Annotated in this window: 67 protein-coding genes, 1 tRNA gene and 1 pseudogene (1 of these 69 cut by a window edge); 37 read left to right on the plus strand and 32 right to left on the minus strand. The window is 72.2% G+C overall.

The window, feature by feature from the left end; all coding sequences use genetic code 11:
• From ACZ5C2_RS09685 to ACZ5C2_RS09700, 4 genes are all read left to right on the plus strand, one after another.
• Window positions 1-1,121 carry the 3' portion of a sugar ABC transporter substrate-binding protein gene (locus ACZ5C2_RS09685; protein WP_468788403.1) on the plus strand. Its footprint begins 19 nt before the window's first position, so only the last 1,121 of its 1,140 coding nucleotides appear in the window; its start codon lies beyond the left edge, outside the window; the stop codon is at window positions 1,119-1,121.
• Between the two features lie 115 nt (window positions 1,122-1,236).
• Window positions 1,237-1,455, plus strand: a complete 219-nt coding sequence (locus tag ACZ5C2_RS09690) for a DUF4287 domain-containing protein (RefSeq protein WP_468788405.1) — start codon at window positions 1,237-1,239, stop codon at window positions 1,453-1,455.
• An 81-nt stretch (window positions 1,456-1,536) separates the two neighbouring features.
• Window positions 1,537-2,481, plus strand: a complete 945-nt coding sequence (locus ACZ5C2_RS09695) for an RNA polymerase sigma-70 factor (RefSeq protein WP_468788407.1) — start codon at window positions 1,537-1,539, stop codon at window positions 2,479-2,481.
• A 92-nt stretch (window positions 2,482-2,573) separates the two neighbouring features.
• Window positions 2,574-3,806 (plus strand): NAD(P)/FAD-dependent oxidoreductase, encoded by a 1,233-nt coding sequence (locus ACZ5C2_RS09700; protein ID WP_468788409.1) that lies wholly within the window; start codon window positions 2,574-2,576, stop codon window positions 3,804-3,806.
• Window positions 3,807-3,853: 47 nt separating this feature from the next.
• On the opposite strand, the gene ACZ5C2_RS09705 is transcribed toward ACZ5C2_RS09700, so the two are convergent.
• Window positions 3,854-4,306: a DUF5707 domain-containing protein gene (locus ACZ5C2_RS09705; protein ID WP_468788411.1), complete on the minus strand. Its 453-nt coding sequence runs from the start codon at window positions 4,304-4,306 to the stop codon at window positions 3,854-3,856.
• A gap of 309 nt (window positions 4,307-4,615) precedes the next feature.
• On the opposite strand from ACZ5C2_RS09705, the gene ACZ5C2_RS09710 reads away from it, so the two are divergent.
• From ACZ5C2_RS09710 to ACZ5C2_RS09720, 3 genes are all read left to right on the plus strand, one after another.
• A complete protein-coding gene (locus tag ACZ5C2_RS09710; protein WP_468788413.1) occupies window positions 4,616-6,910 on the plus strand; it encodes a sensor histidine kinase in 2,295 nt (764 codons plus the stop codon).
• Complete coding sequence (locus ACZ5C2_RS09715) at window positions 6,907-7,590, plus strand: response regulator (RefSeq protein WP_468788415.1); 684 nt, start codon at window positions 6,907-6,909, stop codon at window positions 7,588-7,590. Before ACZ5C2_RS09710 ends, ACZ5C2_RS09715 begins: the two co-directional genes overlap by 4 nt.
• Window positions 7,591-7,719: 129 nt before the next feature.
• Window positions 7,720-8,064, plus strand: a complete 345-nt coding sequence (locus ACZ5C2_RS09720; RefSeq protein WP_468788417.1) for an SCO4225 family membrane protein — start codon at window positions 7,720-7,722, stop codon at window positions 8,062-8,064.
• 48 nt (window positions 8,065-8,112) lie between these two features.
• Here the strand turns inward: ACZ5C2_RS09720 and ACZ5C2_RS09725 are convergent, their stop codons facing one another.
• Both ACZ5C2_RS09725 and ACZ5C2_RS09730 read right to left on the minus strand, forming a co-directional pair.
• Window positions 8,113-10,167: a SpoIIE family protein phosphatase gene (locus tag ACZ5C2_RS09725; RefSeq protein WP_468788419.1), complete on the minus strand. Its 2,055-nt coding sequence runs from the start codon at window positions 10,165-10,167 to the stop codon at window positions 8,113-8,115.
• A gap of 103 nt (window positions 10,168-10,270) precedes the next feature.
• Window positions 10,271-12,436, minus strand: a complete 2,166-nt coding sequence (locus ACZ5C2_RS09730) for a SpoIIE family protein phosphatase (protein ID WP_468788421.1) — start codon at window positions 12,434-12,436, stop codon at window positions 10,271-10,273.
• 463 nt (window positions 12,437-12,899) lie between these two features.
• On the opposite strand from ACZ5C2_RS09730, the gene ACZ5C2_RS09735 reads away from it, so the two are divergent.
• From ACZ5C2_RS09735 to ACZ5C2_RS09755, 5 genes are all read left to right on the plus strand, one after another.
• Window positions 12,900-13,481 carry a DM13 domain-containing protein gene (locus tag ACZ5C2_RS09735; protein ID WP_468788423.1) on the plus strand — a complete coding sequence of 194 codons (582 nt, stop codon included), beginning with the start codon at window positions 12,900-12,902 and terminating at the stop codon, window positions 13,479-13,481.
• A gap of 131 nt (window positions 13,482-13,612) precedes the next feature.
• Complete coding sequence (locus ACZ5C2_RS09740) at window positions 13,613-14,539, plus strand: hypothetical protein (protein WP_468788425.1); 927 nt, start codon at window positions 13,613-13,615, stop codon at window positions 14,537-14,539.
• 205 nt (window positions 14,540-14,744) lie between these two features.
• The gene (locus ACZ5C2_RS09745; protein WP_468788427.1) at window positions 14,745-15,968 is read left to right on the plus strand and encodes a hypothetical protein; all 1,224 of its coding nucleotides are present in this window, start codon (window positions 14,745-14,747) and stop codon (window positions 15,966-15,968) included.
• 46 nt (window positions 15,969-16,014) lie between these two features.
• Window positions 16,015-16,428 carry an effector-associated constant component EACC1 gene (locus ACZ5C2_RS09750; RefSeq protein ID WP_468788429.1) on the plus strand — a complete coding sequence of 138 codons (414 nt, stop codon included), beginning with the start codon at window positions 16,015-16,017 and terminating at the stop codon, window positions 16,426-16,428.
• Window positions 16,425-17,555 (plus strand): caspase, EACC1-associated type, encoded by a 1,131-nt coding sequence (locus ACZ5C2_RS09755; RefSeq protein WP_468788431.1) that lies wholly within the window; start codon window positions 16,425-16,427, stop codon window positions 17,553-17,555. The genes ACZ5C2_RS09750 and ACZ5C2_RS09755 overlap by 4 nt, the downstream gene beginning before the upstream one ends.
• A 94-nt stretch (window positions 17,556-17,649) precedes the next feature.
• Here the strand turns inward: ACZ5C2_RS09755 and ACZ5C2_RS09760 are convergent, their stop codons facing one another.
• Window positions 17,650-17,805, minus strand: coding sequence for a hypothetical protein (locus ACZ5C2_RS09760; RefSeq protein WP_468788434.1), 156 nt, complete (start codon window positions 17,803-17,805; stop codon window positions 17,650-17,652).
• Between the two features lie 152 nt (window positions 17,806-17,957).
• On the opposite strand from ACZ5C2_RS09760, the gene ACZ5C2_RS09765 reads away from it, so the two are divergent.
• The 4 genes from ACZ5C2_RS09765 (at window position 17,958) to ACZ5C2_RS09780 (ending at window position 21,613) form a co-directional block, all read left to right on the plus strand.
• Window positions 17,958-19,148, plus strand: coding sequence for an NAD(P)/FAD-dependent oxidoreductase (locus ACZ5C2_RS09765; RefSeq protein ID WP_468788436.1), 1,191 nt, complete (start codon window positions 17,958-17,960; stop codon window positions 19,146-19,148).
• A gap of 10 nt (window positions 19,149-19,158) precedes the next feature.
• Window positions 19,159-20,097, plus strand: a complete 939-nt coding sequence (locus tag ACZ5C2_RS09770; RefSeq protein WP_468788438.1) for a sigma-70 family RNA polymerase sigma factor — start codon at window positions 19,159-19,161, stop codon at window positions 20,095-20,097.
• 254 nt (window positions 20,098-20,351) lie between these two features.
• Window positions 20,352-20,522: a hydrophobic protein gene (locus tag ACZ5C2_RS09775; RefSeq protein ID WP_468788440.1), complete on the plus strand. Its 171-nt coding sequence runs from the start codon at window positions 20,352-20,354 to the stop codon at window positions 20,520-20,522.
• 317 nt (window positions 20,523-20,839) lie between these two features.
• Window positions 20,840-21,613, plus strand: a complete 774-nt coding sequence (locus ACZ5C2_RS09780; protein ID WP_468788566.1) for a polysaccharide deacetylase family protein — start codon at window positions 20,840-20,842, stop codon at window positions 21,611-21,613.
• Window positions 21,614-21,653: 40 nt separating this feature from the next.
• On the opposite strand, the gene ACZ5C2_RS09785 is transcribed toward ACZ5C2_RS09780, so the two are convergent.
• Complete coding sequence (locus ACZ5C2_RS09785; protein ID WP_468788568.1) at window positions 21,654-23,171, minus strand: phosphatase PAP2 family protein; 1,518 nt, start codon at window positions 23,169-23,171, stop codon at window positions 21,654-21,656.
• 391 nt (window positions 23,172-23,562) lie between these two features.
• Here ACZ5C2_RS09785 and ACZ5C2_RS09790 point away from each other — a divergent pair, with 391 nt between their 5' ends.
• The 3 genes from ACZ5C2_RS09790 to ACZ5C2_RS09800 all read left to right on the plus strand — a co-directional run bounded on the left by ACZ5C2_RS09790 (window position 23,563) and on the right by ACZ5C2_RS09800 (window position 27,163).
• Window positions 23,563-24,138, plus strand: coding sequence for a TerD family protein (locus tag ACZ5C2_RS09790; protein ID WP_468788442.1), 576 nt, complete (start codon window positions 23,563-23,565; stop codon window positions 24,136-24,138).
• Between the two features lie 237 nt (window positions 24,139-24,375).
• Window positions 24,376-24,960, plus strand: a complete 585-nt coding sequence (locus ACZ5C2_RS09795; protein ID WP_468788444.1) for a TerD family protein — start codon at window positions 24,376-24,378, stop codon at window positions 24,958-24,960.
• Window positions 24,961-25,141: 181 nt separating this feature from the next.
• Entirely contained in the window at window positions 25,142-27,163 is a 2,022-nt protein-coding gene (locus tag ACZ5C2_RS09800; RefSeq protein WP_468788446.1) for a hypothetical protein, read from the plus strand.
• A 35-nt stretch (window positions 27,164-27,198) separates the two neighbouring features.
• Here the strand turns inward: ACZ5C2_RS09800 and ACZ5C2_RS09805 are convergent, their stop codons facing one another.
• The 3 genes from ACZ5C2_RS09805 to ACZ5C2_RS09815 all read right to left on the minus strand — a co-directional run bounded on the left by ACZ5C2_RS09805 (window position 27,199) and on the right by ACZ5C2_RS09815 (window position 30,866).
• Entirely contained in the window at window positions 27,199-28,032 is an 834-nt protein-coding gene (locus tag ACZ5C2_RS09805; protein WP_468788448.1) for a PIG-L family deacetylase, read from the minus strand.
• Between the two features lie 213 nt (window positions 28,033-28,245).
• Window positions 28,246-29,712, minus strand: a complete 1,467-nt coding sequence (locus ACZ5C2_RS09810; protein WP_468788450.1) for an eCIS core domain-containing protein — start codon at window positions 29,710-29,712, stop codon at window positions 28,246-28,248.
• Window positions 29,713-30,305: 593 nt separating this feature from the next.
• Window positions 30,306-30,866 carry a GNAT family N-acetyltransferase gene (locus ACZ5C2_RS09815; protein WP_468788452.1) on the minus strand — a complete coding sequence of 187 codons (561 nt, stop codon included), beginning with the start codon at window positions 30,864-30,866 and terminating at the stop codon, window positions 30,306-30,308.
• Window positions 30,867-31,104: 238 nt separating this feature from the next.
• Between ACZ5C2_RS09815 and ACZ5C2_RS09820 the strand changes: the two genes are divergently transcribed.
• A complete protein-coding gene (locus tag ACZ5C2_RS09820; protein ID WP_468788454.1) occupies window positions 31,105-31,857 on the plus strand; it encodes a Crp/Fnr family transcriptional regulator in 753 nt (250 codons plus the stop codon).
• Here ACZ5C2_RS09820 and ACZ5C2_RS09825 read toward each other — a convergent pair.
• The gene (locus tag ACZ5C2_RS09825; RefSeq protein ID WP_468788456.1) at window positions 31,846-32,370 is read right to left on the minus strand and encodes a Pycsar system effector family protein; all 525 of its coding nucleotides are present in this window, start codon (window positions 32,368-32,370) and stop codon (window positions 31,846-31,848) included. The genes ACZ5C2_RS09820 and ACZ5C2_RS09825 overlap by 12 nt on opposite strands.
• A gap of 340 nt (window positions 32,371-32,710) precedes the next feature.
• On the opposite strand from ACZ5C2_RS09825, the gene ACZ5C2_RS09830 reads away from it, so the two are divergent.
• From ACZ5C2_RS09830 to ACZ5C2_RS09840, 3 genes are read left to right on the plus strand one after another with little or no spacing between them, the layout of a single operon-like run.
• Entirely contained in the window at window positions 32,711-33,544 is an 834-nt protein-coding gene (locus ACZ5C2_RS09830) for a hypothetical protein (RefSeq protein WP_468788458.1), read from the plus strand.
• Entirely contained in the window at window positions 33,541-38,046 is a 4,506-nt protein-coding gene (locus tag ACZ5C2_RS09835; protein ID WP_468788460.1) for a hypothetical protein, read from the plus strand. Before ACZ5C2_RS09830 ends, ACZ5C2_RS09835 begins: the two co-directional genes overlap by 4 nt.
• The gene (locus ACZ5C2_RS09840) at window positions 38,043-39,023 is read left to right on the plus strand and encodes a tetratricopeptide repeat protein (RefSeq protein WP_468788462.1); all 981 of its coding nucleotides are present in this window, start codon (window positions 38,043-38,045) and stop codon (window positions 39,021-39,023) included. The genes ACZ5C2_RS09835 and ACZ5C2_RS09840 overlap by 4 nt, the downstream gene beginning before the upstream one ends.
• A 246-nt stretch (window positions 39,024-39,269) precedes the next feature.
• On the opposite strand, the gene ACZ5C2_RS09845 is transcribed toward ACZ5C2_RS09840, so the two are convergent.
• From ACZ5C2_RS09845 to ACZ5C2_RS09855, 3 genes are all read right to left on the minus strand, one after another.
• Window positions 39,270-39,692, minus strand: coding sequence for a PIN domain-containing protein (locus tag ACZ5C2_RS09845; RefSeq protein WP_468788464.1), 423 nt, complete (start codon window positions 39,690-39,692; stop codon window positions 39,270-39,272).
• Complete coding sequence (locus tag ACZ5C2_RS09850; protein WP_468788570.1) at window positions 39,689-39,883, minus strand: type II toxin-antitoxin system VapB family antitoxin; 195 nt, start codon at window positions 39,881-39,883, stop codon at window positions 39,689-39,691. Before ACZ5C2_RS09850 ends, ACZ5C2_RS09845 begins: the two co-directional genes overlap by 4 nt.
• Before the next feature lie 260 nt (window positions 39,884-40,143).
• Window positions 40,144-40,217 (minus strand) — tRNA-Gly (locus ACZ5C2_RS09855).
• 508 nt (window positions 40,218-40,725) lie between these two features.
• Between ACZ5C2_RS09855 and dcd the strand changes: the two genes are divergently transcribed.
• Window positions 40,726-41,301, plus strand: coding sequence for a dCTP deaminase (gene dcd, locus ACZ5C2_RS09860; RefSeq protein ID WP_468788466.1), 576 nt, complete (start codon window positions 40,726-40,728; stop codon window positions 41,299-41,301).
• Between the two features lie 46 nt (window positions 41,302-41,347).
• A pseudogene (locus ACZ5C2_RS09865) lies at window positions 41,348-41,500 on the plus strand (phosphoribosyltransferase); the annotation flags it as partial.
• Window positions 41,501-41,570: 70 nt separating this feature from the next.
• Here ACZ5C2_RS09865 and ACZ5C2_RS09870 read toward each other — a convergent pair.
• From ACZ5C2_RS09870 to ACZ5C2_RS09915, 10 genes are all read right to left on the minus strand, one after another.
• On the minus strand, window positions 41,571-42,581 hold the full coding sequence (locus tag ACZ5C2_RS09870; protein ID WP_468788468.1) for a Yip1 family protein: 1,011 nt from the start codon (window positions 42,579-42,581) through the stop codon (window positions 41,571-41,573).
• Between the two features lie 253 nt (window positions 42,582-42,834).
• Window positions 42,835-44,310: a VCBS repeat-containing protein gene (locus ACZ5C2_RS09875; protein ID WP_468788470.1), complete on the minus strand. Its 1,476-nt coding sequence runs from the start codon at window positions 44,308-44,310 to the stop codon at window positions 42,835-42,837.
• 331 nt (window positions 44,311-44,641) lie between these two features.
• Window positions 44,642-46,222: a zinc ribbon domain-containing protein gene (locus ACZ5C2_RS09880; protein ID WP_468788472.1), complete on the minus strand. Its 1,581-nt coding sequence runs from the start codon at window positions 46,220-46,222 to the stop codon at window positions 44,642-44,644.
• Entirely contained in the window at window positions 46,219-46,815 is a 597-nt protein-coding gene (locus tag ACZ5C2_RS09885; protein WP_468788474.1) for a phage tail protein, read from the minus strand. The genes ACZ5C2_RS09880 and ACZ5C2_RS09885 overlap by 4 nt, the downstream gene beginning before the upstream one ends.
• On the minus strand, window positions 46,812-48,770 hold the full coding sequence (locus ACZ5C2_RS09890; protein WP_468788476.1) for a putative baseplate assembly protein: 1,959 nt from the start codon (window positions 48,768-48,770) through the stop codon (window positions 46,812-46,814). The genes ACZ5C2_RS09885 and ACZ5C2_RS09890 overlap by 4 nt, the downstream gene beginning before the upstream one ends.
• Window positions 48,770-49,228: a GPW/gp25 family protein gene (locus ACZ5C2_RS09895; protein ID WP_468788478.1), complete on the minus strand. Its 459-nt coding sequence runs from the start codon at window positions 49,226-49,228 to the stop codon at window positions 48,770-48,772. The genes ACZ5C2_RS09890 and ACZ5C2_RS09895 overlap by 1 nt, the downstream gene beginning before the upstream one ends.
• Entirely contained in the window at window positions 49,228-51,132 is a 1,905-nt protein-coding gene (locus ACZ5C2_RS09900) for a VgrG-related protein (protein ID WP_468788480.1), read from the minus strand. Before ACZ5C2_RS09900 ends, ACZ5C2_RS09895 begins: the two co-directional genes overlap by 1 nt.
• Window positions 51,132-51,869 (minus strand): CIS tube protein, encoded by a 738-nt coding sequence (locus tag ACZ5C2_RS09905; RefSeq protein WP_468788482.1) that lies wholly within the window; start codon window positions 51,867-51,869, stop codon window positions 51,132-51,134. Before ACZ5C2_RS09905 ends, ACZ5C2_RS09900 begins: the two co-directional genes overlap by 1 nt.
• Before the next feature lie 127 nt (window positions 51,870-51,996).
• Window positions 51,997-52,422: a phage tail protein gene (locus ACZ5C2_RS09910; RefSeq protein ID WP_468788484.1), complete on the minus strand. Its 426-nt coding sequence runs from the start codon at window positions 52,420-52,422 to the stop codon at window positions 51,997-51,999.
• A gap of 54 nt (window positions 52,423-52,476) precedes the next feature.
• Window positions 52,477-53,109, minus strand: a complete 633-nt coding sequence (locus ACZ5C2_RS09915; RefSeq protein WP_468788486.1) for an extensin — start codon at window positions 53,107-53,109, stop codon at window positions 52,477-52,479.
• A gap of 517 nt (window positions 53,110-53,626) precedes the next feature.
• Between ACZ5C2_RS09915 and ACZ5C2_RS09920 the strand changes: the two genes are divergently transcribed.
• A complete protein-coding gene (locus ACZ5C2_RS09920; protein ID WP_468788488.1) occupies window positions 53,627-53,863 on the plus strand; it encodes a hypothetical protein in 237 nt (78 codons plus the stop codon).
• A gap of 2,144 nt (window positions 53,864-56,007) precedes the next feature.
• Here the strand turns inward: ACZ5C2_RS09920 and ACZ5C2_RS09925 are convergent.
• From ACZ5C2_RS09925 to ACZ5C2_RS09940, 4 genes are all read right to left on the minus strand, one after another.
• The gene (locus ACZ5C2_RS09925) at window positions 56,008-56,166 is read right to left on the minus strand and encodes a DUF6760 family protein (protein ID WP_215209509.1); all 159 of its coding nucleotides are present in this window, start codon (window positions 56,164-56,166) and stop codon (window positions 56,008-56,010) included.
• Window positions 56,163-56,702: a hypothetical protein gene (locus ACZ5C2_RS09930; RefSeq protein WP_468788490.1), complete on the minus strand. Its 540-nt coding sequence runs from the start codon at window positions 56,700-56,702 to the stop codon at window positions 56,163-56,165. Before ACZ5C2_RS09930 ends, ACZ5C2_RS09925 begins: the two co-directional genes overlap by 4 nt.
• A complete protein-coding gene (locus ACZ5C2_RS09935; RefSeq protein WP_360400493.1) occupies window positions 56,702-57,145 on the minus strand; it encodes a phage tail protein in 444 nt (147 codons plus the stop codon). Before ACZ5C2_RS09935 ends, ACZ5C2_RS09930 begins: the two co-directional genes overlap by 1 nt.
• A 74-nt stretch (window positions 57,146-57,219) precedes the next feature.
• Entirely contained in the window at window positions 57,220-58,812 is a 1,593-nt protein-coding gene (locus ACZ5C2_RS09940; RefSeq protein WP_468788492.1) for a phage tail sheath family protein, read from the minus strand.
• Between the two features lie 509 nt (window positions 58,813-59,321).
• Here ACZ5C2_RS09940 and ACZ5C2_RS09945 point away from each other — a divergent pair.
• Entirely contained in the window at window positions 59,322-60,701 is a 1,380-nt protein-coding gene (locus ACZ5C2_RS09945) for a ricin-type beta-trefoil lectin domain protein (RefSeq protein ID WP_468788494.1), read from the plus strand.
• A gap of 133 nt (window positions 60,702-60,834) precedes the next feature.
• Here the strand turns inward: ACZ5C2_RS09945 and ACZ5C2_RS09950 are convergent, their stop codons facing one another.
• The 3 genes from ACZ5C2_RS09950 to ACZ5C2_RS09960 all read right to left on the minus strand — a co-directional run bounded on the left by ACZ5C2_RS09950 (window position 60,835) and on the right by ACZ5C2_RS09960 (window position 64,374).
• On the minus strand, window positions 60,835-62,898 hold the full coding sequence (locus ACZ5C2_RS09950) for an ATP-binding protein (protein ID WP_468788496.1): 2,064 nt from the start codon (window positions 62,896-62,898) through the stop codon (window positions 60,835-60,837).
• Window positions 62,895-63,539 carry a Pvc16 family protein gene (locus ACZ5C2_RS09955; RefSeq protein ID WP_468788498.1) on the minus strand — a complete coding sequence of 215 codons (645 nt, stop codon included), beginning with the start codon at window positions 63,537-63,539 and terminating at the stop codon, window positions 62,895-62,897. The genes ACZ5C2_RS09950 and ACZ5C2_RS09955 overlap by 4 nt, the downstream gene beginning before the upstream one ends.
• Window positions 63,540-63,702: 163 nt before the next feature.
• Window positions 63,703-64,374, minus strand: a complete 672-nt coding sequence (locus ACZ5C2_RS09960; RefSeq protein ID WP_468788500.1) for a helix-turn-helix transcriptional regulator — start codon at window positions 64,372-64,374, stop codon at window positions 63,703-63,705.
• A gap of 440 nt (window positions 64,375-64,814) precedes the next feature.
• Between ACZ5C2_RS09960 and ACZ5C2_RS09965 the strand changes: the two genes are divergently transcribed.
• Window positions 64,815-67,874, plus strand: a complete 3,060-nt coding sequence (locus ACZ5C2_RS09965) for an AAA family ATPase (RefSeq protein WP_468788572.1) — start codon at window positions 64,815-64,817, stop codon at window positions 67,872-67,874.
• Here ACZ5C2_RS09965 and ACZ5C2_RS09970 read toward each other — a convergent pair.
• A complete protein-coding gene (locus ACZ5C2_RS09970; protein WP_468788502.1) occupies window positions 67,804-70,110 on the minus strand; it encodes a (Fe-S)-binding protein in 2,307 nt (768 codons plus the stop codon). The two genes, ACZ5C2_RS09965 and ACZ5C2_RS09970, sit on opposite strands and share 71 nt — an antisense overlap.
• Window positions 70,111-70,371: 261 nt before the next feature.
• Between ACZ5C2_RS09970 and ACZ5C2_RS09975 the strand changes: the two genes are divergently transcribed.
• From ACZ5C2_RS09975 to ACZ5C2_RS10005, 7 genes are all read left to right on the plus strand, one after another.
• Window positions 70,372-71,409: an MraY family glycosyltransferase gene (locus tag ACZ5C2_RS09975; protein WP_468788504.1), complete on the plus strand. Its 1,038-nt coding sequence runs from the start codon at window positions 70,372-70,374 to the stop codon at window positions 71,407-71,409.
• Window positions 71,410-71,502: 93 nt separating this feature from the next.
• Window positions 71,503-73,365, plus strand: coding sequence for a molecular chaperone DnaK (gene dnaK / locus ACZ5C2_RS09980; protein ID WP_468788506.1), 1,863 nt, complete (start codon window positions 71,503-71,505; stop codon window positions 73,363-73,365).
• A complete protein-coding gene (grpE, locus tag ACZ5C2_RS09985) occupies window positions 73,362-74,030 on the plus strand; it encodes a nucleotide exchange factor GrpE (RefSeq protein ID WP_468788508.1) in 669 nt (222 codons plus the stop codon). The genes dnaK and grpE overlap by 4 nt, the downstream gene beginning before the upstream one ends.
• 36 nt (window positions 74,031-74,066) lie before the next feature.
• Window positions 74,067-75,254 (plus strand): molecular chaperone DnaJ, encoded by a 1,188-nt coding sequence (gene dnaJ, locus ACZ5C2_RS09990; protein ID WP_468788510.1) that lies wholly within the window; start codon window positions 74,067-74,069, stop codon window positions 75,252-75,254.
• A gap of 6 nt (window positions 75,255-75,260) precedes the next feature.
• Window positions 75,261-75,710: a heat shock protein transcriptional repressor HspR gene (locus tag ACZ5C2_RS09995; protein ID WP_468788512.1), complete on the plus strand. Its 450-nt coding sequence runs from the start codon at window positions 75,261-75,263 to the stop codon at window positions 75,708-75,710.
• A gap of 274 nt (window positions 75,711-75,984) precedes the next feature.
• A complete protein-coding gene (locus ACZ5C2_RS10000; protein ID WP_468788514.1) occupies window positions 75,985-77,091 on the plus strand; it encodes a sugar ABC transporter substrate-binding protein in 1,107 nt (368 codons plus the stop codon).
• A gap of 388 nt (window positions 77,092-77,479) precedes the next feature.
• On the plus strand, window positions 77,480-78,511 hold the full coding sequence (locus tag ACZ5C2_RS10005) for a helix-turn-helix transcriptional regulator (RefSeq protein ID WP_468788516.1): 1,032 nt from the start codon (window positions 77,480-77,482) through the stop codon (window positions 78,509-78,511).
• Here ACZ5C2_RS10005 and ACZ5C2_RS10010 read toward each other — a convergent pair.
• Both ACZ5C2_RS10010 and ACZ5C2_RS10015 read right to left on the minus strand, forming a co-directional pair.
• Window positions 78,474-79,454 carry a helix-turn-helix transcriptional regulator gene (locus tag ACZ5C2_RS10010; RefSeq protein ID WP_468788518.1) on the minus strand — a complete coding sequence of 327 codons (981 nt, stop codon included), beginning with the start codon at window positions 79,452-79,454 and terminating at the stop codon, window positions 78,474-78,476. The genes ACZ5C2_RS10005 and ACZ5C2_RS10010 overlap by 38 nt on opposite strands.
• Window positions 79,451-80,470 (minus strand): helix-turn-helix transcriptional regulator, encoded by a 1,020-nt coding sequence (locus tag ACZ5C2_RS10015; protein WP_468788520.1) that lies wholly within the window; start codon window positions 80,468-80,470, stop codon window positions 79,451-79,453. Before ACZ5C2_RS10015 ends, ACZ5C2_RS10010 begins: the two co-directional genes overlap by 4 nt.
• A 104-nt stretch (window positions 80,471-80,574) precedes the next feature.
• Here ACZ5C2_RS10015 and ACZ5C2_RS10020 point away from each other — a divergent pair, with 104 nt between their 5' ends.
• Window positions 80,575-80,775 (plus strand): hypothetical protein, encoded by a 201-nt coding sequence (locus ACZ5C2_RS10020; protein WP_468788522.1) that lies wholly within the window; start codon window positions 80,575-80,577, stop codon window positions 80,773-80,775.
• A 1-nt stretch (window position 80,776) separates the two neighbouring features.
• Window positions 80,777-81,112, plus strand: coding sequence for a hypothetical protein (locus tag ACZ5C2_RS10025; RefSeq protein ID WP_468788524.1), 336 nt, complete (start codon window positions 80,777-80,779; stop codon window positions 81,110-81,112).
• Window positions 81,113-81,253: the final 141 nt, after the last annotated feature.

An 81,253-nucleotide genomic window follows, 5' to 3' on the forward strand; every position in this document is an offset into this window, starting at 1 on the left:
ATGCCCCCCTGTCCGTGAGTCGCAGCGTCGCGCTTCTGACCGCCACGCTGTCGGCCCTCTCGCTGACCGGGTGCGGCCTCGTCGGCGCGACCAGCGACGACGGTGCGGAGCCGCGCTCCAGGACCAACGACATAACGGTGGGTCTGCTGCTGCCCGACACGGACACGGCGCGCTTCGAGAAGTTCGACTACCCGCTCATCAAGGAGCGGATCTCCTCCCTCACCGACAAGAAGGGCAAGGTCGCCTACGCGAACGCCGGGGGCAGCATGGCCAAGCAGAACGAGCAGTTCGCACAGATGATCGCCGACGGCGTCGACGTGATCCTGGTGGACGCGGTGGACGCCAAGGCGATCGCACCGGCCGTGCGCAAGGCCAAGGAGGCGGACATCCCCGTCATCGCCTACGACCGTCTCGCCGAGGGCCCGATCGACGCGTATGTCTCGCACGACAACGAACTCGTCGGCCAGGTGCAGGGCCGCGCCCTCGTGACCGAGCTCGGTGACGACGCCGACACCAGCAAGGTCGTCATGATGAACGGCGAGCCCGCGGACCCGAACACGGCACTGTTCAAGAAGGGCGCGCTCAGCGAACTGGACGGCAAGGTCAACATCGTCAAGACCTACGACACCACGAAGTGGCTGCCCGAGGTCGCCGCGGAGAACATGCGCAAGGCGCTCAAGGAGGTCGGCGTGGGCAATATCGCCGCCGTCTACTCGGCGAACGACGGCATGGCCGGTGCCGTCATCAAGACGCTCGAGGACGCCGGCGTGACCGACATGCCGCCGGTGACCGGGCAGGACGCGGACCTCGCGGCCGTGCAGCGGATCGTGACGGGCACACAGCACATGACGGTGTACAAGTCCTTCCTGCTGGAGGCCACCGGGGCCGCCGACATGGCGGTGGCCAAGGTGCAGGAGCGCTCGATCCAGTTCGACGCGCTGGCCCGGGACCGCATCGACAGCCCCACGCAGAAGGACGTCCCGGCGATGCTGGTCCCGGTGGTGGCCCTCACGAAGGAGAACATCGAGGACACGGTGATCGAAGACGGCGTCTACACCGTCAAGGACATCTGCACCGATGCCTACGCGACGGCCTGCGCGGAGATCGGTCTCGGCTCGTGAACCACGCCGACGTGACGCGGCTCACCTCCCGTGCGCCGATCACTTCCGCTCCGTGCACCGGTCGTCAGTGACGAGACGAACCGCGAACCGCGCATCGAAAGAAGGAGCGGCCGCCATGACCGCACAGGCGAAGGGCCCCGCGAGCTATTTCCCGTCGATCGAGAAGAAGTACGGCCGTCCGGTCGCGGAGTGGAAGGACCTCATCCGCACGTCACCGCTGACCCGGCACATGGAGCTCGTCGCCTGGCTCAAGACCGAGCACGGTCTGGGCCACGGCCACGCCAACGCCCTCGTCGCCCACACCCTCGCCGAGGACAGCGGCCCGAGGCCGTAGGGCGGCGGGGGCCGTCGCGCCCGGGGCGCACCCGGCCCTCCCCAACGGCCGTCCCGTGCCGTCGGAGTTAGGATCCGGGGCATGGTCCTGAGCGTGCGCGACGTGGAGCGGTTCATGGCCTCCAAGCCGCGGCTGGAGGCCATCGCCTACCGGCTGCTCGGCTCCGCGAGCGAGGCCGAGGACGCGGTGCAGGAGACGTTCCTGCGGTGGCAGGGCGCCGATGTCGAGCGCATCCGGGTCCCCGAGGCGTGGCTGACGAAGGTGCTCACCAACCTGTGTCTCAACCAGCTCGCCTCGGCCCGCGCGCGGCGCGAGACCTACGTGGGCCAGTGGCTCCCCGAGCCGCTGCTCGCCGGGGACCCGATGCTCGGCCCCGCCGACACCGCCGAACAGCGGGAGTCGGTGTCGTACGCGGTACTCGTCCTGCTGGAGCGGCTCGCTCCGAACGAGCGGGCGGTGTACGTCCTGCGGGAGGCGTTCGACTACCCGCACCGGGAGATCGCCGAGATCCTCGACCTCACCGAGGCCGCCAGCCAGCAGATCCTCCACCGCGCCAAGCGGCACCTCGCGCAGGGCAGGGCCCGTACGGACATCGACGAGGCCGCCGCCCGGCGGATCGTCGACGAGTTCCTCGCGGCCGCCACCAGCGGACGGACCGAGCCGCTGGTCCGGCTGCTCACCCAGGACGCCGTCGCGGTCGGCGACGGCGGCGGGAAGATTCCGGCCCGCGCCAAGGCGTTCGAGGGCGCGCTCGCGGTCGCCACGTTCGTGCGGGGTCTGTTCACACCGGGCAAGGCCAAGCGCGCCCTGATCGGCGGCTCGCCCGGGGTCTACGTCACGACGGCCAACGGTGAGCCCGCGGTGGTGGCCGTCGTCGAGGGCCGGGTCGTGGGAGTCATGTGCCTGGAGATGACGGCCGACGGCATCGCCGCCGTCCGCAGCCAGGTCAACCCGGACAAGCTCGCGCGCGTGACCGAGCGCTGGGCGGCCGGCGATCACGGCGAACCCCTGCTCCACGCGTTCTGAGTGTGATGTGACGCACGTCACATCACGACCCTGTCAGGGAACGGCGGGCCGCCCGGTTCAAGGGGTGAACCCGCAGACGACAGGAGCAGGCCATGCAGCACCGCATCATCGTCCTCGGAGCCGGCTACACCGGAGCCTCGGCCGCCGGACGCCTCGCCAGGCGGCTGCGCCGTGAGGACGTCGCCATCACCCTGGTCAACGCCGAGCCCGACTTCGTCGAGCGCGTGCGCAACCACGAGCTCGCGGCCGGACGGCAGCTCAAGCACCGTCCCCTCGCCGAGATGCTCGCCGGGACCGGCGTGGAACTGAGGCTCGCGCAGGTCACCGGCGTGGACGTCGACCGCAGGGAGGTGGCCGTCCGGGACGCGAACGGCGACGGCGAGCTGGAGTACGACACCCTGGTGTACGCCCTCGGCAGCCGCTGGAACGACCAGGGCGTCCCCGGTACCGCCGAGCACGCCCACGAGATCGCCGGCCGCCCCGGCGCGCTCCGGGTGCGCGAGCGGCTCGCCCGTCTGGACGCCGGACAGCCCGTCGTCGTGGTCGGCGGCGGTCTCACCGGCCTGGAGGCCGCGACCGAGATCGCCGAGGCCCGCCCGGACCTCGACGTCGCCCTCGCCGCCCGCGGCGGCCTCGGTGACTGGCTCTCGCCCAAGGGCCGCCGGCACCTGCGCAAGGTCGTCGACCGGCTCGGCATCACCGTGCACGAGCACGCCGACGTCACCGCCGTCGGCGCCGACCGTGTCACCACCGCCGACGGCGCGTCCCTCCCGGCCGCGCTCACCGTGTGGACCACCGGCTTCGCCGTCCACCCGATCGCTCGGGCCACCGCCCTGGAGGCCACCGCCACCGGGCAGATCGTGGTCGACGTGACCATGCGCTCGGTCTCGCACCCCGAGGTGTACGCCATCGGCGACGCGGCCATGGTGACGGGCCCCGGCGACAAACCGCTGCGGATGTCGTGCGCCTCGGGCGTCCCCACCGCGTGGCAGGCCGCCGACGCCATCGCGGCCCGGCTGACCGGCGGGAAGCTCCCCAAGGTGCCGCTCCGCTACTTCAACCAGTGCATCTCCCTGGGCCGCAAGGAGGGACTCATCCAGTACGTCACCGCCGACGACCGCGCCGTCGACACGGCCCTGACCGGACGGCTCGCCGCCCTCTACAAGGAACTGGTCTGCAAGGGCGCCGCCTGGGGAGTGGCCCACCCGACGCTCGGCATACCGACCCGGCGCCGCGCCGTACGGATCCCGGCTCCCGGACCTGCCGAGGTCCGCTCGGCGGGCACGGCCGACACGGCGGGCACGGCGGCCGAGGCGGCGGCCTGAGCCCCGCACCCCGTCCCGACGGTCAGGACCGCCGGGAACCGTGCGGATCAGCCGGTGAGGTCGAACGTGGCGGCGCGCCGCACGAACACCGTGCCGCCGTCCTTCGCCGTCGCCAGCACGGAGACGTGCCAGGTCCCCTTGTCCAGATCGGCCACCTCCTCCCGCGTGGCCTTCACCGTGTAGGTGCAGCGGGAGGTGGTGGCCGTGGCGGGGCGGCAGGTGGCATCGTCCACGTACCGCATCTCCGCCTCGGTCGGCTCGTCGAGCTTCGAACCGACCGGCCAGGCGATGACCTTGAGGCCCCGGACGCCCGAGTCGTCGCTCACGTCCGTGGTGAGGCCGAGCGACCCCGCGGTGGTGCCGGACGGTGCCACGTAGCGGACCGAGGTGTTCTCCAGGGTCGGCTCCGTGGCGGGCGAGGCCACCGCGAGGCCGCCGACGGCGACCCCGCCCACGACGGCGGCGGCGATGAGCGACGACACGAGAAGGTGCTTGGGCATGGGAAGTCCCCCTGGGACGTGTGTGGTGGAGAGCCGGTGCGGTGCCCGCACCCGCCGAAGAGAACGGGAGGGTGGCTCCGGCCGGCGTTGTCCCGCCGTCGGTCCCCCGCTGTCCCGATGTGATCGAGCCTAGGGCGGGGCCGGCGCGCGGTCCTCGGTCCACGGGACGACTGCCGCGTCGAACCGGAGAGGCAGAACGCCGCCGGGTCGTCCACCCCCCCCCGCGCCGTCTGCACCCCAGGTAAGAGGGCGGAATCCCCCTTCAGCCGGAGTCGGACCGTTCACCCGCGGCCATAGCCTTGGCTCGTCATGAAGCGAATAGACGACCGGCTGCTCCCGGTCCTTCTGCTGTGCGTCCAGGCCGTGGTGTGGCCGGGTGCGGCGCTGGCGCGCGGGGACGTCCCGGCCGCGTCCGCCCTGCTTGTGGCGGCCCTGGTCGGCGGCTCGGTCACGGCCGTGCTCTTCCTGCGCCGTACCCGCCCGGTCACCGCCTTCGTCCTGGTCACCGCCGCGTGCGCGCTGGGCGCCGGGCCGCTGCCCGCGGGGGCGACGGCGGTGCTCGGCACCGCGGGTGTCGCGCTCGCCCTGTTCACCGTGGCGACCGAACGCGACACGTTCACCACCGTGTTGTGCGTGGCGACGCTCGCGCTCTGGCAACTGCTGTACGGGATCACCCTGCACCGGATCAGCGACCGTGACGGACTCGACCTGGTCCTCACCGCCCTGCTGTACGCCACCACGTGCGGCGCCGGGCTGTTCCTCCGGCGGGCCCGTCGCGTACGGCGGTCGTCGGAGCGGCTGCTGAGGCGGGCCGAGTCCGAGCGTCACCGGCTCCCCGCGGCCGAACGGCGCCGTATGGAAAGGGAACTGCACGACGTCAGCGCCCACCATCTGACGGCCGTGGTGGTCACGGCGGGTGCCGCCCTGGGCCTGCGCGACCGCCGCCCGGAACTCACCGACGAGGCACTGCGGTTCGCCGTCGACACCGGCCACGAGGTCACCCGGGCGCTCGGCGCGGTACGGGCCCCGGCGCCGTCGGGCGAGGATCTGCCGTCCCCGGAGGAACGGCTGCTCGACCTGGTCGCCGGATTCCGGCGCCTCGACCAGCGGGTGGACTGCGAGATCGACCCGCTGCCGGACGGCGCCGTCGCGGACGCGGCGTACGGCATCGTGCGCGAGGCGCTGACCAACGTGGCACGGTACGCCCCCGGCGCGCCCACGCGGGTGCTGTGCCGGTACGGCGACGACCGTACGGACGTCGTGGTCACCAGTGGGGCGCCGCTCCCCGGTACGCCGGCGCACGGCGCGGGTCTCGGTGGAGGACGCGGCCAGGGCTTTCTGCGGTCCCGGGCCAGGGAGGCGGGTGGCACCCTGGCCACCGGCCCGACGGCGGACGGCGGCTGGGAGGTGCGCGCGGTCCTGCCCGGCCGGAGTGCCGCCCCGGTGGAGCGGTCCGCGCAGCGCGGCTACCGCGCGGCGCAGGTGGTGGCGGCCCTCTTCCTCGTACTGCAGCCGATGCTGCCGTCCATGGTCATCGTGGCGGAGGCGAGGCCGGGCGGTTCACACGTGTCGGCGGGTGTGCTCTTCGCGCTGCTGGCCGCCGCACAGGCGGTCACGCTGCTGTGGCTGCGCCGGGCACCGCGCACCGCCCAGGGGGTCCTGTTCGCCCTGGCCCTGGTCTGGCCGTTCGCGATGGCCGCGGGCGAGTACACGGGACCGGTCGTCCTCCCGCCCGCGCTGAGCATGCTCGCCACCTGCGCGGCCCTCGCCGCGGACGCCACCCGAAGGACGGCCGGGGACCGCCCGCGCGTACTCCTCGCGGCCGTCGCCGCCGCGGTGCACGCGGTGGCCATGACCGTCGCCGTACTGGACCGGGGCACCACGGTCCCCGACTGGGCGGTCGCCGTGGGGGCGACGGCCGGGGCCGCCCTGGCGGCCGGCGCGGCCCACTGGTGCGGGGCCCTGCGCGGCCGCCGTGAGCGGGCCGCCCGGGGCAGCCGGGACGAGGCCCTCGCCACCTGGACCGAGGAGGCGGTCCGGGACGCCTGGGCGGAGCGCCGCCGGATCGCCGGAGGGCTGGAGACCACCGTGCTGGCGCGCACCGCCGACATGGTCGCGGAGGCGGAGGCGGGACGGCTCGACGCGGCGGCCGGACGCGCCCGCGAGGCCCTGGCCGCGATGCGCGCCCTGCTCGACACGGTCCGGGAGAGCGAGGCAGGGCGCGAACTGCACCCGCAGCCCACCCTCCAGGCGCTGGACCTGCTCGCCCGCCAATGCCGGGCCACCGGCCGCGAGGTCGAGATACGGCTCACCGACCGGGTGCCGCGGCGCCTGCCCGCCGCCGTCGACCTGACCGCCTACCACTCCGCCGAGACACTGCTCGCCACCGGGGCCGACCACCCCGCGGTGCTCGAGATCGACACCACGGAAGGTACGTTGACGATCACGGCCACCGGGATCGCACCCGCCGCCCACCCGGCTGTACGGGAGCGGCTGACGGCCCGGCTCGCGGCGCTGGAGGGCACCCTGACCACTGGGCCCGCGGACACGGTCCGTCTTCGGCTGCCGCTGGCCGTGGGCGCCGGTGAGGAGAGGGAACGATGAGTCTCAGGGTGCTGGTCGCCGACGACCAGGGCATCGTGCGCGCGGGATTCGCCGCCGTGATCGACGCCGAGGAGGACATGACGGTCGTCGGTGAGGCCGCGGACGGCGCCGAAGCCGTGCGGATGGCCGAGGAGCTGGCGCCCGACGTGGTCGTCATGGACGTACGGATGCCGGAGCTGGACGGTATCGCCGCCACGCGGATCATCACCGGTCGTCCGGACGCCCCGCGCGTGCTGGTGCTGACCACCTTCGATCTCGACGCCTATGTCTTCGACGCGCTGCGGGCCGGTGCGTCCGGCTTCCTGCTCAAGGACGTGTACGCCGCCGAACTGCTGCAGGGCATCCGGGTGGTGGCCGAGGGCGAGAGCGTCCTCGCCCCGTCCGCGACCCGCCGGCTGATCGGCCACTACGCCTCCGGAACGGCCGGGGGAACCCCGGGGCGGCGAACCCCCGGCGAACTGGGCAGCCTCACCGACCGCGAGCGGGGAGTCCTCACCCTGGTCGCCTCCGGGCTCACCAACGCGGAGATCGCCGGACAGCTCGGCATCACCGTCGGCACCGTGAAATCCCATGTCAACGCGGTGCTGCGCAAGTTGGGGCTGCGCGACCGGGTCCAGGCCACGATCTTCGCCTACGACCTCGGCCTCGCCCGCCCCAACCCACCCGGCCCCCACCTCTGACCACCGCACACCGTGCTGCCGCGCGCCGCGTCCGGCGCCCGTCCCGGGCCGCCGGGAACCGTCCGGCGCCTGTCCCCGGCCGGTCCGATCCCAGCCGCTTCCCTCTCCGTCCGACCCAGACCCGTGACCATGACCAGCACACTCGAGGAGCCCACCGCCGTGACCGGACCCGGTCGAAACCTCATCCGCCGCCTGCGCCACGTCCTCGGCGACATCGCCGCACTCATCTACCTCGGGATCGTCGCCGCCCTGGTCATATGGACGTTCGTGGTGAGCACCGGCGAGAACGAGGACGCGTCCTTCGCGGGTGTCATCCCGGTGCTCGCCACCGCACCGGCCAGCCTCGTCCTGATCGTCCTGCCCGAGATGCCCGGCATGTTCGAGCTTGCCGTCGTCATCGGCGCACTGGTCAACGCGGTGGTTATCGGCTGGTGCTCCCGGCGGCTGCGCCAAGGCGGCGCCGAGTCCCGGTAGGGCCGTCCGTTCACAGTTCCGCGGCTCCCGACAGGTCCAAGGCCTCCATCATGGCCAGGGGGCCGGCGGGGACGCGCCGAGGTCCTGCTCGGACCAGATGGTCTTGTCGTCGCGGCTGTGCCGTACGCCCCAGTGGGAGCTGAGCCGCATCACGATGTAGAGGCCGCGGCCGCCCTCGTCGCTCGCGCGGGCGTGGCGCAGATGAGGACTGACGCTGTTGGCGTCCGTGACCTCGGACAACAGCCGCTCCTGGTCGTGGATGAGCCGCAGCCGTACCGGCCCCTTGCCGTAGCGGATGGCGTTGGTGACGAGTTCGCTGACGATGAGTTCCGTCGTGTAGGCGGCTTCGTCGAGGTGCCAGGCGGCGAGCTGCTGGTCGACGAGCCGGCGCGCCGTGCCCACGACGGAGGCGTCGGGGGGCAGGGTCCAGTCCGCGACCTCCTCCCGCGGCAGGGCGTGGGTGCGCGCGAGCAGCAGGACGGCGTCGTCCTCGCGGGAGGGAGCCAGGCGGTACACGCAGGTGTCGCACAGGTCCTGCAAGGGCCGGCCGGGGGTGGCGAGAACGTGCTCGAGGTCGCGGCGGGCGTCCGCCGTGTCCCCGCCGCCGGAGGCGAGGAGACCGCCGGTGCACAGGGCGACCAGGCTGCCCGGTGCGAGCCGGAGCACCACCGGCGTGAACACCTGCCCGCCGCCCGCCCCCAGGGCTGGTCCCTGCGGGACGTCCACCTCGAGCGGCGCCCCGTCGGGGTCGACGACGGCGGGGGCGGGGTGCCCCGCACGGATCATGACGCAACTCCGGGAGACGGGGTCGTAGACGGCGATCGCGCAGGTCGCCACGTGCGGTTGCGCGGCCGGGGCGCCGGCGGCCGGGAGCTGCGCGGCGACCTCGTCCAGGTGGGTCAGCAGCTCGTCCGGTTCCAGGTCCTGCAGGGCCAGGGTGCGCAGGGCGACACGGAGCTGGCCCATCGTGGCCGCGGCCTCGATGCCGTGCCCGGCGACGTCCCCGACGACGAGGGCGACGCGCGCGCCGGAGAGCGGGACGACGTCGAACCAGGCGCCGCCCGCCCCCTCGGGCAGATACACATGGGCCGTCTCCACCGCCGAGAGGCGCGGGATCTCGCCGGGCTGCAGCCTGCGCTGCAGGGCGGAGGCCACGGTGTGCTCGCGGCGATAGCTGCGCGCGTTGTCCAGGTGCGCGGACGCGGTGGCGGCAGCCTGCCGGGCGACGTCCAGATCCGCTTCATCGAAGAGGTCGGTCCGGTTGCGGTAAAGGGTCAGCAGACCCAGAACGGTGTCCCGTGCCATGAGCGGGGCGACGATCATGGAGCGGACGTCCGCCGCGATCAGCGGGGTGAACCCGTCCTGGCCGGCCGAGATCCAGGGGTCGTCCGCCGAGACCCGGACGAGGCGGGCGTGGGTGTCGTTGAGGGCCTGGGTGTACGGGGTCGGAAAGGGAAAGGGGTGGCTGTCGCCCGGTTTCCTGCTCGTCCCCACGGTCGGGGGTGCGAAGGCGATCCGGCGCAGCGGGACGTCCGCCGGTACGGGACCGGCCCGGCGCATGCCTCCGGTGAACCCGTCCTCCAGCAGGTCGACGCTCGCCGCGTCGGCGAAGGCGGGCACCAGCGCGTGCACCAGTTCGCCGGCCGTGGAGCCTTCCTCCAGGGTGGAGCCGACGGTCGCGTGCACCGTACTGAGCACGGCGAGGCGGTCCGCCGCGGCCTGTCTCTCGGTCACGTCCTCGACGACGCCCACCAGGCCGGGGATGCCGCCCTCCCGGCTGGGCAGCGGAAAGAGGGACACCTCGACGGTGAGGGTGATGTGCGGTTCCGACGGCGACCGTCCGCGGACCAGCCGGCTGTGCAGCGGCTCGCCGGTCGCGATGACCTCGTCGATCAGCGCCCTGAGCTCACCGGATACGAATCCGGGGGCGAACTCGTCGACGTGGTGTCCGATGATGTCCCCGGGTTTCAGGTCCCGCACCCCCCGTGCGGCAGGGTTGTAACGGGTGACCTTCCGTTCGGCGTCGAAGACGAACAGACCCTGGGGTGAGTCGGCGAACAGCGCGTTCAGCACCGCGGTGTCGTCGACGGGACAGCCTGTCACCGCGAGCTCCCTTCGCGCGCCCCCTCCTTACCTTCTCGCACCGGCGGCACACGGCAACTCGGCCGTGACGGACGCCACCGGGGCCGGTGCCCGGCGGACCGTCCTACCTCGCCCGGATGACGAGCAGGGCGACGTCGTCGCTGCGGTGCGTGCTCTGCTCGGCGTCGTGGACGAGAAGGTCGGCGAGGGCTTCCGCGTCCAGGTCGCCGGCGCGGGCCAGCCGGCCGGCGAGGGCGTCGGTCGTCACGTCGAGGTCGACGCCGGGTACCTCGACGAGACCGTCGGTGTACAGGACGAGCACCGAACCCGGCGGCAGGGAGATCCCGGTGGCCGGGTAGACGGCCGTGGGGTCGATGCCGAGCAGCAGGCCGGGCGGCAGGCGGAGCACTTCGGTGTGTCCGTCGGGGTGCCGCAGGACGGGTGGCGGATGGCCGGCGCTGGCCAGCTGCGCGCGGTGGTGCGCCAGGTCGAGATGGACGTAGAGGCAGCTGGTGAACAGGCCGGGGTCGAGGTCGGTGAGCAGCCGGTTGGTGCGGGCGAGCACCTCGCCCGGGGGAGCGCCGGCGGTGGCGTGGACCGCGGTCCGGACCTGGCCCATCAGCGTGGCCGCCCGCACGTTGTGGCCCTGGACGTCGCCGATGGTGGCGGCGGCGTTGGTCTCGTCGAGGCGGATGAGGTCGTAGAGGTCGCCGCCGATCCCCATGCCGTAGCCGGCGGGAAGGTACCGGGCGGCGACGTCGAGCCCGGGCAGGCGGGGCAGGGCGCGGGGCAGCAGGCCGGCCTGCAGGCTGTGGGCGAGCCGGTGGTTGGCGTCGTAGAGGCGGGCTCTGTCCAGGGCCTGGGCGATCAGGCCGGCCAGGGAGGTCAGGACGGTGCGTTCCGAGGGCTCGAAGGTGTGGGCCCGGTCGTAGGCGAGGACGAGCGAGCCGACGGGTCGTCCGGAGACGACCAGCGGCAGGAAGCCCCAGGCGGCCATGTCTTCCTGGCGGTCCACGGAGGGGTGGGCGTGCCGCAGGTCGGAGGAGGAGGCGAAGAAGGAGGGTGTGCCGGTGGTCAGGCAGTGCACCGCGGGCGCGTCCGAGGTCAGGGGCAGGCCGTCGAAGTGGTCCATGAGCTCGGCGGGGTGGCCGCCGTGGCCGATGACCCGCAGCCGCCCCTCCTCCGCGGTCATCAGGGCCAGGGCCTGGGCCCCGGTGGCGGGCAACACCTGGTCGGCGACCCGGTCGACCACGTCCTGTACGCCGACCGCCTCCGCGAGGGTCGCCGCCAGATGCATCAGGTGGTACAGCGCGGCGGTCCGGCCCGTGGCGGAGACCGGCGCGGGCGGTGGCTCCTGGGTGGTGACCGGGGTGTCCGCCGCCGCGACGGGGGCGATGCGCACGCTGATGCCCGAGGCGTCCGGGTAGAGGCGGAAGGACAGCCATCGGTCGGGCGGACGCAGGGCGGTGAACGACGTGGGCCGGCGGCTGAGCACCGCGGCCCGGTAGTTGTCCTGGGCGACCGGGGCGTTGAGCCACGGCAGTGCCTCCCACGGCCGGACTCCCAGCAACTCGGACCTGTCGGCACCGAGGAGGCGGGCGGCGGTGGTGGTGAGGAAGGTCGTCCGCCCGTCGGGATCGAGCGCGCAGCACCCGCCGGGAAGACGCTCGGCGAAGTCCGTCCCCGCCGGCTTCCCGGACGGTGCGGCGGTCCGGGCTCCGGGAGGGGGTTCGGTGACGGGGACGCGGGCCTCGGGCGGGGGCACCAGGCGCGGGGTGGCGCCGGGCCGCACGGGCCGCCCGCTGTCGGCGGCCATCCGCAGCAGGAGGCCGAGGCGGTGACGGATGCCGCCGATCGCGTCGCGTTCACCGGGGCTCAGCTCCGCGGGATGCCCGCCGGGCCAGTGCAGGACGAGTCCGCCCCACTCCGTGCCGCCGGTCGTGATCGCGGCGGCGGCCAGGGTGAAGGAGTACGGCAGTACCAGGGCCAGCTGCGGGTAACGGCGCGCCATCTCCTCCCGGTCACCGAGCCACACCAGGCGACGGTCACGCAGGGCGTCGGCGACCGGGGTCGGCGCGTCCAGCCCGACCCGGGCCCAGGACAGGGCGATCTCCCACGGGGCCCCGCTCAGCACGGCCAGCTTCAGCGCCTGCTCATCCGGTGCCAGCAGGTACACGGCACCCACATGGGCGCCGGTGTCCCGCATGCCCTGCACCAGGGCGAACGCCAGCAGATCCAGCAACTCCCCGGAGGAGTCCGTACCGGCCACGGAGCGGGCGGCGTCCCGCACACCCTCACCCCCTGACGACGGCGACGTCCGGGGAGATCCGCACCCGTGGAACTCCCCGCGGTGAGGCAGCACCCCGGCCACGCCCCGGGCGTCCGAGGGACGGACGATTCGCCCGTACAACCGGACAATACTCCCGAAAGGTGTCCTGGGCGCGCCGGTGCCGTGGCGTGACGCCGACCCGGCGGTCCGTACGGGCGGACCGTCCTCGCCGCGGAACGCGTGCCGCCGCGGCCGGCTCCTCCCCCGCGGCCCCGCGGCCCCATGGCCGGCTCCTCTCCCGCGGCCCCACGGCTCCACGGCCACCTCCCGGCGTGCCGGCACCCCTGCCGCATGGTCCGCTGCCGCCCGGGGTCCCGGGTGGCAGCGGACGTAAGGATTTCGTCATCCGGCGGACGGCCCGGGACGGCCGCCGGTGCGCGTTGAATGGGCGGCCTGAGGCGGGATCACTTCGAAGGTGGGCGGTATGAGGCGGGGACGAAGCATGCGGGTCAGGCCGTGGGTGGGTGGCGTACTGGCGGTGGTGGTCGCCGGGGCGGGATTCGGGCTGTACTGGTTCCAGCCGTGGAAGCTGTGGCAGGACGAGACGGTCCAGGAGGCCTTGCCCGTGACGGCGGACGCCTCGAAGGCGCCGGCCGGCGCGCCGTCGCCCGTGGCGTCCACCGCGCCCTCCTCCGTGCCCTCCCCGGCCGGGCCGGTGACGCTGGCGAGCGGTGAACTGATCAGCCACGAGCACGCGACGTCCGGCACGGTGAAGCTCGTACGGCTGGCCGACGGCGCCCACATCGTGCGGGTGGAGAACCTCGACACCAGCAACGGCCCCGACCTGCACGTCTGGCTGACCGACGCGCCGGTCAAGGAGGGCCGGGCCGGCTGGGGCGTGTTCGACGACGGGAAGTACGTCGGTCTCGGCAAGCTCAAGGGCAACAAGGGGAGCCAGAACTACAGCGTGCCCGCCGACATCGATCCGGCCCGGTACGGCAGCGTCAGTATCTGGTGCGACCGCTTCGACGTCTCCTTCGGCGCCGCGGAACTCGCCCTCACCTGACTTCACTCCAGCCCCGGGCGGACGCGCTGTAGCCCGGCCGTCACATTTTCGATACCTACGGGTGTGTGTGATCGTCCGGCGACCGTGGGTAATCCTCGCTACCTTGGATCCGCGACCGTCCAGGGGGACATGTGAACGACAACGGATACACCAGCCTGCCGGGATGGCGGGGCGGCGACGCCAACGCCGCGTATCTCGACAAGAACCTGAAGCACATGCCGGTGGAGACGGAGCTCGACGACTCGGTCGGCTGGCGGCAGCTGCTCCAGCTGTTCGTCTACGCCTTCCTCGCCTCGCTCCTGGCGTTCCTGCCGTTCTTCTTCTTCGGGCTGCTGCTCCTCGTCGGAGGCAGTGGCGAGGGCTTCGCCGCCATGACCGCGCTGGCCTACATCGCCTCGGGGCTCGCCTTCTGGGTGACCCTGCTCTGGATGCGCCTGGTCGAGCCGATCGCCGAGTGGCGGGTCCTGCTGGCGGACCGGAGCGGATCCCTCGACTCGGCGTACATCTCCATCGCGGGCACGCTCGCGCGCCGCTACATCCCCGTCGACCGCGCCGAGCGGGTCATCGCCACCGGGCTGGGCCGGGACCAGGTCCGTAGCCGCCTGGTGCTCTCCGAGGGCAAGTGCCAGGTCTACGTGTCCGTCTTCTCGTACGGCACGAGCCTCTATCTGGGATGGCAGATGTGGCGCTCGCGCCGCGGGTACGCCCTGATCGGCGGGTTCGTGTCGGACATCATGGCGTCGGTCATGGGCCGTCTGAGCCCTGAGCGGATCATGCTGCGGACCGAGGGTGTGCGGGCGATGCGCGAGGCGGTGCACGCGGCGTGCCGGGAGGGACTGGCCACGGCGGTGGACCAGATCGTGGTGCCCGTCGGCTATGCCTTCCCTCAGGGGTTGCCGCCGGTGCAGGCGGACCCGGCCAAGTCGGCACCGGCCCCGGTCCCGCCGCAGGCCCCCGCTCCCGTCCCGTCGCAGACTCCGGCCCCCGGCTCCACGGGTTCCTGGGGGCCGTCCGCGGCCGGCCCCCGGACGGACGGTGCGCCGCCGCCCCGGCCCTGAGAGGCCCTCGGCCCGCCGGGCCCGCACCGCCACGCGCGGCGCGGGCCGACGGGCGGTCGTCGAAGGGATCGGATGTCGAAGGAACGGAAGGACCAGCGGGACAGCGGGACCGGTGGAGCCGGCGGGACCGGTGGAGCCGGCGGCGGGGAGCCCGAGGGCACCAGGGAGCCCTCGTACGTGACCAGGGGAAAAGGGGGAGGATCGGATGGCGGGAGCCGTTCCCGACGGTGCGCACGGTGTTCTGATCCACGCCGCCCCCAGCGGTGAGGCCTGGGCCCATGTCGCCTTCTCGCTGAGCCCCGCCCCGCTGCCCGGAGGCCTCTACCCCGAATTCTCCGAAGAGCGGCGCGGAGCCGACCGGGTCGCCGCCGAACGGGCCTGGCTCGCGGCTCTCTGGACGGACCGCACCACCGCACGCTGGGATCTGCGCTTCATCAGCGACCCGGTGAGCGGGCGGATCAGTACCGTCCTCATCGCCCAGTTGTACGGCGCGGACCGGGCAGCCGCGCTCCGGGCCGTGGGGGACACGCTCCCCGTCCTGGCGCGGTTCCCGGCGCACGTGACGGCGACCCGGATCGAGGACACCGAGGAGATCGCGCGTCTGCTCGCCCCGTTCGCACCGGAGTGGGGCGCGATCGCCGAGATCCGCAAACGCATCACCTGCCGAACGCTGACCCGCCTCTGGGGACCGGAACGCGTCGCGACCGCCGTCTCCCGGTTCGATTCCCCCGCCCCCTCCTGGAAACGGATATGGACCCAGCTCGCCGCGGAGCCGCGGCGGACGGTGATCAGCGTGTGCCTCGAACCGTGCTCCGCCCCGGCCGGGCTCGCCGAGGGACTCACCATGAGAGCGCAGGCGTTCGGGACGCTCGCGGCGCCGGGACCGCCCGACCCCTTGTACGGGGTTCCCGTGCCGGGCGACCCCTTCGCCCAGGAGGCACACCGGCTGTACGACGCGGCCTCGCGGTGTTACACCGGGCGGCTGCACCGGGCACGTGTCTCGGTCGCCGTCGAGGGGGAGGCCCCGGTGTCCGACGTCCTGACCGGACTCGTCGGCCACACCCTGGCGCCGGTGAGCTCCGGTGCGGTCGTCGTCCGCCCGCGGAGCCAGGAGGAGCACCGGGTGGCCTGCGGCAACCTGCTGGGGGTCAACCGGGACTGGCTGCACGAGAGTTACTGGCAGGAGGTGCCCGCGTTCCTGCGGACACCGTCCTCGGGACAGTTGTGGCTGAGTGATCCGGGGACGGTGACGGCCCTCGCCGACCTCATGGACGCCGACGAGGCGGCCACCCTCCTCCGCCTGCCCCACGGGGAACCCGGCGAGCCCGAACTCTTCGCCCTGGAGCGCCGGGCTCCGAACCCTTCCCGCCAGGGAGCACCCGCCGGCAGCACCGACGCCGGCTGGACCGACTTCGGTTCCGGCGGCTGACCGCCGGTTCCCGAGACGACCCGATGACGAACAGGAGCCACCGGACATGCCCCAAGCCCCCGCCTCCCAGGTGCCGGAGAACGCTCTGACCTTCACCTTCCCGGGATCACTGGCGCACGTCGACGCCCTGAACCGGGACCTGGCCGAATGGATCAACGACACGGAGCAGCTGGGCGCCACCGCGAGCCTGCGCACCCAGCCGCCCGCCCCCGGCGAACAAGGGGACGTCGCCGTCGCCGTGGACATCGTCAACGCCTCGGCGGCGGTGATCGCCGCGGCCACCAACGCGTTCTTCCTCTGGCTGCAGCAACGGCGGCCGGCTCGCGGCCGGATCGAGTTCGAGGTGGTGCGGCCCGACGGGACCCGGGTCAGTGCCGCTGTCGACGACGAGGCCCAACTAACAGCGGTCATGGACCAGTTGGCCCGGTTCGCAGTCGCCCCGCCCGGAGTGGAGGAATGACCTGGGCCGAGTGGACTCCCGCCTCCTCCGCCGCGTACGCGCTGTTCGTCGGCACTGGCCGGCATGTCCGTCCCAGCTCGCTGACCCCCATGCCCCAGGCCACGACCACGGCCCGGGCCCTCGCGGCCGCCCTCAGCGGAGACCGGGGGGTGTTCGACGCGCGGCGGACCACGGTCGTCCTGGACCCCGCCGACACCCGTCAGGTGCTGGACCCACTGCGTCGTACGGTCCGGGAACCGGACGTCGACCTGCTGCTCTTCTCCTACTGCGGTCACGGCCTGCTCGGCCGGGACGACCGTCTCTGCCTGGCGCTCACCCCGTCCGCCCAGCACGGCGGCGGGGGCGATCCGAGCCCGTCCCTGCCCTTCGCCGAAGTCGCCAGTCTGATGCGGGAGTCGTCGGCGAGGCACAAGGCGGCGATCCTCGACTGCTGCTTCTCCGGGCGGGCCCTCGGTCCGGACGGCCGCGGCATCCACCTGCTCACCGCCTGCGGCCGCACCCAGAAGGCGCTGTTCCCGCCCGAGGGAACGCTGACCGGGTTCGGCGGGGAACTGCTCGGGATCCTCGACGAGGGCATACCGGACGGGCCCCGCCACCTCGGCCTCTCCGCCCTCTACGACCGGCTGGCGGTGATCCTGCCGACCACCCCCGCACCGCGGACGGGCCTCTTCCTCACCGGATACCCCACGCCCCACCAGCAGACCGTCGACGGTTCGGGCCACATCGCGCCGGCCCTCAACCCGGCCCACGGCACCCACCGGACACCTGCGGGACTGCGTGCCCGAGGCGCCTTCGCCCAGCGGCTCAAGAAGCTCACCGAACCCTCCCCCGACCTTCCGGTGCCCGACCCGGCGAGGCTGCCGCAACTGGTTCACGTGCTGGCCGAACTGGCCCGGGACGCCGGCGAACTCCTCGGCCCGCTCGACGACTTCAGCATCGACGCCCGCCGCAACCACGCCGTGATGACCGGTGCCGCCGGATACCCCGAGCAGGCCGCGGCCCTGCTGTCCGCCCTGGTCGACGCCCTCCGCGCGACATCGCCCGGCCACCGCGCCCTCCCCGGGTCGGAGCGCGCTCTGGCCCACTGGAGCCGGGAGCTCTCCCGCAGCGGCCGCGCACGGGCCTGAACCCGCTCGCCGGACACCCGGCCCGGGGGCGACGCCGGCCGGGGGTGATGCCGACCGGGGGTGATGCCGACCGGGGGTGATGCCGGCCGCGCCGTCAGGACTCCCGGTGGCGTGGTGGGCCCAGAGTGCGCCGGTTGCGGCCCGCGGCGCGGGCGGATCCGTGCGTGTCGAAGAGTGCGTCGAAGAGTGCGTCGAGGAGCGTGTCGAGGAACGCGTCGAGGTTCTTCCCGGCCGCGCTCGGGGAGGTCACGCCGGTCCACGTTCGGAAGGGTGGACCCGGGCCCCGACCGGGACCACCCGTACCTGCCCGCAAGGACAGTGACCTGCATCACATCCGGATCCTGTCAGCAATCGGGACGCCATCCCGTTCAAGGGGCACGCGAACGAGACAGGAGCATCGTCATGAAGCACCGCATCGTCGTACTCGGTGCCGGGTACGCCGGGGCCTTCGCCGCAGGAAACCTGGCCCGCCGGCTCTCCCCCGCGGACACCGAGATCACCGTCGTCAACGCCGAGCCCGACTTCGTCGAGCGGATGCGCCTCCACCAGCTCGCCATCGGCCAGGACCTCGCGCCCCGCAAGCTCACCGACATCTTCGCGGGCACCGGGGTGCGGCTGCGCGTGGCACGCGTCACCGGCGTCGACCCCGAGCGCAGGACCGTCGCGGTGACCGGCGGGGACGGCGACGGCGAGCTCGCGTACGACACGCTTCTCTACACGCTCGGCAGCTCCGCCGCCCACCATGGCGTCCCCGGCGTGGCCGAGTACGCCTTCGACGTGACCGGCCGGTCCTCGGCACTGCGTCTGCGCGAGCGCCTGGCCGGCCTGGGCGAGGGCGGCACCGTGCTGGTCGTCGGGGAGGGGCTGACCGGCATCGAGACCGCCACCGAGTTCGCCGAGTCCCGGCCCGACCTCTCGGTCGCGCTCGCCGCCCGTGGCGAGCTGGGTGCCTGGCTCTCCCCGAAGGCCCGCCGCCATCTGCGCCAGGCCTTCGACCGGCTCGGCATCACCGTGCACGAGCACACCGGGATCGAAGCCGTCGAGCCGGCACGGGCGATCGCCGCCGACGGCACGTCCCTCCCGGCCGACGTGACCGTGTGGTCTGCCGGGTTCGCCGTACACCCCATCGCCGCCGCCGGCGGCCTGGAGGTCGCCGGGACCGGTCAGATCGTCGTCGACCGCACCATGCGCTCGGTCTCGCACCCGGAGGTCTACGCCGCCGGTGACTGCGCCTACGCGATCGGCGAGAACGGCCGGCCGCTGCCGATGTCCTGCGCCTCGGCCGGGTACACCAACATGCAGGCGACCGCCGCGATCATCGCGCGCCTGACGGGCGGTAAGGTCCCCACCACCGGGCTGAAGTACCACGGCAACCACATCAGCCTCGGGCGGCGGGACGCGATCTTCCAGATGGTGGACGGTGACGTCCGGTCGAAGTCCTGGTACCTGGGCGGCCGGACCGCCACGCGGCTCAAGTCGGGCGTGCTCAAGGGGGCCGGGTTCTTCATCGCCCACCCCACCTTCGGCATGCCGAAGCGCAGGCGCCGCCTGGCCACCGCGCCCGACCGGGCCGGTGTGAGGGCCGTCGCATAAATTGAATCGCATGGACAGCGCGGCGCTCGCACGGTTCGAGGCCGGCCGGGGACGGCTGGCCTCGCTGGCGTACCGTCTGCTCGGCTCGGCCACCGACGCCGAGGACGCCGTGCAGGACGCGTTCCTGCGCTGGCAGGCGGCAGACCGCGAGCGGATCGAGGTGCCGGAGGCGTGGCTGACCAAGGTCGTCACCAATCTCTGCCTCGACCGGCTCCGTTCGGCGCGGGCACGCCACGAACGGGCGGTCGGCGCCTGGCTGCCCGAGCCACTCCTCGAGGGCGACCCGATGCTGGGCCCCGCCGACACCTTCGAGCAGCGCGAATCGGTGTCCTTGGCGGTACTGACCCTCATGGAGCGCCTCTCGCCGGTCGAGCGGGCCGCCTACGTCCTGCGTGAGGCCTTCTCGTACCCACACGCCGAGATCGCCCAGATCCTCGACATCACCGAGTCGGCCAGTCAGCAGCATGTCCACCGGGCCCGGCGCCGGGTCACCGCCGAGCGCCGCGGCGGTGACGTGGTGGACCCCGCGTCCGCGCGCCGGGTCGTCGAGGAGTTCCTCGCCGCCGCCACGTCGGGGCGTACCGAACGGCTGGTGGAACTGCTCACCGACGACGTGACGGCCGTCTCGGACGGCGCCGGACTGGCCAGGCGGCTGCTGCGGTACACGACGCGCGAGCGCGTCGCCTCCTACGTGCGGGCCGGCTTCAAGCCCACGCCGGCCAAGCTGCGGCTGGCCGGCGGCTCCCCCGCGTTCCACATCGCGCTGGTCAACGGCTCCCCGGCCGTTCTCGCCGTGGTCGGGGACCGGGTCGTGGGCGCCGTGGCGTTCGACGTCAGCGACGGCAAGGTCGCCTCCCTGCACGGCATGGCCGCCGCGGACCGGCTCGGGCGCCTCAACGAGACCTGGCGGCAGCAGGAGCCGGGCGCGCCGGTCATCGACGCGTGGTGACCGGAGCCACCGGAGCCACGGAGCCACCGGAGCCCCCGGAGCCCCCGGAGCCACCGGAGTCCAGTGACCCGGCCGGAGCGAGGACGGCCGTCCTTCGGCACCACGCCCCCGCGCGGCCATCCGGCGTCCAGGTGCCGGATCTCCGGCGACACGTCAGAAGCCCGGTGCCCCCACCTTTCCTTCACAAACAAGGCGGCAGGGACGAATGACGGTGCCGACGCAGGGCAAACGGAGACGCAGGAGGTCGACAAACTATGGTTCCCCTGTTGCTCGTACTGCTTCTCGCACTGATCCTCTTCGGCGCGGGTTTCGCCGTGAAGATCCTTTGGTGGGTCGCCATCGCCGTTCTGGTGCTCTGGCTGCTCGGATTCGTCATGCGTTCTCCATCGGCCGGCGGCGGACGTGGCCGCTGGTATCGATGGTGATGCCTACCGACGTCGCATGACGCCTCCCAGGGCCCGGCCACCACGGTGGCCGGGCCCTCGGCACGTCATGGCGCCCCGAACGCCGTGCCGTGGCCCGCTGTGCCTCGTCGGCGTCGGAGTCCAGCGGCGGGGTCGGGTGTTCCTCGGACCCCCGGCACGGCTCGCGCCGGTCCGGCCGCGCGCTCTTGTCCGCGAACTCCCCCAGAAGTGTCCGTGATCGGTAACGGACGCATCCGTGGCCGTCCGTTCCTCGTCCTGCCAGGTGGTTCCCAAGGGGGCCGGTGGAGACGGGCAACGGTGCGGAAGCGGGGGCGGACATGGCGCGGCACGGCGGTGGACGGGGCTGGTACGGCAAGGTGGTCGGGGCGGCACTCGGGGTGACGGTGCTGGCGGTCGGCGCCTCGGTGTGGACCGCACAGGCAGACGTCGTGGGCGGCCCGTCGCCCCAGGCGTCCGCACCCGCGAAGCCGGGCGGTGACGTCGAGCCGGTCTCGGCGACCATCGTGCACGCCTCCGACGCGGGACCGCGCGGCGTCAACATCACCATCGACGACGGTCCCGACCCCGAGTGGACGCCCCAAGTACTCGATCTGCTGCGCGAGTACGAGGTGAAGGCCACGTTCTGCGTGACGGGCACGCAGGCGCAGGCCCACCCGGACCTCGTGAAGGCGGTGGTCGCGGCCGGGCACCGGCTGTGCGACCACTCCGTGTCGCACGACACCGCCATGGACAAGAAGTCCGAGGCCTACCAGTCGCAGGAGATCCTCGACGCGGAACGCATGATCATCAAGGCGTCCGGGGGAGTACGGCCGATGTACTACCGGGCACCCGGTGGAGCCTTCACGCCCTACAGCCGCAAGCTGGCCGCCTCCCACGGCATGCGCCCGCTGGGCTGGAACGTGGACACCAAGGACTTCCAGCGGCCGGGCGCGGACGCCATCGTCGAGACCGTCGAGCGGGAGCTCCCCAACGGGCCGACGCTCCTCTTCCACGACGCGGGCGGCGACCGCTCCCAGACCGTCGAAGCCCTGCACCGTGTACTTCCCTGGCTCAAGGAGCAGGGGTACTCCTTCGGTTTCCCCGTGCGGTAGGGGCCGGGGCCGGTCCTGGTCCCCGGCCCGACATCAGGGATCAGGATTCCGCGTCGGTCTCCCCCGGGGTCCCCGCGCCGGCAGCGGCGGCGGGGTGCCCGGCAAGCCGCGGCGCAGGGTCGGCACCGGCACCCGTCCCGCCCTCGGCCTGGTCCTCCCCGTCCCGCTGTGCGGGGACCCGGTGCGCCTCGACGGTCTCGGCTCCCCCGGCCGCATGGGCGAGGGCCCGCCGGTCCACAGCCACCGGTTCGGGCTTCGGTTCGGGGCGGTGTGCCGGCGCGCCGCCGTGTGCCCACGGCCCGGTGGTCCGTACGTAGCCGTAGATCACCGAGGCCGTCGCCAGCAGCAGCAGGGGGCCGGCCAGCCACGGATACTCGGCCATCTGCACGGGCAGCCAGCGGTAGGAGAGCAGCAGCGCGGTGAAGACCGAGGTGCCGTAGGCGGCCAGCCGGATCCCTGAGCGCTCCCAGCCGCGGTCGTGCGCGCGCAGCGCCGCCTCGATCGTGAGGGTGAACACCACGCCGGCGAGGAGGTCCACGCCGTAGTGGTAGCCGAATCCCAGCGTCGCGCAGAGCGTGGCGATCAGCCAGAGCGTGCCTGCGTGGCGCAGCGGGCGCGGGCCCTTGCGGGAGTGGATGAAGATCGCGGTCGCCCACGCTGTGTGCAGGCTGGGCATGCAGTTCCGCGGGGTGATCCCGTCGAACGGCATGGGCTGAGGGGCATCGACCGGCGGCAGCGTCCGCGGCCACAGGTCGGCCACGGCCCAGGGCGCGCTGGGCGGCATGTCCGGGGCCCACAGGCTGACTGCCGACCAGTGCTCGGTGCCCGTGCCGTAGGCGAAGAGCGGGCCGACCACCGGGAAGATCATGTAGAACGCCGGCCCGACGAGGCCGATCACCAGGAACGTGCGCACCAGGTGGTGACGTGGGAAGCGGCGCTCGGCGGCCACGTTGCGCAGTTGGTACAGCGCGGCGATGACCGCGGCGACCGCGAGATTGCCGTAGACGAAGTCGAGGAGGTTGAAGCCGACGGGGCCGGTGGCCGTCACGATGCGGCCCACCAGCCACGAGGGGTCGCCCAGTGCGTGATCGGCGGCGGCCACGTACTGGTCGAGCACCATCGGGCGGGTCTTCGAGGTGATGAGCAGCCAGGTGTCGCCCGTCTTGCGGCCGGCCATCAGGAGCAGGGCCAGACCGACGCCTTTCAGCAGCAGGACCCGCTCCGGGCCGGTACGGCGGGTGACGGCGACGAACGCGACGCCCAGAGTCACCCACAGGGCGCCGTTGCCGAAGGGATGGCCGCCGTCCGTCCCGGCGTCGAGCGCCCACCGGACCACCAGGAAGACGAGGTCGATACCGATCGCCGCACCCACCGCGATGAACCGTTCCCGCCAGGTGAGCACCACCGCCATCAACGCCAAGGCGGCGTACAGCAGGCCACCCGACTTGGGGGCGTGGATCACCTCCCGCGCCTGAAGGGTGATCGGCCCCGGCGTGCCGTAGCGGCGCGCGGCGATCTCCAGCGCGACGAGGAATCCGAGGGTCACGACGGCGGCCAGGGCCCACAGGACGGCCCGTGGCTGACGCCGAGCGGTGGACGCGGCGGTTGCCTCGCGTATGCGCGAAGAGTTCTGCGGGGGTATGTGTCTCAACTTCTGTCAGCTTTGCTAGAGGGTGCTCATGGCAGGGCGGAATATCGTCCCACTTTCTCATCGAAAATGTGTCCGCCTCGCGAGGAGTGGCCAGGAGGACGCGAGCCGGGAGGACGCGGCCCCTTCCTTGCCCCGCCCCGCCTCTACATGAATGTAGAAGATAGGCTGTCCGGAGCCGGCCCTCACGAACGGAGCAGAGCGGCGGAAGGAAGCCGCCGGGCCATCGACCACGTCTTCGACATTCCTGGTCCCGTCCGCGGCACGGACCGTGACCACACCTGCCGAGAAGGAGTACGCAATGGGAGTCTCCCTGGCCAAGGGCGGCAACGTCTCGCTCAGCAAGGAGGCGCCGGGCCTGACCGCCGTGCTGGTCGGTCTGGGCTGGGACGTGCGCACCACGACCGGCACCGACTACGACCTCGACGCCTCGGCGCTGCTCCTGGACGCGTCGGGCAAGGTGCTCTCGGACGGACACTTCGTCTTCTACAACAACCTCACCAGCCCGGACGGCTCGGTCGAGCACACCGGCGACAACCTCACCGGTGAGGGCGAGGGCGACGACGAGGCGGTCAAGGTGAACCTCGCCGTGGTGCCCGGCGGGGTGGACCGGATCGTCTTCCCGGTCTCCATCCACGACGCGGAGAACCGCGGCCAGAGCTTCGGCCAGGTCCGCAACGCCTTCATCCGGGTCGTCAACCAGGCCGACAGTCGGGAGATCGCCCGCTACGACCTCTCCGAGGATGCCTCGACCGAGACCGCCATGGTCTTCGGCGAGCTCTACCGGCACGGCACCGAGTGGAAGTTCCGGGCCGTCGGACAGGGGTACGCCTCGGGACTGGCCGGCATCGCCGCCGACTTCGGGGTCAACGTCTGACCCGCCGCCCCGGTCCCGCCCGCCCCGGTCCCGCCCGCCGGGAGCGGGACCCGTGCCCGCGACCGGGCCATGGCGCGGATGGACGCGCGAAGGAGATCACCTCGCGGGGGCGGGGCCCCGGTCGCGGGCGCCCGCCCGCACCCGGTCGCCGCAGCTGTGACAGACCCGCCATATCGGATCTTCATGGCACCAGGCAGACTCTGCGCTGTAATTCAGTAGACGGAGGACGATTCGCACATGATCACGCTCACCAAGGAAGACGGCCCCGCGGACCTGGACGGGGTCACCCACCTGTCCATAGGTGTCTCCTGGGATCCCACCGCCGGCAGCAGTGGCGGGGTACTCGGCAAGCTGCGCCGCAAGACCGGCACCGACCTCGACCTGATCGCCGTCGCCATGCAGGGCTCGGACCCGGTGCGCCTCGCAGGTCTCGACTCGCTCGACCCCATGGGCAACGGCTCGCTGGTGCACAGCGGCGACAACCAGACCGGGCACGGGGACGGGGACGACGAGACGGTGACCGTCGAGTTCTCCCGGCTTCCCGGCGCCATCACGTCGATCGTGTTCGTCGCCGCCGCCTACAAGAAGGGCAGCAACTTCCAGAAGGCCCGCAACATCAGCTTCAAGGTCTACGACGCGACCGGGGGAAGCACCCAGCAGGTCGCCGACATCTGGCCCAGCCTGCTCAGCCAGGACAACGGCTGCGCCGTGGCCAAGGCCGTACGGGTGGGCAGCACCTGGAAGCTGGAAGTGATCAACGAGACGGGCAAGATCAAGCAGGGCGACGAGCACGCCCTGATGCGCTTCGCCGTCACCAAGTAGCGCGGCGGCACCGGGGCGGACGAGGCTCGTCCCCGGGGGCGTCGGCGCTGTGTGCCGCCGGCGCGCGACCGGTCGCCACTCGTGCCGTCCTCGTGCCTTTGTCCTGTCCACCGACGCCGTTGTCGTACCCGTACGTCATGCTCGCTTCGTGAAGCGTTCGAGTGCGGTACGGGGAGGCGGGATGACGGCAGGTGAGCTGCTGACGGCGCGGGCGGAGACGGCGGCCCTCGACGATCACGGCCTGGCGGTCGCACTGGACGGGCTCGTGGACGGCTCGGGGCACTGGAGCGGCAAGGGGGCGCTGGCCGGTATCGAGCGGACGGGACGCTATCTGGCCGGGACGGGCAAGCCGACCGCGCCGGACGAGGAGCCGGGAACGGCTGGGGAAGGGTCCTGGTCACGCTTCATCGGGCGGATCGGTGCCGTGGCGTTGCGTGCCGCCGTGGAGCCCACTCGTGATGAGCGGCGCCAACGGTTGCTCGCGCTGCTGGAGATCTGGGCGGACAGTCCCTTCGCCGATCCGCACGCCCGGATACGTACGGGGCTTGTGCGCATGGCCGAGGGCGACCCCCCGGCGGTCCGGGACGAGCGGGGCGCGGCAGTCGCGGTCGGCTGGTCCGCCGGCGGGCTGCGAAAGTTCGTCGACCTGCGGACGGGGGAGCCGGAACCGCCGGGACTGGGCGTGATCGAGGAGGCGACCGACGTCCCGCGCGGGGGATGGGGCGGTGCCGAGCAGGTGCGCCGGCTGGTGGACCTCGTCCGGGAGCGCGGGCCGGTGCCGTGGGACCTCGACGCGGTGGCGGTGCTGAGGAACGGCACGGGCATGAACCGGGCGACGGCGTCCTTCGCTCTGGCCGGGATGCTTGCCGTGCGGTATCTGCCGCACCTCGACGACAGGGAACGGCAGGTCCACCGGCTCAAGATGGCCGAGATCGAGGACGGCTTCCACGATACCGGCCGGGTGGGCTCGCTGGACCGCCTCGAACTGCTGGCCGACGTGCTGCCCGAGGACCCCGCCGACTTGTGGGAGCCGCGGGGCATGCGCACGGTGGCGGAGCGGATCGCGCAGGCGTGGCGGGCGCGGTACGGCCGGCGGACCGTGGTCCCGGAGCGCACCGTCGACACCGTCATCGAGCTGCGTCCGTTCAGGCTGTCGGCGGGCCGCTTCTGTGCCGCGTTCACCGACCACGCTTCGATACGCGGTCTCGGCTCCGACCTCGACACCTGGATCCAGAACCACGACATCCACCCCTTCCTGACCGCCGGGGGCTGGGACCTCGTCGAGTTCGAGGACATCGTGCGTGCCGTCGTGCCGAACCTCTTCCGGGTCTACGCGGAGCTTCCCGCGGGTGACCCGGTCCGCGCCGGAGCGCCCGGCCTCGTACGGGCCCTGCGGGAGCGGCTGGACCACCCGGGCCTGATGTTGGACGCCGGCAGTCTCAGCCGCGCGGTGGGGCACAGGGTCGCCGACGTGCACGACAGGTTCGGCTCGCGTTCCTACGCCGCCCCGGAACCGCTGGCCGTCGCGAGCGTCGACGACGGACTGACCGTGGTCGTGGACGGCGTCGTCGACCGCAGGGGCGAGCGGTCCCAGCCCAAGCTGTACTTCCGCCCCGCGTTCTACGGCGACGACGAGCGCTCCCGGACGCTGCTGCTCGCCCTGGAGGCCTCTCGTCACCCCGGGATCGCGACGGTCGAGTGGCTGCGTGGACCGGCCTGCGCGCGCATCGTCGAGCGGATGGAGAGCTCTTCGCCGCCTCCGGGGTCGTACGAGACGAATCCGGCGCACTCCGCACCCGATGTGCTGGGGCGGGCCGCCGACCGGCTCGGCACCGACGAGGACGCGGCAGCGCTCTATCTGCAACTCCTGACCCTGTACGCACCGAGCGACCGCAACATCCGTGAGTGGAACGGCTGGAAGCCCGCCCGGCACCAGAAGGCCGCCGCCGCGCTGGTCGAGCGCGGCCTGGCCGTCGAGGACAAGCGCGCGAGGGCGGGCCGCCGGCTCTTCCTGCCGGGCGAGTGGATCCACGCGGGGAAGCCCTACCAGCCCATGGAGGCGTGGAAGGCGGAACTGCTCGGCGTGGGACGCGCCTACAACGGCCGGCTGGAGAACCCGCTTCCGCTTCCCACCCGTACCCTGCCCGAGTTGTTCGCCCACGCATGGGAGTTGACCGAAGCCGGACGGGGGCCCTCGGCGTAGGACTCCGGCCGGCGGCCGCCGTCCGGACGGGTGGATCAGCGCAGTCCGGCGAAGAGATCGTTCTCGGGCACGGCGGCGCCGGTGGCGTCCTTGACACGGACGAAGGTCTCCGTGCCCATCAACTCACCGAACCTCTCCTTGCCCATCTTGAGGAAGAAGATGTTCTCGCCCTGACTGGCGTGCGCGGCCAGAGCATCGAACTTCTGACCGCTGAACGCGGTGGTGTCCACCCACGTGGTGATCTCATCGTCCGGAAGGCCGATCTCGGCCATCGCGGCGGCCTCGGCAGGATCCGGCTCCGGCATGTCCGGATGGAACTCACGCATGATCTCGCCGAACCGCCGCATCCCGGAGCGGGGCATCGTGGTCCAGTACACCTTCGGTGTCAGCGTGGTCATCTCCAGTGCCGCCATCGTGATGCGGTGGGCCTGGATGTGGTCGGGGTGACCGTAGAAGCCGTTCTCGTCGTAGGTGACGACCACATCGGGACGGTAGTGCCGCATGAGTGCCGCGAGCCGGGCGGCACCTTCCTCGACGGGGGTCCGCCAGAAGGATCCGGGGGCGTCGTTGCTCGGCCAGCCCATCATCCCGGAGTCGGCGTAGTCCAGCGTCTCCAGCTCGCCGACCTTCAGGACGTCACAGCTCGCCTCGAGTTCTTGGCGGCGCATCAAGGCGACGGCCGCCGGATCATGCCCGGGATCGCCCGGCTTGACACCCCCCGGCCCGTCACCGCAAGCGCCGTCGGTACACGTCACGAGAACCGTACGGATGCCTTCCGCCGCGTACCGCGCCAGGACCCCTCCGGTTCCGGTGGCCTCGTCGTCGGGGTGGGCGTGTACCGCCATGAGCGTCAAGGGCCGGTCGGTCATGAAGCAGTCCTCCTGCGGAGATACGTCGTGATCCAGGGAACGGCGGGCGTACCGCGATCCTGGAGGCCGGATCCTGGTGGGGCGGACGACCTTGTGGTCTCCGTGTCCCCCGCCCGCGTGGTGCCGGCGCCTCGGTCGATGCAACAACGCCGCCCGGACCGACTGTTCCCGGCACCTGGGAAGTCCCCTCCCGCGGCCTTTCGCAGCTCGTGTTCAGACGGTGGCCGCTGCGGGGGTCAGGGTGGCCGTCTTGTCCTTCACGAGGGTGACGTTCTCCACGAACAGCTGGAACAGCAGCTGACTGGGGCCGACCTCCCTGCCGCGCTTGCCGTTGGCGCCCTGTGCGATGCCCAGGCTGTAGGGCTCGTTGTCCTCCGCCTTGACTCCGATGTATCCGGGCAGGGTGCCTTCGTTCGCGTTCGCCTTCCTGTGGTCGCCGCCCTCCGCTTTGCGGATGAGTTCGGTTTTGTAGCCCGGCCCGAGTGCCATGTATTCCGGATCGAACAGAAGCTTGTGCGCACCGGGCTTCAGCGTGAACTCCAGCTGGACCTGGTAGCTGTCACCCATCATGTTGTAGTACACGTCTGCCTGGCCGCTGTCGCCGAGGTGGGCGCCGACGGTCATGCCCTTGAGGCCCTTGGTTCTGAATTCCTTGGCCGAGCGTTCGTCGCCCGCGAGGTATTCCTCGACGGCGGTACGGGCGGCGGCGTCTCCCCAGTACTCGAGGATGCTGCGGGCCTCCGCCAGGCTCATGGATCGGTACAGCTTCAGCCGACTGCCCGTGTCGCGTGTTCCCTCGAGCTGGCTCAGCAGGGCCGGACCGACGAACTTGATGATGTCGTCGATCGTGCGCGGCTTGTCGGCCTTGTGGCCCTTCGCCGCCTTCTTGGCCGACTTTATGAGGTCCGTTTTGGTCTTGACGTTCGCCTCACCCGTCTCGCCTGTGACGCCGGCCCTGCGTTCCCAGTGTTCGGTCGTCATGACGTTCTGCGGGTTCTCCTGGTCCTCCCGGTCGTAGGCGCGCTGCACGGTGTGGACAGGGGCTGACGCATGAGAGGGCGCCGCGTCGCGTTGCAGGGGCGCGGCAGTGTGAGGGGCGGCCGCCATGACCCGTGCGGCGTTCGCCTCGGCTTCACGCTCGAAGCGGTCGGACGGGTCGGAGACCTTCAGGCCGTTGCCGTGGTCCGTACCGGCGACGGGACCTTTGCGCTGCTGGATGATGTGGGTGAGCTCGTGGGCCAGCGTGTGACTGTCCACCGTGTCGGCTCCGAGGACGATGTGGCTGCCGCTGGTGTAGGCGTGGGCGCCGACTTCGGCGGTGGAGGCTTTGGCAGCACTGTCGTTGTGGATGCGCACGCCGGAGAAGTCGGCTCCCATGCGCGTTTCCATGTCGGTACGGGTGGCGTCGTCCAGCGGGCGTCCGGGGGAACGCAGCACGTCGTGGACGGTGGAACGCTGCACCGGCTCCTGGTGCTGGTGGCCGCATCCGGCGTCGTGCCGGTGCTCTTCCTGTGTCCAGGGGTGGCCGGCCTGACGGAGCATCTGGACGATCGCCGTGTTGCCCGCACTGCCCTGCAGGCCGAGCAAGCCGGGCTGACGCGCGGGTGGCGCGGACGCGCGCCTGCCCGCCGGGGTGTGGCCGGCGGCCCCGGTGTGGGTGGCCTTCTCGTGATCGTGCACGGACCCTCTCTTCTGACTTCCGGCATGGGAATCGCTGACCTCTTCTGGGTATGAGAGAACAGCCGCCGGCGCAAGAAGCGATCGGGCAGTCCGTGCCGTCCGAACGGGTACCTCCCGGGGGGCGGAACGCCCCGCCCGCGTCCAGGGTGCTGATCACCTGGAACCTCGACGACGTGCCTGCTGGGGAGTTGGCTGGGCGTGGTCTGTGGATCGTGGATCCGAGGATCGTGGATCCGGACCGTTGTCTCTGCGAGCTCCGCGAGGAATGGCCCCGTGAGGTGCGTGGGACCGTCATCCGGGTGGCGGCGGAGAAGCGCACCCACCCGTCACTTCACGACGCACTCTCCCGCTGGGCCAAGGCCGGTGTCCCGCACGTCGCCGACCGTCCCGAGGGAGTCGACTCCCCCGCCATGACGTGGGCGTTCCACACCCGTCGGCGCGGCGGCGCCACGAACTCCTCGGGCTTCGGCGGTGGTCAGCGCGAGGGCGGGCTCGGCGAGCCGGACCGGGCCGAGGCGGCGACGCTTCGGGGCCTCCGTGGAAGCACTGGGCGGCCGGCTGCGCGCAGTCGCGGAGGCGGGCGGGTCTCGGTCCTATCGGCCGTCCGTCGGGTGCCACTCGCGGCGGAGGAGGCCGAACACCCAGGAGTCGGAGACGTCGCCGTTGACGACGCAGTCCTCGCGGAGGGTGCCCTCGCGGACGAAGCCGAGCTTCTCCAGGACCCGGGCGGACGCCACGTTGCGGGTGTCGGTCTCGGCCTGGACGCGGTTCAGGTCCAGGGTGTCGAACGCCCACCGCAGGACGGCGTGCGCGGTCTCCGTGGCGTAGCCGTGGCCCCACGCGGCGGCGTCGAAGACGTAGCACAGCGACGCGCTGCGGAAGTCCGGGTTCCAGCCGATCAGGCCGCACCAGCCGAGGAACGCGCCGTCGGAGACACGGTCGACGGCCACCCGCGCTCCCGTGCCTTCCTCCTCGATCCTCCGGCAGGTCGCGAGGAAGCGCAGGGCGCGGGCCGGGTCGGTCCACGGCGGGGAGTCCCAGTAGCGCAGCACGTGGGCGCTGCTGTGCAGCGCGTAGAGCGGCGCCGCGTCGGCGTCGGTGAACGGCCGCAGTCGCAGGCGGGCGGTGTGCAGCTCGGGGGCGGGCCATGTCATGCGGAGCATCCTGCCGCGTCAGTTCGCCCCCGACCATCCGTTTATCCGGACGGTCGGGGGTGCATATGTCCCCGGTGACGCCGGACGCGCCGCACGGGCGGTGAGTCCGCAGTACCGTGCCGGCATGGCGAGCAAACGGCGGCCGGAGCACCCTCGGGACGCCGACCGGCCTCGTCCCGTACCGGACCATGACGTTCAGCCGACCACGCCCGAACGCACACGGAGACAGGGGGTACCCGTGGTTGTGCCCATCGGGTCCGACGCGTGGCCCGCGCGCAGTCTGCTGGGCGTGCTGTCGCCCCCGGCGCGGCGGGACCTGCTCGGACTGGGTGCCGAGGTCCGGTTCGACGTGGGTGCGGTGCTGCTGAGGGAGGGTGACGACGACCAGCACGTATTTCTGCTGGTGTCCGGTTTCGCCAAGGTCACGGCGACCGTGGAGAACGGTGAGACCTCACTCCTCGCGGTCAGGGCCGCCGGCGACACGGTAGGCGAGATGGCGGCCATGAGCGGGGCCCCGCGCTCGGCGACGGTCACCGCTTGCGGACCGCTGACCGCCCGTAGGTGGCAGAGCGGTGAACTGCGGAGGCTGCTGGAGCGCCGCCCCGCGGTCTCCATGGCCTTGACCGGCATGGTGGCCGACCGGCTGCGCTGGGCGAACCGGCGGCGGCTGGACTTCCGCGGGTATCCGGCGAAGGTGCGGCTGGCCCGGTTGCTGGTGGAACTCGCCGAGTCCTACGGTTCGTCGCGGGCCGACGGCGTGGTCATCGGCTGCCGGCTGACGCAGCCGGAGCTGGCCACGATGGTCGGCGCCGCCGAGACGACGATCCACAAGGTACTGCGTGACCTGCGCGACAAGGGCCTGTTGGAGACCGGCTACCGGTCCACCACCATCCGGGACCTGCCTGAGCTCGAACGGCTCGCGGACCTTCGGCCCGCTCGTGTACCCGGCGCGCGCCCGGCCGCAGCCGGCCCGACGACGTCAGACCAGTAGCGGCAGCAGGGTCACGCTCAGCCCGGCGCTCACCCCCATGACGGCCGTGCACAACACCGCCCTCGCCAGCCAGCGGTACTTGTGTACCGCGACGAGAGCGAGGAACCGTATGGTGCGCGACAACTCCCGGCGGTCCGCGGCCTCATCCTCCGGTTGCACACCGTCGACGGTGGGCAGGATGTCGGGCCCCGACGCCAGGTGGACGAAGCTGTACCGGTTGACGGCCGGGTCTCTCAGTACGCGTGGTCGCAGCGAGGCCGCCACGCTCACGACGCCGCCGATCAGGCCGCACACGAACAGTGCCAGCAGTGCCCCCGCGAACACCCCGGCCGCGCCGCCCCGGTCCCAGGCGAGCACCGCCCGCGAACTCCATGCTCCGGCCGTACCGCCCAGCGCCACCTGCGCCGCGGCCAGGACTCCGGCCTTCGTGTCCGCGTGCTGATGGGTGGTGTGCAGTGCGGTGAACATGTACTGCGCGGGGTGGCTTCCGGCGGTTCGCCCGGTCGGTGCCATGAGGACTCCTCCGATCGATGGTGGTGGGTGCGGCGCACTGGGCGTGCTCAGCCCAGTAAGGGCGACCGTTCTCGACCGGACCAGCCCCTTCTACGGGTTCCCGGCACACCGCACCGCCTCGGGCCGCCCGAGCGGTCACGCGTCCCCCCATTCCGTGACACCACGTCGAACCACGTAGAAGTACGGGGTCTCACCGGCCTCCCGGGTGTACGACTGCATGACCGGCGCCCGCAAGGGGGAAGCGGGCGCCGGCCCATTGGGGAAGCAACACCGTTGTTTCGTCGACGGGTTGCGTGAATCGACGGAATTTCTCCCCGAAGTGCGTGTACCGAGAGGTGTCATGGCGACAAACGGCAAGGACGGTCCGGGCGGTGAGGGCGTCTTCGCGCGCAGACTGCTGCTGTCCGTCGACGCGAAGGGGTACGGAGGCGCCGACACGGTCAGGCAGCGCCAGTTCCAGGCAGCGATCGTGCGGTTGCTGGAACTGGCGGCGGCCGCCGCCGGGCTGGACCGCGAGGAATGGCTGACGCAGGAGGGCGGGGACTCGCTGTTCGCCGTCCTGCCCGAGGGGGCCTCCGAGCCCGCCCTGGTCGACGCCTTCATGCGCAGTCTGGAGGCCGGTCTGCGGGCCTTCAACTTCGGACGGGAGCCGGAGGCGTGGCTGCGGCTCAGGGCAGCCGTCCACTTCGGCGAGACCTCGCCGGCCGCCAACGGCTTCGCCGGCAGCGCCCCGGTCGAGATCGGCCGCATCCGTGACTGCGCGGCCCTGCGCGCCGCCCTGGATCAGTTGTCGCAGGCCCCGCTGGCGGTCGGACTGTCGGCGACCGTCTTCCGTGACGTCGTGCGGGGGAAGGCGTACACCACCCTCCGGGAGAACGAGTTCCGGGAGGTGCCGGTCAAGGAGAAGGAGTACCGGGGGGCGGCCTGGATCTGGGTTCCGGGCGCCGATGTACGGCAGGTGGACCTGCGCCCTGCCGCACCGGAAGGGGAGCCGCGGGACGCCCATCCGGTGCGGGCCACGGTGAAGGTGGACAACGTGCAGGGCCGCGCGGTCGTGGTGCGTGCACAGGGTGCTGTGGGAAACCCCATCGAGGCCATCGCCGACATCGGTCGCGTGGCGCACGACGGAGAAGTGATCGGTGTGGACCTCCGTGCCGCCGGAGGCAATCCGTGACCGCCTCCACCCCCCGCCCGCGCCGCGCCTTCGAGGACGTGATCCGATCCCGTACGGAGGCGGACTTCGTCGAGCGTGCGTGGCTGTACGACGAGATCGAGCAGGCGCTGAAACCGGACGAGGGCCAGTACGTCCTGGTGACGGGCGAGCCGGGAGCGGGCAAGACCAGCCTGCTCGCCGGCATCGCGCGGGACCACCCCGACCGGCTGCGCTACTTCTTCAGACGGGACAGCCGGACCGCGGTCACCGGCGGGGACACCGAGTCGTTCCTGCTGAGCATCGGACATCAACTCGCCCGGACGCGTCCGGGGCTGTTCGAACTGGAACGCCTCTCGATCGTCGTCCAGCAGCACATCGACAGTGTGCAGGCGGAGGGCCGGGTGATCGGCATCAGGATCGACGACCTGAAGGTCTCCCCCTTCCACCGCACCGCCACCCTGGAGGTCCAACAGCGCGTCCGCGACGTCGAGGGCACGGTCAGCGGCGTCGAGATCGGCACGGCCCATCTGGAGCCCCGGCTCCTCGACCCGGACAACCTGGCCCACCTGGCGCTGATCGGACCCGCGCAGGTTCTGGCGGAACAGGACCCCGAGGCCAGGATCGTCATTCTGCTCGACGCGCTGGACGAGGTGGCCGACGACCACACGATCGAGCCGAGGAAAGGCCTCCTGCACTGGCTGACCCGTTCCCCCGAGCTGCCCGCCAACGTCAAGGTGGTCATCACGTCACGGCCGCACGCCGGGCTCCGGCTGTTCCGGTCGGCCCGGGAGGAACGCCTCACCGACGTGGTCATCGACGCCGCCTCGTCCCAGGTCGTGGGCGACCTCCATACGTACGCGCACCTCGTCCTGGAACGACGGGCGGTTCTGGAGGCCGAGCGCGCCAGGGGCAACCTCCCGGGCAGCACGAAGCGGCACGCCGTCCGCCGGGCCGCCGGAAACTTCCTCTACCTGGCGACGTACGCCCGAGCGCTGATCGACGCCACCGAGGAACGCAACGACGAACTGATCGGCAGGCTGCTCGACTTCCAGGGCGTGCCGGGCCGACTGCCCGCTCTCTACGGCTTTTTCGTGGAACTGGTCCGCAAGGAACTCACACCGAGGCAGCGGGACGGCGCCGGTGAGCCGGCCGGCGGCTGGGAAGGGGTGGGCCTGCCCATCATCGGCGTACTGACCGTGGCCCGGGAGGCGCTGACGGGGGAACAGCTCGCCGCCATGTCCGCCACGCGCCTGAGGGACAGATCCGCACAGAAGGTCCTGAGGAGCCTGCGTTGGCTGCTGGACCCCGGGAACGACCGGTTCGCGTTCTTCCACGCCTCCATCAGCGAGTTCCTGGCGGGGCCGGAGGCCCACAAGGAGCATCCCGAGTGCTGGGTCGACGAGACGCGCTGGCACGAGCGGATCGCCCGCCACTACCGGGGGACCGCACCCAACTGGGCGGATGTGGAGTGGTCCCGAGTGGACCTCTACGGTCTCTCCCACCTCGCCGTCCACGTCCTGAACTCGGGCCCGAGCGTCTCCTCCGAGGCCGCCGACCTGGTCTGCGCCGGTCTGCGGCGCGCCATCAGAACCAAGTTCCGGGCCGAACGCCGGTTCCTCGAGCTCATCGACAGCATCGCTCACCACATCGCCGACACGGCCCCCGTCGCCACCGGGCTGCCCACGATGACGTATCTGGGCGTCGTACGCCATCAGGCGGCGCAGTCGAGCGGCGCGCTGCCGCCGAGGGTGATCGGGTTGATGGCGCGGGTGGGGCGGGTGCGGGAGGCGCTGGAGCACGCGAACGGGGTCGGGCCGTCGCTGCGGAGGGTCATGTCCTTCGTGGAGATCTCGCGATACGCGAGTCCTGGGCCCGATACGCCCTCGGCCGACGAACTGCTGGACATGGTGGTCGAGTCCGCGATGTCGGTTCGGGGCAGTGCCGATCGCCTCGGCGACACTGTGGCGCGCAGAGCGATCAAGGTGGCCGCACGCCTGCTGGCACCTCATGACGTCGAACGCGCCCTGCGGCTGTGGCAGCACGGGCAGGAGACGATGCCGTCCGCGAACGGTTCGGTGGACGAGCCGGACGAGGTGTACCGTGCCGCCGCGGTCGCCGCCGCAGAGGAGGACGTGGACAGAGCTCGCGCACTCATCGACATGATCAGCGGTGAACGCTGGGCGGACTACCTGGATCTGGCCGAGCGCGCCGACCCCGAGAGGGCCGTCGAGCTGTTGTGGGAGGCCGAGGCGGCACTGGAGTGCGTGGGCCCGGACGTTCGTCTCCTGGGCCTGGCGAGGCTTGCGGCCGCATGGGCGACGTACGATCCCGTCACGAGCCGGGCCGTCCTCGCCGAGGTGCGGGCACAGGTCTTCGTGGCCGGAAGAAGCGCCGGACTCGCCGCCCGACTGGTCGGGGCCGCAGAGCTGTTGGCCGACGTGGACCGGCCCACGGCTCGTTTTCTGCTGGCTCGCCTGGACACGGACGTACGCGGCGTATCGCTCGACGGCGCAGCGCTCTGGACTCGTTGGGGGGCGCCCGAGCGCGCGCGGGCCCTCCTCGACCGGTACCGGGCAGAGACCCATAGCCACTGGGCGGGGCTCGATGCCATGAAAGCGCTCGGCCGGTCGAACCGGGCAGAGGAACTGCGGATCGTCGAAAGCGTCCATGCGGCGATACCCGGACCATCCGTCGACCCGCGGGCGAACACGGGCCGCAGCGGTGGGCGCGACGACGATCTCGTCGGCGTAGTACAGCGTATGGCCGAGTACGACCTGGTCAGGGCCGCTCAGATGGCCAGGGGAGTCCAGCGGACCGACTGGAGCGACCACTGGAGCGACGCATGGTCTCGGGGCGGTGACCCCGGGACGGGGACTGAGGACGCGACCCGGGAGGTGTACGGGCGCGACCGGTATTCGCTTCTTGCCGGTATCGCCCACCTCCATGTCGCCCGCGGCCAGGCCGCTCCGGCTGCCACGATCCTGGAGGATCTGTTGCGGAGCGTGGCGGACCCCGCCCCGCTCAGAGGGGGCGGTGGTAAGGGCGAGTCCTTCGCGAGCGCGGTTCCCGAGTCGAGTGAGCCTCCCGCCAGGAACCACGTGGAAGAGGTGAATCTGCTGGGAATCACGGCCTTGTTCAATGCCGACCAGCACTGGGCCGCATATGCCCGAAGCCACTTCTTCCGCGCGCCGGCCGACGTGGTGCGAGCCGTCGATCTGGGCGGACACGGCAGCACGGCCGGAGCCGTACGCCGGTTCGCGGCGCTGCTGGCCCACCGAGACCTCCCCCGGGCGGCGGCCCTCATGCGCACGCTCGCTGATCCCGCCGAGCGCGCCATCGGTTTCGCCGAGCTGCACCGGGCCGCCCACGGCCCCGACCGCAGCGATTCACACCACGGCCCCGATGCGGACATCTTCTCGAAGGAGATCGATCGCGCGCTCAGCGAACTACCGCGCTACCGGTGGACCGTCGGCGTCGCCGAAGTGCGGGCAACGGTGGGGGACGAATACGCGCTGGCGTATGTCCGTCCCGATCACCGTGTCCGCTTCGAGTTGGCGGTACGCGCCCTGGGCTGCCGAGAACAGGACATGCTGGGCCTCGAAGGGCTGGCTTACCTCCGCCACGCCCATGTGCGATCCATGACCATGTGGGCGTCCGCGGTGTACGCCAACGACATGATCGCGGGCAAGCGGCCTCACCCGGCCTTCGCGGAACTCCATCTGCAGAACCTCAGCACCACACAGGACCTGAACCTGAAAGAGACAGACGCCCCGACGAAGAGCGGGCTGGCCACGACCGCCTACCAGGAGCACCGAATCGCCCGAGAGGTGCCCGGCTACCACGCCACGGCGTCCCGCGTCCGCTTCGACGACCCGGTCTACGACGCGGCCATGGACCTTGTGACCCCGGCGCCCGGAGCGCCTCTCAGCCCGTCGTTCACCAGGCGCATACGGAAGTTGCTCGTCGACGGTCCGGTTCCGGCAGCCGCCGATCTGCTCGTCTTCGCTGCGGAGTCCAGACCGGAACACGAGCGTGAACTCCGTGCACTGGCCGAAGAGCTCGTCGAGACGGCCGACGACGGCTCCACGCTCGGGGTGGACGCACTGTCCACCCTGGCCACCTCGCCGCTCCTCGGCGATCTGGTCGATCCCGTCGACATCCTTCGCGAGGCCGGCCGCTGCGTATCCCGGTGGCCGGGCGAGGAATGGATCCCCGGCTACATGATGTTCCGCCTGTTCCCCGTCCTCCTGCGGCGCGCGCCGAGTGACGCACTGCACAAGTACTACGAAGCCACCTCGAAGAGCTGGTCCTCGGCCATGGCGTTGCTGGAACACGCGCCGGACACCGTGATCGCAGCACTCGGTGCCGACGCGGCGGCCACCCTCGGTTCGGCCATCGCCGATGGTCTCGCCTGCACCTCTCCCACGGGTACGGCGCCCGACGTCGTGGACGGCGTCCGGCTGACGCAACTCGTCGCCACCGCCGCCCGTGAAGGCCGTCCGGACGGGAGGTCGGAGTCATGACGCATCCGGTCGATCCCGCGGTCGAGAAGGCGCACACGGAGGTCGTGAACGTGTTCCGCAGAAGTACCACCGGGACGGCCGCGGTGTGCCGAGCGGCCCGGGACCGGCTCGCGGCCCTGCCGATCCTCGACCCGGACGATCCGACCACCTGGACCTCGTACGAGCTGATCACGGCGGACGTACAGACACTCATCGGCTACCTGCGCGAGGCCGAGGTCCCGATCAGCGAGCCGGAGCGGTTCCGTTCTCTGGTGATCCGTGTCCTCCGGTACCTCTACGTGGCCGACAGTGCCGAGCCCGGCGCTCTCCTGGCGGAGCTCGTCCACAGTGACTGGGAGGCGCGGATCGGGGAGTCGCACGACCACACACTCGAGGCTGCCACACGACTCGCCGCCTGCCTGCACGCACGCGGCGACGCGCAACAGGCCCGGCCGGTGTTCGAGAGGGTTCTTCTGCTGCGGACGAGGAAGCACGGCGACGACCATCCCGACACCCTCCTCGCGGCCTGCAACATGGGCGCGTGCCTCAACCGGCTCCAGGACTTCCGTGCCGCGTTCCAGCTGAACAACGGCACCGTGCGGCGATGTGAGCGACGGCTCGGCAAGGACGACAGGACGACGATCCTGGCCACGGACGGTCTCGCGGGCAGCCTCTTCGGGCTCGGGGAACTGCGGAGGGCGCTGGCGCTGTACCGGGACGTCCACCGGCGGTACGGCCGGGTGTCGGGCGAGACCTCCCTGGCGACGCTCAACGCGCAGGCGGGCATTGCCCTCACCCTGCACCAGCTCGGCGACCACGAGGCGGCACGCGCCGTCAACGCCGGCCTGCTGCCGAGAATCGAGAGAGTGGCCGGAAAGGACTACTCGGGCACCAAGAACACGCGTGCGCGTCTGGAGATGAACCTCCGCGCGCTCGGGCGGGACAAGGAAGCCGATGACGTGCACGGCGGAATGCCGACGTTCGCAGGGCCTCCCTGACACACCCGGCCGGTCCGCCGAACACCGCGCTTCCGGCGGACCGGCCCACTCGGAAGCCCGGCTCAGCGGACCAGACCATGTGGTGGACGCCACCGGCGCGGTAAAGCGGACCCATCTCCGGGAGAGGCGGGCATCTGGTCGGGGAGCACCTTCGCGCATGCGCCGATTCCCGGCCCCAGCCCCTCGGCCATCACAGGCCGGTGGCCGAGGCTTCCACGGAACAGCCGAACGCCTGGCCCCCTGGGTTCATTTGCCGGGTTCTGGCCCGTACCACTGGAGTGCCTGGCCTGTGACGGCGGCGATGCGTTCGACGTCCCGGTCGCGGTGCAGGAGGGTCAGTCCCTGAAACTCGGCCGTGGCCGCCACCACGAGGTCGACGGCTCCGGCACTGCGGTGCTGTCCGCGTTGGGTGAGGATTTCCTGGACCTGCCAGGCGCGGTCGTAGGCGCGGTCGTCGACCGGCACCCAGCCGAAGAGCAGGGGCAGGTCCTCGATCCCTTGTGCACGGTCGGCGGCGGAACGCGCGCTGTAGAAGAACTCCAGCTCGGTGATGGCGCACGTGGCGATGAGCCCGGCTGCCGCCGCCCGGTCCCATCCGTATTGCTCGGCGTCGCCGCGCAGCAGACGGGCGAGTGCGCTGGTGTCGATCAGGAACTGAGCGGCGTTCACCGACGGTAGTTCCCCTTGTCCTCAAGGAGATCGAGATCGAAGGGGCCCTCGGCCGACGCCGCCCGCAGGCGGGTGAGGGCCAGAGCCCGCCGCCGGTTCTCCAGCACCTCGCTCCACATTGATCGCTGTGTGTGTCGCCGCGTTGAAGTACGTGACCGGCACGGGAATCGCTGACGCGATCCTGTTCGCAGGGGCTGCGTTCGGTGCGACAGCAGGGCTCTGCTTCGCCGCGGTGGGAGCGGTCACGGCACTGCGGAACTGGAGGAGAAAAGGTCGGCCGGTGTGTGAGCGCGTGCACCGGCGGCTCAGGGGAACGATGGTGCGGGCCTACCGGCCGTGCGGGAAGGCCGCGCCGGTCCAACAGTATTCCGACGAGGAGCGGCAACGGGCGGTCGCCGGGCCCGACGACGACAACAAAGAACCCCCGGGTCTATGACCTGGGGGTTTCGCGTGGAGCGGGTGACGAGAATCGAACTCGCGCTCTCAGCTTGGGAAGCTGATGTTCTACCATTAAACTACACCCGCGTAAGATCCAGACCCCGCCGCATGAGTGGTGTCCGGACGCCCGCTCACTCTACCCCATGTCAGGCCCCCGGTGCTCAAGGCTCGGGGGCCTGACGGTGTTTCAGGGTGTGGATGCGGCTGCGGAGGGCAGGCGTTGGGGCGTACCGTGAAGCGGTGGCGCGAGAGCGGGGTGCCGCCTGGAGGGCCGTTCCTTTGATCCCGTAACGTGGCTTTTGTCGTCAGGGCAGCAAGCCAGGCGCGGCTCTTGGGGAAGGGACTCTTGGACTTGATGGAGCGCACCGTCGTCCGCTGTGCCGATGGGCACGTGTTCACCGCCGCCTCGTTCCCGATGCAGCAGGCCGATCGACTCGGCCCCGGTCGGCTCCTGCGATGTCCGCGCTGTGCGCGGCTTCGCAGCGTCGTACCGGTGACTCTGCTGAAGCGGTAGCGCGGGAGGGGCAGACAGAGGGCGTGGGCGCGCGGGGCGGCCGGTGGTGGCCGTCCCGCGCGTCTTGCGTATTCTCGGGGCGTGCTTCTCTCAGACAAGGACATCCGGGCCGAGATCGACGCCGGACGGGTGCGGATCGATCCCTACGACGCATCCATGGTGCAGCCGTCCAGCATCGACGTACGCCTCGACCGCTACTTCCGGGTGTTCGAGAACCACCGGTACCCGCACATCGACCCCTCCGTCGAGCAGGCGGATCTGACCCGGCTAGTGGAGCCGGAGGGCGATGAGCCGTTCATCCTGCATCCCGGCGAGTTCGTGCTGGCCAGCACGTACGAGGTCATCTCGCTGCCGGACGATCTCGCCTCGCGGCTGGAGGGCAAGAGCTCGCTCGGGCGGCTCGGGCTGGTGACGCACTCGACCGCCGGCTTCATCGACCCCGGGTTCTCGGGGCACGTGACCCTGGAGCTCAGCAACCTCGCGACGCTCCCGATCAAGCTGTGGCCCGGTATGAAGATCGGGCAGCTGTGCATGTTCCGGCTCAGCTCGCCGGCCGAGCACCCGTACGGCAGTGAGCGGTACGGGTCCCGGTACCAGGGGCAGCGGGGGCCGACGGCCTCCCGGTCGTTCCTCAACTTCCACCGGACACAGGTGTGAGCGTGTGAGTGGCGTGCGGGAGAACCTGAGCTACGAGCAGTTCGGCGTCGCCTGGGTGCGCAGCGCCGTCGTCCACGGGAAGACGCGGTCGCTGGTGACGTGCGGGTACGTCTGGAAGCGGACCGATGAGTGGATCGATTTCCCCTCTTCCGTGCAACCGCCGGTGGTCCGGCGGGACGAGCGGGTGCTCGACGCCTGACGGCCACCGACGGCAGCGATACGAGAAAGGGGCTCCCCGTGGGGAGCCCCTTTCCTGTGTGGCCGGTGGGTCAGAACGTGCCCAGCTTCACGATCGACAGCAGGGCGATCAGCTGGATCGCCGACGCGCCCAGGGCCTTCGGCCACGGGAGGTCGTGGGAGCGGCTGACCATGACCGTGAGCAGGGCGCCGCCCGCCACCCAGGTCGCCCAGCCGAGGATCTGGACGAAGGGCGCGTCGCCGCCGGCGAACATGGCGAAGACCAGGCGGGGGGCGTCCGTGATGGACATGATCAGCATGGAGAGGCCGACCGTGGGCTGCCAGGCGCCGGTGCCGCCGAGCTGGCGGGCCAGGGTGTGGGTGACCACGCCGAGGACGAACGAGCTGAGCACCAGTGCGACGGCCGTGGTCAGGACGATCGGGACCGCGTTCGACAGCGTGGCGTTGATGGCGTCCTCGCGGGCGCCGTCGAAGCCGAAGACGGCGAGCAGGCCGTAGAGGAAGGTGACGACGAGGGCGGGGCCCCACATCGTGTAGTCGCGCATCTGGAGGAACGTCCGCGCGGGGGACAGGACGATGCCCTTCAGCAGGTCCTTCCAGTGCAGACGGGGGCCGACCGGGCCGGGGGGCGGGGCCGAGCCGGCATGGTAGGTGTCGCCCTGGTTGTAGGGGTCGTCGTTGATCGAGAAGGCCTGGGTGTGACCCGGGTTGTTGGCCGCGTACGGGTCCGGGCCGCCGTGGGGGGAGTGGGGGTGCGCGCCGTCGCCGAAGTACTCCGGCTCGCCGTAGCCGGCCGGACCGCCGTGGCCGCCGCGGCCGCCGTGTGCCTGTGGCCACGGGCTGCCGCCCCCGCCGCCCTGTCCGTATGCCGGAGGCTGTGGCGCCTGCGGGTAGCCGTATGACGGCCCCGGCGGCGCCTGCTGTCCGTGCGGGGGTTGTTGCGGTCGCGCGTTGGGAGCGCCGTTGTTGTTCCGGCCGCGTCCGATCCTGAATCCAGCCACGTCATCGAACGTACCTGGTCCCCGGCGGCCGCGTGCCGGACCCCGGCTTTCGGGCAGGGCTTTGCGGCCGAGCTGTGACATCCCCTAAGGGGCCGTCAGCCTCGGGGTCCGTCTTCCGTAGGGGGGTGGTGCGTTCCGGTCCTCCGGAGGACGGAGACGCGTCGGCAGAGGAGGCCGTCGTCGCGTGTGCGTCGGGGCGCGCGGCCGGGGCACGTGGTCGCCGCCGGTGGTCTGGTGGCCCGGTGGCCCGGTGGCCCGGTGGGTCGGGGGCGGCCGGTGGACGTGCGGCCGGGCCCGCGGTGGTACGCGGGCCCGGCGCGGGGACGTGGGTCGGTCAGTCGGCGAAGTTGGAGCCGAAGAACGGGGTGCCGGTCGTGGAGACGCCCGACGTGCCCGCGGAGATGAAGCGGGAGCCGCTCGTAGTGATCTTCGTGCCGTTGGACGGCAGGTAGACGATCGCGCCGTCGCCCTTGTCCTCGGCGGAGCCGACGATCAGGTCGGCCTTTCCGTCGCCGGTGACGTCGTCGAGCTTGACGTCCAGGCCGAAGCGGTCGTTGTCCTCGTTGCCGCCCGGGACGCCCGTGGTGTTCTGGTTGAAGGACTGGAGGCCGGAGGTGGTGTTCAGACCGTCCGCGCTGCCGTACAGGAGGACGACCGCGCCGGTGTCGACCTCGGTTTCGATGTTCTCGCCGGCGACACCGATGGCGAGGTCGAGGAAGCCGTCGGCGTTGATGTCACCGAGGTCGAGCTCGTATCCGAAGTAGTCGTTGCCCTCGGAGGTGCCGGGGATGTTGCCGGTGTTCTGGGTGATGCCGGTGGCGGAGCCGGTGAGCGGGCCGGTGGCCGAGCCGTGGGTGACCCAGACCTTGCCGCCCTTGGCGGAGTCGGGGATCGGCGTGCCGTCGTCGAGCGTGGAGTTCCAGTAGGCGCCGCTGACGATGTCGCCGAAGCCGTCGTTGTCGATGTCACCGATCGCGGTGATGACGCCGGGCTTCAGGGACTTGGCCGCGGACGTCTTCAGGCCGGTGGAGGAACCGGGGATGAAGTAGTTGCGGTTCCAGCCGTACTGGGAGGCGGTCTCGAAGCCGTCGACGACCAGGTCGGTCGCGCCGCCGTCGACGTCCCCGGCGGTCAGGTTCAGCGGGCCGTCCGCCTCGCCGCCCATGATCGGAGGCTTGATGGTGTAGCGGCCGCCGGACGTGCCGGTGGTGGTGAAGCCGCCCTTGTAGACGTGAATGGTGGCGTTGTCGCTGCCGACGGCCAGATCGGCCTTGCCGTCGCCGTCGAAGTCGCCGGCGGCGAGGTTCTTGCCCCACAGGTCGTGGGAGGAGGGGGCCGGGTCGTTGACGGTGATGGCCTTGCCGGTGATGCCGGAGGCCGAGCCCCACAGGATGGTGAGGAGGCCGCCGTCCTTGTCGCTCCCGAGGTCCTCGTACGGGGCGGAGACGGCGACGTCGTCGTAGCCGTCGCCGTTGAAGTCGGCGTACGCGTGGTCGTAGCCGAAGTTGTCGCCGGCTTCGGCGCCACCGGGGACACCGCTGGTGTTCTGGCTGATGGTGTGGCGCTTGGCGGACGACACACCGGTGGAGGTGCCGTAGAGGACGGCGAACTGGCCGGCGTCGGCCTTGCCGGATACGTAGGCGCCCATGGCCGAGGTGGCCAGGTCGCCCCGGCCGTCGCCGTTGAAGTCGGCCAGGGCGACCTTGGTGGAGTCGGCGGCCGTCGCCGGTGAGGCGACGAGGGTGAGCAGACCGCCCGTGAGCGCGACGGCGGTGGCCGAGGCGAGGGCGAGTCTCATGTGTCGGTGCATGCGGGGTCTCCTGCGGCATGCGAGGGACGCCTGGCGGGCGTCCGGAGTCGATGAGGTGCCGGGGCCGTCCGGGTTCACCCTGGGTTGTCCCGTGGTTCACCGGGCGGTCGGCGATCATGAGACCGGCGGGGGCACGTGAGGGTTGTACGCCGGGGCGCATATTCTCGATGGTGAGTCGGATGCGGTGCGAGGCCCGGGTTGTGCGCGAACACGGCGACGGGTCCGCCCTGTTGAGCGTCCCCTCGTCGCCGGCCGGGTCGGCCGGCGACGAGGAGGGCGAGCCCGCTCCGGCACCGGCACCGGTGGAGCGACCTGCCGCGCGTGGTGAGACTCAGGTGTTGTTGCTCGACGGGCCGAAGAACTCGATCTCGGCGATCGCCACCTGCTTCTTCGGGTCGGCTCCGTAGGCCGAGCGCAGGACGAAGCGCACGGCGGTCACCTCGCCGACCCGGAACTTGCGGCGCTGGCCGCCGGCGCCCTGGTCCAGGGTGATGGTGCGGGTGATCTTCTCGCCGTCGGCGAGGGTGATCCGGGCGTCGAGCTGACGCGGGAGCGCCGACTTCGAGAGCTGGTCCGGCTTGGTCGAGGTGCCGGGGGTGATCACGAGGTCCAGCAGGCGGGTCGGCTGGTCGAAGGTGGCCTCCAGCCATTCGCCCTCGGCGTCCTGCGAGATGCCGGGGCCCCACCAGGTGTTGTTGAGCTTGTCGAAGGCGAGGGACGCGCCGTGATCGGAGAAGGAGCGGGACGCCTTGACGCTGGACGGACCGATCGGGGCCCGCTTGGCGAAGTGATCGCGGGTGGCCTGGATCATCGCGCCGAGGTTCACGACCAGGGTGATGACCAGTCCGATGACGACGGCGGCGACGACCCAGTTCCAGATGTGGCCGAAGCCCCGGCGCAGTCGCGGGCGGTCGCCCGCCCAGGCCGACTCGGCGTCCCGGGCGCCGAACATCCGGCGCCACCAGGGCGGCCGTCCCGGGGTGTCCTCGCCGCGGGTCATCGACATGGCGCACCGGGAGCAGTAGTGCCGTTCGGGGCGGTTGAGGGTGGAGCACCAGGGGCAGGGGATGCCGCCCTCGGCGTCGGTCTGCGGGCCCACGGCGCGGACCTGGGGGCGGTGGGCGACGGGACGTCCGGGCAGGACCGGCGCGACGGCGGGCTCGTCCGGGGCGCGGGGCTCCGGGTCGGCGACGGGGACGAGCAGGGACCTGGCCCGCTCGGCGTCGTCGGCGGCGGCGGCGTGGTGGTGCTGCTGCGACGGCTCGGGGGAGTCCGTCACGTGCGGCAGGGGTTCGGTGTCGTCGTCGGGGGCCGTGGCGTACGCGTCGGCCGGGCGGGGGGCGGCAGGTGCGGTGGTGGCGGTTCCGGTGGCGTGGTCCTGCCCGTCGCCGTGTCCGCCGTTATGCCGGTCGCTGGGTCCGTCGCCGCGTCCGTCGCCGCGTCCGTCGTCATGTCCGTCGCCGCGTCCGCCCTCGTGCCCGCTGTCGTGTCCGTACGGGGTGTGGGGCGGGGGTGTTCCCGGTGCGGCGGCCCGGCCGTCGGCGCGTGACGTCGCCGGGGCCGCCGCCGGGGCCGCCGCCGGTGCGGTGCTGTGGGCGCCGGAGTCCGCCGGTGCCGTCCGGGGGCGCGGTATCGCGGTGCGGTCCCGGTCGCCGGAGTCGTCCCCGTGGCCGTCGTCGGGGCGGCCCGGGGTGTCCGTCCGGTCGTCGGTGCCGGGGGCGGTCGTGGCGCGGGTGGGGGCGCCGGTCGCCGCGGTGCGTGTCGTGGGCCCGGTGCGTCCCGGCCGGCCGTCGCCGGCCCAGCCGAGGACCGCTCCGCAGGAGTCGCAGAAGGACTGGCCGGGTTCCGCCGGGGTGCCGCACTCGGCGCAGCTGGGGGCGGCCCGGCCGGGTCCGGAGGACTGGCTGGTCATCTGTCGGTGGTCCTTTCGGCGGTGGTCGCGGCGGTGACCTCGACCGTGTAGGGCATGTGGGCGGGGCGGGCGGCCGCGACCAGGGTGTCCAGCCGGTGGGTGTCGGCGGTGGTCGGGTCGGGCAGCGCCAGGGAGACGTGCAGGTGCGGGCGGCGGTCACCGGGTACCGGGCCGAGCGGGCGGGCGTGCCACTCGGCGGCGCCGCTCTCGGTGATCCGCGGCGTCACGCCGAACACCAGGCGCACCGCTTCGGACAGGCCGCGCCGGGTGCCCCGTACCCGGTGCAGGTAGGTGGCGGCGGCGACGGCGGCCCGCAGCCGGTGTTCCCCGGTGAGGCCGCCCGCGGGGGCGCCGTCGGTCTCGATGCCGTCGGTCTCGGCGCCGACCCAGTCGGCCAGCCAGCGGGTGAAGTCGAGCGGGGCGAGCGCGGGGTCGAAGTAGGAGTCCAGGTTGTCGAGGACGACCAGGAAGGGCGCGAGGACCTCGTCGAGCCCGGCGACGAAGCGCTGCGCCAGATCGTCGTCGGCGAAGATCGCGGGCAGCGTCGGGCCGATCGGCGCGGAGGAGCCCAGCCCGTCGATGGAGCCTCTCACGCGCCGTCCCCGATCACGCGGACCCGGTGGTCGAAGGAGAACACGAGGGACGGGGCGGACAGGTCGATCCGGTCGGTGGCCTCACCGCGCTTGCCGGTGATCGGGTCGGCGGGGTGCAGCAGGACCTGGTCGACGAGTTCCACACCCGGCACGCGCTGGAGGACGGCGAAGATCTCCCCGGCCTGTACGGGCCGTCCGAACGGCCAGCCGGTGCCGTCGGCGCCTCCGGTGAGCGGGTCGAGGTGGCGGTAGAGGGCGTCGTGGGCCTGGCGGCGGACCCGGTCGGTGTCGGTACCGCGGAAGGCGTGCACGGTGGCGACGACGGTGACGCCCTGGTAGAACGGCGGGCCGACGGCGAGGCGGGTGCCGATCAGCCGGCGTTCGTCGAGGTAGCGGGTGATGCGGGAGAGCAGCGCGTCGCCGGGGACGAGCTGTTCGAAGCGCAGCCGGCCGCCGGGGTCGGGCACGGCCTGGGGGACGACCAGGACCCGGACCGCGTAGGCGCCGTGCTCGCTCTCCTCTCCTTCCAGACAGGTGATGCGGGCGGTGTCGGGGGCGGCGCGGCGGGCGAGTTCCTCGTAGTCGCGCAGGGTGACCGCGCGTTCCTGGGCGCGCAGGGTGATGGGCGCCCGGGTCTTCGCCTCCTCGACGGTCTCGCCGTCGACGCCGCCGCGCGCGGCCTCCCGGTTGATGACCTCGGAGACGTACGGCACGGAGCGGCGCAGGACGCGGACGGCGCCGCGGGCGACGTTGCCGGACCTGCCGCCGCCGGTGCGGTAGCGGCGGGCGCGGATGACGGCGCCCTTCGGGGGGACGGCCCCGTACTGGCGCAGGGAGCCGTCGGGTTCGCGGACCGCGGGACCGAAGGCGATCTCGCCGGTGGTGGCGTCCAGGGTGATGTGCCGGTCGTGCGGGCGGGAGCCGGCGAAGTGGGGGACGACGTCCCAGTCGGTCCAGCCGTCGTGCTCGGCGCTCTGCAGGAGGACGGGCGGGGTGTCGCCGACGACGGGCGCGTGGGCCAGGCGCAGCCGCTGGCCGGGCAGGCCGGTGGACTCGCCGAGCGGCTCGTCGCGCACGGTTTCGGCGTGCACGGTGCCGGTGGTGCCGCCGAGGGTGTACGCCTCGGCGGCCCGCACGGACGGGGAGGTGGTGTAGAAGGGCTGGCCGGTCAGGGGTTCGGTGACCCGGCAGCGCAGCCAGCCGCCCTCGTGGCCGCCGTTGCGGGAGAGCACGTGTCCGCCGGGGACGTGCAGGACGACCTCGCCGGGCCGGTTGAGGCCACCGGTGGCGTCGCGGTCGACCTCGCAGTCCGTCCAGCCGTCCTCGGTCCACGCCTCCCACACCAGCGGGGGCTGGCGCGGGTCGACGCCGACGCCGTCGACGCGGCTGTCGAGTTCCAGGGCGACGACGCAGTGCGGGACGGCGGCGCTCAGGCCGAACAGCATGCAGTCGCCGGGGCGGGGGGCCTCGGTGAAGCAGAGCACGTCCTTGCCCTCGGCCAGGTCGTCGGTGCGGTCGGCGACCGGCTCGCCCTGGTTCTGCACGGCCAGCCGGCCGAGCGAGCAGGGGACGACGGTGAGTTCGCGCTCGGTGGCGAAGACCACGGCCTCGTCGCGCTCGGTGCGGGTGGTGGCCACCTCGGTGCCCTCGGGCAGCACCACCGGCTCGTCCTGCGGCGCGGACAGCCAGAACGTGACGTCGGTACGCGCGGCGGTGGGCGGGAACAGGCTGATGCCGACGAGGTCGAGGAAGGCCAGGTGGTTCTTCTCGGGCACCCGGTTGAGGCGGTACACAATCTGGTCCGCCATGTGCGCGACCGCCTCGACCAGGGTGACCCCGGGGTCGGAGACGTTGTGGTCGGTCCACTCCGGGGCGCGCTGCTGGATGTAGCGCTTGGCGTCGTCGACGAACTGCTGGAAGCGGCGGTCGTCGAGGTGGGGAGAGGGCAGGGCCATCAGCGGTCGCTTTCGGGGAGGGGGCCCGACGCGCCCGCACCGGCCGTGCCGCTCGTGCCGGGCTCGTCGTGGGAGGGGATGACGTAGAAGGGGAAGACGAGGCTGCGCGGGTTGTTGGTCCCGCGGACGGAGTAGCGGACGTCGATGTGCAGGACGCCCTCGCCGGGGCCGGCGGTGACCTCCACGTCCTCGACCTCGATGCGCGGCTCCCAGCGGTCGAGGCTGGAGTACACCTCGTGCTGGATGCGGCCGGCGGTGGCCTCGTTGACGGGGGCGAACACCAGGTCGTGGATGGCGCAGCCGAACTCCGGGCGCATCGGCCGCTCGCCGGGCGCGGTGGCCAGGACCAGCCGGATGGCCTCCTCGATTTCCTGCTCGCCGCTGACCAGGGCGATGCCCCCGGTGGGTCCGATGCGCAGGGGGAACGCCCAGCCGGATCCGACGAACTGCTCGGCCATCAGATCACCGGCTTTCCGTTGGCGGTGAGCAGGCCCATGATCGGGACGGTGGCGGCCCGGATGCCCACGGCGGCCGCCGCGTTGATCTGCACGCTCCCCATCGCGGAGAGGGTGGCCAGGCCCATGGCCTTCAGGGAGAGCGCGCCCTTGGCGTCGACGCTGACGGCACCGACCGACGAGCTCAGACTGACGGCGCCGCGGCCCTGGAGGGTGAGCGGGCCGCCGCTCTTGATGGTCACGGACCGTCTGCCGTTCAGGGTCAGGTCGGTGCCGGCCTCGACGGACACCGAGCGGCTTCCCTTGATGACGACGGTGCCCTTGCTGTCGACGGTGATCTCCGTCTTCGTACGGTCCAGGTTGATGATCAGCTTGTCGTCGCCGGAGGCGACGCGGACGCCCTGCTTGCGGGCGCCGGTGGTCTGGCTGAGCAGGTCGACGCGGTTGGCGTCGCGGTCGGACAGGGTGTGCCGGATCGCCCGCCGCTTCACGCTGTCGTGCAGCGGTACGTCCCGGACGGGGGACGGCTTGTCCACGCCGTTGTAGAGCCCGCCGACGACGAACGGGTGGTCGAGGGCGCCACGGTCGAAGGCCACCAGCACCTCGTCGCCCACGTCGAGCGGGAAGATGCCGCCGCCGCGCTTGCCGCCCATCTGCACGGTGCGGGTCCAGTCGGAGACGTAGGTGTCGTCCAGCCACGGGAACCGCAGCTTGACCCTGCCCTGCTTGAGCGGGTCCTGTACGTCGGTGACCAGGGCGTTGGCGACACTGGGCAGGCGGGGCGCGGCCGCCGCGGTGCCCCCGCCGCCGGAGGTGAGCCCGAACAGGGAGCGCCACTGGCGGCCGCTGACGGTGATCCAGGTCTCGTAGTGCTTGCCGTCGCCGAACACGTGCCGGGCGGACGTCACCGTGTACTTGCCCTCGAAGGGGGCGCCGACGTCGGTGAGGGTGACGGGCACGCCGGGGCGCAGCTTGGGGTTGCCGCGCACGACGACCTCGAGCTCGGCGAAGGACGAGGTCACGTCGTCGGCGAGGGAGTCCGCGGCGAACTTCACCTCGTTCTGCCGGTCGTAGGGCTTCTCCGTCTCCACGACGGTGACGATCCCGAACGCCGAGGCGGCCTTCTGCGGGGTGGTGCCGATGGAGATGCCGGCGTGGGCGGTGGTGGGGGCGGTCGCGGTCAGTTCCTTCTTCGCGACGACGTCCCAGCCGCGTGCCTCGACGCGCCCGTACTGGTCGGCGGAGGTCACCGCGGCCCGGCAGCGCAGCACGTCGGTGCCGGCCTGGAGGACGAACGGGCTCTTCTCGCCCGGCGTGCTGGTGGGGGGCGCGCCGGAGGCCGGGTCCGGTTTGACGAACCGGAACTTCCCCTTGGCGTCGAGGGACATCACCATGTCGTTCTCGTCGGCGAGCCGGGACAGGAAGTCCCAGTCGGTGACATTGGCCTGGCTGATGAACTCGTAGACGGTCCGGGTGGACTGCACCTTGCCGACGGTGACACCGTCCTGCCCGGCCAGGGTGCGGGCGATGTCGGAGGCCGTCTGGTTGCGGTAGGCGGCGACCCGGCGGCGGCGCATCATGCGGTGGCCGCGGTCGTAGCCGCGGATCACGGTGAAGGTGCCGGTGCCGTCGTAGTCGGTCTCCATGCCGGTGACCTCGCCGGTCAGCAGCGGACTGCCGGCGCCCTTGCCGTGGGCGACGGGGGAGATCACCACCTCGGTGCCGAACTTGATGCCCAGTTTGCCGAGGACCAGGCCGTGCGCGTCGCGGAACGTGACCCGGAAGGCGCCGGGCACCCCGGCGCCCAGGTCGACCCAGCCGCCGACGAGCAGCGGGGCGAAGTAGGGCGGCACGGGCTTGCCGTCGAAGGTGACGTCGACGATGTTGGAGAAGGAGGGCTTGACCATCAGAACGCGACCTCCCCGGCCGCCGGAAGGATCAGTTCGGTGCCGCCCGGCAGCCGGGCCGGGTCGTCGATGTCGTTGGCCTCGGCGATCGAGCGCCAGGCGGCGGCGTCGCCGTACTCCCGCCAGGCCAGCGACTGCAGGGTGTCGCCCGCCACGACCCGGTGCACGCGCCGCGCGGTGAGCGCGCCCGAGGTCGGGTTCTGGCCCTTGGTCTGACTGGGGATCTCGTTCAGCTCCACCTGGCAGGCCGCCCTGATCGGTACGCCCGTGGTGCCGAACAGCGTGTAGTTCGCCCCCACACTGCCGATGTACGCGGTGAAACGCGCCGTGGAGAACGACCCCCACTCGAACACCACCCACGGTGTGGACGGCTGGTCCGCGGCGATGCTCTTGGCGGTCACCTCGCAGCAGGAAAACAGCGCCTCGACCTTCTTCAGCACGCTGCTGTCACCGGGGTCGCCCGAGGAGTCGAGGAAGATCTCCATCGACAGGCTCCGGCCCTCGGCCCCCATGAACTCGGGCAGCGGGCCGTCGCGCAGGGCGGCGGACGGCGTGCTCTTCCACTGGGCGCGGCGGGTGAGGGTCAACTGCGACGGGTTGAAGTCGAAGTCGAAGGTCTTGATCAGACCGCCGGGTGTGGTGCTGTCGCCGATGGGCGGCTCGTGGATGGCCAGCGTGGCCCGCACCAGGCTCTTGCCCGCGCCGCCCTTGGAGCCCTTGCCTCCCTTGCCTGCCATGGTCCTTCGTCTCCGTCCTCGGTGCTGGTGTATCCGTGCTTGGTGTTCGGCGTTCGGTGCTCGGTGCTCGGTGCTCGTGCCCGGTGTGGGGCGTGGGGCGCCGGTCCGTTCGCGGTACCGATTCCGCTCAGTCCGTGAATCCGTGGTGCGCGATCTCCAGGACCTCCGTGGCCACACCCGGGTTCGCGGGGTCCAGGGAGGGGCCCTGCCAACTCACCGGCAGTACGTCGATCAGCCCCCAGCGCGCCACCTCGGAGCCGTCCGCGCGCAGCGCCGAGATCTGGGCGGTGGGGCGGGTGACGCCGGTCGTGACGGAGGAGATCCAGGCGGCGACCTTCGAGGTGTCCGGGGTCAGCGGACGGGTCAGCCGGATGGTGGAGAAGGTGACCCGGGTCGGCAGTTGCCACACGAACCCGTTGTTGCCGCCCTCCCGGTACTGCTCGACCTCCACCGTCGACGCCAGGCCCTCACAACCGTTGAACGCGCCGAGGCTCTCCCCGTCGATGGTGAGGGTGAAGAAGATGGTGGATCCCGGATCGAGATCGCTGGGCATCGGAGGGCCTTTCGGAGGCGGGTGGAACGGTGGTCGGGGGCGGGCGGGTGCGGGTCAGGAGCGGGGGTCGCGGAGTCTGCCGATGCGTTCCCGGTCCATCCGCAGTTCGGTGCGCAGGAGGCGGGTGAGCGGGCCGAGCAGACGGTGGGTCAGTTCGTCGATCTGCCCGTCGGTCAGGGCGCGCGGATCGAACTGCCCGGCGTGCGAGCCGCGCCCGCCGGGGTGCGGGTCGTGAAGGCTGTACGGCGGAGGCTGGGCGGGGTCGTACGGCGGGGGCTGGCCGGCGTCGTACGGCGGAGGGGGGCCCGGGTCGTACGGAGGGGGCGGTCCGGGGGTGTACGCGGGCGGTGGTCCGGGAGTGCGCGACGCGGACGGGCCAACGGCCTTCTTCCAGAGCGACTTCAGCCCGGTGGAGACGCCGGCCCGCTGCACCGGGGCCGGCGGTCCGGGGAGCGCCGGAGGGGTTGGGGTGTGCAGCCGGGTCACCGAGGGGGCGGCCGCCGGAGCCGGGTCCGCCTTGGCCGCCCGCTGCACGGACGGCGCGGAAGGGTCGGAGGAAGCCGCGGGGGCCGGGAGGACCGGGGCGAAGGCGGCGGGGGCACGGAGCGGGACCGGGCCGGGGGAGGACGCCCTCTTGGGCCCGGCGGCCGAGGGCATGGGCGTGGACGTGGACGGAGACGTGGACACGGGGCTCCTCACCGGGCTCGGTGCGGCGGTATGCGGGCCGGGGGCGGGGGCCTGCGCACCGGGCGGCACGGACTGCCCGGGGGCGGGGACGGGCAGGGGCAGCGCGGGCTTGGCGGGGGACGCGGACACGCGTGCGACCGGGGAGCCCTCTCGGGAGGACTCCGGTGCGGGTGCGGGTGCGGGCGTAGGCGTGGCGCGGCGCTGGAGGGGAACGCCGAGGCCGGGCCGTGCGCGGGAGGCGGCGCCGGCCTGCGGTCCGGGGAGCGCGGGGCGGTGTTGTACGGGCCCGGAGCCGGCCGGTCGCGCGGGCACCGGCGAGCCGGGCCGGGCGAGGCGCTGCACGGGCGCGCCCGTCTCGGCGCGGGGGTCCGCTCCGGGTGCGGATGCGGGTGCGGGTGCCGTGCCGGTGTGGTCGTCGGCCGGACCTGCGGAACCGGAGGGCCGGGGGGACTCGGCCGGACCGGCGGAACCGGAGCGCCGGACCACGGGCGCGGCGGGCGCGGACGGAGCCTGCGGCGTGGGCCGTCCCGCCGCGAGCCGCTGGATGGGGGGCCCGACGGGCGTGGCGGAGGGAGCCGGGGCGGACGCGGTGCCGCTCGGCGTCGACCTCGGCGTCGACCTCGGCGTCGGCGTCGGCCTGGGCGTCGGCCCGGGCGCCGGCTTCCGCACGGGGACGGAGGTGGAGCCGAGCGGCGGCAGTACGGCACGGTCTCCCGTGGCCTCCACCGGCTCCCCGGGGCTCGTACGGCGCTGAAGGGCGGGGACGACGGTCCCGGGGACCGTCGTCCCGGACGGCGGAGGGCCGCCCGGAGTGCCGAGAGCGACGGGGGGCGTGGAGACGGGGGCGGCCGGGGTCGCCGCCGCGGGGTTCGTACGGCGCTGGACGGCGGGTACGGCGCCGGGCGCGGTGCCGCGGGGTCCGGGAACGGGGGTGGCCGGGCTCGCGGTCCCGGAGTCCGCGCGGTGCCGCACGGCGGGAGCGGCGGCTTCGCGGGTGTCCGTGCCAGGGGACGGGGCCGTGACCGGGACGCCGGTCCGAGGAGCGGTGCCCGCACTCCGCGCCCGCTGGACGGACGCCGCGTCGGCGGAGGGCGCGGAGGGAGCGGAGGGGTCGGCGGAAGTGGTGGGGGCGGAGGGCGCGTCGGGGGCGCCGGAGGGCCGACGCACGCCGGACACGGCCGGGACCTCGCCGGCGGTGGCGGCGGACGGGGAGGAACCGGGCGAGGGCGTGACCCCGGGCGCCACGGGAGCGTCCGCGCTCCGGGGCACCGGAGCCGACGGGACCCGCCGGAGCGGCGCGGCGGGTGCCGTGGAGCCGGGCCGGGCGAGGCGCCGCGCGACGGTCACGGGAACGGCGGCCGGTGCGGACGCGGGTGAGCCGCCCCGGGCGCCCCCGCGAGAGCCGGCCGACGGCGCGGTGGGCGGGGCGGGCGCATGCTGCACCGACGGCACCGTGGGCGGGGTCGACGCACGCTGCACCGTCGGCGCTCCGGACGACGCCACCGGCATCCCCGGAGGACCTGTCGGAGGAGCGGGAGCGGGAGCGGGAGCGGGAGCGGGAGGCGCGGGAGGGGTCACCGTGCCGGTGCCGCCCGCCGCGGGCGCGGTGCCGGGCAGTGCGGCGCCTTCGACGGCACCTGGACCGCCCGACGGTCCGGAGGCGTCGGGTTGCCGCGTGCCCGGGGCACCTCCGCCGGACCGGGCGGCCCGCCGCTGCACGGCGGGCGCGGGCTGCCGCAGGGGTACGGCCGCGGGCGTGGGTCGGAGTTTCGGCGCCACGGGCGACAGCGCGGACGGAGCGGTGTGGGTCAGCGCACGGGCCGGAGCCAGGGACCGTACCGGGGGCGTCGGGGAGGAAGGCACCGGTGCCGGTGCCTGTTCCTCCGCCGCTCCTCCCGTGTCCTCCCGGCGTATGGGCGCCGGGCCGGGGCCGGGCGTACCGGACGCCGGCCGCCCGGACGTGACGGCCCGCTGGACCACGGGATCCTGCCCACCGGTACGGCTGCGGCCCGGGACCGGGGAGTCCGGGGCCGGGGAGTCCGGGGGCGTCGTGAGCGGGGCGGACCCCGGGGGCGGGGCCGACAGGGGTGCGCCGAGCAGCGGCCGGCGAAGCGTGCCGGGCGGAGCGCCGCCCCCGGTGGCCGGGGCGGCGGGGGAGGCGGCCGTGCGTGTACCGGAGCCGCCCCTGTCGCGGCTCGCGGCGACCGGCAGGGCACGTCGTTGGACCGGCGCTGCCGGGGCCGTCGTCCGGGTCAGGGCCGCGGGCCGGGGGGCCGGAGCGGCTACCGGGGTGACCGACGGACCCGAGGGGCGGCTGACGGCGAAGGGTACCGCCGCGCGCTGCACCGGCGGCGGCTCCGAGCCGTCGCCCGGGTCACCAGTGCCGGGCCTGTCGGGAGCGGCGACCGGCAGGGAGAGCGCGGGAAGTTCGAGTCCCGGCGAGGGCCGCGCCGAGGCGGTGAGGACACCCTGGACCAGTCCGCCGGGTGCGCCGTCGAGCACGGCGTGGGAGAGCGTGCCGGTGAAGGCCGGGTTCTGCCAGGTGCTCAGCCTGCCGCTGAATCCCGAGTCGGCGACGGGCCACGACGGCCGGGCGGTGGCCCGCTGGATCGGCGGCAGCCCGGGCCAGGCGGCGGTACGCGCCACGGCCGTGGACGCACCGCCACCCCTGCCACCGGCGTCGGCTGATCCCACCGACCCCGCTGATCCCAGTGATCCCACTGATCCCGTGGATCTCGGGGATCTCGGGGACGCGAGGGATGCCTCCGGGGACACCCGTGCCGCACCCGCACCCGCACCCGTGGCCGGGGACGAGGCAGGGGACGGGGCGGGCGGGCCGGCCTCGCCCCGCCTCCCCGGCGCGTTCCTCCGCAACCGGTCGAGGAATCCCATACCGCGTCAGCCCTCCGCCGTGGCGCGGGTGACGAGCGAGGTGATCTGCTCCGTGTACCGGCGGCGGTCGCCGTGTTCGAGGTCCAGGATGTTCTCCAGGCTCCAGTGGAAGTGGTAGGCGATGTACGCGATCTCCTCGTGCAGCCGGTCGGTCGCGTACGTCACGATTCCCCCAGGCGGCTCCCGCCGAGTTCGACCTCGAACGGCTGCTCGCAGTGGGGACAGGTCACGCCGGCCCGGGTGTGGCCCTCGGCGTTGACCTGCCGGTAGAAGTCCTGGAGGAACGCCAGGTCGGAGGCGAACATGTTCTCCACCACCCCGTCGTGCACCATCGGGAGCGTGCCCAGCCTGGTGATCACCCGGCCGAGGAGGACCACCGACAGGTACGCGGGGTTCTCCTGCACCCGGATGTCGCGCAGCGGGATCAGCTCGTCCCGGGCGGTCGCCAGCCGCATCACACCGTGCCGGTGCACGGTCCCGGAGTCGTCGACGTACCCGCGCGGCAGCTCGAACGGGAACTCCGTGCGCAGCGCCTGGCCCGCGGGGGCGGCGGACGCCGCCGGAGCCGGGGCCGGCCCGACGGCGTCGGGCACGGCCTGCTCCGGCTGCGCCGGACTCTCCGCGAACGGCCCCTGAGCGGCCCCGTCCGCGGGGGCGCTACCGGCCGGGAGGGATCCCGGCCGGGCGGTGGTGCGGCGCATTACTCGATGACCAGTTCTTCGAACGTGATGGTCACGGTCTCGGTCAGCGCGGAGGCCTCACCGGCCTTCACCGTGCTGGTGTCGATCTTGCTGCACCAGGCGTTGCGCATGTTGTACCGCTTGACCGGATTGTTCTGGTAGTCCATCACCATGATGGTGGCGTTCTTGCGGGCCGTGGACATCGCGCCGTTGACCGACTCGTTGATCCACTGGTTGAACGCGGCGGACTGGGTCATACCGCGGACGACGGTGCAGGTGCCGGCCTTCTTCACACCCGGCATCTTCTTGGTGACGGGCTTGCCCTGGGACGAGACCTGCTGGTACTCGATGACGTCCTGTTCGATGCTGAGGCCGCTGACCTCGGCGAGGTACTCGACCATCACACCGTCGATCTGGAGGCCGAAATTGTGTGACGTGAGGGCGTCACCCGGCTGCAGACTCATGGGTTCTTACTTTCCTTCGGAAGAGGGGAGGGCGGAGACCGCGGGGGAACGGAGAGGAAGACGGAAGGCCTCCCCTACTCCTCCAGCTCCCCGCTGCCGCTGGAGAACTGGGCCAGCCGGAAGATCACGAACTCGGCCGGCTTGACCGGCGCGATGCCGATCTCGCAGATGACCCGGCCGAGGTCGACGGACTCCGGCGGGTTGGTCTCCTCGTCGCACTTGACGTAGTACGCCTCCTCCGGCCGGGCGCCGAAGAGGGCGCCCGAGCGCCACTCGTTGACCAGGAAGGCGGAGACGTTGCGCCGGATCCTGGCCCACAGCTGGTGGTCGTTGGGCTCGAACACCACCCACTGGGTGCCGATCAGGATCGACTCCTCCAGGTAGTTGAAGTACCGGCGGACGTTCAGGTAGCGCCAGGCCGGGTCCGAGGACAGGGTGCGGGCGCCCCAGACGCGGATGCCGCGGCCGGGGAAGGCGCGGATGCAGTTGACACCGATCGGGTTGAGCAGGTCCTGCTCGCCGCGGGTGATCTGGAGCTCCAGGTCGACGGCGCCGCGCACCACCTCGTTGGCGGGCGCCTTGTGCACCCCGCGCTCGAAGTCGTTGCGGGCCCAGACACCGGCGATGTGACCGCTCGGCGGAACGGTCCGGCTCTGGCCGCTCGCCGGGTCGAAGACCTTGATCCAGGGGTAGTAGAGCGCGGCGTACTTGGAGTCGTAGCCGGCGGTCTCCTGGCGCCACACCCGGATGTCACGGGCGTTCAGGCCGGGCGGCGGGTCGATGACGGCGACCCGGTCGCCCATCAGTTCGCAGTGCGCGATCAGGCCGAGCTGGACGGCCTTGACGGCCTCCAGGCCGATGGCGCCGCGCTGGTAGGCGGCCATCAGGTCGGGGACGGCGACCATGGAGATCTCGTCCACGGCCTCCAGACCGCCGAAACCGGTGCGGTCCGCCGAGTCGCCGAGGTACTGGGCCGGGCCGGGGTGGCTCTCGGCACCGTCGGCGCCGGCCGGGGCGGCGGGAGCGGCGGCCGGGGCGACGAGGGCCACGGTCTGGTTCTCGGGGCGCGCGAGCTGCGCGGCCGGTGCCGCCTCCTGCACGGTGATGAGCTTGGAGCGCTCCTTCACCTGCGTGACGACGTAGGTGCGGCTGCTCTTCTTGGCGCTCACGTCGAAGCTCTCGACGGGCCTGTCGCCGTCCTTGACGACGAGTCGGAACCGCTCGGCGGGGCCCTCGCCCTCGGGGTCGGAGACCTCGACGCTGAGCGGGCCGGACCCCGCGGCCACGGCGGTCACGGTGAACGTGCCGAGCTGCTGGGGCGTTCCGGCGGGCAGGGCGGCCGGCGCGGCCGAGCCGGTCACCTCGGCGGGGGCGCCGGACGTCTCACCCGCGGCACCGCCCGGGGCGCCGCCGACGCGGACCACGTAGGCCGCGCTGCCGCCGTTGTTGAAGAAGCCGTAGACGGAGTGCGCCAGGTAGTACCCGTCGGTGAAGGCACCGAAGGCGGCGACGAACTGGGTCCAGTTGGTCACCAGGGTCGGTTCGTTCAGCGGGCCGGACGGTGCGAGCCCGACGAAGGCCGCCACCGATGTCCCCACTCCCTCGATGGGACGCGAGCCGCTGGCCACCTCCTCGACGTAGACGCCCGGCGACAGGTAGGACGGCATGCTCTGCTCTCCTCGGGGTACAAGTCAGGACGACGTCCACCCTCACGCGCGAAGCGCGTCACGCGGAACGGCTGGGAGTGCTGTGCTCGGGGCACCCCTGTTGCCCGGAAGGGCAAGGCGCCGTCCCGCCCTCGGAACCGCCCCGGGACCGTTCCCCGTTCCGCCGCGACAGGGCCCGTGGCCGGGCTGGTCGCCCCGCGGCGCTCGGCGGGAGACATCCGTCCCCGCGGGCAGGTGCCCGCACCTCGCGTCGTGCTGACGGTGCACTGACGGCGCACCTCGGCCAGGGCCCGGACACCGCCCTCGCCCGCCCCCGCGCCCGTCCCCGGCAGACCCCGGGGACGGGTGCCCACGACCGGTTCCTCCCGGGCCGGGACGTACCCGCCACCGGGCCGGCGCGCGGGCCGGGACGTACCGCCACCGGGCCGGGCAACCGGGTGCCTTTCCGGGCAGCCGACCCTGCCTCGGAGTCTCCTGATCCCCCGGTGCGCGTCCCGTAGCGTCGGTGCGTGACCCTTTGGACTTCTCTTGAGCCGGCGTCGACGACGGTGGACCCCGGTGGCGGCGCGACGGTGCGGTTGCGGGTGCGCAACACCGGTGACGTGGTGGACGAGTACCGGTTCGAGCCGGTGGGGGACCTCGCGCCGTGGACGCGGGTGGAGCCGCAGTCGCTGCGGTTGTATCCGGGGACGACGGGGACCGTGGAGGTGTCGTTCGCCGTGCCGCGGACGCCGGACGCGGTGGCGGGGCCGCATCCGTACGCGGTGCGGATCACGCCGACGGAGCATCCCGAGGCGACCGCCGTTCCCGAGGGGAATGTGACGGTCACCCCGTTCACCGAGGTGCGGGCCGAGTTGGTGCCGCCGGTGGTGAAGGGACGGCTGCGGGGGCGTCCGAAGCTGGCGGTGGACAACCTCGGGAACACCAAGGTGACCGCGTCGCTCAGCGGGAGTGACAACGGTGACCAGCTCTCGTACGACCTGGATCCGGGCAATGTGCAGATCGAGCCCGGACGGGCGGTGTTCGTCAGGACGCGGCTGAAGCCGCGGGAGATCATCTGGTTCGGTTCGAAGCAGGAGCGCCCGTACACGCTGGCGGTACAGCGGTCGGGCGTCGATCCGCTCGAGGTGGAGGGGAAGTTCGTCCAGCGCGGCTTCCTTCCCGGATGGCTGGCCACGGTACTGGGGATGACGCTGGCGCTGGCGGTCGCGTTCGTGGTGATCTGGCTGACGTACAAGCCCGACGTCCGTTCCCTGGCCACCGAACAGATGGCGCAGGCCGAAGCCGGCGCGATTCCCGTCCCCAGCCCCGCGCTGTCCGCGCCGGCCGCCTTGCCGAGCGCAGGGCCGTCGCAGGAGGTGAAGGCGCCCGAACAGGAGAAGCCGGCGGGCGCCGGGGACTCGGACGGTGCGGGCTCCGAGAAGGAGGAGGAGTCGTCCGGCGACGGCGGCGGAGGCGGCCAGGAGAAGCAGGACGAGCCGGCCGTCCTGGTCGGTGACCTCATCGTGGGCAACGGGTCCAGTCGGTGCGTCACGGTCCCGCTGAAGAAGGGCAAGGCGGAGGACGGCACCGGTCTGGTGCTCCAGGACTGCGACCCCGAGGCCGCCAACCAGCGGTGGGACTTCCGGGGCGACGGCACCGTCCGCTCCATGGGCATGTGCATGGACGTGGCCTGGGCGTCCAAGGACGACGGTGCCCAGATCCAGCTGGCCCGGTGCAGCGGCAACCCCGCCCAGGACTTCGTGATGAGCGGGGCGGCGGACCTCGTCAACCCGCAGGCGGACAAGTGTGTCGACGCCATGTGGAGCGGCACCGCCAACGGAACGGGGCTGCACCTGTGGACGTGCGGGGGCACGCCCAACCAGAAGTGGCAGCGGCAGTCGGCCTGACCCGGTGCCGGGCCGCCCCGGCAGCGGCAGCCGGTGCGACGCGGACCCGGTGGCGTCGGCCCGGGGGGAGTCGGGCCGACGCGGACTTCCTGGCCGCCCCGGACGGGGTGGCCACCAGGTGTCCTCGGGGTGATTACCAGGTGCCCTCGCCCGGCACCAGCCGCCCCGCCTTGCGGTACTCCCGTCGCGCGCCCTCCAGCAGGTCGGCCGTGGTGACCGGCCCGCCCCGGTCCGCGGCCGCGTAGGCGGCGGTGACCACGGCGCTGCGGATGGAACCGCCGGCCAGATCGAAGTCCCGCGCCACCTCGTGCGCGTCGACGCCGTCCGCGCACGGCACGCGGGAGAGGCTGTGCCGCCACAGCGCGAGCCGCTGGCCGGCGTCCGGGAACGGGAAGTCGACCACCAGGTCCAGCCGACGGGTGAAGGCCTCGTCGATGTTGGCCCGCAGGTTGGTGGTGAGCAGGGCGATGCCGTCGAAGGACTCCAGGCGCTGGAGCAGGTAGGCGCTCTCCATGTTGGCGTACCGGTCGTGCGCGTCCTTGACCTCGGACCGCTTGCCGAACACCGCGTCCGCCTCGTCGAAGAGCAGGACGGCGTCGGTGCGGTCCGCCTCGGAGAAGACGCGCTCGAGGTTCTTCTCGGTCTCGCCGACGTACTTGTCCACGATCGAGGACAGCGACACGACGTACAGGTCCAGGCCCAGTTCGGCGGCGACGACCTCGGCGGACAGCGTCTTGCCCGTGCCCGACTCGCCCGCGAACAGCCCCAGTACGCCCCGGCCCCGGCCGCCGCCGGCGCTGAGCCGCCAGTCGCCGAGCACCCGGTCGCGGTGCCTGGCCCGCCGGGCCAGTTCCCGCAGCTGGGCCAGGGGCGCCGCGGGCAGCACCAGGTCGTCCCAGGTCACCGCCGGCCGGATCCGCCGGGCGTGCTGTTCAAGACCCGAGGTCGACTGCTGGCGGGCGGCGAGCCTGAGGTGGCCGGGGGTGAGGGCGGTGTCGTCGAACGCGGCGAGGCCCCGGGCGGCCCGCACGGCCCGCGCCACCCGGTCCGTGCTCAGGTGGTACGGGGCCACGGTGGCGGCAAGGTCGAAGCCGAGGGGGCCGGAGGGGACCGCCGGTGTGCCCGTTCGGGCATCCGGCCCGGCTCCGGCGTCCGTGTCGCCCCCGTCGTTCAGGGCCGCGGCCCAGGTGTCCACGGCGCCCGCTCCCAGCCGGGGGGCGTCCAGGACGAGGGGGTCGTGGTCGCACCACTGCGGGTCGTACGGCCGGGAGCCGGTGAACACCACCGGCACATCGGGCACCGACAGTGCCCGCACGAGTGCCCCGGGGTCGTCCGGGAGCGGGGAGACGACCACCGCGCAGTCCCGCAGCCGGGCCTCGCGCAGCAGGGCGTTCAGCGGTTCCCCGGTGTGCGGTCCCCGGGGGGCGTAGTGCAGGGCGCCGCCGGGAAGGGCCCGCGCGGCGTGCGCCAGGCCCTCGCCCTCGCGGTGCTCGCGCAGGTAGACGGTGAGCGGGGCGGCGGCCAGCCGGGCGGCGAGCCGCCCGGTGAAGGGGTCCCCGTCGGGTGTGTCCGCGAGGGACGGCACGGTGAGCGGGCGGGCCAGCCCGGTGAGGGACGGATCCGGGGTGTCGTCGCCGAGGAGGTGGGCGAGCAGTCGGCCCGGGACCCGCAGCGACCGGCTGAGGAAGGGGCGTTCCGGTTCCTCGACGTCGAGCAGGGCCAGGGTCCGCAGGCGCGCCGAGGGGTGGAAGACGGAGCGGGCCTCGGGCCGGTGCACGGGGGCGCCGCACAGGTCGAGCGCGAGCCCGGTGGTGGCGCGGCGGCGGCCCACGTCGTCATTGAGGTAGCCGTACAGGGGTTCGAAGGAGCGGTCGAGGTCCGGGGCGAGTGCCACGAGCAGGACCGAGATCTCCAGCGGGCGCAGGCCGAGCCGCCGCGCGAGCGGACCGAGCCGGTCGCCGGGTGGCTCGTCGTCCCCGGGACGGTCGTCGTCCCCGGGACGGTCGGGGGACGGCCGGGTGGGGGTGGCGTGAAGATGGTGCCGTACGGCTTCCTCGGACAGGTACAGGCCGCGGAGCGGGTCGTCGGCGGTCGGGTCGCCGGCGGCGCGGTGCTCGACCAGCAGGGCGACGCGTTCCCGGAGCCGCGTGACGCGCTCGAGGAGCGCCTCGGCCGGGTCGTGGAGGTGGCCGTTCAACGGTTCCGCCTCCCCCGCTCGACGTGGTGCGGACGGTGGCCGCGCCCGGGTGAGTCGTCCTGGGTGCCGTCGACCGAGCGAACCCGTACGACCGCGCCCTCGGTGACCGGCGGACCGACGTCGTACTCGGGGAAGGACGGGAACGGGACGATCACCACCAGATCGAGCGACGGCTTGAGTTCACCGCCGAGCGCGGACCAGATCTCGGCCAGCGACCGCGACTCGGTCTGGACGCCGGCCACCGTCAGCGACACGGACAGCCCCAGCGCGCCGAGCGCGCCGGGGAGTTCGGCGGGCGGCAGGAGCTCGCGGGGCAGCAGCGTCGCCAGCGCGGCAGACAACAGCCGGTGTTCGTCCTGGGGTTGCTTGGTCCAGGCGGTGACCAGGTACGACAGCCGGAACCAGCGCGGTGGCAGCCGGCGTTTCATGATCCGGCCGCTGCCGTCGGTGACCGCGACCGCGCCGCGTTCCCGCCGTGAGACCTCCTCACGGATGTCGTACAGGTAGGCGTTGAGGGCGGGCGCGTTGCGGCGGGCCGCCCAGTCCCGGGTCGGGGCGTCCAGGGACACCTCGATGCCCGAGCCGGCCAGGGCGCCGCTCTTGAGAAGCCCCTTGAGGACCTCGTCCACCTCGTGGATCACCGTCGTACTCCTGCTCTGCCGTGGTGCGGCTCACCGGCTGCCGGACCACCGGGCCGCCGGGCTCCACCGATCGTGCCCGGGGACGCGCGGCGCCGTGCCCGCCCCCGGAGAGGGAGCGGGCACGGCGGACTGCCCAAGGGGGCGAACACGATTGCCTGTTCGGTCAGATGTAGCCTTCCCGAAGGGCGTACGCGACGGCGTGTGCGCGGTTGCGGAGGTGCAGCCGGGTGGTGATGCCGTGCAGCACGTTCTTGACCGTGCGTTCGGAGTACGAGAGTTTGCTGGCGATTTCTCCGGTGTCCAGACCCTCGGAGACGAGCCTCAGGACGTCGGCCTCACGGGCCGTCAGGCCGGAGGAGGGGCCGCCGGGGTGGCCCGCCGAGGTGCGGTGCAGCGTGCCCACCTGGTTGATCAGCCGGCCCAGCAGGTCCCCGGGGAGGTCCCCGTCGCCCCGTGAGGCCGCCACGACGGCACGCACCATCCGGTGCGCGGTGGCCTCGTGGCGCCAGACGATCGCGCCGACCCCGCACTCGACCACGTCGAGGAGTTCGTTCTCCCGGATCGCCCCGACCACGAGCACGGCGCGGCTGCCGTCACTGCGCACGAGCTTGCGCATCCGGGTCAACAGGCCCTCGTCCAAGTGGTCGTTGATGAGGAGGGCCACGGTGTCCGGACCGGGTCGGCCGCCCTCCACCAGCTCGATGACCGGGTGCCGGCGGAGTTCACTGACCGCGCCGGCCCGGGAGATGGGGTCCGGGGCGTCGACCACCACGGGGATCCGGGTCCCCTGCCCGGCGGCCGGAGCCGTTTCCGAGGTTCCGAACGAGCTGCGCAACCGATTCCCCATACCCGAGTTGCGGACACCATGGGGGTGTCCGCGTCCGATGCTTCGGTTACACACTCCTGTGCCGGGTGGGACGCGGGCCATCGTGGAGAACCACGAGACGCACCACGAGATCACGCGCACCGCACACCGGCCGGGCACGCGTCGGTCCCCCCGACCGTGCCTCTCCCCTGCGTTTTCGCCCCGGTCCGGGGGCAGGGCCCGGCTCTGCGGGAATGCAACACGACCCGGTGTTCTTCGTCCATACCTTTGGCAGGGATTCACCCCTGGTTCGTGTTTGTTGCCTCAAGAGGCTGTTCCGCTTGGCCCGTCGGGGCACCCGCCGGGCCTGCTGAGCGTCTTCATGGAGGGGACGGCCGCCGTTCCGCCCGCACCGCTCGCCCGCACCCCGACCCCGATCCGCCCCGGCCCAGGAGGAAGCGTTGCCCTCAGTGGAACCCCTCAGTGAACGGGACGACGCCCTGCGGCTGTTGGCCGCGGAGGCCGAACGCGCCCGCGAGGGATCGGGCCGCCTGGTCCTGCTGCGCGGAGCGACCGGCACCGGCCGCACCGCGCTCCTGCGGGCCGCCGCCCAGGAGGCGGCGGACCGGGGGATGTGGGTGCTGCGGGCCCGCTGCACCCCGGAGAACAGCGGTACGGACTGGTGCGTCGTCCACCAGCTCTTCGGCGAGGAGGCGGACTTCGTCGACGACCCCCCGGCGGATCCCGGCACCTCCCGGACCGCGCACCACCGGACGCGGGCCGCGTTGTGGCGGCTGCTGGAGGCGTACGCGGGCGAGGCTCCGCTGTTCGTGGCGGTCGACGACGTGCACGCCGCCGACCCGCCCTCGCGCCGCTGGCTGGCGGAGGCGGCCCGGCTCGTCGACGGACTGCCGGTGCTCCTGGTGGTCACCGAGCGCAGCCAGTACGACATCGATCCGCCCGGCGCCGGTTTCGCCCACGGGCTCTCCCCCGCCCTCGTCCGCACCCACACCCTCGCCCCGCTGAGCGCCGACGCCGCCGCGGGACTGGTCCGCGCCGCCTTCCCCGGGGCCGCGCCCGACCGGGTGGCCGACTGCGTACGGGCCGGGGCGGGCAACCCGATGCTGCTGCGCGCCCTGCTGGACGACCTGTCGTCCTGGGACACCGCCGGCGGGTCCGCCCCGCCGGCGGCGCTGCCGGACACCTGTGCCGCGCTGTACCCGGGTGCGTATCCGGACGCCGTGTCCTGGTGGCTGGCCGGCGCGGGCGGCGCGACGGCCGGGGTCGCCCGTTCCCTGGCCGTGCTGGAGAGCGGGGAAGCGGACGCGGGGGCCGTACGGGCTCCGTCCGCGGACGGAGCCGTGCCCGCGCGGGACCGGTGCCCGGGGTACGGCCCCGCCGAACGCCGCGACACCCAGGCCCCGATCCTCGCCAGGATGGCCCAGGCGGACTCGGCCCGGGTCGCGGGCTGGCTCACCGCGATGACCCGCCTGGGCCTGCTGCGCCAGGACGCGGACGGCCTGTACCGGTACGCCCATCCCCTGCTGCGCGACGCGGTGCTGAGCGGCTGGACGAGCGGCCGGCGCAGGGCGGCCCACCGGACCGCCGCCGAGGAGCTGATGCGCGGGGGCGCCGGGGTCGCCGTGGTGGCCGGGCACCTGTCGCACGCCTCCGCGGTGGCCGAGCCCTGGGCCGTCGACGTGCTGGTCGAGGCGGCGGCCGACGAGGTGCACGCCGGCCGTCCAAGGGGTGCCGTGACGTTACTGCGACGCGCCCTCGACGAACCCATGGCGCCGGTCCGCCGGGCCACTCTCCTCATCCAGCTCGGTTCCCTGGAGTGCGCCGCGTACCCCTCCGGCGGCATCGCACGGCTCGCGGAGGCCGTACGGCTGCCGGGCGGGGCCCGGGACCTGGTACGGGCAAGGGTGGCCCTGGCCACGGCGCTCGCACGCAGCGGGGAGACCGGGGCGGCGCTGCGCATGCTCCGGGAGGAGGAGCAACGGCTGGCGGACGAGCCCGACCTGGCGCGCACGCTGCGCGCCGTCGCCGTACTGATGTCCGACGAGGAACTGGGCGCCCTGAGGAAGGAGTACCAGCGGCGGTCCGGGCCCGACGGGGGCACCCCGGACCTGCTCGGCGTGGCCCACCGGATACTGATCGTGCGGTACGAGGCGACGGCCGGTCTGATCTCCTCCCGGGACGCGATGGCGCAGATCCGCGCGCTCACCGAGGGGCCGGTCGACCCGCTCGCCGAGCCGTTCCTGTTCGGCACGGCCGCCGCCGTGGCCCAGTGGGCGGACGAACTCGACGAGGCCGAGCGCCTCCTACGGCGCGCCCTGGCCACGCTGGACTCCTTCCTGCTGCACCCCATGCACCACGTCCTGCTCGACGTGCGCGTGGATCTCGCGGCCGCCCGCGCGGATTTCGACGCCGTGCTCGCCGACCCGAGCGCCCGGTCGTCCGGGGCCGGGCCGTCCGGGGCCGGACCCACCAGCGCGCACACACAGGCCGTGATCGCGCTGGTGGAGACGGGACGGCTGGAGGAGGCCACCCGTCTCGTGGACGGGTTCGACCTGCGGACGGCACCGGACTCCTGGCGGACCCACCGCTTCCTGTACGCGCGGGGGATGCTGCGTGCCGCCGCGGGGGACCCGGCGGCGGCGCTGGACGACTTCATGGAGTGCGGGCGGCGCCAGACGGCCCGTGAGGCGTTCAGGTCCGTGGTCGCCCCCTGGCGTGTCGCCGCCGCCGAGTGCCTGCTGGTGCTCGGCCGGCCGCGGGAGGCACTGGCCCTCGCCGAGGAGGAACTTCGGCTCGCCGAGGTGTGGCACACCCCGCGCGTGCGGGGCCGCGCGATGCGGGTGCTGGGCGAGGCCACGGGCGGCCGGCGCGGCCTGGAACTCACCGGCCGCGCGGTCGGGCTGCTGCGCGAGGGACCGGTCGGAACGGAGCTGATCTCGGCACTGATCTCCCACGGTCGCCTGCTCAACGCCTCGGGGGAGCGCTCCCGCGCCCGGGTGTCGCTGCGCGAGGCGGTGGAGCGTGCCGAACGCCTCGGCGCGCTCCGGCTGCGCACCGTCGCCGAGGGGTTGCTCCACGAGGGCGGTGCCCGGCGCGCCGGTGCCCCGCGCACCGGTTCCGCCGCGCTCACCGGCAGCGAACGCCGTATCGCCGGCCTCGCGGCCGAGGGACGGACGAACGCGGAGATCGCCGCGTCGCTGCACCTCGCCCGGCGCACGGTGGAGACCCATCTGACGGCCGCCTACCGCAAACTCGGCATCCGCCGGCGCACCGAACTCCCCATGGCCCTGCTCCCCGCCCCGCCCGGCGCCCCGGCCCGCACGCCCGACCCGGTCCGCCCGCCCGACCCGGGGCGGGCTGCCCCGCCGGGCGGCGAGTCGGGCGCGGACATGTCGAAGGGGCCGCCCTTTCGGGCGGCCCCTTCGACGGAGTGCCGCGTTACTTCACCGGCTCCGGCTCCGGAGCGGGCTCGCTCGCCTCGTCACCGTCCGGGTCGGCCGGGGTCTTGACGGAGTCCAGCAGCAGCTGGGCGACGTCGACGACCTGGATGGACTCCTTGGCCGCCCCGCCCGCGGCGGAGCCGCTTTCGGATGAGGCCTTCTTGCCGTTGACCGAGTCGGTCAGCATGACCAGGCAGAACGGGCAGGCCGTGGAGACGATGTCCGGGTTGAGGGCGAGGGCCTCGTCGACACGCTCATTGTTGATGCGCTTGCCGATCCGCTCCTCCATCCACATCCGGGCGCCGCCGGCGCCACAGCAGAAGCCGCGCTCCTTGTGGCGGTGCATCTCCTCGTTGCGCAGGCCCGGGACCTTGCCGATGATCTCGCGCGGGGGCGTGTAGATCTTGTTGTGGCGGCCCAGATAGCACGGGTCGTGGTAGGTGATGAGGCCCTCGACCGGGGTGACCGGGATGAGCTTGCCCTCGTCCACCAGGTGCTGGAGCAGCTGGGTGTGGTGGATGACCTCGTAGTCGCCGCCGAGCTGCGGGTACTCGTTGCCGAGGGTGTTGAGGCAGTGCGGGCAGGTGGCGACGATCTTCTTCGCGGACCTGGGCTTCTTCGACTCCTCGGTGACGTTGCCCTCGTCGTCCATCTCCTCGCCGAACGCCATGTTCAGCGCGGAGACGTTCTCCATGCCGAGCTCCTGGAACAGGGGCTCGTTGCCCAGACGCCGCGCGGAGTCACCGGTGCACTTCTCGTCGCCGCCCATGATCGCGAACTTGACGCCGGCGATGTGGAGGAGTTCCGCGAAGGCCTTGGTGGTCTTTTTGGCGCGGTCCTCCAGGGCGCCGGCGCAGCCGACCCAGTACAGGTACTCGACCTCGGAGAGGTCCTCGATGTCCTTGCCGACGACGGGGACCTCGAAGTCGACCTCCTTGGTCCACTCCAGGCGCTGCTTCTTCGCCAGGCCCCAGGGGTTGCCCTTCTTCTCCAGGTTCTTGAGCATCGTGCCCGCCTCGGACGGGAAGGCGCTCTCGATCATGACCTGGTAGCGGCGCATGTCGACGATGTGGTCGACGTGCTCGATGTCGACGGGGCACTGCTCGACGCAGGCGCCGCAGGTGGTGCAGGACCACAGGACGTCCGGGTCGATGACGCCGTTCTCTTCCGCGGTGCCGATCAGCGGGCGCTCGGCCTCCGCGAGAGCCGCGGCGGGGACGCCCGCCAGCTGCTCCTCGGACGCCTTCTCCTCGCCCTCCATGGTCTTGCCGCCGCCGGCCAGCAGGTACGGGGCCTTGGCGTGCGCGTGGTCGCGCAGGGACATGATCAGGAGCTTGGGGGAGAGGGGCTTGCCCGTGTTCCAGGCGGGGCACTGCGACTGGCAGCGGCCGCACTCGGTGCAGGTGGAGAAGTCCAGCAGACCCTTCCAGGAGAACTGCTCGACCTGGGAGACGCCGAAGACGTCGTCGTCACCGGGGTCGGTGAAGTCGATCGGCTTGCCGCCGCTCGTCATCGGCTGGAGAGCGCCCAGGGCGGTCCCGCCGTCGGCCTCGCGCTTGAACCAGATGTTCGGGAAGGCGAGGAAGCGGTGCCAGGCCACGCCCATGTTGGGGGTCAGCGAGACGACGATCATCCAGACGAACGAGGTCCCGATCTTGATCATGGCGACCAGGTAGACCAGGTTCTGCAGCGTGCCGGCCGACAGGCCGTCGAAGGCGAGCACCAGCGGGTACGAGGCGAAGTACGCGGGCTCGTAACCGTCCACGTGGTGCAGGGCGCCCTCCAGGCCGCGCAGCACGTAGATGGCCAGGCCGATGGTGAGGATGACGTACTCGACGAAGTACGCCTGACCCGACTTGGAGCCGGTGAAGCGTGACTTGCGGCCGGCGCGGGACGGGAGGCTCAGCAGCCGGATGGCGATGAGTACGGCGATGCCCAGGACGGTCATCACGCCGATGAACTCGATGTACATCTCGAACGGCAGGAAGCCGCCGATGACCGGCAGCACCCAGTCCGCCTGGAAGAGCTGGCCGAAGGCCTGGGCGAGGGTCGGCGGCAGCGTCAGGAAGCCGACGGCGACGAACCAGTGGGCGATGCCGACGATGCCCCACCGGTTCATGCGCGTGTGACCGAGGAATTCCTTCACCAGGGTCACACTGCGCTGGTAGGGATTGTCGGTCCGGGTGCCGGCCGGGACCGGCTGGCCCAGCTTGAAGTACCGGACGAACTGGCCGATCACGCGTGCGAGCAGCGCGACGCCGATCACGGTCAGTACCAGCGACACGATGATCGCGGCGAGTTGCATGGGGGCTCCTCGGGCCTGCGAGGGGTTTCAGGAGGGTTGTCTCGGGGGCTCCAGTACGGCTTCCCCGAGATTACTAAGCGGTAACTTATGCAGTCCGTCTGAGACTACCCCGATCTTCGGCCGCACTGTAGCCGGGCGCGGGGTGATCTGAATCGCTGAGGGCCGTCTGTGGCGTCGGCTCTCAGGGCCGGTCCGGATGGCGTCCGAGATCCGATCGTGTTATTCGCGCTAAATCGGCCCATATGCACCTAACTTATATCCGTGCTCTACGGAATCGCCGTCTCCGCCGTCGCCCTGCTGCTGTCCGCCTTCCTCACGGCGCTGCTGCGGGCCCCCGCCCTGCGCCTGGGAATCCTGGACCGCAGACGGCGCCGCCCGGTGCCGCTGTCCGGGGGAGCGGCCGTCGTGCTGGTCACCGGGCTGGTCGCGGCCGCGGGGGACGCGACCGGGATCGCGCCGCTGGGCACCGGGGCCGAACGGCTGCCGGCCGCGGCGGCGTGTGTGGGTGTGCTCGGGCTGGCCGTCGACGTCTGGCGGCTGCGGTGGTGGGTCCCGCTCGCCGGTACGGCCGTGGCGGCGGCGCTCGTCGTGCCCTACGAGGAGACCGGGGCGGTGGGCGGCATGCTCGCCGCGGGGTGGATCGTCGCCGTCTCCGCCGCCTTCCGGGGGCTGGACCATGCCGACGGGCTGGCGGGTGGGGTGGGCGTGGTGACCGCGTTCGGGGTGGCGGCCTGTGCCGCGGCCGAGCTGATGGACGGGATCGCGGTGCTGTCGAGTGTGCTGGCCGCCGCGCTCGCCGGGTTCCTGCTGCACAACTGGCATCCCGCGCGGGCGGCGCTCGGCGCGGGCGGCTCGCTGTTCACGGGGTTCGTGCTGGCCTCGGCGGCGGTCGTGGTGCGGGCGGGGCAGGGAATCGGCGTCGGTGCGGGGGTGTTGTTCGCGCTGACGGCCGTGGCCTGCGCGGACGCCGTCCTGGTGGTGCTCGCGCGGCGGCTGGCCCGGTGGCCCCTGACGCGCGGGCGGCCGGATCATCTCGGGCACCGGCTGCGACGGCTGGGCATCGCTCCCCGCGCGGTGGCCGTCCTGCTCGGTGCGGCCTCGCTGGGCGGGGTACTGGTCGGGGTGGCCGTGCACACCGGACGGATGTCCGGAAGCGCGGTGGTCTGGGTGGCGGCGGTCGCCGCGGTGGTCGTCGTCGTGCTCGTGCGTCTCCCCGTCACCCCCGCTTTCCGGGCCCGCCAGCGGTCCTCCAGTGCGTTGCCGCAGGTCACGGACCGGTTGCGTGTAAGGAACGGATAAGAGTTGAGTCCACTCGACTCAGCTCTGTTGACCCTGCGGCGTACGTCATGCATGCTTGAGTCCGTTCCACTCAAGTCAGTTGGAGGAATCGAAATGGCACGTGCGGTCGGCATCGACCTGGGCACGACTAACTCCGTCGTCAGCGTTCTGGAGGGCGGCGAGCCCACCGTCATCACCAACGCCGAGGGCGCCAGGACCACGCCGTCCGTCGTCGCCTTCGCCAAGAACGGCGAGGTGCTGGTCGGCGAGGTGGCCAAGCGCCAGGCGGTGACCAACGTCGACAGGACCATCCGGTCGGTCAAGCGCCACATGGGCACCGACTGGAAGATCGAGCTCGACGGGAAGCCCTTCAACCCGCAGCAGATGAGCGCGTTCGTGCTGCAGAAGCTGAAGCGCGACGCCGAGTCGTACCTGGGCGAGAAGGTCACGGACGCGGTCATCACCGTCCCGGCGTACTTCAACGACGCCGAGCGCCAGGCGACCAAGGAGGCCGGCGAGATCGCCGGTCTGAACGTGCTGCGCATCGTCAACGAGCCCACGGCCGCCGCCCTGGCGTACGGCCTGGACAAGGACGAGCAGGTCATCCTGGTCTTCGACCTCGGTGGCGGTACGTTCGACGTGTCGCTGCTGGAGATCGGCGACGGCGTCGTCGAGGTGAAGGCCACCAACGGTGACAACAACCTCGGTGGTGACGACTGGGACCAGCGCGTCGTCGACTACCTGGTCAAGCAGTTCCAGTCCGGGCACGGCGTGGACCTGGGCAAGGACAAGATGGCGCTCCAGCGCCTGCGCGAGGCCGCCGAGAAGGCGAAGATCGAGCTGTCCTCGTCCACCGAGACCACGATCAACCTCCCCTACATCACCGCCTCCGCCGAGGGCCCCCTGCACCTCGACGAGAAGCTGACCCGCGCCCAGTTCCAGCAGCTGACCGCGGACCTGCTCGAGCGCTGCAAGACGCCGTTCCACAACGTCGTCAAGGACGCCGGCATCCAGCTCAGCGAGATCGACCACGTCGTCCTCGTCGGCGGTTCCACCCGTATGCCCGCCGTCGCCGAGCTCGTCAAGGAGCTGACCGGCGGCAAGGAGGCCAACAAGGGTGTGAACCCGGACGAGGTCGTCTCGATCGGCGCCGCGCTCCAGGCCGGTGTGCTCAAGGGCGAGGTCAAGGACGTCCTGCTGCTCGACGTCACCCCGCTGTCCCTCGGTATCGAGACCAAGGGCGGCATCATGACCAAGCTGATCGAGCGCAACACCACGATCCCGACGAAGCGCTCCGAGATCTTCACCACGGCCGAGGACAACCAGCCGTCGGTGCAGATCCAGGTCTACCAGGGCGAGCGCGAGATCGCCGCGTACAACAAGAAGCTCGGCATGTTCGAGCTGACCGGTCTGCCCCCGGCGCCGCGCGGCGTCCCGCAGATCGAGGTCTCCTTCGACATCGACGCCAACGGCATCATGCATGTCACGGCGAAGGACCTCGGCACCGGAAAGGAGCAGAAGATGACCGTCACCGGCGGCTCCTCGCTCCCGAAGGACGAGGTCGACCGGATGCGCCAGGAGGCCGAGAAGTACGCGGAGGAGGACCACGCCCGCCGCGAGGCAGCCGAGTCCCGCAACCAGGGCGAGCAGCTCGTCTACCAGACGGAGAAGTTCCTCAGCGACAACGCGGACAAGGTTCCCGGTGAGGTCAAGACGGAGGTCGAGGGTGCCGTCGCCGAGCTGAAGGAGAAGCTCAAGGGCGACGACAGCGCCGAGATCCGCACCGCCACGGAGAAGGTCGCCGCCGTCTCCCAGAAGCTGGGCCAGGCGATGTACGCCGACGCCCAGGGCGCCCAGGCGGCCGGCGGTGCCTCCGCCGGAGCCGGTGCGGGCGCGGGTGCCGGTGACGCCAAGGCGGACGACGACGTCGTCGACGCGGAGATCGTCGACGAGGACCGCAAGGACGGTGCGGCGTGACCGAGGAGACCCCGGGCTTCGACGAGCAGTCGCAGCAGCCCGACGTCCCCTCCGACGAAGCCGAGCCGAAGGCCGCCACCCCCTCCTCGGAGGAGGCGGCGGCCCCGGCCGGGGACGACACGGGCCAGAGCGCCGCCCTGGTGGCACAGCTGGACCAGGCACGCACGGCGCTCGGTGAGCGCACGGCGGACCTCCAGCGCCTCCAGGCCGAGTTCCAGAACTACCGCCGCCGGGTCGAGCGGGACCGCGTCGCGGTCAAGGAGGTCGCCGTGGCGAACCTCCTGACCGAGCTGCTGCCCGTACTCGACGACGTGGGCCGCGCCCGCGAGCACGGCGAGCTGGTCGGCGGCTTCAAGTCGGTCGCGGAGTCCCTGGAGACCGCCGTGGCCAAGCTGGGCCTCCAGCAGTTCGGCAAGGAGGGCGAGCCCTTCGACCCGACGATCCACGAGGCGCTGATGCACAGCTACGCGCCGGACGTCACCGAGACGACGTGCGTGGCGGTTCTGCAGCCGGGGTATCGCATCGGCGAGCGCACCATCCGCCCCGCGCGGGTGGCCGTCGCCGAGCCCCAGCCGGGCGCGCAGACGGTTCAGCCGGCCGAGGAGAGCACCGAGGCGCAGGACGGCCCGGAGAACAAGGAGAGCGGTGGCCCGGACGAGGGCTGACGCGGGAGCTGACGCAGGGAAGGAGGGACGTCGGGGATGAGCACCAAGGACTTCATCGAGAAGGACTTCTACAAGGTCCTCGGCGTCCCCAAGGACGCCACCGAGGCCGAGATCAAGAAGGCGTACCGGAAGCTCGCCCGCGAGTTCCACCCGGACGCCAACAAGGGCAACGCCAAGGCGGAGGAGCGGTTCAAGGAGATCTCCGAGGCGAACGACGTCCTCGGCGACCCCAAGAAGCGCAAGGAGTACGACGAGGCGCGCGCGCTCTTCGGCAACGGCGGCTTCCGGCCGGGGCCGGGCGCGGGCGGCGGCGGTTCCTTCAACTTCGACCTGGGTGACCTCTTCGGGGGTCAGCAGCCCGGCGGCGGCCAGGCGGGCGGCGGCTTCGGCGGCGGCCTGGGTGACGTCTTCGGGGGCCTGTTCAACCGTGGCGGCGGCACGGGGACCACGCGGACCCAGCCGCGACGCGGCCAGGACATCGAGTCCGAGGTGACGCTCAGCTTCACCGAGGCGATCGAGGGTGCGACGGTCCCGCTGCGGATGTCGTCGCAGGCGGCCTGCAAGGCCTGTTCGGGCACCGGCGACAAGAACGGCACGCCGCGCGTGTGCCCGACCTGTGTCGGCACCGGGCAGGTGGCGCGGGGTTCCGGCGGTGGCTTCTCGCTCACCGACCCCTGCCCCGACTGCAAGGGCCGCGGTCTGATCGCGGAGGAGCCCTGCGAGATCTGCAAGGGCAGCGGCCGGGCCAAGTCCTCGCGGACGATGCAGGTGCGCATCCCCGCGGGCGTCAGCGACGGCCAGCGGATCCGGCTGCGCGGCAAGGGTGCTCCGGGCGAGCGCGGCGGACCGGCCGGCGATCTGTACGTCGTCGTGCATGTCGGCGCCCACCCCGTGTTCGGTCGCAAGGACGACAACCTCACCGTCACCGTCCCGGTGACCTACCCCGAGGCGGCGCTCGGCGGTGAGGTGCGGGTCCCGACGCTGGGCGGACCGCCGGTCACGCTGAAGCTTCCGCCGGGCACGCCCAACGGCCGCACCATGCGGGCGCGGGGCAAGGGCGCGGTGCGCAAGGACGGCACCCGCGGTGATCTGCTGGTCACCGTCGAGGTGAGTGTTCCGGGGGACCTGTCGGGGAAGGCTCGTGAGGCGCTGGAGGCGTATCGCGAGGCGACCGCGGACGAGGATCCGCGGGCGGAGCTGTTCCAGGCCGCGAAGGGAGCTTGATTGCAGATGGACGGCCGTCGACGCAATCCGTACGAACTGACCCATGACACCCCGGTCTATGTCATTTCGGTGGCGGCCCAGCTCTCCGGCCTCCACCCGCAGACGTTGCGTCAGTACGACCGGCTGGGGCTCGTCTCGCCGGACCGTACGGCCGGCCGGGGTCGGCGCTACTCGGCCCGTGACATCGAACTGCTCCGTCAGGTGCAGCAGTTGTCACAGACCGAGGGCATCAATTTGGCTGGAATCAAGCGCATCATCGAGCTGGAAAACCAGGTCGCGGCCCTCCAGGCCCGGGTGGTGGAGCTCCAGGACGCGCTCGACGGAGCGGCGACGGCGATGCGTCAGCGCGAGGCCGCGGTGCACGCGTCGTACCGCCGCGATCTCGTGCCGTACCAGGAGGTGCAGCAGACCAGCGCCCTGGTGGTGTGGCGGCCGGGGCGGCAGCAGTCGGACTGAACGCGCAGGTGACGTGGGGCAAGGGGTCCGGAGGTTCGTCGAAACCTCCGGGCCCCTTCTCTTATGCGCGACCACATTTGTGACTATGGTATGGCTGCGTGTCCAGATGATCCCCGCCAGGTGTTCGCAGGTCTTCCACGAGTTCAGCGCACCGTGCCGTGTCCATCTCGTTAAGTGGCTGCCCTTGACTCCGGTGGGGGCTGAAGCGTTGTCTTTCAGACACATGGGCCGAAAGCAGTGCCCACGTCCAAACGCACCTGAAGTGAGCCCGCGCATGCGTCGTATCGCCCTATCTGTGGCCATCACCTCGATGTCCGTCATGCTCGCCGGCTGCGGCGTGTTCGACGCGGCCGGCAGCAGCGACGAGGCGAGCCCGGCCAAGGGGGACGACATCACCGTCGGCCTTCTCCTGCCGGAGAAGGAGAACACCCGGTACGAGCAGTTCGACTACCCCATCTTCAAGGCGAAGGTGGAGTCCCTCACCAACAGGAAGGGCAAGGTCGAGTACGCCAACGCCGAGGCGGACGCCGGCAAGCAGGCGAGCCAGATGCAGCGGATGATCGACGGCGAGGTCGACGTCATCGTGCTGGACGCGGTCGACTCGAAGGCCATCGCGGAGGACGTGAAGAAGGCCAAGGACGCGGGCATCCCGGTCATCGCCTACGACCGGCTGGCCGAGGGCCCGATCGACGCGTACATCTCCTTCGACAACGGGCTGGTCGGCGAGGTGCAGGCCCGTGCCCTGCTGGAGTCGTTCCGCGGGGACGTCAGCATCACCGACAAGATCGTGATGATGAACGGCTCGTCGACCGACCCCAACGCCAAGCAGTTCAAGGCGGGCGCGCTCTCCGAGCTCAAGGGCAAGGTGACGATCGCCAAGTCCTTCGACACCAAGGACTGGAAGCCGGAGAACGCCCAGGCCAACATGACCGAGGCGATCAACGCGATCGGCGTGGAGAACATCGAGGCGGTCTACTCCGCCAACGACGGCATGGCGGGCGGAATCGTCAAGGCGCTGCGGGCCGCCGGCGTGACCGAGCTGCCCCCGATCACCGGCCAGGACGCCGAACTCGCGGCGGTGCAGCGGATCATCTCCGGCGAGCAGTACATGAGCGTGTACAAGTCCTATCCGGATGAGGCGGAGAGCGCCGCGGAGATGGCCGTGGCCCGGGTCCAGGGCCGGGACATCCAGTTCGACGCGCTGACCCGCGACCGGGTGGACAGCCCCACCGACAAGGACATCCCGGCGCAGCTGGTGCCCGTGGTCGCCCTGACGAAGGAGAACATCGCGGACACCGTCGTCGCCGACGGGATCTACCAGGTGTCCGACATCTGCACGGCGGAGTTCAAGGCGGCCTGCGCAGCGATCAAGCTGAAGTAGTCACCCCCTTCCCCGGCATGAGGCCACCCGCCGGTCCTCCGGCCGGCGGGTGGCCTCTTCCGTACTCCGTGGGGCGGCGCGTGGAGGGCCGGGCACACCGACGTGGCCGGAAAGGGCCGGTGCGGATGCCCGGCGTCGCGCGGCGGTGGTCCGCTCCCGCGTCGTCCGGCACGCGCGGGCTGTTCACTTCGTCGCTGCCTTCAGCTTGTTGCACGGCGCCCATGCGGGAGGACCCATATCCCGGACACCGGGGGCAACTCGGGGCACCGGGCGGGTGGAGTCACGTTGCGGAGCCGGTACGGTCCGCGCATAGTTGCGCTGCGGAAGCGCGAGCGCTCCGAGGTGTACCGAACCGACCGAGGGGCTGGAACCGGGGGTGGGACGGGCGATGGCCGGGCACGGGACGGACGGGCATCCACACGGTGCTGACCGACTGTGCGAGGCCGGGGATCGCGTGTATTCCCGGGCCGTACGGCGCGGGCGGCTGCCGCGCCGGGACGCGGAGCCGGTGCCCTGCCTGCTGGAACTGGCCCTGCTGCACCCGGACCCCGACGACATGGACTGGTTGGTGCCGACCTCCCCGCAGGAGGTCATGACCCGGCTGCTGCGCGGGATGTACGACGAGGTGAGCGCGAGTCAGCGCCGGGTCGGGTCGGCCGTGTCGGCCGTCGAGTGGTACGCCGGGCTGGGCCGTCAGGTGCCGGCGTCGCCGTCCGCGGCGGAGGGCCCGGCGATCCGGGTGCTGGACGGACTGGGGCGCATCCAGGCCGCGATGGACGAGGCGACTCAGGCGTGCACGACCGAGGTGCTCACCGTCCAGCCGGGCGGTATCCGGCGCGAGGCGGAGCTGTCGGAGGGCCTGCACCGGGCGATGGCGCTGCGCGGCCGGGGCGTACGCATGCGGGACCTGTACACGCATGTCGCCCGGCACGGGCACGGGTTGCTGTCCTACCTGGAGCTGATGGGCGACGCGGTGGAGGCGCGCACGCTGGACGAGGTGATCGAGCGGCTGATCCTCTTCGACCGCACGGTCGCCTTCATCCCCGCCAACTCCGAGCGCTCCATGGCGCTGGAGCTGCGCCACCCGGCGCTGGTGGAGTACCTGGGCACGGTCTTCGAGCGGCTGTGGCGGCTCGCCATCCCGCTGACCGCCCCGCTGCCCGATACCGGCATCGAGGGCATCTCGCACCGGGAGCAGTCCATCGCGGCGCTGCTGGCGGAGGGACACCAGGACGCGGTGATCGCGGAACGGCTGGGCATCAGCGTCCGCACGTGCCGGGCGCACATCGCCCGCCTGTCGGAGACGCTGGGGGCGGTGAGCCGTACGCAGCTGGGGGTGCGGATCGCACAGGCCGGCCTGGACGGTTCCCGGGGGCCGGCGGTCACTCTGCCCGGTCGAGGATCCCCGAGCGTGCGATGAGATACCCGAGCTGAGCGCGGCTGCCGCTGCCCAGGGTCGCGGCGAGCTTGGCGATGTGCTCGCGGGCGGTGCGCACGTTCATGCCGAGACGGTCGGCGATGACGGCGTCGGTGTGGCCCTCGACGAGCAGCGCGGCGATGGCCCGTTGGCGGGGGGTGACGCCGTTCAGGGTGGGCTGCGGCGCGTTCTTCGGGTACATGGGGGTGGCCAGGCGCCACAGCCGGTCGAACATGGTGGCGAGGTATCCGACGATCGCGGGGTCGCGGATCTCCAGCGCCGTGGCGCGGTCGGCGCGGGCGGGGACGAAGGCGACGGTGCGGTCGATGACGATCAGCCGGTCGGTGACCTCGTCCAGGCTGCGGGCTTCGACATCACCGTGCAGCCGTTCGTAGCGTGCGGCGATACGGGGGGCGTGTCGCAGAGTGTGCTGGTAGAGGGCGCGAATGCGGCCACCACGGCTCAGCAGCGCCTGGTCGCGGCGGATCGCGGGGTCGTCGACGGCCGGGTTGACGCGGGTGTACTGGCCGCGGGGCTGAATGGCCAGGAGTTCGGAGGCATCGGCCATCGTCTCATCGATGATCTGGCCGATGCGTTCGTACGTGGCGTGGAGCGTGAGGGTGGGCGTTGCCCGGACGTCGTCGTGTCCGCTCGCCAGGAGCAGCGGGGCGAACGCTTCGGCCAGCCGCTCCTCCCGGCGCCGCTCGTCGGCGATCCGGTCCGCGGAGGCGCGCAGAAGGCGCCGTAGGCCGATTTGGGGAGCCACGGGCTCCCACTCGTCCTGGTCGTCGACAGCGGGGTGCAGCAGGCCGAGGTCGACGAGGCAGGGCACCGCTCTTGCTTCCTGAGCTGCCACCCGCCCCTCGCGCAGGGCCCGTTCGTACAGGGCGGTACCCGTGGAACAGAGCTCCTCCACCCCGTGCTCTGCGTGCGCCACCGAGGTCACTTGGGTGCTCCCTCCTGGTTGAGGATGCCCGATTCGGCGATGAGATAGCCGAGTTGTGCCCGGCTGCCGCTGCCGAGGGTGGCGGCGAGCTTGGCGATGTGAGCACGGCACGTCCGCACGTTCATCCCGAGACGGCGGGCGATGGCCTCGTCCACGTGGCCCTCCACCAGAAGCTTGGCGATGGAATGCTGTATCTCCGGTATGCCGTCGGGCGCGGTTTCGTAGGGGGTGCCGGCCGTCAGCGGCACCGCGCGGCTCCACATGAACTCGAAGACCTTGATCAGGTAGCGGACGAGTCCCGTGTGCCGCAGCTCCAGCGCGACTTGACGGTCGTCGCGCACAGGGATGAAAGCGACCGTCTCGTCGCAGATGATGAGGCGTTCAACCAGCTCGTCAATGGTGCGGTACTCCGCCCTGCCGTTGGTGAACTGCTCGACGTAGGAAAGGCGTTCAGGACTGAACCGGGCCGTGTGCTGGTACAGGGTACGTATGCGCACGCCGCGCTCGATGAGCAGCCGGTCGCGTTCGAATCCCTGCAGCAGACTGCGTTCGGGCCGGTGGCCACTCGGCTGGACGGTGAGCATCTCCGTCCGGCACTGGGCGGTGGCCAGGTCCAGTGCGCTGTTGATGCGGTCGTTGCCCTCGAGCACCGTGATCGAGTGAGTGGGGGTGATCTCCTGGGCACTCAGGGACATGAACGGCTCGAAAGTGTCTGCAAGTTCTATCGACAGACGCCTGCGTTCGGTGATTTCCCGCTCGATGGGGCTCAATCGCTGAGCCAGTGCGATCGACGGAAGCACCGGACGCAACCACTGCGCATCATCGGGATCCGGATGAAGAAGGGCGAAATCCATCAAGCAGGGTGCGAGTTCCACCTCCGCGCGGGCGATACGTCCCGCGCGGAGGGCATTCGCGTACAGTCGCACGCCCTCGTCGCACAGCTCAGTCACCGCGTGAGGATGTGCCGCATTAGTCTGTTTGGTCCTCAAATCTCCACCCCCCAGGGTCCTGAACATGCAGGAACATGATGCACCGATCGTGTGGCCATGACGTGCCCGAATGAGCCATCGTCGTACTCGACGGGGGAAGAGGGGACCTTCAAGTGAGGACGAAGCCGACTATGGGTAAGAAAATGCTTCGCTCGGTGCTTGTCGCCGCCTTCTCCGTCGGTGTGGCCTTCGGGGTGGTGGGCGGCCTCTCCGAGGCGGGCGACGTCCGGGCGGACAGCGTGTGGCCGCCGAGCGTCGCGCAGGAGGCGGCGGATGGCGACAGCGTGTGGGCGACGGGCCCGGCACGTACGGATGACAGCGTGTGGGCCTGACATGACTACTCCACCCGACGACCGTTCCTTCCGCCGTGAGATGGCGACCGCCTACCGATCCGGATGGCACTTCATCGACCTGGTCACCGCCATCCCCCACAGTGGTGACTCGTTGATGGTGACCGTGTTCAGTGAGCCGGTCGTGGTCACGCGCGACGAGGACGGAGACGTACGGGCGTACCGGTGTCTTCGGCGGCCCAGGGGTGCGCCGAAGCCCGTGCGGTGTGCCATCCGGTACGGAATGATCTTTGTGAACCTGGACCAGCGGGACCATCAGCAGGTGGAGTCCGACTCCCCCGTCCCCAGGACCATCTCGGCCACCCCCCGCAGTGCCTGACGCGATTCCCCCGTCGTAACAAGATCGCGCAGGTGCTTCCCCCCGCAGCGGGGGGGGGGGGGGGGGGGGGGGGGGGGGGGGGGGGGGGGGGGGGGGGGGGGGGGGGGGGGGGGGGGGGGGGGGGGGGGGGGGGGGGGGGGG

It is taken from the genome of Streptomyces sp. NPDC031365, from assembly GCF_055569765.1.

Coding starts and splice junctions, on each gene's coding strand:
- ACZ5C2_RS10015 (WP_468788520.1), bottom strand. CDS start 80,470: ATGTTCAGGACCCTGGGGGGTGGAGATTTGAGGACCAAACAGACTAAT.
- ACZ5C2_RS10020 (WP_468788522.1), top strand. CDS start 80,575: ATGGGTAAGAAAATGCTTCGCTCGGTGCTTGTCGCCGCCTTCTCCGTC.
- ACZ5C2_RS09875 (WP_468788470.1), bottom strand. CDS start 44,310: ATGCACCGACACATGAGACTCGCCCTCGCCTCGGCCACCGCCGTCGCG.
- ACZ5C2_RS09790 (WP_468788442.1), top strand. CDS start 23,563: ATGGGAGTCTCCCTGGCCAAGGGCGGCAACGTCTCGCTCAGCAAGGAG.
- ACZ5C2_RS09765 (WP_468788436.1), top strand. CDS start 17,958: ATGAAGCACCGCATCGTCGTACTCGGTGCCGGGTACGCCGGGGCCTTC.
- ACZ5C2_RS09995 (WP_468788512.1), top strand. CDS start 75,261: ATGGACGGCCGTCGACGCAATCCGTACGAACTGACCCATGACACCCCG.
- ACZ5C2_RS09830 (WP_468788458.1), top strand. CDS start 32,711: ATGGCGACAAACGGCAAGGACGGTCCGGGCGGTGAGGGCGTCTTCGCG.
- ACZ5C2_RS10000 (WP_468788514.1), top strand. CDS start 75,985: ATGCGTCGTATCGCCCTATCTGTGGCCATCACCTCGATGTCCGTCATG.
- ACZ5C2_RS09755 (WP_468788431.1), top strand. CDS start 16,425: ATGACCTGGGCCGAGTGGACTCCCGCCTCCTCCGCCGCGTACGCGCTG.
- ACZ5C2_RS09700 (WP_468788409.1), top strand. CDS start 2,574: ATGCAGCACCGCATCATCGTCCTCGGAGCCGGCTACACCGGAGCCTCG.
- ACZ5C2_RS09710 (WP_468788413.1), top strand. CDS start 4,616: ATGAAGCGAATAGACGACCGGCTGCTCCCGGTCCTTCTGCTGTGCGTC.
- ACZ5C2_RS09840 (WP_468788462.1), top strand. CDS start 38,043: ATGACGCATCCGGTCGATCCCGCGGTCGAGAAGGCGCACACGGAGGTC.
- ACZ5C2_RS09745 (WP_468788427.1), top strand. CDS start 14,745: ATGGCGGGAGCCGTTCCCGACGGTGCGCACGGTGTTCTGATCCACGCC.
- ACZ5C2_RS09705 (WP_468788411.1), bottom strand. CDS start 4,306: ATGCCCAAGCACCTTCTCGTGTCGTCGCTCATCGCCGCCGCCGTCGTG.
- ACZ5C2_RS09750 (WP_468788429.1), top strand. CDS start 16,015: ATGCCCCAAGCCCCCGCCTCCCAGGTGCCGGAGAACGCTCTGACCTTC.
- ACZ5C2_RS10005 (WP_468788516.1), top strand. CDS start 77,480: ATGGCCGGGCACGGGACGGACGGGCATCCACACGGTGCTGACCGACTG.
- ACZ5C2_RS09770 (WP_468788438.1), top strand. CDS start 19,159: ATGGACAGCGCGGCGCTCGCACGGTTCGAGGCCGGCCGGGGACGGCTG.
- ACZ5C2_RS09775 (WP_468788440.1), top strand. CDS start 20,352: ATGGTTCCCCTGTTGCTCGTACTGCTTCTCGCACTGATCCTCTTCGGC.
- ACZ5C2_RS09905 (WP_468788482.1), bottom strand. CDS start 51,869: ATGGCAGGCAAGGGAGGCAAGGGCTCCAAGGGCGGCGCGGGCAAGAGC.
- ACZ5C2_RS09890 (WP_468788476.1), bottom strand. CDS start 48,770: ATGGCCCTGCCCTCTCCCCACCTCGACGACCGCCGCTTCCAGCAGTTC.
- ACZ5C2_RS09720 (WP_468788417.1), top strand. CDS start 7,720: ATGACCAGCACACTCGAGGAGCCCACCGCCGTGACCGGACCCGGTCGA.
- ACZ5C2_RS09825 (WP_468788456.1), bottom strand. CDS start 32,370: ATGGCACCGACCGGGCGAACCGCCGGAAGCCACCCCGCGCAGTACATG.
- ACZ5C2_RS09870 (WP_468788468.1), bottom strand. CDS start 42,581: ATGTCACAGCTCGGCCGCAAAGCCCTGCCCGAAAGCCGGGGTCCGGCA.
- ACZ5C2_RS09895 (WP_468788478.1), bottom strand. CDS start 49,228: ATGGCCGAGCAGTTCGTCGGATCCGGCTGGGCGTTCCCCCTGCGCATC.
- ACZ5C2_RS09910 (WP_468788484.1), bottom strand. CDS start 52,422: ATGCCCAGCGATCTCGATCCGGGATCCACCATCTTCTTCACCCTCACC.
- dnaK (WP_468788506.1), top strand. CDS start 71,503: ATGGCACGTGCGGTCGGCATCGACCTGGGCACGACTAACTCCGTCGTC.
- ACZ5C2_RS09800 (WP_468788446.1), top strand. CDS start 25,142: ATGACGGCAGGTGAGCTGCTGACGGCGCGGGCGGAGACGGCGGCCCTC.
- ACZ5C2_RS09970 (WP_468788502.1), bottom strand. CDS start 70,110: ATGCAACTCGCCGCGATCATCGTGTCGCTGGTACTGACCGTGATCGGC.
- ACZ5C2_RS09940 (WP_468788492.1), bottom strand. CDS start 58,812: ATGCCGTCCTACCTGTCGCCGGGCGTCTACGTCGAGGAGGTGGCCAGC.
- ACZ5C2_RS09805 (WP_468788448.1), bottom strand. CDS start 28,032: ATGACCGACCGGCCCTTGACGCTCATGGCGGTACACGCCCACCCCGAC.
- ACZ5C2_RS09695 (WP_468788407.1), top strand. CDS start 1,537: ATGGTCCTGAGCGTGCGCGACGTGGAGCGGTTCATGGCCTCCAAGCCG.
- dnaJ (WP_468788510.1), top strand. CDS start 74,067: ATGAGCACCAAGGACTTCATCGAGAAGGACTTCTACAAGGTCCTCGGC.
- ACZ5C2_RS09880 (WP_468788472.1), bottom strand. CDS start 46,222: ATGACCAGCCAGTCCTCCGGACCCGGCCGGGCCGCCCCCAGCTGCGCC.
- ACZ5C2_RS09930 (WP_468788490.1), bottom strand. CDS start 56,702: ATGCGCCGCACCACCGCCCGGCCGGGATCCCTCCCGGCCGGTAGCGCC.
- ACZ5C2_RS09900 (WP_468788480.1), bottom strand. CDS start 51,132: ATGGTCAAGCCCTCCTTCTCCAACATCGTCGACGTCACCTTCGACGGC.
- ACZ5C2_RS09815 (WP_468788452.1), bottom strand. CDS start 30,866: ATGACATGGCCCGCCCCCGAGCTGCACACCGCCCGCCTGCGACTGCGG.
- ACZ5C2_RS09795 (WP_468788444.1), top strand. CDS start 24,376: ATGATCACGCTCACCAAGGAAGACGGCCCCGCGGACCTGGACGGGGTC.
- ACZ5C2_RS09780 (WP_468788566.1), top strand. CDS start 20,840: ATGGCGCGGCACGGCGGTGGACGGGGCTGGTACGGCAAGGTGGTCGGG.
- ACZ5C2_RS09690 (WP_468788405.1), top strand. CDS start 1,237: ATGACCGCACAGGCGAAGGGCCCCGCGAGCTATTTCCCGTCGATCGAG.
- ACZ5C2_RS09735 (WP_468788423.1), top strand. CDS start 12,900: ATGAGGCGGGGACGAAGCATGCGGGTCAGGCCGTGGGTGGGTGGCGTA.
- ACZ5C2_RS09935 (WP_360400493.1), bottom strand. CDS start 57,145: ATGAGTCTGCAGCCGGGTGACGCCCTCACGTCACACAATTTCGGCCTC.
- ACZ5C2_RS10025 (WP_468788524.1), top strand. CDS start 80,777: ATGACTACTCCACCCGACGACCGTTCCTTCCGCCGTGAGATGGCGACC.
- ACZ5C2_RS09715 (WP_468788415.1), top strand. CDS start 6,907: ATGAGTCTCAGGGTGCTGGTCGCCGACGACCAGGGCATCGTGCGCGCG.